The organism is Pseudomonas sp. MWU12-2037, from assembly GCF_023242345.1.
Taxonomy (GTDB): Bacteria; Pseudomonadota; Gammaproteobacteria; order Pseudomonadales; family Pseudomonadaceae; genus Aquipseudomonas; species Aquipseudomonas gingeri_D.
Genome location: NZ_JALLIZ010000010.1, coordinates 56247 through 170443 on the forward strand (window position 1 = coordinate 56247; position 114197 = coordinate 170443).

Genomic DNA, 114197 nt, shown 5'->3' on the forward strand with positions numbered 1-114197 from the left:
TCTAGTCACGCATGGTGGGCCGATACCCCGCCCATAAAAAGCCGCGAGTCGACGCGGCTTCTTCGGTTCCTGCAACGCTTGTCGCATTGAACTCAAGGATGAATCGATGCGCCGGCGCGTGACGAAATTGACGGCGGCAGGCACTTCGGATTAATAATGCGAGCCTGCGTCGCGGCGCTCCGACCTTGTGGCCGGATCAGCGTGTCGGATGTGTATGGCATCCGCGGGCACAATAAGAAAAAATGATCATTGTTGTCGGCTCAGTGTGAAATATCACGGCCAGTTTCTATTTTGAGACTCGGACAGCGCTTTGAATTCCCTGGCATGGATTTTGCTGAATTGGGCATGGATTTTGCTCGATAACCGAAGGCCAAAATAACCATGCTTCCCGTCTCAGCCCCCATGCCTGTCGCTGAAAATGCCGTGAGCGCCGACAAACAGTCAAGGCGTATCATCTGGGCGGTTGCCATTGGCAACGGTTTGATCACCTACGATTTTACGGTGTACAGCTTTTCCGCTGTCATCATCGGCAAACTCTTTTTTCCATCGGGCAGCCTCCTCGTATCGCTGCTGCTGTCGCTTGCCACATTCGGCGTCGGTTTCATCATGCGTCCGCTGGGGGCGCTGCTCATCGGTAATCTGGCGGATCGCAAGGGGCGCAAGGCGGGACTGACGCTCTCGATCACATTGATGACGCTGGGCACCGGCATCATCGCATTCACCCCGTCATACGCGTCCATTGGCTGGGCGGCAGCGCTGCTCATGGTGCTGGCAAGGCTGATGCAGGGCTTCGCGGCGGGCGGGGAGATCGGCGTCTCCACGGCGGCCTTGATGGAATTGGCCGATAAGGGCCGACGCTGTTATCTGACCAGTTGGCGGGGCACCGGCCAGGGACTGGCCGCGCTGGCCGGTGCATTGATCGGCGCCTGCACCACAGCGCTGCTGACGCCCGAAGACATGCAGCTTTGGGGCTGGCGCATCCCTTTCATACTGGGAATGCTGATCGGGCCGGTGGGATGGTATCTGCGACGGCAAATGACAGAGCGCCCGACGCAGGCAACCTATCGCCCCTCGCTCAAGAGCATGTTCACACAGCATCCGCGCGCGCTGTGGTTCGGGATACTGTCGATGGCGGGGCCCTCGGCCAGTGCTTATATCATGGTGTTTTACATGCCGACTTACCTGGTGACGGTATTGCATCTGCCACCTATCTTCAGTCTGCTGTGCGCCTGTCTCGCCAGCACGGTCATTTTCCTGGGCACGCCGTTGCTGGGCGCTATTTCCGATCGACAACCCCGCCGCAAGCCGATCCAGTACCTGCTGCTGACCGGCTGCATCCTGCTGGTCTACCCCGCGTTCCTGGCGTTGACGCATGGCGTCGGAGAGATTGCCTCCTTGCTCATTATCATGGGCTATGTCGCACTGGCTTTAACCAATACCGGGCCCAGTTCGGTGATGATGCTCGAAGCTTTTGCGCGTCACCACCGGGCCACCGGCATTTCCATCATTTACGGTTTGGGCGTGGCGACTTTCGGCGGTTTTTCACCCTTTATCGTGACCTGGTTGATCGGCGTGACCGGTAACCCAATGGCGCCCGCCTGGTACCTGCTGGCCACCTTATGTATCAGCCTGTTCGCGTTGATACGGTTTCCCGATACCGTCCACGAAGATTGACGAATGACTGATAGAGCGGTGGATGGCGTGCCGGAAAAACGTCTGCTGTTGCCGCCGGAGCGACCCCTCCTCGCGCCCGGCATTATTTGCAGCCATTTCAGCGTGCACGGCGATGCCAGCCTGAGCTTTCTGGCCTGGCAAGAACGAATGGACCCGGTCTACGATCTGCGTCCTTCATCGGCAAAGGATGAGGAAGGCTTCGCGGCTTCGCTTCGCCGTTACTCGATCGGTAATCTGAGCTTCTTCGACATTCACACCAGCCCGAATGTGGCCGAGCGCTCACTTGGGCGCGTGTCGACGGAGAGCGCCTGCGATCTCTCTTTCAGCCTGTTCCTGGATGGAACGCCCGCCCATATGAAGGGTTACGAGCATTGGCTCGATACGCACCGGCCCTCGGCGCCGAGCATTCTGGTGCAGGACCTGGGCCAGCCGTGCACTGTCCGGAGTTTTCATGGCCGAATGCTGATATTTTTCGTGCCGCGTGCATTGGTGGAAGAGGTTTTTCCCGATGCCGCCTCTCTGCATGGTCGACGGGTTGAGGCGACCACGCCGTTGACACGGATGCTGGTTGCGCATCTGGTGACACTCAATCAACAGATCGTCGGTCTGAGCAAGGACGAAGCGGATAGCGCCTTTCGCACGGGGATTCAGTTGCTGGCCACGGCTTTCAGCCAGCAGGCGGGGCTTTGCGGCAACGCCCGCGCGGCGGTGCGCGCAGCCGTATATGGACAGGTGCGGCGTTATGTCGAGGCGCACCTGCACGACCCTGATTTATCGCCCGAAAGGGTCTTGCAGCAATTGCATCTGTCGCGCGCCAGCGTCTACAGCTTGTTTGCGCATGAAGGTGGCCTGGCTGCCTATATCCGCAGCCGCAGGCTGCGCGCGGCGGCCAGTGATCTGGTCCGCTTTCCGCATCTGGCGGTGAAGGATATTGCCTTCGGACTGGGGTTTAACAATGCGTCGAGTTTTACGCGCGCATTTCGCCGGGCCTATGACATGGCTCCGCAGGATTTACATGCCTATGCCGCTTCGCTTGGGCGTTAACCCCCCCCCAGGACCGGGCACCTATTCTTCCTCGCATTGATTGTTTGCGTATGTTGCGCCGCGGTTGTCGAGGATCGCGATCTTTGACGTCAGCGATACGTCGTTCTTCCGCCGTCTTTGCGAGTCATTCCCTTTAATAAAAAATTGTAATTGCTTGTTTCCAGTAACTTGGACGCACGGTCAAGGCTGTGAAAGCGGATTGAATAAACTCCGGCGAACTTAATAATTATTCAAAAAGTGACACCGGGGAGAAAAAATGCAGTACATGACGATGCGTCCATCCAGATATCAACAGCCATCGACGGCTGGCCGGTTGACCCTGTTAAGCATGTCGATAACGGCGGCGCTGGCGGCGCTGGCGCCCACGATGGCGATGGCGAGCGCGGCTCTGGGGCCGACGGTTATTTCCTCCAATACCACTAACCAGTTTTCATGGACCAATAGCGACCTCACGGTCAACAATGGCGTCTCGATATCCAGCGGCACAGCCGTGTCGGCAACGGGATCCTCGCTTGGCACGCTGATCAACAACGGCAGCATCACCGGCACCGGCAGCGGTGACGGCAGTGGCATCAACAACAGTGGCAACATCGGCGCGCTGAACAACAACGGCCTTATCGGCGGTAGCGCTGGCAGCGGCATTTTCAGCAGCGGCAGCATCACCACGCTGACCAACAATGCTGGCGGTACCATCAGCGCCACCACCGGTATTAACAATAGCGGTACGATCGGCACGCTGAGCAACAGCGGTGTTATCAGCGGCAACAACCGCGGTATCTACAACACGGGCAGCATCAACACGCTGACCAACAATGTCGGTGGCACCCTCAGCGGCGCTGGCAACGGCGGCCTCTACAATGACTCCGGCAGCACGATCGGCGCGCTGACCAACAATGGCCTTATCAGCGACAGCTCTAGCGACAGCCTGTACAACTTCGGCAGCATCACCACGCTGACCAACAATGCCGGCGCTACCATCAGCGGCTATAGTACCGGCATCGACAACAGCGGCAGGATCGGCACGCTGAGCAACAGCGGCACCATCAGGGGTGGCTACCAAGCGGGCATCAACAACAATGGCGGCAACATCGGCACGTTGAACAACAGCGGCACCATCAGCGGCAGCAACAGCAACTCTGGCAATCGCGGCACTGGCCTCTACAACACCGGCACGATCGGCACGCTGAGCAACAGTGGCACCATCAGTGGCACGGTCAGCGGCACTGGCATCGGCTACGGCCTCCATAACAGCGGCGGCACGATCGGTACGCTAAACAACAGCGGCCTGATCACCGGCAGCAGCGCCGCGCTTTACAACGAGGAGTCCAGCGTGCTGGGCGGCACCTCAGGCGTGATTACCAACTCAGGCACGATAGCGGGCGATATCGTGAACCTCTCCAGCCAGGACCTGACCATCGACGGTGGCACGGGATCGACCTTCGGCAGCCTGACCGGCTTCGGTGGCACGATCGGTACGATCAGCAATACCACCTCGAATCTGGTGTTCGGTGTCGGTAATCAGTTGCTTAACGACAATATCAACGTCGGCAGCTTCAACGTGGCCAACCAAGGCACGCTGCAGGTCAATAACACGATCAATATCACCGGTAATTACACCCAGGCCGCTAACGCCAGCCTGATCCTCGGTGTCGCCGACAATGCCGTGACCACCGGCAATATCAATACCGACGCAGGCTATGGCCGCCTGGTGGTGTCCGGCAGCGCGAACATCAATTCGGGTTCGACGATCGGCCTGCAGAAGCTGGGCAGCTATGGATTTGCCCAGGGCCAGCGTTACGTGGTGATTCAAGCCAACTCCACGGGGACGAACTACAACGCCGACACCCTTCACTACACGGTGGCGGGTTTTAACGCGGCGGGCACCAGCGTGGCCGATGGCGCCAATACCGACTTGCTGGTGACGCTGGGAACGGCGGCGTCGACAGCGCCGGTTAATCAGGCCACCAACGCCAATGGCACCGCCCCCCTGGCCGGGCTGTTCCATTACGACGGTCTGAATGCCGGCTTGATGAACCTGTTCAACGCCGCCGCCGCCCTCGACTCTTCGGCCGCTGGCAACCACGCCGGGGCCCAGTTGAGCCCGACCGCGAACGCCAGTGCCGCCACCCAGGCGTCGACCGCTTCCACCGTACAAGTGCTTAATGTCGCCGCGGCGCACCTCGATGGGTTGCGCACCGCACAGAACGACAGCGTCGGCAGCGGTGTCGCCACTGGTGAAAGCGCCAGCAACACCGGGCTCTGGGGCCAGGCCTTTGGTGGCAGTTCGCGCCTGGGTGAACGCGACGATATCGCCGGTTACCACGCCCGCTACAGCGGTTTCCTGCTGGGCGCCGATGCCGCGCTCAACGACAGCTGGCGCGCCGGTGGCCTGTTCAGCTACACCAAGACCACGGTCAACAACGACGGCGACAACAGCGGCAGTTCCGCCGATGTGAAGTCCTACGGCCTGTTCGGTTATGCCAGCTACCAGGGCCGGCCGTGGTACCTGGACCTGTCGCTCGGGGCCATCCAGCACCAGTACGATACCCAGCGTGAAATCAGCTTCAGCGGTTTCAACGGCGCGGCCAAAGGTCAGCATGACGGGATGCAGTACATTGCCTCGGCGCAAGCCGGCTACCCGATCGACCTCGGCCCGGCACTGGCCCACGCCATCCTCACGCCGATTGCCGGCTTGACCTACAGCACCTTGCGTCAGGACAGCTACACCGAGAGCGGCGGTAACGGTGCGGCACTGCATATCGACTCCAGCAGCAACCAATCGCTCAAAAGCGATCTGGGCGCCAAGCTGGAACGCTCCTTCGCCACGTCCTACGGCAGCGTGATACCTTCGGCGCAACTGACCTGGCGGCATGAGTATCACGACAAGGGTCTGCAATCGGTCGCCAACTATGCCGCCGATACTTCGGGCGCCACCAGCTTCACCAGCGCCGGGGCGAAACCGGTTGCCGACACTGGCGTGCTGACCCTGGGCATTACGCTGCTGCACAGCGAAAACCTCAGCCTGGGGGCGAAGTACACCCTGGAAGCGGCGAACGGTTACACCGCTAATACGGGCGATGTGCAGGTGCGCTGGCAGTTCTGATCCGTTAGATTCAACTGACCTGATAACGCCCATTTTTCAGTGATGAATCATGGGCGTTTATCTTTCGCTCAGCAGCGGATGTGAACCAAAGCCCATTGCACAAGAGTTTCCACTCCCTATTTAGAAGGCCCCGTATGAGCGGTACACCGACAGACTCCGGTCCCCCGCAACTGACATTCCCTGAAGCGATGGCCCTGGCCCATAGCCACTGGGACGCGGGTCAGGCACAACAGGCCGAGCAACTGTGTCAGCGCATCGTGGCGAAATGGCCACAATCGAGCGATACCCTGCATTTGCTCGGGCTGATTGCCCACGCCACGGGGCGGCCGGCATTGGCCATCAGCCACCTGCGCCAGGCCTGCCTGACACAGGGCGCGCCCGCGATCCACTTCAGCAACCTGGCCGAAATATGCCGACAACAAGGCCTGCTGGTCGAGGCCGAGCAGGCTGGGCGGCAGGCCGTTGCGCTGGACCCCGGGCTGGTGGATGCCTGGAGCAACCTGGGCATCATCCTGCAGGAAAGCGGCAAGCTGGACGACAGCCTTGAGTGTTTGACCCGCGTCCTGACCCTGCGCCCCGACGCCGCGCAAGCCCACAACAATCTGGCCAACACCTATCGCCGCCTGGATCGACAGGACCGCGCCGGTTGGCATTACCAGCAGGCATTGATCCTCGATCCGAACTACGCCGAGGCCTACAGCAACCTGTCTTTCCTGCTGAGTTCGCAAGGGCATTTCGATGAGGCGGTGGCGGCCGGACGACGGGCCATTGAACTCAATCCGCGGTTGATCGATGCGTACCTGAATATCGCCGAAGCCGAAACCCAACGCTTGAACCATGGCGATGCGTTGCACTGGTTGAATACCCTGCACAGCTTGGCCCCCAAACATGTCGGAGGTCTGACGGCGCGAGCCCTGGTCTTAAAAAAGGGCGGGCTTCTCGACGAAGCACTGCACTGCGCACAGCAAGCGCTGGCATTGGCGCCCAATGATGCCAGTGTCCATAACGCCATGGGCCATACTCTGCAGGCCTTGGGGTGGCACGAGGAGGCCCTGGCGCATTTCAGCCAGGCGGCGTCATTGCCTGGCTCGGTGGCTGAAGAGGCGCTGATCGCGCGAGCTGTACTGTTGCTGGAGAGTGGTCGCAAGGAAGAGGCCGCGGTGGCCTTCGAACAGGTGTTGAGTGCATTTCCCGGGTCGATCCGCGCACTGGCAGGTCGCTCGGACAGCAAGACCTTTAAAACCGGTGATGCCGATATCGCCGCCATGGAGGCCGGGCTGGTGCGTGGGGAAGGCCTGTTGCTGGCCGACAAGCTGACAACCCACTTTGCCCTGGGCAAGGCATATCTCGACACGGGCGATTCCGCGCGAGCCTTCCATCACCTGGATGCCGGAAACCGACTCAAGCGCTCCACCTTTGCCTATGATTCCCAGACCGCGCGGCAATGGATGCAGAGCATTGTCGGGTTGTTCACCGATGAATTTCAATCCGCGCGGCAAGGGCTGGGCGCGGCATCGTCGCTGCCGGTCTTTATCGTCGGCATGCCACGCTCCGGCACCAGCCTTGTCGAGCAGATCCTGGCCTCCCATCCGCGGGTGCACGGCGCGGGCGAGCTGTCGTCGTTACGCCTGGCAGTGGAACGCAAGGGGGCTTTCCCGCAAAGCCTGGTCAACTGCTCGGCGCAGGACCTGGCCAGTATCGGTCATGACTACCTGGAGCGCATCAAGCCACTGGCCGATGGCAAGGACCGCCTGGTGGACAAGATGCCGGGCAATTTTGTCTATGCCGGCCTGACTCCGTTGATCCTGCCTGGTGCCCGTATCATTCACTGTCGCCGCGACCCGGTGGATACCTGCCTGTCCTGTTACAGCAAGCAATTCAGCGGTGATCAGCCGTTCAGCTATAACCAGATCGAGTTGGGGCAGTTCTATCGTGATTATGACGCCTTGATGAGTCACTGGCGTCAGTTGCTGCCCGCCGAATCCTTTATTGAAGTGGACTACGAGTCGGTACTGGACGATCTTGAAGGGCAGGCGAGGCGCTTGATCGATTTTATTGACCTGCCCTGGGACGGGGCCTGCCTGGACTTTCACAAGACCCAACGCGTGGTGCGCACTGCCAGCGTCAATCAGGTGCGCCAGCCTCTCTACAAGACCTCGAAAGGTCGCTGGCGCGCCCATGCCGAACAGCTTGGGCCGCTGTTGGCGGCGCTGGGAGTGGCTGACTCGTGAGGGGGGCAGGTGCGCGGTGGCCGCTGTTGGCCTTGTTCGCCAGTGTGTGCCTGATGGCGGCAATGCTCGCAGGCTGCGCCGATCCGAACCGGCATGCCGATGCCATGGCGCATGACGCTCACTTGCAGCGTGCTGAGGTCAGGGCCGAGGCATTCGTGCTGACCAGCTTCTTCCGGATAACCCGACCTGACTTGCCTCTGAGCGTGTACATCGAGGGGGATGGCCTGGCCTGGCGCTCGCGTACGATCCCGTCGGAAAATCCGACGCCGCATCAGGCCGAGGGCCTGGCGTTGGCGGCGGCGGACCCGGGGCCCAATGTTGTGTACCTGGCACGTCCCTGTCAATTCACGCCGCTGGTGCTCAACCCACGCTGCGATAAAGCCTACTGGACCAGCAAGCGCTTTGCCGAGGAAGTGGTCGTGGCCATGAACCAGGCCGTGACGCATTATGCCGCCCAGGTGCCGGGGCAGCCTGTCCAGCTGATTGGTTACTCCGGCGGCGGCGCCCTGGCGGTGTTGATCGCCGCCCGGCGTGACGATGTCGCCTCGCTGCGTACCGTGGCCGGCAATCTCGATCATGCCGAGGTCAATCACTTGCACCGGGTCTCGGCCATGCCGGAATCGCTGAACGCCATCGACGTTGCTTCCCAGGTAGCGACCATTGCGCAGATTCATTTCAGCGGCGACGATGACTCGGTGGTGCCGCCGGTGATCGCGAAACGTTTTGTCATTGCCGCGGGTGGTCACTGCGCACAGACTCATATCGTGCGGGGCATGAGTCATGACAGCGACTGGGCGGGACGCTGGCCGGAACTGCTCAGGATTCTGCCCTCATGCTCCAATGGACACTGAGGCTGAATAACCATCTGAGCACCGTACCCCAAGCGCTACCGTTAATCCTCGTGGATATTGGCGCATAGTAAAAACCCCCGTATCACTGCGTGAGTACGGGGGTTTAGTGTCCGCTGGCATCACCGGAATCCGGCTATGCGCTTACACGTTAAAACGGAAGTGCATCACATCACCGTCTTTAACGATGTATTCCTTGCCTTCCAGACGCCATTTACCGGCTTCCTTGGTCCCGGCTTCGCCCTTGTACTGGATGAAGTCGTTGTAGGCGATCACTTCGGCGCGGATAAAGCCTTTCTCGAAGTCGGTGTGGATCACACCAGCGGCCTGTGGCGCGGTCGCACCGACACGCACGGTCCAGGCGCGGACCTCTTCGACACCGGCAGTGAAGTAGGTCTGCAGGTGAAGCATTTCGTAACCGGCACGGATCACGCGGTTCAGGCCAGGCTCTTCAAGGCCCAGGGCCTCGAGGAACATGTCCTTCTCCTCGCCGTCTTCCAGCTCGGCGATTTCCGCTTCGATCTTGTTGCACACCGGCACCACGACCGCGCCTTCTTCCTCGGCAATGGCCCGGACCACATCCAGCAACGGGTTGTTCTCGAAGCCGTCTTCAGCGACGTTGGCGATGTACATCACCGGCTTGGTGGTCAGCAGGTGGAAACCACGGATCACCGCTTTCTCGTCGTCGCTCATGCTCTTCATCAGGCTGCGCGCCGGCTTGCCTTCGGTGAAGTGGGCGATCAACTGCTCCAGCAGGCCCTTTTGCACCACGGCGTCCTTATCACCGCCCTTGGCGTTGCGCGTGACTTTCTGCAGTTGCTTCTCGCAGCTGTCGAGGTCGGCGAAGATCAGTTCCAGGTCGATGATCTCGATGTCGCGCTTGGGGTCGACGCTGTTGGAGACGTGAATCACGTTCTCGTCTTCGAAGCAGCGGACCACGTGGGCGATGGCATCGGTCTCGCGGATGTTGGCGAGGAACTTGTTGCCCAGGCCTTCACCCTTCGAGGCGCCGGCAACCAGGCCGGCGATGTCGACGAATTCCATGGTGGTCGGCAGGATGCGCTTGGGCTTGACGATCTCGGCCAGGGCCTGCAGGCGCGGGTCGGGCATCGGCACGATGCCGCTGTTCGGCTCGATGGTGCAGAAGGGGAAGTTCTCCGCCGCGATACCGGATTTGGTCAGGGCGTTGAACAGGGTGGATTTGCCGACGTTGGGCAGGCCGACGATGCCGCAGTTGAATCCCATGGTGTTTCCCCTCGGGTAAGAGTCAGGCCTTCTGGCTGTGCAGGTTTTTCATCGCGCGGTTCCATTCCCCGGCGAGGATATCCGGCAGCACGCCGAGGGCAAAATCGATGCTGGCATCGAGTTTTTCCTGTTCGGCGCGTGGCGCACGACCCAGGACAAAATTTGAAACCATACTGGCAACGCCCGGGTGGCCAATGCCAAGCCGCAGGCGGTGAAAGGTATTCTGGTTGCCGAGCTGCGCGATGATGTCGCGCAGGCCGTTGTGCCCGCCGTGTCCGCCGCCCTGTTTGAGCTTGGCGACGCCGGGAGGCAAGTCCAGTTCGTCGTGGGCCACCAGGATTTCTTCAGGCGTGATACGGAAGAATCCAGCCAATGCCGAGACGGCCTGGCCGCTACGGTTCATGTAGGTGGTGGGGATCAACAGACGAACATCCTGACCCTGGTGACTGAAGCGCCCGGTCAGGCCGAAATATTTGCGATCGGCCACCAGGTTGACACCTTGGGCGTGGGCGATGCGCTCAACAAAAAGGGCCCCCGCGTTATGCCGGGTCTGTTCGTATTCGGTGCCTGGATTTCCCAGGCCAACGATCAGTTTGATGGCAGTCACGACAGGGGCCCTTCCTAGGAGTTGTGGATAACATCGCGGCTATTGAGCCTAGCGGCGAACGTGGACGAAACATGCTCATTTACATGATGCAAACTTCGCGATCCCGCCCGCTTTACTCGCTACTTGCCAGCTCGCGATGTTTCCATGACTCCGACGTTGCGGAGTAAAAAATTACTCGGCAGCGGCTTCTGGTGCAACACGTGGCGCGTGAACGTTGGCAACAGCCAGGTCGTTACCGTGGGCCAGTGCAACGAACTCAACGCCTTTCGGAGCTTTGAGGTCCGACAGGTGAATGATCGAACCGACTTCGGCATCAGCCAGGTCGACTTCGATGAACTCAGGCAGATCTTTCGGCAGGCAGGTTACTTCGACTTCGGCCACAACGTGGGAAATCTCGCCGCCTTTCTTGACTGCTGCTGCTTCGTTGATGAAGTGCACAGGAACGTGAGCGGACAGTTTCTGACCGGCGACAACGCGGACGAAGTCAGCGTGCAGCACGTGGCCTTTGGCCGGGTGACGTTGCAGTGCCTTGATGATGACGTTCTGCTTGGCGCCGCCGATGTTCAGCTCGATGATGTGGCTGTAAGCCGCTTCGTTTTCGAGCAGTTTGGCAACTTCTTTGGCCAGCATGCTGATGGACTCAGGGGCTTTTTCGCCACCGTAGACTACAGCTGGAACCAGGCTTGCGAGACGACGCAGGCGGCGGCTCGCACCTTTCCCCAGGTCGGAACGCACTTCAGCATTCAGGGTAAATTCGTTCATGTTGACTCTCCAAATTAACCACATCCACCCTAGCGTTTGCGACCAGCGCTAAAGGCGGTATGGGCAAAAAAGCCCCGCCCCAACAGGTGTTGGGGCGGGGCGCTTTTCGTCAACGAGATATCCGAAAGGGCTGGGCCCTTAGCGGAACATCGCGCTGATCGATTCTTCGTTGCTGATGCGGCGAACCGCTTCGGCGACTACCGGTGCGATATCCAGTTGACGGATACGCGCACAGGCTTGTGCTGCAGCGGACAGCGGGATGGTGTTGGTCACCACCAGCTCGTCCAGCACGGAATTTTCAATGTTCTCGATCGCGCGACCCGACAGCACAGGGTGTGTGCAGTAGGCAAAGACCTTGGCAGCGCCATGTTCCTTGAGGGCTTTCGCCGCGTGGCACAGGGTGCCGGCGGTGTCGACCATGTCATCGACGAGAATACAGGTGCGGCCTTCGACGTCACCGATGATGTGCATCACTTCGGAGTGGTTGGCCTTCTCACGACGTTTGTCGATGATGCCCAGATCCACGCCCAGCGACTTGGCAACGGCCCGTGCACGCACGACGCCACCAATGTCCGGAGACACGATCATCAGATTTTCGAAGCGTTGGTCTTCGATGTCATCCACCAGAACGGGGGAGCCGTAGATGTTATCTACCGGAATATCGAAGAAGCCCTGGATCTGGTCTGCGTGCAGGTCAACCGTGAGAACACGGTCGATGCCGACGACGGTGAGCATGTCAGCAACGACTTTCGCGCTGATAGCCACACGCGCGGAACGCGGACGGCGATCCTGACGGGCATAACCAAAGTAAGGGATCACCGCAGTGATTCGAGTGGCTGAGGAACGGCGGAAGGCATCAGCCATCACGACGAGTTCCATCAGGTTATCGTTGGTCGGAGCGCAAGTCGGCTGAATGATGAAGACGTCTTTACCGCGGACGTTTTCATTGATCTCAGCGGTAATTTCGCCGTCGGAAAACTTGCCGACAGAGATGTCACCGAGTGGGATATGCAGCTGACGTACAACACGCCGAGCCAGATCGGGGTTAGCGTTCCCCGTAAAGACCATCATCTTGGACACGCGCAGTACCTGAAGGCTGAGGGTAACCTGGATGAGTATAGGAAAATGGCAGGGGCGGCTGGATTCGAACCAACGCATGGCAGGATCAAAACCTGCTGCCTTACCGCTTGGCGACGCCCCTGTATCTGTTGCAACGAGTACCCAGTACTCGATTCCTAGAGCAGACTCTGCAGCTTGCGATGCAACATCGAAACATTGCTTCCCTTTGCCACAAACCCTGTTTGGGTCTCTGTAAGAAGGGCCGAGACTTTATCAGCTTCAGCTTTGTTTGGGAAGGCCCCAAACACACAACTTCCAGTTCCGGTTAACTTTGCTTCGGTAAATTTACCTAACAAATTCAAAGCGTTACGTACCTCTGGATAACGCCTTGCCACAACCGGCAAGCAGTCATTACGACTGTTTCCCTTGGGAACGGGGCGCACTTTAATGGGCGCGGAGTCACGTGTCAACAGCGGATCGGAAAAAATTTCTGCTGTACTTACAGAGACTTGCGGAACGAGCACGACATACCAGGGTTCTTCGGGGTCTACCGGGGTGAGTTTTTCCCCCACGCCCTCGGCGAAAGCCGCGTGGCCACGGACGAAAACCGGCACGTCGGCGCCCAGTGTCAGGCCCAGCGCGGCCAGGCGATCTTCGTCCCAGCCCAGTTGCCAGAGGTGATTGAGGCCGAGCAAAGTCGTCGCGGCATTCGAGCTGCCGCCACCGATACCGCCGCCCATGGGCAGGATTTTTTCGATCCAGATATCCACGCCCAGGGGGCTGCCCGATTGTTCCTGGAGTTTTTTCGCGGCGCGCACGATCAGGTTGCTGTCGTGGGGCACGCCTTCGAATTCGGTGTGCAACTGGATCACGCCGTCGTCACGCGCGGCGAAGCTCAGTTCGTCGCCGTAGTCGAGAAACTGAAACAGCGTCTGCAACTCGTGATAACCGTCCGTGCGGCGACCAAGGATATGCAGCATCAGGTTGAGCTTGGCCGGCGACGGCAGCGTCAGGCGGGCGGCGCTCATGTCACTGGCCCAGCTGGCGCGGCTGCCAGTCCTTGATCACCAGGGTCACGTCGAGGTCGCGGCCGTGCAGCTTGATGCGTTCGGGCAACCAGTAGCCGTTCTGCTCGCTGTAGCTCAGGTACTCGACCTGCCAGCCATCCTGTTCGAGGGAGGCCAGGCGGCTGTCGTTGTCCAGGCTCAGGCGGCTCTTGCTGTCCGGCGCGGGGAGGCCACGGACCCACCAGACCAGATGGGACACCGGCAGCTCCCAGCCCAATTGCTCCTGGAGCAGGGCCTCGGGGCTGGTGGCGGCATAGCGGCCCTGGTTGGCGACCTCCAGGCTCACCTGGCCGGGACGCCCGGTCAGGCGGGCAGCACCGCGCCCCAACGGGCCGGACAGGCGAATGTCGTAGTAATCCTGGCGTTGCAGCCAGAACACGGTACCGCTACCGGAATCCTTCGGTGCGCGGATACCGACCTTGCCATTGATCTGCCAGCCGTCGAGGCTGCTCAATTGCTGTTTGTGCTTGGCCCAGAGGGCCGGGTCGCCGTGCCCTTCAACGGACTCACGGGCACCGAAGCCCGCGCAACCGGCGAGCAGGGCGATCAGGCTGAAAACAACGAGGTGGCGCAAAAACATAAGCTTAAAGAGTCTCGGAACCGGTCAGGCGCTTGATGGTGCTGCGCAGAAGTGGGCTGTCGGGCTGATCCTTGAGGAACTTGCCCCAGATTTGCTTGGCTTCGCGTTGCTTGCCGTTGGCCCAGAGGACTTCGCCCAGGTGTGCGGCGACTTCCTGGTCGGGGAACCGCTCCAGGGCTTGGCGCAGCAGGCGTTCGGCCTCGTCGAGGTTGCCCAGGCGGAAGTTCACCCAGCCAAGGCTGTCGAGCACGGCCGGATCTTCCGGATTCAGCTGGTGGGCCTTCTCGATCAGTTCCTTGGCCTCGGCATAGCGGGTGGTGCGGTCCGACAGGGTATAGCCGAGGGCGTTCAACGCCATGGCATTGTCCGGTTCGCGCTTGAGGATAGCGCGCAGGTCTTTCTCCATCTGCGCCAGGTCGTCACGCTTTTCCGCCTGCATCGCACGGGTGTAAAGCAGGTTCAGGTCGTCGGGGTACTGCAACAGGGCTTGCTGCAGAACGCTCCAGGCACGATCGCCCTGATGGTTGGCGGAGAGGATCTCGGCCTCGATCAGGTAAAGCTGGATCGCGTAGTCCGGCTGCTCGTCGCGGGCCGTCTTGAGTTTGCTCGAGGCCTCGGCGCCGCGCCCGGTGGTGACCAGGATATCGGTCTGGCGCAGTTGTGCCGGCAGGTAGTCGTTGCCCGGCCCGACCTGGGCGTATTCATCCAGGGCGGTCTGCAGGTCGTTGTGCTCTTCGGCGATGCGGCCCAGGTTCAGGTGCGCCGAGTCGACATGGCTGTCGCGGGCGATCAGTTCGTCCAGGTAACCCTTGGCTTCATCCCAGGCCTTGGCCTCGAGGCAGACGAGGGCCAGGGAGAAACGCAGTTCGTCATCTTCCGGGTATTGCTGCACCAGGCTGGAGAACTGGGTCTTGGCGTCGGCCATGCGGTCCTGTTCCACCAGCATGCGCGCGTAAGTCAGGCGCAGGCGCTTGTCGTCCGGGTACTGCTTGATGCTTTTTTCCAGGATCGGCAAGGCTTCCTTGCCGCGGTTGAGCGCTTGCAGCAAGCGTGCGCGCAGCAGGATCGGGGCGATTTCGCCGTCTTCCGGCGGGTTTTTCTCCAGCAGCGCCAAGGCGGCCTGGGTGTCGCCGTCCTGTTGCAGCAACAGGGCCTTGCCGAAAATCAGCTGGCTGTTCTTCGGGTGCTTGACCAGCAGGCGGTCGAAACTTTTCTTCAGGCCGTTGCGGGTGTCCTGGTCGGTGTCGGCGGCCGACAGGGCAAGAAAGTCGAAATGGGTGTCGCCCTTGCCTTGCAGGACCTTCTCCATATAGACCATGGAGTCGTCATAACGCCCGCTGCGGGCCAGCTGGATGGCGGCCGCGCGTTGTGCCTCGAGATCATTCGGGGCGTTTTTCGCCCAGATCAGCGAGGTGTCGAGGGCCGCCTGGTCGGCGCCCAGGTACTCGGCAATCCGGAAAGCGCGCTCGGAAACCCCCGGATCCTGGGTGTTGATCGCCTGGGTCACGTAGTTATCCAGCGCGATATCGAAACGATTTCGCTGTCCGGCCAGCTCCGCGCTCAACAGGCTGAACACCGTATCTTCGGTGAACGAGCTGTAGACCTTGGGCTTTTCCGGGGCCGGAGTGGTGTCTTCAGCCGGCGGCGTACGCCCCGGCGACACGGGTGCCAAGGCCTGGCAGCCGCTGAGGAAGACAAAAGCGAGGAGCAACGCGGAGGATCTATTCATATAGGAGAAGGACGACTTACCTGCGGGTCGGGGCATCATGACACAAGCGGCGGGCAGAACCATACCCGAGACGCTCACCAGACACTTATAGCAACGTTACATTAGGACAATAGTCGGCAATGGTTGTTCTGAATCATTCGAAGGTGGACAATTGTCGGCTTCTCGACATCATCAGCGACCCTGAATGGCCTTCCTCGCACTCGGCATCAACCACAAGACGGCGTCCGTAGACGTACGCGAGCGCGTGGCTTTTACCCCCGAGCAATTGGTGGAGGCCCTGCAGCAGCTGTGTCGCCTCACCGACAGCCGTGAAGCCGCGATCCTCTCGACCTGCAACCGCAGTGAACTGTATATCGAGCAGGAGCACATTACGTCGGACACGGTCCTGCGCTGGCTGGCCGATTATCACCACCTGAGCCTCGAAGACCTGCGGGCCTGCGCCTATGTGCACGAAGACGATGCCGCCGTTCGTCATATGATGCGCGTGGCCTCGGGCCTGGATTCGCTGGTATTGGGCGAACCGCAGATTCTCGGCCAGATGAAGTCGGCCTATGCCGTGGCACGGGAGGCGGGCACCATCGGGCCGTTGCTCGGGCGCCTGTTCCAGGCCACCTTCAGCGCCGCCAAGCAGGTACGCACCGACACCGCCATCGGCGAGAACCCGGTGTCGGTGGCGTTTGCCGCCGTCAGCCTGGCGAAACAGATTTTCAGCGATCTGCAGCGCAGCAGCGCGTTGCTGATCGGCGCCGGCGAAACCATCACCCTGGTCGCCCGCCACCTGCACGAGCAGGGCGTCAAGCGTATCGTGGTGGCCAACCGGACCCTGGAGCGGGCCAAGATCCTCGCCGAAGAGTTCGGTGCCCACGCGGTGTTGTTGTCCGATATCCCCCAGGAACTGGTGCACAGCGACATCGTCATCAGCTCCACCGCCAGCCAGTTGCCGATCCTCGGCAAGGGCGCGGTGGAAAGTGCCTTGAAGCTGCGCAAGCACAAGCCGATCTTCATGGTGGATATCGCCGTACCCCGGGATATCGAACCGGAAGTCGGCGAGTTGGACGACGTTTACCTCTATAGCGTCGACGATCTCCACGAAGTGGTCGCCGAAAACCTCAAGAGCCGCCAGGGCGCCGCCCAAGCCGCCGAAGAACTGGTGAGCAGCGGCGTCGACGACTTCATGGCGCGTCTGCGCGAGCTGGCCGCAGTGGATGTGTTGCGCGCCTACCGCCAGCAGAGCGAGCGCCTGCGCGACGAGGAATTGCAAAAGGCCCAGCGTCTGCTGGCCAACGGCGGCAGCGCCGAAGAGGTGCTGATGCAACTGGCCCGTGGCCTGACCAACAAGTTGATGCATGCGCCCAGCGTGCAACTGAAAAAGTTGTCCGCCGAAGGCCGCCTCGATGCGCTGGCCATGGCCCAGGAACTCTTTGCCCTCGGTGAGGGCTCATCGGATAGCTTTTCGGATAAGAAACCGCAATGAAAGCGTCACTGCTCAATAAGCTGGACATCCTCCAGGACCGTTTCGAGGAACTGACCGCCTTGCTCGGCGATGGCGAAGTCATTTCCGATCAGAACAAGTTCCGCGCCTATTCCAAGGAGTACGCCGAAGTCGAGCCGATTGTCACGGCCTACAAGCAGGTGTTGAAGGTCCAGTCCGACCTCGAAGGCGCCCAGGCGCTGCTCAAGGACAACGACCCGGACATGCGCGAAATGGCCGTCGAGGAAGTCCGCGAGGCCAAGGAACAGCTGGTTGAACTGGAAGGCAGCCTGCAACGCATGTTGCTGCCCAAGGATCCCAACGACGGTCGCAACGTGTTTCTCGAAATCCGCGCCGGCACCGGCGGCGACGAGGCGGCGATCTTCTCCGGCGATCTGTTCCGCATGTACTCGCGGTATGCCGAGCGGCGTGGTTGGCGGGTGGAAATCCTCTCGGAAAACGAGGGTGAGCACGGCGGCTATAAAGAAGTCATTGCCCGGGTCGAAGGCGACAATGTCTACGGCAAGCTGAAATTCGAATCCGGTGCCCACCGCGTCCAGCGCGTACCGGCCACCGAATCCCAGGGCCGCATCCACACCTCGGCCTGCACGGTCGCGGTATTGCCCGAGCCCGACGAACAGGAAGCCATCGAGATCAACCCGGCGGACCTGCGCGTCGACACCTACCGCTCCTCCGGCGCCGGTGGCCAGCATGTCAACAAGACCGACTCGGCGATCCGCATCACCCACTTGCCTTCGGGGATCGTGGTCGAATGCCAGGAAGAGCGTTCCCAGCACAAGAACCGCGCGCGCGCCATGTCCTGGCTGTCGGCCAAGCTCAACGACCAGCAGACCAGCGCCGCGGCCAATGCCATCGCCAGTGAGCGCAAGCTGCTGGTAGGCTCAGGCGACCGCTCCGAACGTATCCGTACCTACAACTTTCCACAGGGCCGGGTCACCGACCATCGTGTCAACCTGACCCTGTATTCCCTGGATGAAGTCCTGGCCGGGGGAGTGGAAGCCGTGATCGAACCGCTGTTGGCCGAATACCAGGCCGATCAACTGGCCGCCTTGGGTGATTGAATGACCATTATTGCCAGTCTGCTACGCGCCGCCGACCTGCCTGACTCGCCGACCGCGCGCCTGGACGCCGAACTGCTGTTGGCGGCGGCCCTGGGCAAATCCCGCAGTTACCTGCATACCTGGCCGGAAAAAATCGTCAGCAGCGAAGCCGCGCTGGCCTTTTCCGACTTCCTGGAGCGCCGTCGCGGTGGCGAGCCGGTGGCCTATATCCTCGGCCAGCAGGGCTTCTGGAAGCTGGACCTGGAAGTGGCGCCGCATACCCTGATTCCGCGCCCGGACACCGAACTGCTGGTGGAAGCCGCCCTTGAGCTGTTGCCGGCGACTCCGGCCCGGGTGCTCGATCTCGGCACCGGCAGCGGCGCGATTGCATTGGCCCTGTCCAATGAGCGTCCGGCCTGGCAGGTGACGGCGGTGGACCGCGTACCGGAAGCTGTGGCCCTGGCCGAACGCAATCGCCAGCGCCTGGGGCTGAACAACGCCACGGTGTTGAGCAGCCATTGGTTCAGCGCCCTGGATGGCCAGCGTTTTCAACTGATCATCAGCAACCCGCCGTACATCGCTTCGAGCGACCCGCACCTGGCCCAGGGCGATGTGCGTTTCGAGCCGACCAGCGCCCTGGTGGCCGGTGCCGATGGCTTCGACGACCTGCGCCTGATCATCTCCCAGGCGCCCGCGCACCTGGAGGCCGATGGCTGGTTGATGCTCGAACATGGTTACGATCAAGCTGAAGCCGTGCGTGAGTTGCTCTCGGCGCAAGGTTTCAGCGACGTCCACAGCCGCACTGACCTGGGCGGCCATCAACGCATCAGTCTGGGGCGCCTATCGTGCTGAGTGACCAGGAGCTGTTGCGCTATAGCCGGCAGATCCTGTTGCAACAGGTCGATATCGACGGCCAGTTGCGTCTGAAAAACAGCCGGGTGCTGATCGTCGGCCTTGGCGGTCTCGGCGCTCCGGTGGCGCTTTACCTGGCGGCCGCCGGGGTCGGCGAACTGCATCTGGCGGATTTCGACACGGTCGAGCTGACCAACCTGCAACGCCAGATCATCCATGACACCGCCAGCATCGGTTCGACCAAGGTCGATTCGGCGCTACGCCGGTTGGCGGCGATCAATCCTGAAGTGACCCTGGTCGCCCATCGCCAGGCCCTTGACGCGGATTCCCTCGGTGTCGCGGTGGCGGCGGTGGACCTGGTGCTCGACTGCTGCGACAACTTCGCCACCCGCGAGGCGGTCAACGCTGCCTGTGTCGCCGCCGGCAAGCCGCTGGTGAGCGGCGCGGCGATTCGCCTTGAGGGGCAGCTCTCGGTATTCGATCCGCGGCGTCCGGAAAGCCCCTGCTACCACTGCTTGTACGGGCACGGCAGCGAAGCCGAACTGACCTGCAGTGAAGCCGGCGTCATCGGCCCGCTGGTCGGCCTGGTCGGCAGCCTGCAAGCCCTGGAAGCCTTGAAATTGCTCGCCGGTTTCGGCGAGCCGCTGGTCGGCCGCCTGCTGCTGATCGATGCCCTGGGCACGAAATTCCGTGAACTGCGGGTCAAGCGCGATCCGCAATGCAGCGTCTGTGGTGGCGGCGATGCGTGACGCACCGATCGCGGTAATCGACTCTGGCGTCGGCGGCCTGTCGGTGCTCAAGGAAATCCAGGCCCTGCTGCCCAATGAGTCGCTGTTCTATGTCGCCGACTGCGGGCATATCCCCTACGGCGAAAAAAGCCCGGAGTACATTCGCCAGCGCTGCGCGGTGATCTCTGGTTTCTGTCGCGAGCAAGGCGCCAAGGCGCTGGTAATTGCCTGCAATACCGCCACCGTGGCGGCTGCCGCCGATTTGCGCCAGCGTTACCCGGACTGGCCGCTGGTGGCCATGGAACCGGCGGTCAAACCCGCGGCGGCCGCCACTCGCAGTGGTGTGGTCGGCGTGCTGGCAACCACCGGGACCTTGCAAAGCGCCAAGTTCGCCGCCTTGCTCGACCGCTTTGCCAACGATGTACGGGTGATCACCCAGCCTTGTCCCGGCCTGGTGGAAATGATCGAAGACGGCGATTTGCACAGCGAGGCCTTGCGCCAGTTGCTGCGCAGCTATGTCGACCCTTTGCTGGCGGCAGGCTGCGACACCATTATCCTCGGCTGCACCCACTATCCCTTCCTCAAGCCGCTGCTGCTGGAGATGATTCCGGCGTCCATCAGCCTGATCGACACTGGCGCCGCCGTGGCCCGGCAACTTCAGCGTCTGTTGGAAGCGCGTCATCTACTGTCCCAAGGGCCGGCGCGCGAAGCGCAATTCTGGACCAGCGCCGATCCGGATCACTTCAGGAAAATTCTGCCGCTGCTCTGGCAGAAGTCCGGGGTTGTGCAAAGCTTCACAGGGTAAACGTCGGCGTAGAGCGGCGAATCCCTCGTGAACCCAGGCTTAACGCCAAGCTTTCATTGCGAGGAGCTTGTTGGTCGCACCTGAAATGCGTTGGAAATAGGATATTCTCATGAAGCAATTGTTCTGCTTGGCTGCGCTTGCGGCCGCCCTGGGGTATGGCACCATGGCACAGGCGGCCGGTGTCGAGTTCTCCGTTGGCCAGACCAGCGATTCGACCCGGTCCTATCGCCTGGGCCTGCAATCGGACTGGGACAAAGGCTGGCTGCAAAGCGATGCAGGCCGCCTGACCGGCTACTGGAGCGGTGCCTACACCTACTGGGAAGGCGACAAGAGTCCCGGCAATCACAGCCTGTCGTTCTCCCCCGTATTCGTCTACGAATTTTCCGGGGCATCGATCAAACCCTATATCGAGGCGGGGATAGGTGTCGCCCTGTTTGCCCACACCGAAGTGGAAGGCAACAAGCTGGGCTCGGCCTTCCTCTTCGAGGACCGCTTGGGTTTCGGCCTGCGCTTCGCCGGCGGGCATGAAGTGGGGATCCGCGCGACCCACTATTCCAATGCCGGCATCCGCACGCCGAACGAGGGCATCGAAAGCTACGCCTTGCACTACACGATGCCTTTGTAACGGCCGTTCGTTCGGCGTCAGCCTCCTTCGCTCTGGCGTTTGAGGCGGGCCAGCGCGGCAAACACATCATCGTCATCGATGGGGTAGCGGTCGATCTGGATCACTGTCCAGTCGCCGTTGTCCCCGAGTTTTTCCAGTGCCTCGTCCGTTCCGGTGTAGCCCCAGAGGGCACTGTGACTACTGGCGCGACAGCTGCGCGGGAAGTGTTCCTGTAGCTCCTGGCGCGTCGCGTCTGCGGCGGCCAATCTTTGCACACGGGCCTTGAGCCCGCTGACGCCACTGAACTCGCTCAATGCCGGGGTTGATGTCGGCACCCACAACAACAGCGTGCCCTGCTGGGGATCACCGAGTACCAGGATGTCATCGGAGGGATAGCCGTTGATGCTCAAGCGGTGCACCTTCACTTGGCGCGGCCCCGGAGCCGGGTGCTCGCGTTCGTGCCGGGGCAGCAGTTGCAGCATCATTGGGTAGGCGGTGTCCGAGTAGCCGCCTTGCAGGCGCGCGCGCTGTACCTCCAGCCGGTATTGCGCCCGCAGATAATCGCCATAGCACTGTTCGTTGCCGAACAGGCCGTCGGCGGGGCGGACACTCCAGAATCCCGCCGAACGCCCGCCGAACCTCTGATCCCCGGCGTTCAGATAGGCCGTCAGTTCGGCCAGTGTCGCGGCGGCCTCCAGGACTTTCTCGCGCTGCGGGCTGGGGGCGATCACCAGCATGTCGGGCGACGCCGGGATCTGGTACAGCTCGTCGCCGTGATCCTCCCCGTCCATGGGAATGGCCATGAAGCTGCCATCGGCGGGTCGATAGTAAAGGCCACGACCCGGCCAGTCGGACAGCGACAGGTCTTCGATAAGCACCGGCGCGCTCAATTGCTGCAGGCCTTGCAGCGTTTGCAGACGTTGTATCAACCCACTCACATTCTCATGGTCCCGTGCGCTCAGGGTCACCAGCGTATGTCGACCTCCGGCAAGATCCAGCCGGTATGCCTCGTCGAGCTTGTTGACCGCATACAGGATCTCCTTGTCCTCGACCCTCACCACAACGCTACCCAGCGTCAGTCGGCCGGGCTCAAGCCGCATATCATCCGGGCGACTCAGATGATCGGTGTGCAGCACCCAGGTGGAGGGCCGGGACGTGGCGCCACTGGACAGATTGACCGTCGCGCCGTCACTCAGATACAGGTCATATTGGCTACCCTGGCCTTCGATGTCGTAGCGCAGGTACCGACCCTGTTCCGCCAAATCGTCCATGACCAATGGCGGCGCGGCCTGTCCCAGGCTGACCCGGATACGCGTGGCATGGTAGCGAGGCTCCAGCTTCTCCACGACCTTCTGGAAGACCGCGACCCATTCGGCTTCTATGAATTTGCCTTGGGTTTTTTGCTCGAGCGCCTTGAACAGCTGCAGTTCCGCGTCGTTGCGCTGGGTGGCGCCCAGCAGCCAACCATATTGCGGCAGGTAGGTGTGTTCGGGCGTGCTCGGCAGATGCAGGGCGCCGATGCTCTCCGAAACGGGTAGCGGCTTCTGCCCGGGCAGCTCCAGGACCCGGCCGACATCAATCGCCTGCTGTTCGTCCAGGACCACCCGCGGATCGCCCGAACGCGAATTGTCGACCGCGTAGATCTTCGGGCTGCCCAGATAGACCTGGCCGTTGCGCTGATCCAGATGGGTCACCACCACGGGACCGGCCATCCGCAGCGCATGGCTTTCAGGATCCTCGATATAACCACTGCGATAGGCCTGGACCTCCCGGGTAAATTGCGCGCCCGTGGCCAGGACCTTATGGGCCTTGGCAAAGAACACCGACACCAGGCTGCTGGCGCCCAGGCCCAGGCCGGCCAAGGGGATCGACAGCGGCCCGAGGAACTCGGCACCCTCGGCAAACCCGGCCAGTACCGTGCCCAGAGCCAGGCTATCGAGCCCGACGTTGGTGCCGTAGGTGGCTTTTTCCTCGGCGCTCTCGGCATGGGTCAGCAGGTAACTGTCCACCCCCAGGCTGGCGAGGACCAGCAAGGCATTGCCGGCGGCCAGCAGTCCACCGAGGGTCAGCGTCTTGCCGCCCAGACGGATACCTTGGCCGGCCTTGTCCAGCAGGCTGATGCTCTCGGCGCCCAGGTGCCGGGCATCCTTCAGGCCGAGGTAAATCGCCTGGGCGAGCATTTTCCCATCGCAGGCTACGCCGACGACCACCTGGGCCAGTTGCGTGTAGAACTGCACCCGGACCGCGCTGGCCAGTTCCGTCGACAAGGCCGAGCGCCTGCCGCTATTGAGCAGCAACAGCGCGAAGCCGGTATTCAGGCTGTTCAGGCCATCGAGTTGCGCCAGGCCATGGACCACCTCGTGGTGGGTGACGCCGGGGCGCGGGAGTAACTGGCCGTTCTGGAATTCGAAGTATTGGTGGATCGTGTCTACGCAGTTGCGGATGCGTGTCGCGAGCCTGGCCAGCGCGCTGTTTTTCTCCAGTTCCAGATGCTGTCGTGGCACACCGGCCGGGCCGATCAGCTCCATGGTGTCACCCGCGGCACCGGATTCGATGGCATGGAGATCGGGGACCTGGCCGGACACTGCCGCTCCGGCTCCGAGCCTTTGCCATTCCTGTTGCGCGGCCTGTCCCAGCTCGGTGAACGCGTTGCGTTGCATCCGGGATTGCTCGGCCATGGGCGGATAGGGCCTGCGCACATCGCCACCGAGGCCGGGGGCGTCCATGATCTGCCACGAACCGTCGGCACGACGTCGCACCTCATAGGTCGCGCGCCGGAAACCGTCGATGGCATGGATGATCCGGAACCGGTCGCGGAAGGCTCGGACTTCGTAGCGCAGGCCTTCGTGGAGGATGTACGTCCTGCCGTCCGGCGTGCGATACAGGCCTCGGGCATCCGGTCCCGAGGTGTCCGGCGTCGAACTGCCGTGCATCTCATATCCCCTCAACCAGATCGGCTGCGACCGCGTCGAAGGTCCGGGTTCTTCCGTGTTCGGCAGCGCTGCGCTCAGTGCCCTGTTCAGTTGGGCCAGGCTGCGGAGCGTGTTGCGCGGATTGGCGAGCGCATGTCGAACCCTGGCATTGTCATGGATGGAGCTGCTCAGTTGGGTCCACATCTGGTCGACGACTCGGGCTGATTTCCGCTGCCTGAGCAAGGTAAACAAGTCGGGCGTCTCGAGCAGAATGCGGAGCCTGGCATTCGCGAGAAAGACCGATTGGAATTGATGCCGGCTCCATGAAAGGGCATTGACCTCGAAGGGTAGAAGTAGCGGCGCGATGTCCTGGAACCCCATTTTCCTGGCCAGCATCAGCAGGTCCTGTTGATGCTCGAGGAGCCGGGACAACACGTCGTCAGTCAAGGACCTTATCCCGTCGGCGTTTTCCAGCAGGTTGATATGGATGATGCCGGCATCCGCGCAGCGGGCGATCAATCGTAGCCTGTCCGTTGAGATTTGCTGGTCGTCCAGCAGATGGGCGATTTGATGGGTGTTGAGCCCCTCTTCCATGGGCGGGGTCAGAGTGGCTGAACTGAAAATGATATCGACCCGCTCAAGCAGCGGGGGGACGCGACCGAGCACGGCTCTGATCAAGTCACGCCGTGGGGTGGTCTGATTGCCCAGGTGCTGGAGTGCATACAGGCGTAGCTGGGTGGCCGTCGCTCCATACTCCAGCAGGATATGCCGGATATTGTCACTGAAAATGAAGTTCCGTTGAGCCAGGAAGTCGATGTCCGCCGCTTGTGAAGGCCCGATCAGCAGCGTTTCCAGCAACGCCCTGCGCCTTGGTTCGTCGACCCACAGGGACAATTCCGGACGAGGAGGGGCGTCAATATAGTGCTCAATCATCCGGCGTATTTCGGCCGGCAGCGGGCGCAGGTCATAACGCTCATAAACGGAATTGAAGCCGTCATCGACAGCGGTGCTGATCCTCGGTGAACGGGACGGCAAGGTCGTTTCCAGGTAGCGAATGGCCGGCTGAAAGAGACCGTACGGATTGGGGGCTCCCTTGAGGATGGCGGTCAACGCTCGGTATCGGTCATTGCCCAGCCAGATACTCAGTTCCAGGCAATGCTCGATGGCCCGGGTATAGAGAGGCAAATGCTCCGAGGTCACGAAGGGCGCGATATCCGGATTGCGTTCGATATGATCGGCGGCGGCATTACGCAGTCTCTCGACCGTGAATATGCCGGCCCCATGGCCCTGGTTCAGTGACAGGGCCACGGCATGAAAGAAGCTGTCTTCACCGGCGGGGGCGCTCATCGGCTGGCCATCGAGCCAGGCGCGATAATGATTCGCGGCGGATCGGTACAGCACCACATCATGGCGGGCGCTGAACACCGCCGGGCTCACCCGGTAGATATAGGTGTCTTCGTGCAGTCCCCGCCGGTAGTGTGCCGACCAGCCAACGCCGGGATCGCTGACGTCGATAATCAACAGGCCGCTGCCTTGCGGCCACTCCGCCAGGTTGGGCATAAGGGGCACTATGATGTCCATGACCTGCGAGCTCCAGGACCCCAGCCGAACCAGGCCGGCGATGGCTGAAAGTCGTCGTGACAGGGTAGATGGCGATTGCCCCCTGGATCGCCCCGTCGGCGCGCCGCCCAGCAACCGTAGCCGTGCTGTGCCAAGAGGTGGGTGGGCCAGAGGAATCGCTTGCAGCACTGGGCCGGCAGCCAGCAAGGTCTTGCCGTCGGCACCCGTCCGACTGACCAGGGTTGGAATATCAGTGTTCGCGGGTTGCGGGGTGTCGGTGCTGGCCGTGCCCTGGTTGCCCGGCAGCGCTGCAATATCAGTTTGTCCGCTTGCCCTTGTTCGTGCCAGCCAATGCTGTCCGGGCAGGAATGTGCCGATCAAGCCGGCGTTCTTCTGGCTCGCGGCAGTGCCAAGCGCCCACTGCTCGAGGAGTGATTGCCGGTCACTCGCGCTCTTGCCGGGGAGAGGATGGCGGGCCTGCTCGATCAGCGCGTCACGCTGTATTTCGTAGAGGCACTGATGCACGTTGCCCGGCATCGGGATCAGTTCGACGTGGGTGTCGTCGCCCGGGGGCGGCGGCTGCAGGGTGGGTGTACTGGATTTTCTCAGTCGCGCGGCCACATAGTCTTTCCATGGCGGTTCCTGGAAAGACCGGTCGATGTCAGCGGGTCGGTTCAGGACCTTGAGGTCGTTGTCATCGGGTGAGTCCGGGGCATGCAGCAGCACGCTCGGGTCGTCCGGGTCCGCGCTGGTGATCGCGAGCACGCCGCCGCCAATGATATGCAGCGTGCGCTGGCCATCCTCGGAGCGTACCCATAAGCCCAGAGCGTTGGCGACGATGACGTGTGTACCGATCGTGGGGCGAGTGGCCGAGGCCGGGTAATCGAGCACCACCTCGAGCCACTGTTGCTGGCGCGTACCGATCCGGCCCTGGAGCGTGGCGTCCAGGAGCGCCAGTTGCAGACACGCGGCATTGGCGTATTGCCAGGTCTCGCGTATCGCCTGCGCCCGCTGCGCGCTGCTCGGGACCGACGGCTTCTCGTTCAGCGCCTGGACAATGGCATCCAGTGCTGCCTGATCCGGGATGATCGGCCGGTCGGAGCTGTCGTTGGGCGAGCTTGGCGGCAGCGTATTGACCAAGGCCAGGGCAAGGGCCAGGCGGCCGGCCTGCACTTGGCCGGCGGCCACCCGGTAGCGCTGCCAGTCCTGCCTGCCCGCCTCCTTGAAGACTTGTCGCCAGATCCTGTATTGCAACGCTTGCGAGCGCCGATTCACCCGGCTGCCGATATCCAGGACGTCACGCAGGTCCGCGGCGGCTTCGAGGCGCTCCAGCATTGCCCGCGACGTGTCCGCCGGGGAGGCGGCAAACGTATCGTTCACCTGCCTTTGCTGGGCGTTGCGCAGTGACTGGACCTGCCAGGCGAACAGGCTTTCTTGCTTGTCATCGCTGGCGCTGAAACGGTCCGCGACTTTTCGCCCGATTCGCACCTGCAGTGTCGCGTGCAGGACCCTGAGCGAAGCAAAGGTTTCGAGACCATATTCCAGGCTGTAGAGCACCACCCGTCCGAGATCACTGTGGATCTCGACCGCTTTCTTGCCCTTGAACTGCTTCGGGTCGGGATCGCTGTCCGGCAGGGCGGCGCCGTCGTGGCGGGTGATCACGAAGGCGCCAGGCCATGGGGTCGTGTCCGCGGCGTCTGCTCCCAGGAAGACGATGTCGTAGACCCCGGGTCGATGGACCGAGGGTGCTACCGGTAGGGCACTTTCCCGTTGTTCCCGTGTGGGCAGGCTCAGCACTTGGTCAATCAATTGCCGGTCGTCGGCGTCCAGCGTTCCATCGACGCCGCGCAGTTGCGCCTCGGCCCGCAGTTGCGTCTCCAGGGTCCGTGCGAGCCATTGATCGGTGGGCATACCGCCGGTGGCGCCATTGGGGTGTGTCCAGAACTGCTCCAACTGCGCCAGATAATCCCGTTGGAGTTGGCGTAGCTGCTCAACCTTGTCAGTCGCCGGATTCACTTCGGGCATGGTCGGGCGCGGCAGCTCATCCAGCAGGGCGGCCACCTGCTTATTGGTGGTATTGAGCGACAGCAATTGCTGGGACTGGAACGACGCGGTGTCGGTCGGCGCCGGGGGGCTATCGGTTGCGCAGGGGGAGGAAATACAGGGTGGGTCGAGGGTTTTCATGGGGCAGTGATCTCAGGGTCCGGGGGCAGCCATCGGGTTGCCCGCCACTTGTGACGTGATGGTCCCAAGTGTGGATTGAGCGGGTTCACTGGATATATGGGAAGTGTCTTGGACTCGGTGGTGAAAGCAGCCTGATTCGATTCACCGATATGCCGTGGCGATCCCTCGGCGTTCTTCCAGGCAGTCCGCCGAGCCGGTTTCGAACTCCCGGCAGATCAGCGGGCGTTTCTCGTAGATCGTACAGCGCATGCTGTCGCGATCCAGCGCCGCGCACCAGCCGTCGTCCAGGCGCAGCATCACTTCGCCGCCCCAATCGTCGATATCGATAAAACGCTCGGGAACACCGGTATCGGTGATCAGCATCACTTCCAGTCGGCAGCAGCAGGCCGCGCAGGAAGAGCAGGTGATTGCCGGTGTGGTGAGGTCGGTCAGGGGAATCGTGGTCATGGGCGCCAGTGTATGTCAGTGCCGCGAGCCCGTATGCCTGAATCAATCGTCTGGCGATAGCCGGATACCGCCGTGTGTCGGCCTGTTCTTTGTCTACTCCCCCTTGTCCGCACTCGGTTCTGGCTGATTGCGGTTGAGCCCAGGCTCATTTGTCCTATTTGAAGGGAGTCAGACATGACGGATGCCATCACGCCGCTTCGCCCATCGCTGCAACAGGAGATCGATGCCGCCAAGGCGCTTTTCGCCCACCCGCCGATCTTGCGAGACGTGGCCTTGTCAGCCATTCAGGATTATTTTTTTACCCGCTGGGATCCGCAACGCAACGCGGCGAATCTTTTTGTCGGCCGTCCTCAATGGTCCGTGGCCGATGGCAAAAGGGTCTTTGGCGGTTATCACTACACGGCCTTGCTCGATCTTGTGCTCAGGCATTTTACCCAGGGTGTTGCACCGGTTTTTACCGCGGATCATGTGCTGGAAGCCCGGATCGACGACCGGCCCGATGCTCGTTATCTGGTGGAGGCTTCGGCAACCCAGGCAATGCTTCGCCAGTGGGGCGATCTTCTGCTTGAGCTCTATCAACAGGCGCTGGTCGACTACTGGAACCAGGCCGATGAGCAGGGGGCCAGCCGCTTTCGCCGTCTCAGCAGCCTGCTGGTACGGATCCTGGCCGCCGACCGGGAACACTACCGCGCCTTCCTGACGGTCGATTTGCAAAAGCCTGACCAGCAACTGACGATCTATGGTCTGCGGGCCGTGAGCAAGGATTCGTGGGGCGGACACTACCCTGAAGCATTGCCAGTGCTGATTGCCCGTCGTTGGGAGCGTAAGGTCGAGCAGGCTCCGCTGTTGCTCAGTCTTGCGCTCGGGCTCTTCAGGGCCGGGACCCCGGAGGTGGGGCCTTTGCTGCCGTTGTTCATGAGCGCCCGGGCTGAGGGGCGTGATATCGAGTATCGCGAGCATCGGCTCTGGCAGCGGGGCGATCCTGACGAGTTGCTTGAACAGGCCTTTGCCTACCTTGGCCAAGCCTTGCTGGAGAATCAGCTTCAGGAGATTTCGCTGATTGCCCGCGATCTCGAATGGACCGTCGAGGACTACCAGAAGCGACTCGAGGCCATCACCCGCCCCGATAGCTGGTTTTTCACGCCAGTACCGGTGCAGCCCCATAGCGTCCGTGAATTGTCCGACGAACTGACGGCGCTGCGCGATGAAATGCCTTACTGGTTGCTCGGTGCCGCCCCGCGGGACGTTGAACGCTACCGTGATCTGCTCGATCAGTTGGCGAGTGTGCAGCGTGCTTCGCAGGGCAAGGCGTTTCTTGACGGGATCGGCGACCTGAAGAGTTTCACCCGTCGCGCCCTGATGAAGAAAATCCATGAAGATCATCCCGGGCCCCTGGGAATTGACGACACCGATGAGATCCACCTGGAACTCGACAAGGTTATCGCTGTGGCGGTGGTCGGTGGCGCGGGCGGTGCCTTGGGCAGTATTGAAAAAGTCAGGATGAGCCTGACCGAGTTCGCCCTCGAGAACCTCGGCGGCTTTCGCCATTCGAAGATGCGCATATCGGTCAGGCGCTGCGCCGTCGAGTCGCTCGTGCCGTCCTGGCTTACCCCGGATTACATCCGGCAGTTGGTCACCGCCGTGGACATCGGCAAGACCTACCTGGATGAGCTGCGCGCCAAGCTGATCGACGACGCCGACGAGGCCGGGCGTCGGGAAAAACTCTTTACCGAGCAACTGCGGGTGCAATTGCCCATGGCGGCGCTGGAGCTCAAGATCAGGGCGCAGGCCGGTTTCAGCGAGGCGGGTTTTCGCTGTATCGAGGCCATCATGAAACCCGCCGGGCCGGGGCGACAGGTCGACGGTCAGACCATCGTGCTCAGGCCCCTGGGGTTCCGTGCCGAAGCCGATGCCGCCGTCGATGAAGTGGCGTCGATGTTTGTCATCGGGCCGAAGGATATCCGCCACGGTCCGCATGTGCTGTACCGCCCGTTGTTCGCCAAGGCCGGGACCCATGAATCAGTGCTCCTGGGATTTCAGGCAACGTCCGCGGGAGCCTTGTGTGCCCAGGATAACGATGCCCGGCCGACGCCGGCGCTCGAGCCGTTGCGCCAGTATGAGACCTTCGACGCCGTGTTCGAGGCCATCCGCCAGGAGGGCGCGCTACAGGACAGCGTGCTGGCCTGGATGAGTGCCGGTGCTCGACGGCTGTACGACCATGGTGGCTTTCAGGAACCCCACCTGCCGCGCTCGTTCGAAGACGACTTTGCCGCCTATTCATCCCCCGGGCCGGCACGTCCCAGTGAGGTGATGGTCGAGGGTGACACTCTGCACCACCTCTTCGTGTCGACGGCGCGAACGCTGATCGAGCTGGCCGACCGGCAATCGGTGTCCAACGCCGAGCAACGCTGGGCCCTGCTCAAGGAGGGCGCGTGGCAACTGTTCAATGTACTGCTGATGTTCATCCGTGGCCCGGCGGCCGTGGCGGGCTGGATCTACGCGGTCGTCGCCAGCGTGGATCGGGATATCCGCCAGCTACAGGCCAGGGACGGCCAAGGGCAGGCAAATGCCTGGGCCGATGTGCTGGTCAATCTTTCGTTCATCCTCAGCCATCATCTCGCCGAGGCCAGGGCCTCTTCATCCGGTCGCGAGAGGATACCCCTCAGCGCGCCGCAGCCTGAGGTGCGCTCGCCGGGGCCTGATCCTTATGTCGCGCAGGTGCCGGACCTGCCCTTGCCCATGCATCTGGAGACGCCAGCCCTGGTTCCCTCCGGGCAGCGCCGGATCCAGATCGGCGACCTGTTGCTGCGCCGTTACGAGCAGCCCTGGCCGAAGGCCGAGTCACTCGGCACGGTGATCGCCGACGGCGAGCTCAAGGGACTGCTCCGGCTGAAAGAGACCGGCCACCTGGCCACTTACATCGGTGGGCGCCTGTATCGCGTCCGGCAGGAGGCCGAGGGTGGCGTTCGGATGATCACGCCGGACGGCAGTCGCGAAGGTTTCTACCTGCAAAGTACCGAGGCCGGTGAGTGGAGCCTGGATGTGCGGCTGCGTCTGCGCGGTGGTTCGGGGCGCGGCGGGCGCAAGACCATCAAGCAGATGCAGGACGAAAAAAAAGCGGCCGCCCAGGCGTTGCTGGTTCGACACAAGGACATAGAAATATTGGGGAAACTCGCCTCGACCGCGGCCTCCGCGGCCCGGGCCGACTTGAAGATCAAAGAGGCGGGGACTGACGCCGAGGCCACCAGCAAGGCCCGACAACGTTATCTTCAGGAAGCAGAAAAAGCCTTTGGCCTGGTGGGGCAGAGCATCGTCCTGCGCGAAGAACAAGCCAGGGTCGAGGCAGTGCCCAAGTGGAAGGAAACCGTGTGCGCGTTTCTCGGTATCCAGTTGGGCGCCTGCCGCGAGGCGCTGGATGTCCTGCGCAGGGTCCGGGAGGAGCTGCGCCCTTCCGCCGCTGAACTCGAACAGGCCCATGCCAGCCATGTCAGGAACCCCGCACTGGATGAACGTATCCTTGCCTACCAGAAGAGCAAGGCCGAGGCCAATGAGCGCATGTTCGGCTGGCACCGCGAGGAAAAACGGGTCAATGAGCAGTTGGACAATTATTCGGGCCTGGGGAGCAAGATCCGCGACCAGGCTGTCAGCACTACCCGGGATGCTCCGCAGGAGCGGGAGACGCAATCGTCGCAACTCCATACCCTGAGCTGGTTGAGTCTTCATGAGTTGAAGCGGGGCGAGCAGATCTTCTCTTCCCTGATGGACAGGACCCAGGAGATCGCCATGGCGAACCAATCCCGGGTCAATCTGGAGCAGGATCCGGACATACCGGCCAGGCGCCGCCGGCGGGTGCTCAATACCTGCGTTGAAAACTATGTGGCGGGCATGGAGACCATCGAGTTCTGGCAGCACCAGCAGCCGGAGGGCATGGCGACGCCCTATACCGGACGTCTGCTCGAACTGATCGGGCAACTGCGTGACGAAGCCCTGGAGTCATTGAGCGAGTTGCTCGACGAACAGGCCAGCGATATCGCGGCGCAAGAGGAGCTTGAGAAAATCCCCGGGCTTATTCAGACCCGGGGATCCAGGGGCGGCGTCTACGTGGGGAAGGTCAGGCCGCCGGCCGCCGGCCAGACCCGGGAGACTGTCGAAATCACCGCCGCTGATGAGGTCCACGTGTTCCAGGAAAGCGCCACGGGCAGTTACTGGGAGGAGGTCAAGGCTCCCGAGCCGGAACCCGCACCGATACCTGCCGCCGCGCGACCGCGCAGTGGGCTGAAGCGGCTGATCAAGGAGGCCGGCACCCAGATGCAAAGGGCACGTAGCGAACTACTCGGCGCCCGGCAGGAACTGGCGCGCGCACTCGACCAGGCGGCGAGGCTGAAACAACCGGTCAGGGATCCGGTTTACCTGCAGGATGTGCTGGAGGGTGAAGCGAGGACACTCGATTCGCTCGCGGATCAGCTTGCCAGCAGCCTGGAGACTGCCGAGGCGTCACCCGAGCGGGTCAACGGACGGACTCAAGTGGCCAACTTGCGCACCTTGTCCCTCGAGTTGCGCAATGAAGGGCTGTTGATCCGGGTCGAGGCAACCAAGGCGAGCATGCCGGACATGGCGCGCGTCGACTTCCTTCATCGCCAGGGTGCCATTGAGATCAGGAAAAACGGGCCGCGCAGTCCGCTCAAGTCCCGTGACTACCTGCAGGAGTACCTGATACTCGACAAGGCCGCCCCGGGCAAGAAGAGCGCCTTGCTCTGGGTCGCGCATTTTCACTACAACGACCTGACCCCGAACGAGGATCTGTTTATCCCGGGAGCTGCCCACCTGAAAACCCGCGAAGAGCGCTTTCTCGGCCCCAAGGCGCAAGCCCGTGCCGAAGGTGCGCGTTTCGAGCGAATCCGCCGGGGCCAGCCGGGTCGTGCGCAGGCGGCTGTCGATATCTGGCGCAGCGCGATCAGCTTGCCCATGGCCCGCCAGTTCTTTTTCAATGCCGCCGACGTGGAGGCGACCCTGGTGGAGCAACTGAGGCGACTGTAGCGGCGGGCGCTCGCCGCGTGATGTGCGGAACATTTCCACGATAAGCGGATACCGCATGGGCCTGGTGTGTCAGGCGTCTACTGGCCCTGTACCGGTGTTCGGTACCGGGCGTGGCGCTTGAGCCCAAGCCTGTCGGATCTGTTTGAAGGGAATAGTTTGTATGAATGACGCAGTCACACTGGCGGACCCGTCGCTTGAGCAGGACATCGAGGCGGCCAAGGCGCTTTTCGCCCATCCGCCGACGTTGCGGGAAGTGGCCTTGTCGGCCATCCAGAAGTATTTTTTCAGCCTCTGGAATCCGCAACGCAATGCCTCGCATCTGTATGTCGGTAAACTCCAATGGCTTGAGCGCGATGGAAAAAGATTCTCGGGTGGCTATCAATACTGCGCCGTGATCGACCTTGTGCTCGAGCATTTTACGACCGGGGTCGCGCCGATCTTTACCGCCGAGCATGTGCTGGAGATCAAGCTCGACAGTTTGCCCGGCGACCGGCTTGTGGTGGATGCATCGGCCATCCAGGCCGTGCTCGGGTCGTGGGGCGATATCCTGCTGAAACTCTATCAGCAGGCCTTGGTCGACTACTGGAACGCGGAGGAGGAGGGGCAGGGCTACAGCCGCTTTTTTCGTCTTGGCAGGATACTGGGGCGGATTTTGTCCGCCGGTCGTGAACAGCATCGTGCCTTTCTGTCGGTCAATCTGGAAAAGCCCGAGGAGCAATTCTCCCTCCATGGCGTACAGGCGGTGAGCAAGGACACCTGGGGCGGCGCTTATCCCGAGGCTTTGCCCGTGCTGGTGGCCCGCCGCAAGGAACGGGGGATCGAGCAGAACCCGCTGGTGCTCAGCCTGGCCAAAGGCCTTTTCAGGGTCGGCACCACGGATCTCGGACAACTGGTGCCCTTGTTCATGAGTAGCCGGGCCAATGGCCGGAATATCGAGTACCGCGAGCATCTGCTCTGGCAGCAGGGCGACCCGGATATGCAACTGGAGCAGGCCCTCGCCAGCCTTGCCGAAAGCCTGCTGGAAAACCAGCTTCAGGCGATTTCGCTGATCGGGCTCGATAGCGAGTGGACGCTCGAGGACTACCAGCGCCGGCTCGATGCGATTACCCGTACGGATAACTGGTTTTTCACGCCGGTGCGGGCAGAGCCCCATACGGTGGTCGAGTTGCCCGAAGCGCTGGCGGCGCTCAGTGACGGCTTGCCGCATTGGTTGCTCGGGGCGCCGAGCGAAGACCTTGGCGCCTACCGCGCCCTGCTGGAAAAACTCGCCGATGTGCAGCGCGCGTCGGGCGGCCAGGCCTATCTTGATGACGTGGGTGATCTGCCGGGCTTCGCCGCCAAGTCACTGCTCAAGAAGATGGGCGAGGACCATCCGCAAACCGTCGATATCGCCAACCCCGACGATATTCGCCTGGAGCTCGACAAGGTCATCGCGGTGGCCGTTGCCGGGGGCGCGGGTGGGGCGCTGGGGACGGTGGTCAAGGTGCGGATGAGCCTGACCGAGTTTGCCCTGGAGAATCTCGGCGGTTTTCGGCATGCGAAGATGAAGATCGGCATCCGCCACTGTGGCGTGGAAATGCCGGTGCCCGAATGGCTGACCCCGGACTACGTCAAGGGGCTGGTCACTGCCGTGGACATCGGCAAGACCTACCTGGATGCACTGCGGGCCAAGCTTATCGACGACGCCGACGAGGCCCGGCGCCGGGAACAACTGTTCAGCGAGCAACTGCGGGTGCAATTGCCCATGGCGGCCCTGGAGCTGAAGATTCGCGGCGAAGCGAACTTCGACGAATCGGGATACCGCTATGTCGAAGCGCTAGTGCAGCCCGACGCAGCAAAGCGCCAGGTGAACGGCCAGGAGATTGTCCTGCGTCCCCTGGCCTTCAAGGCCGAAGCCGATGCGGCCGCGGATGTGGTGGCGTCCATGTTCATTATCGGCCCGAGGGACACTCGCCACGGCCCGTTCATTCTCTATCGGCCCCTGCTCGCCAAGGCCGACCCACAGGCGTCGGTCTTCCAGCAGTTCCAGTCGGCGCCGGGCAAGGCCTTTTGTCCCCACGACAATGACGCCCGCCCCACGCCTCCCGTCGAGCCGCTCCTGCAATACCCGACGTTGGCGGCCCTGTTCGAGGCGCTCAAGCAACCCGGGGCCGTGCAGGACAGCATCCTGGCCTGGTTGAGCGATGAGGCCCGGCGCACCTATGCCAATGGCGGCTTTGTCGAGCCCCATCTGCGGCGCTCGTTCGAGGACGACTTTGCCGCGCTATTGCCGGTGGCACCGACCACCCTCGATGACGCGGTGGTCCAGGGCGACTACCTGCATCACCTGTTCGGTTCGATGGCCAGGACCCTGATCGCCCTGGCGGACCGGCAATCGGTGTCCAATGCCGAGTTGCGCTGGAACACCTTGAAGGAGGGCGGCTGGCAACTGTTCAACGTGGCGCTGATGTTTATCCGCGGTCCGGCGGCGGTGGCCGGCTGGATTTTCGCCGTGGTCGCCAGTGTCGATACCGACTTTCGACGCTTGCAGGAAAAGGACCCTGGGGCCAAGGCCAGTGCCTGGGCCGATGTACTGGTGAATATTGCCTTTATTCTCGGGCATCGCTTGACCCGTCAGCAGGCGCACGCCGAGACACCGCAGCAGATCCCGATGGAGGAGGGTCAGCGCTCGCCGATCCGGGCAACGATCAGCGAGGGGCCGGACCGGCCGCTGCCGATGAAACTGGATAACCCGGTGGCGCCCGGCACGGTTTCCTCGCGTCCGAGTGTCAGTTCGTTCACCTTGAAGATTTACCCGTATCCCTGGCCCGAGCCCGAGACCCTGGGGGAAGTCATCGCCTCCGGCGATTTGCAGGGACTGATCCGATTGAAAGAGTCGAGCCGGCTGGCAGCCTACTTCGGTGGCTGGCTGTTTGCGGTAAAGGTGGATGCCGAGGGCAATGTCCGGGTGGTCGCGCCGGACGGTCGTAGTGAAGGGTTCTATCTGAAAAACGATGGCGCGGGAAGCTGGACGCCGGACTTGAAGCTACGCCTGCGCGGCGGCTCGGGGCGTTCGGGAAATGTCGGGAAAAGAAGAGCCGCCCTGCTGGAGGAAAAACGTCGGGAGCAGGAACAGCAAAACCTGGTCAGTTCGCGCTTCATGGACGAGTGGAATGAAGGGGTTCAGGCGCAGGGGACGCGGGCAGAAGCGCTACTACCCGAGGCGCAAGCCTTGAGGACGATGGAAGGCAATCCCGAGCGTTATACCAACCAGCAGTGGTTCGCTCGAATGGACCGCCTCGGCGACCGGGTAAAAGCCTTTCTCGACGGTTACGAGCAACAGATCAACAAGCTGCGGATGAACGAGACGGTATTCCTGCGGGGCTACAAGGGGACACTCTTTGCCTGCTTGCATCGGTTCGTCGTGGGGATGCAGTTTGCCCTGGACTCGATAAGGATCGTCGAACGTCGTTGCCTGCTGATCATTGAGCGCTTGCCCTATCAGGACACCGCGGGCCGGGTATCGCTGGAAAGGCAGCAGATAGAGCAACGAGAAAACCGTGCCGCAGACCTGTATATCGACTGGGCGGAGCGGGAGAAACAGGCGTTTTCCGAACTGGGCCGTCATCGCAACCGGGATTTGACGGAATACCAGGGCATCCGCGAGGTCAGGGGGCAAGGGAGTGATGTGGCTGGATTGAAAGCCATCAGAACCTGTCGGCTCGGGCTGTATTGCTTCCGGGAGCTGGATCCGCAGCAGCTTGATAGCGATATCTGGATGAAGTTCGAGGATCTGCGCAGTGCCTTGGCCTCCCAGTCCATTCTCGATGAGCGAGCCGCTTCGCCGCTGTCCGCCGAGGCGGACATGGCGGTGCTCAACACCTGCGTGAGTCAATATAACGAAGTGCTGGCCATGGTCGAGTACAAGACCGGCTTCTTGCCGCAAGGTAGCCGTCTGGTCTGGGGCGATCTGTTTGTCCGGCGCCTGGTCGAGTTGCAGCAGGAGGCCGAGCGCAGCCTGGTCGAGCGCATTGAGGCGCAGGCTCCGGAGCAAGACGAACCTGAGGTACCGTCGCGGCAACCCGGCAAGACCCGGAAAGTCATCCGTACCCGCCGCAAGAAAAACTACCTCGGTTATGTTCGGGACACGCGCCAGGATGGCCATGAGGTCGTCGAGTTGATGGATCCCCAGACCGGTCAACCGATCGATTCCTTTGTTGAAGAAGAGGACGGCTACTGGCAGCCGTTGCCCAAGCCGGCGGCGGCCACCTTGCCCAGGCCCCTGCCGCAGCCGGGCCTCAAGCGCCTGGTGCAGATGGCCGAGAGCCAGATCCGCCAGGCCGGTCGGGAGGTCGAGATGGCCAAGCGGCAGATCCCGGTCGCCAAGGACCCGGTCTATCTGCAGGATGTGCTCGAAGTGCAAGCGCGGGCGCTGGAGGCGCTGGCCGGGCAAATCGACCGGGCGCTGGCCGAGTCGAACGGTTCGGTGAGCCAAAGCGAAATCTCCGCCGCCAAGGTTCAGGCCTCGGAACTGCGTCTCCAGGCCGGGACGCTCAGGCATGAGGGGTTGCTGGCGCGAATCGCAGTGACCAAGTCGAGTGCGCCGGACACCGAGCGGCTGCTGTTTCTCAAGGAACACAACGAGGTCGAGATCTTTCGCAACGGGCCGCGCACAAGACTCGGGAAAGATGACTTTCTCCAGGAGTATGTGGTGCGCGACAAGGCGGCCGGCAAGAATATCTGGGTGGCGCATTTCCACTATCCCGAAAAAACCACCTCGGAGGAGTTGTTCGTGATGCGCGGCGCCCTGGGCAAGGACGGCAAGCCACAAGCCCATGGCGCTCATCTGAAGCGCTGGGACGAGCGTTTTCTCGGGGTCAAGGCCCAGGCCCGGGCCGAGCAGGAGCGCTTTGAACGGATCCGCCAAGGCCAACCCGGGCGGGCCCTGGAGGTGTTCCGGATCTGGCGCAGCGAGATCAGCCTGAACATGGCGCGCCAGCTGTTTTTCAATGCCGCGGAACGCGAAGCCGTGGTGCGTGAGCAACTGCGTCAGCTTTAGCTGATCCGGGCCACGACCAACCAGCCGCCTTAACTATCGAAGCGCCCGAGCAGCGGCTGCGTTCGGGCGGTCGGCCTGGCCAGCAGCAGTTGCGCGGTGCCGATGCTGCGTTCGAGGAAACCGCCCTCGCAGTAGCACAGGTAGAACTCCCACAAACGCAGGAAATAATCGTCGTAGCCCAGTTCGCTCAGGCGCCCGTGGGCACGGCGGAAGTTCTCGTGCCACAGGCGCAGGGTGCGCGCGTAGTGCAGGCCGAAGTCTTCCATGTGCAGCAGGTTCATGTCGGTTTCGTGGCTGACCACCTCGAGCATCTTCTGCACGCTGGGCAGGGCGCCACCGGGGAAAATATAACGCTGGATAAAGTCGACCGTGCTCCTGGCCTGCTCATAACGTTGTTCGCGGATGGTGATGGCTTGCAGCAGCATCAGCCCATCGCTCTTGAGCAGGTGCGCGCATTGCTTGAAGTAGTTGTCGAGGAACTGATGACCGACGGCTTCGATCATTTCGATGGACACCAGTTTGTCGTACTGGCCGCTGAGGTCGCGATAGTCTTCGAGCAGCAGGGTGATCTGTTCTTGCAGGCCCAGGCTGTCGATGCGTTGCCGGGTGTAGGCGAACTGTTCCCGGGACAGCGTGGTGGTGGTGACCTTGCAGCCGTAATGCTGCGCGGCATAAATCGCCATGCTGCCCCAGCCGGTGCCGATCTCCAGCAAATGGTCACTGGGTTGCAGGTCGAGCTTGCGGCAGATGCGTTCCAGCTTGTTCAACTGGGCCTGTTCGAGGCTGTCGTCGGGACTGAGGAACTGCGCGGCGGAATACATCATGGTCGGATCGAGAAACTGTTCGAACAGCTCGTTGCCGAGGTCGTAATGCGCTTCGATATTTTTCCGCGAGCCCTTGCGGGTGTTGCGATTGAGCCAGTGCAGGATCTGGATGAACGGCCGTCCGAGGCGGGCCAGGCCACTCTCCATGGCATCGAGCACGTCCAGGTTGCTGACAAATACCCGCACCACCGCGGTCAGGTCCGGGCTGCTCCAGTAGCCATGGATAAAGGCCTCTCCGGCACCGATGGAACCGTTGCCGGCGACCATGCCCCAGACCGCCGGGTCCTGGATATGGATCTCGCCCAGCAGGCTGGCGCCGGCCTGGCCGAACAGTTGTCGCTCGCCGTCTTCGACCACCAGCAACTGGCCATGGCGCAGCTGGTTCAATTGGCGTAGCACACCCCGGCGCAAGACGGCGCTGGACAGGCTGTTGGCGCTGAACCGATTGGCCCGGGTCACCAGGCTAGAACTTTTCATGGCGTTGCTCATGGTGTCGCTCCTCGGTTTGCGTGGCGGCCAGGCTGAAGGTGCCGTCGGCGGCCTGGTGGGAGAAGATCGGTGTGCGTTTGAGAAACAGGCGCAGGGCTTGCCAGTAGATCGCCAGGCAGGTCTTGGCGGTCATCCAGGGGAAGCGCCGCAGGTAGCGGTGCAGACTGACGCGATCAAGGACTTCGCGGTGCAGGCTGAGGGTCGCGTCGAAGACCTTGAGGTCGCCCTGCCAGTCGGCCATGTGCACGCCGAGTCGTTCGGCGGGCGGGCTGAAGCTCATGCGGTATTCCAGGTCCCGGGGCAGGAACGGCGAGACGTGGAAGGCCTTGGCCACACTGACGTGCTGGTGGCCGTCGCCCTCGGCGGGCAGCACGTAGTGGTAGTGCTCGCCCCAGGGTGTGTTGGTGACTTCGCAGAGAATCGCCAGCAGCTTGCCGTCCAGGTCATGGCAGTAGAAGAAACTCACCGGGTTGAACGCCAGGCCCCAGCTGCGGGCCTGGGTCAGCAGGCGGATCGGGCCTTGTGGGGTTTGCCCGAGGGCTTCACCGACTTGCTGGCGAACCGCATCGATCAGGCGCATGCCCTGGCGCGTGAAGCTGCGCAGGTAGTCGGTTTCGCGAAAGGCAAAGGGTGCCAGGCGCTGGCTGCCGGCCAATGGCGAGAGCCCGAGTACCGCGTCCTGTTCGTCGAGGTCCAGGTACAGCAGGCCGATCCGGTAGCGGAATGCATGGGCCCGTGGCGAAAAGCGTCGGTGGCTGATCCAGCCGCTGTACAGGGCGCTGTTCACAGGGACTCACCAAAGGCGGCGCAGACCCGCAGGGCGCTGGTCACGCCGTCTTCGTGGAAGCCGTTGGCCCAGTAGGCGCCGCAATAGTAGGTATGTTGATCGCCATACAATTCGTTCCACCGATTCTGCGCCGCGACAGCGTTCAGGCTGTACTGCGGATGGGCATAGGTGTAGCGGGCGAGGATTTTCAGCGGATTGATCTCTGCACTCTGGTTGAGGCTGACACAGAAGGTGGTGTCGCTCTCGATGCCCTGCAGGATGTTCATGTTGTAGGTGACGGCGGCCGGGCGCTGGCCTTCGCCGCCCAGGCGATAGTTCCAACTGGCCCAGGCCAGCGGGCGATCCGGCAGCAGACGGGTATCGGTATGCAGCACCACCTCGTTGTCCGCGTAGGGCAAGGCGCTGAGGATCTGCCGTTCGGCCTCGCTCGGTTCGGCGAGCAGGCGCAGCGCCTGGTCACTGTGACAAGCGAAGATCACCTTGTCGAAGCGCTCGCGGCCGGTGCTGCTGTGGATCGTTACGCCTTGTTCATCGCGCTCGACCCGGCTCACCGGGCAGTTGAGGCGGATATGCTGGCGAAATCCGGCGACCAACGGCTCGATGTACTGGCGCGAACCGCCTTCGATCACCTGCCATTGCGGGCGGTTGCTCAGCGACAGCAGTCCGTGGTTCTTGAAGAAACGCACGAACAGTTGCAGCGGGAAACCGAGCATGTCCGCCAGGGACATCGACCAGATCGCCGCGCCCATGGGCACGATGTAGTGCTGGATAAAGCGCTGGCCATAGCCGCCGTTGTTCAGGTAGTCGCCGAGGGTGGTGTCGCTGGCGATGCGCTGTTGTTCGAGGTCTTCGAGGGCCTGGCGGTTGAAGCGCAGGATATCGCGCAGCATGCCCCAGAACCCTGGCGACAGCAGGTTGCGCCGTTGGGCGAACAGGCTGTTGAGGTTGTTGCCGTTATATTCCAGGTTCGTGGCCGGGTCGCATACCGAGAAACTCATTTCGGTGGCTTTGTAGCTCACGCCCAGGCTGCTCAACAGGCGGATGAAGTTCGGGTAGGTCCAGTCGTTGAACACGATAAAACCGGTGTCCACGGCATGGCGCTGGCCATTGACCGTCACGTCCACTGTATGGGTGTGGCCGCCAATCCGATCGGCGGCTTCGAACAGGGTGATCTCGTGCTGGCGACTCAGCAGGTGTCCGCAGGTCAGCCCCGAGATACCGCTGCCGACAAGGGCAATTTTCATGACTGACCCTTGTTTTGCGCGGAGGTGCGGGCCATGCGTTTGCCGATAGCCAGTTGCAGCCGTCTGGGCAGGCGCGAGAGGGGCCAGAGCGCGGCCATGAACAGCGCCGGAAAGGCAATTTCCAGGGGCCGTTGCCTGAGCTTTTCACAGATATGCTCGGCGGCTTTCTCGGCTGACCAACTGAGTGGCATGGGAAAGTCGTTTTTCTGGGTCAGCGGTGTGTCGACGAAGCCGGGGCTGACCACGGTGACGGTGATGCCTTCGTGGGCCAGGTCGATGCGCAGGGATTCGAACAGGTAACGCATGCCGGCTTTTGACGCGCCATAGGCTTCGGCCCGGGGCAGCGGCAGGAAGGTGACCGAACTGGCGATGCCCACCAGATGCGGCTGGATGCCGGCGCGCAGCAGTGGCAAGGCGGCTTCTATGCAGTAACTGCTGGCCAGCAGGTTGGTACGTACCACCCGCTCGATGATCGAAGCATCGAAGGCCTGGGCATCGACATATTCACAGGTGCCGGCATTGAGGATCACCGTGTCCAGGGCTCCCCAGGCCTGGGTGATGCGCTCGCCGATTTCTCGGACCTGCTGGCTGTCGGTCAGGTCACCGGGCACCAGCAGGACCTGGTCGGGATAACGCTTATCCAGGGCTTGCAGCGGTTCGAGGCTGCGGGCGCTGACGGCCAGGTGTACGCCGGCCTTGAGCAGGACTTCGGCGATGGCCGCGCCGATACCGCTGCTGGCGCCCGTCAGCCAGATACGTCGTGGAGCTGTAATGCTCATCCCAATCTCCTTTTCAACCAGGCCGTTGCGTGGCCCAGTAGCGGCACATGGTCATATAACAAGGCCCCGGCATCGAAGTAATCGCGATGCCGATAGACCTTGTCGAACCACAACAGATGCGAACACCCATCGACGTGAATAGGCCTTCCTCTGGCCAATCTCGGATGACGATAGCTCATGTGCCAGCGCAGATAACCTTCGCCTTCACCGACGTCATCGAGGCCGTGGATGTTGTATTGCAGCTCGCTGATCGAGGCGTACATCCGCGCAAAATAGTGCTGCAGGTCCACGAGGCCCGTGATTTCGTGCAGCGGGTCGGTGAACAGCACGTCGTCGCTGTAGAGTTCGCCGAGGCGTGACAGGTTGTCCTTGTCGAGCAGGACGAATTGCTGGGCGAAATGGTGCAGGAACTCACTCATGGGCACCTCCGGCCTCCAGCCGTTGTGGCAGGTTCCTGAAGGCGGCGAGGGCACGCTCGCGACTGCGGCCCAGATCGACCATGGGCTGTGGATAACTTGCCAGGCCGAACAGGCCGCCGAGTGCCGCCGGGTTATGCACGGCCTTTTTGTCCAGGCCGGCCAGTTCCGGTAGCCAGTGCTTGATAAACAGCCCTTCGCGATCGAATTTTTCCGATTGGCTCAGCGGGTTGAAAATCCGGAAGTAGGGCGCCGCGTCGGTGCCGGTGGACGCGCTCCATTGCCAGCCGCCGTTGTTGGCCGCCAGGTCGCCGTCAATCAGGTGACGCATGAAAAAACGTTCGCCTTCGCGCCAGTCGATCAGCAGGTTCTTGGTCAGGAACATCGCCACCACCATCCGCAGGCGGTTGTGCATCCAGCCGGTTTCGAGCAGTTGGCGCATGGCCGCGTCGATGATCGGCAGGCCGGTGCGGGCTTCTTGCCAGGCCGCCAGTTCCTCCGGCACCTGACGCCAGGCCAGGGCTTCGGTTTCCACGCGGAAGGCGCGCTGCTTCGAGACCCGTGGATAGCCCACCAGAATGTGTTTGTAGAACTCGCGCCAGAGCAGTTCGTTGATCCAGGTGACGGCGCCGATACTGCCGCTTTCGAACTCGCCCTGGTTGCTTTGCAGCGCCGCGTGCAGGCACTGGCGGGGGGAGATCACACCGGCGGCGAGGTAGGCGGAGAGTTGGCTGGTGCCGGGTTTGGCCGGGAAATCCCGTTCGCTCTGGTAATAGTCGATCTGCTGCTCGGCGAAGGTGCTCAGGCGCCGCCGGGCTTCGTCCTCGCCGGCAGGCCAGAGGTCGCGCAGGGCCTGGCTGGGGCGCGCGAACCCGTCGACTTCGCCGGGCACCGGATCGGCCTCGAACGCCGACTCTGCCTGGGCTTTGGGTATTGCGACCAGGCGCGGCAAGGCGCCGTGCAGACGGCTGTAGCAGACCTTGCGGAACTGGCTGAAGACCTGGAAGTAGGTGCCGGTGCGGGTCAATACGCTGCCGGGCTTGAAGAACAGTTGATCCAGGTGGCTATGGAAGCTCACACCTTGTGCTTCAAGGGTGTGCGCCACGGCTTGATCACGGCGGCTTTCGTGAACGCCATATTCTTCGTTGACGTGCACGGCAGCGATCTTCAGTGTCTGGCACAGGGTGCCCAGCACCTCGGGCACCTGCTCCCAGGTCTGGGCATGACGAATCAGCAGCGGGATATTCAGCGCGGCCAGGGCCTTGCTCAGTACCTGCAGGTTACGCAGCCAGAAATCCACCTTGCACGGGGCATCGTCGTGCAATTGCCATTGCCCGGGCGTCACCAGGTAAACAGCGACCGTCGGCCCTTGCCCGGAGGCTGCGGCCAGGGCGGTGTTGTCATGCAGGCGCAGATCGGTGCGCAGCCAGAGCAGTTGCATAGTCATTCCTTGATTCGTGGGCGAGGGCGCTAGATCAGGCCGAGCCGGGTCAGGCTCTGGTAAGCGGACAACGGGTCTTCGGCCAGGGTCATCTCAGCGCTCTCCCGGGTACTTACGGATAACTCGGCGAAATGGATGCATACCGTTGGTCCGGCAATCAGGATCGGGCAGTTGATCCCCACCAGCAGCCTGGGTAGCGCCGCCAGGTTCATGGCCTTGCTCGAATACAGCAGCACGGCGCGACTCTTCAGGTGCTCGCTGGCCAGGGCCAATTCGTTGGCCGGCAAGGGCCAGTCGAAGACTTCCACCGGGCAGTCGGCGCTGCTCACCAGCCAGGCGGTCAGCCACAGGTGCGGCTCCATGGGCAGGTCCGAATGGTTGACCAGCAAGACCGGTGCGCCCTTGAGTTGCCTGTTGTTGTGATAGATCCGCGCGCCCAGCTTGCTGCGCAGCCAGGTGTAGAAGAACGCCCGTTCCATCTGCCCGCCGAACTGGCCTTGCCAGCGTTGCTCGAGTTCCGCCAGCAGAGGCATCAGTAACTGTTCGCACAAGGTGCGCGGCGGGTACAGCGACATGGCCTGGTTGAAGCGGTCATCGACCTGGCGCTCGGCCAACTGGCTGATGGCCCGCACCAGGTCCTGGCGCAAGGCCTGCCAATCGTTGGTGGCAGGCTCGGCCAGGGTCGGGCCGGCATCGAGTAGTTGCTTGATCTGACTGACCGCGACGCCGCGATTGAGCCAGGTGACGATGGCCTGGATACGTTGCACGTGCTCGGCGGAAAACAACCGATGGCCCTTGGGGGTGCGGTGCGGCACCACCAGGCCATAGCGGCGTTCCCAGGCCCGCAGGGTCACGGCGTTGACGCCTGTCTGCCGGGCCACTTCGCGAATGGGCAACCAGCCCTGTTCCAGTGCGCTGGCGTAATCAGCGGGCGCTTCGAGGGAGTCGGTCATATCAGATGGCATTTCGCAGGCTGAGGTTTTCCGGATGCGGTTGCAGGTACACCTGGCGGGCGATATAGGGATCGGGGTGCTGGCGGAAATGGTGTTTGAGCAGGGTCAACGGCACCACCAAGGGCACGATACCCTGGTGGTATTGGCCGATGACCTGCAGCACTTCCTGTTTGTCTTCGGCGCTGATGGATTGCTTCAGGTAGCCGGTGAGGTGTTGCAGGACATTGGTGTGGGTGCGGCGGGTCGCGCATTTTTTCAGGGCGGCCATCAACTGGCTGAAATAGCGTGGCCCGATGGTTTCGGCATCCGTGTTGCCCATGCTGCCCAGCAGTTTGCCGAGCACCTTGTACTGCAATGGGTTGTGAGCCATCAGCAGGTATTTGTAGCGGGCGTGGAACTCGGTCAGGCCGCGTCGCGTGAGGCCGGCCTGGCGCAGGTCCTGCCAGGCCGCGTAGGCGAAGACCCGGGTCAGGAAGTTTTCCCGCAGCACCGCATCGTTCAGCCGGCCGTCCTCTTCCACTGGCAAGTCGGGATGTTGCGCGCAAAACGCCTGGGCGTAGATGCCGCGTCCGTCTTCGGCGGGCCGCCCGCCCTCCTGGTAGACCTTGACCCGCTCCAGTCCGCAGGACGGCGACTTCTGCATGAAGATGTAGCCGCTGATATCCGTGAGTTCGGCGGCCATCTGATTGCCATAGTCGACCAGTGCCCGGGTCACATCCGTCTCGGCGTGCACGCTGCCCACGGCCCGTGGTTGCTGCGGGTCACCCACCAGGCGAATCGGCTCGCGGGGGATGCCCAGGCCGATGGCCGCTTCCGGGCACAGCGGGATGAAATCGAAATATTCGCTGAGGGTGCGGCTGCACAGTCGCGATTCCTTGTGCCCACCGTTGTAGCGCACCTCAATGCCCATCAAGCAGGCGCTGACAGCGATTTTGGGTTTGCGCGGCAACTCGGTGGTGGCGGGCATGGAGAACCTCGAGAGAAATACTTGTACAGGCAAGCATGCTTGTACAACTAAAGCTCATCATAGGTTCTGTGTTGTACAAGTCAAATTATTTGTACAGGTTTTTCTGGGGCGTTTACTGCCAGCCCATTCGCCAGGTCTCGGCATCTTGCAGATGGGTCCAACTGATGCGCTGGTTGCGTTGGCTCATCACCGCTTGCAGCTCGACTTCGAGCACGGTGCCTTGCTCATCGCAAAACAGTTCGGTGACCAGGAAATGTTTTTCCCGATTCAGAGGGCGGGCTGCCGTCCATTTCGACAGCAGCAGCTTGCGCGGGTTGATGCGGTTCAACCCAGGTGTTCCATCAGTCGCCGGGCGGCTTCCTGGCCGCTGAGCCAGGCGCCTTCGACACGTCCCGACAGGCACCAGTCGCCACACACGTACAGGCCCAGGTCGGCATCGGCCAGCGCCCCCCATTCCCGTGCGCCGGCCGGGCGAGCATAGAGCCAGCGGTGGGCGAGGGTGAAGACCGGGGCCGGCATGCTGGCGTGGAGCAACTCGGCAAAGGCGCCGTGCAACTGCTCGATCACGGCCTCCTTGGACAGGTCCAGATGCTGCTTGCTCCAGGTGCTGGTGGCGTGCAGGACCCAGGTGTCGAGCTGGCTGTCGCGCGCCGGCTTGCTGCGGTTGCGGGCCAGCCAGTCGAGGGGGCTGTCCTGTACGAAGCAGCCTTCCATCGGTGTGTCCAGCGGCGTGTCAAAGGCCAGGGCGATGGCCCAGGTCGGCTCCATCTGCACGCCGGCGGCGGCCCCGGCGAGTTTCGGCGCGGCCGCCAGCAGGGCGGTGGCCTGGGGTGCGGGCGTGGCGATGATGACCTGGCTGAACGGGCCGTGGGTGTAGCCTTCGGCATCCTGCAGGTGCCAATGCTGTTCACCGCGGAACACCTCGGTGATCCGGCAACTGAAATGCGCCTGGAGGCGGCCGAGCAAACCGCGGGTAATGGCGCTCATGCGCGGCGTGCCGACCCAGCGGGTCTGTTCGTCCGGCGACAGGCTCAGTTGGCCGTTCTGGAAGTTGTAGAGCTGCGGATCCCATTCGGCGACCCAGCCTTCACCCTGCCAGCGCTGGACTTCCTTGACGAAGCGGCGATCGCGGGCGGTGAAGTACTGCGCGCCCAGGTCCAGCGCACCGGCATCGCTGCGTTTGCTGGACATGCGCCCGCCGCTGCCGCGACTCTTGTCGAAGATTTCGATGGAATACCCGGCATCGTGCAACGCCCGGGCAGCCGAAAGTCCGGCGATGCCGGCACCGATTATTGCGATAGGTACAGTCATGGGTGGGCCTCGTTACCTGTAAGCACAGACTACGCCGTCAGCAAAACCTGTACAATCTTGTTTTTTGGTATAACTTGCGACCTGCCTGTCGGTTCACACTGTCCTATTGTTAAAACATATTTCGGTCGAGAGAAAAGAGCCCTGTTTTAAAAATAGACTAACGCTTTCGACAAAACGTTACGCGAGGACGCACTCATGCACATATTGCTGACCGGCGGTACTGGTTTGATCGGGCGCCAACTGTGCGCGTACTGGTCGACGCAGGGACATCGGCTGACGGTGTGGAGCCGTCGCCCCGAGCAGGTGGCGCGTTTATGCGGTGCCCAGGTGCGTGGTGTGCGGCATCTCGAGGAACTGTCCGGTGAGCCGCTGGATGCGGTGATCAACCTGGCCGGCGCGCCGATTGCCGACCGACTCTGGACCCACAAGCGCAAGGCCCTGCTCTGGAGCAGCCGGATCCAGCTGACCGAAACCCTGCTGGCCTGGCTGGAGGGGCGTGAGCAGCGTCCAGCAGTCCTGATTTCCGGTTCGGCGGTGGGCTGGTACGGCGATGGCGGCGAGCGTGAGCTGACCGAGGATTCGCCGCCGGTGAGCGAGGATTTCGCCAGTCGCCTGTCGATTGCCTGGGAAGAAACCGCGCAGCGCGCCGAGGCCCTGGGGATTCGTGTGGTGCTGGTGCGCACCGGCCTGGTGCTGGCGGCCGAGGGCGGCTTTTTGTCGCGCCTGTTGCTGCCGTTCAAACTGGGGCTGGGCGGGCCGATCGGCAACGGTCGGCAGTGGATGCCGTGGATACATGTGCGTGATCAAATCGCCGCGATTGATTTTCTTCTGCATCGCAGTGATGCCCGTGGTCCCTATAATGCCTGCGCGCCACAGCCGGTGCGCAACAAGATATTCGCCAAGGCGTTGGGCAAGGTCCTGCATCGCCCGGCTCTGGTGCCGTTGCCGGCCTTTGTCCTGCGCCTTGGCCTGGGTGAGCTGGCGTTACTGTTGCTCGGCGGCCAGCGCGTGACGCCGGCCCGGTTGCTGGCGGCCGGATTTGTTTTTCAGTTTAACGATCTGCCCGCGGCCCTCGACGATCTCTCGAGCCGCCTCTGAAATAGGACGTTGCATGACCGATCACGCCTTGCTTCTGGTCAACCTGGGTTCTCCGGCTTCCACTTCGGTGGCGGACGTGCGCAGCTACCTCAATCAATTCCTGATGGATCCCTACGTGATCGACCTGCCCTGGCCGATCCGCCGCTTGCTGGTGTCGCTGATCCTGATCAAGCGCCCGGAGCAGTCGGCCCATGCCTACGCCTCGATCTGGTGGGAGGAGGGTTCGCCGCTGGTGGTGCTCAGTCGTCGTTTGCAGCAGCAGATGACCACCCAGTGGACCCAGGGCCCGGTGGAGCTGGCGATGCGTTACGGCGAGCCGTCGGTCGAGACGGTGCTGACCCGCCTGGCCAAGCAGGGCATCCGCAAGGTGACCTTGGCGCCGCTGTATCCGCAGTTCGCCGACAGCACCGTGACGACGGTGATCGAGGAGGCCCGGCGAGTGGTGCGCGAGCGCAAGCTCGATGTGCAGTTCTCCATCCTGCAACCCTTCTACGATCAGCCGGAATATCTGGAGGCCCTGGTGGCCAGTGTCAGGCCGCATCTGGCCCGGGGTTTCGATCACTTGTTGCTGAGTTTCCACGGTTTGCCGGAGCGGCATCTGACCAAGCTCGATCCCACCGGCAGTCATTGTTTCAAGGACGCCGATTGCTGCAGGAACGCCTCGCCGGCGGTACTTGCCACTTGCTACCGCGCCCAGTGCCTGCGCACGGCGTCGGCGTTTGCCGAGCGCATGGGCTTGGCGGACGGGCAATGGTCGGTATCATTCCAGTCGCGGTTGGGTCGGGCGAAGTGGATCGAGCCCTACACCGAAGCGCGGTTGGATGAGTTGGCCAAGGCCGGGGTGAAGAAGCTGCTGGTGATGTGCCCGGCGTTTGTCGCCGATTGCATCGAGACGCTGGAGGAGATCGGTGATCGCGGGCGCGAGCAGTTTGTCGCGGCGGGGGGAGGGGAGTTGGTGCTGGTGCCGTGTCTGAACGACGAATCGCAATGGGCGGCGGCGTTGAATACCCTGTGCGAGCGGGCGCCGTTGGCTCTTTAAACGCAAATCTCGAAAACGCCGCAGAACCTTGTAGGAGCAGGGCTTGTCGGATCGCCGCACCGCCGCGAAGGGGCCCTTGAAGCCGCCAAAAGCTTCGCGGGCAAGCCCTGCTCCTACAGTTCTGTGTTGAATAGCCGATTTGCATACAACACAGAACTGTAAGAGCGAGGGGGAGCCTTACAACAACGGCTCATCCGCTTTCTTGTTTTTCCAACCGTCATTACCCGGCAACAGCAGGTTCAGCGCAATCGCCACCACGGCGCACAGCGCAATGCCCTTGAGGCCGAAGTCATCCGGCCCGGTACCCGTTCCCACCAGCACGCCACCAATACCGAACACCAGCGTCACCGAAACAATCACCAGGTTGCGCGCCTCGCCCAGATCGATCTTGTGACGGATCAGGGTATTCATCCCCACCGCGGCAATCGAACCGAACAGCAGACACAGAATCCCGCCCATCACCGGCACCGGAATGCTCTGCAACAAGGCGCCGAACTTGCCGATAAACGCCAGGCTGATAGCAAAGATTGCCGCCCAGGTCATGATTTTCGGGTTGTAGTTCTTGGTCAGCATCACCGCGCCGGTCACTTCGGCATAGGTGGTGTTGGGCGGACCGCCAAACAGGCCGGCCGCCGTGGTGGCGATACCGTCACCCAGCAAAGTGCGATGCAGGCCCGGCTTCTTCAGATAATCGCGACCGGTCACGCTGCCCACTGCGATCACCCCGCCGATATGCTCGATGGCCGGCGCCAGCGCCACCGGGACAATAAACAGGATCGCCTGCCAGTTGAATTCCGGTGCCGTGAAGTGCGGCAGGGCGAACCAGGGCGCGGCGGCGATCTTCGCCGTGTCGACCACGCCGAAATAGAACGACATGGCAAACCCCACGAAGACCCCGGAGATGATCGGCACCAGGCGGAAAATGCCTTTGCCGAACACGGCCACGATCAGGGTGGTCAGCAGCGCCGGCATCGAGATCAGCATGGCGGTCTGGTAGTGAATCAGCTCGGAACCGTCACCGGCCTTGCCCATCGCCATGTTCGCGGCAATCGGCGCCATGGCCAGGCCGATGGAGATGATCACCGGACCGATTACCACCGGCGGCAGCAGCCGGTCGATAAAGCCGGTGCCCTTGATCTTCACCGCCAGGCCCAGGAAGGTGTAGACGAAGCCGGCCGCCATCACCCCACCCATGGTCGCCGCCAGGCCGAACTGGCCCTTGGCGAGGATGATCGGGGTGATAAAGGCAAAGCTCGAAGCGAGGAACACCGGCACCTGACGCCCGGTGACCACCTGGAACAAGAGAGTCCCCAGGCCCGCCGTGAACAGCGCGACGTTCGGGTCGAGACCGGTAATCAGCGGCATCAACACCAGGGCGCCAAAGGCCACGAACAGCATTTGCGCGCCCGACAGCACCGTGCGCCAGAGCGGGTCGTTGAACTCATCCTGCATTTCAGCCGTCCTTCTGTTTGGTGCCGAAGATCTTGTCGCCGGCATCGCCCAGGCCCGGAATGATGTAGCCGTGTTCGTTGAGTTTTTCGTCGATGGAAGCGGTGTAGATGGTCACGTCCGGGTGCGCTTTCTCGACCGCGGCAATCCCTTCCGGCGCCGCCACCAGGACCATCGCGCGGATGTCCTTGCAGCCGGCTTTCTTCAGCAGGTCGATGGTCGCGACCATCGAGCCGCCGGTGGCGAGCATCGGGTCGATGATCATCGCCAGGCGTTCGTCGATTTCCGGGACCAGCTTTTCCAGGTAGGTGTGGGCTTCGAGGGTTTCCTCGTTGCGGGCCACGCCGACGGCGCTGACCTTGGCGCCCGGGATCAGGCTGAGCACGCCTTCGAGCATGCCGATACCGGCGCGCAGGATTGGCACCACGGTAATCTTCTTGCCGGCGATCTTCTCGACCTGGACGGTGCCGCACCAGCCTTCGATATCGTAGGTTTCCAGTGGCAGGTCCTTGGTCGCCTCGTAGGTCAGCAACGCTCCGACTTCCTGAGCGAGCTCACGGAAGTTCTTCGTGCTAATGTCAGCGCGGCGCATCAGGCCGAGCTTGTGGCGGATCAGCGGGTGGCGGATCTCACGGATGGGCATGGGAATAGGCTCCGACGGCGGGCAAAAAACGGCTTAGATTAATCTATCCGCAGGTGTTGTCCTATAGATCAGCCGTACGTTAGTCCAGAAACCCTTGATCTGGTCGCGCGGGGTGCGTACCTTTGCCCGCTTTTCTTACATAAGCCCCCTTTTGGAGAGCGCCATGTCCGCTGATCTCGAGCATATCCGTCAAGTCATGCGCGAAGCCGACTGCCTGTACAGCAACGCCGAAGTCGAAGCGGCCATCGCCCGTGTCGGCGCGCAGATCAACGCCGAACTGGCCGAGAGCAACCCGGTGGTGTTCTGCGTGATGAACGGCGGCCTGATCTTCTGCGGCAAGCTGATGACCCACCTGGACTTCCCGCTGGAGGCCTCGTACCTGCACGCGACCCGCTACCGCAACGAAACCAGCGGCGGCGAGCTGTTCTGGAAGGCCAAGCCGGAAGTCTCGTTCATCGACCGCGATGTGCTGATCATCGACGACATCCTCGACGAAGGGCACACCCTGGGCGCGATCATCGATTTCTGCAAACACGCCGGCGCACGTCGGGTGCACACAGCCGTACTGATCGACAAGGACCACGACCGCAAGGCCCGTCCGGACCTCAAGGCGGACTACGTCGGCCTGCCGTGCATCGACCGCTACATCTTCGGCTACGGCATGGACTACAAGGGCTACTGGCGCAACGCCGCCGGCATCTATGCCGTCAAGGGGATGTAAGGGATGGGCAAGCCCAGCTTTCTCGATGCAACCTTGTTCGCCGAACTGGCCGGGAAAGCCGCGGCGAGTCCCCGTGGCCGGGTTCATCACAATTTTCACCAGATGGACGAACCCTGCCATCGCCTGGCGGTCGGGCTACAGCCCAATACCTATATAGCCCCCCATCGGCACCTGAGTGCCGACAAGGCGGAAACCTTGCTGGTGCTCAAGGGCAGCCTGGGTTTGCTGGTATTCGATGAGGCGGGGCAACTGCTGGCCAAGCGCGTGTTGCAGGCGGGCGGTGAATGCCCGGGTGTCGACCTGCCGGCCGGGGTCTTCCATGGCCTGGTGGTGCTGGAAGCCGACAGCGTGATGTTCGAATGCAAGGCCGGCCCTTATCGGCCGGTGGGCGAAGGCGAGCTGGCCGACTGGGCGCCGCGTGAAGGGGATGCCGAGGTGGCCGTGTACCAGGCCTGGATGCGCGCGCAGTTCGATTGAACGAGGACCCATGGACGGGTGTAAGGGTAACTTTGCCCTATCATTAGCTGTCTGACGACAGGCAACGGGTTCCCAGGGCATGCTGGCCATCTTTCTCGGTATCTTGACCATCACCGCGCCGGTTTTCGCCATGTTGTTCCTGGGCGTGTTGCTCAAGCGCGTGGGCTGGATCAACGACAGCTTTATCCACACGGCTTCGGCGCTGGTGTTCAACGTCTGCATGCCGGCGCTGCTGTTTCTCGGCATCCTCCATGCCGACCTGCATGCGGCGTTGCAGCCCAAGGTGCTGGCGTACTTCTCCGTCGCGACCCTGCTGGGTTTTGCCGGTGCCTGGTGCTGGGCGATCTGGCGTTGCCCCGAGATTGATCGCGGGATCTATACCCAGGGTGCCTTTCGCGGCAATAACGGGGTGATCGGCCTGGCCCTGGCGGCGAGCATGTACGGCGCCTACGGGATTTCCCTTGGGGCGATTCTCGCGGCCCTGGTGATCCTGTTCTACAACACCCTGTCGACCATTGTCCTGGCGGTCTACAGCCCGGTGATCAAGTCCGATCCCTGGAGCATCTTCAAGAGTGTGTTGAGCAATCCGCTGATCATCAGCGTGATCGCGGCGGCGCCTTTTGCCTATTTCAAGATCGGCTTGCCCGGCTGGCTGGAAACCTCGGGTAATTACCTGGCGCAGATGACTTTGCCGCTGGCGCTGATCTGTATCGGCGGGACCCTGTCCCTGGCGGCGTTGCGCAAGAGTGGCGACCTGGCGTTGAGTGCGAGCCTGGTGAAAATGGTCGGCATGCCCCTACTGTCGACGCTGGGTGCCTGGCTCTGCGGCTTTCGTGGGGCGGAACTGGGGATTCTGTTCCTGTACTTCGGCAGCCCGACGGCCGCGGCCAGTTTTGTCATGGCCCGGGCGGCCAATGGCAATCACGAGCTGGCGGCGGCAATTATCGTGATCACCACCCTGATGGCGGCGATCACCACCAATATCGGGATTTTTGTGTTGCAGTGGGGCGGCTGGATCTGAGGTTTGGTGCCTGTAAGGGAGGCTGTAACCCTTGAGTCTTGCATCGCTTGAGCTGATGTCTTCGCGGGCAAGCCCAGCTCCTACAGTTCTGAGTCGTACACAAAACCGGTGATCGACACAAAATTGTAGGAGCTGGGCTTGCCCGCGAAGAGGCCCGTGAGCCATGCACTGCCAATACGGACGCCGCCAGTAACAGGTTGTCAGTCTGCCTTCTGGTAGGCGTCGATCACTTCCTGGGCCGCGCGGAACGCGTCGATAGCCGCCGGCACCCCGGCATACACCGCGCAATGCAGCAGCGCCTCACGAATCTCTTCCACCGTGCAACCATTGTTCAAGGCGCCGCGTACGTGGCCCTTGAGTTCCTGCGGGCACTTGAGCGCGGTCAGCGCGGCGAGGGTGATCAGGCTGCGGGTCTTCAGCGACAACCCTTCGCGATTCCAGACACTGCCCCAGGCATGTTCGTTGACGAAGTCCTGCAACGGCTGGCTGAATTCGGTGGCATTGCCCAGGGCGCGGTCGACGAACGCATCGCCCATGACCTGACGACGCATCTCGACACCGGGTTTCTTCTGATCGGTCATTGCAGCAGCTCCTATGAGTGTTGGCGACGCCAGGCCCTGAACGTACTGAAGAGCAGGAACGCACAGAGCAACGGCAGGATGAAAAACAGCATCAGGCGTTCCAGCTTGTCCGCCATCGGCATGCCGGTGGTGAACCACACCACGTGCAGGCCGTAGGCCAGGTACAAACCGAGAAACAGCAGGCCCTCGGCGCGGGTGATGCGGTAGCCGGAGTAGAACACCGGCCAGCACAGCATGGCCACCCCGAGCATCACCGGCAGGTCGAAGGCCAGGGCGTTGGGCGACACCGACAGCGGCGTGGGGGCGAGCAGCGCGGTGAGGCCGAGCACCCCCAACAGGTTGAACAGGTTGCCGCCGATCACGTTGCCCACGGCGATATCCCGTTGCCCGCGAACGGCGGCGATCAGCGAGATGGCCAGTTGCGGCAGGGAGGTGCCGACCGCCACCACGGTCAAGCCGATGATGCGTTCGGACAGACCCAGTTCGGTGGCCACGTCGACGGCGGCGTCCAGCAGCAGGTGCCCGGCCACTACCAGCAGCGCCAGGCCCAGGCCCATCCATGCCAGGCTGCTCAACCAGGGTGTGGATTTATGCGGGGTGGTCGGCGGTGCGGCGTGGTGATGGCGGGACTGGCGCAGCAGCAGGCCGAGGTACAGTGCGAAGGCGCCCAGCATCACCAGGCCGTCGAGACGCCCCAGCTCCTCGTTGAATGCGAGGCCGAACACCAGCAGGCTGGCGAGGATCATCAGTGGGATGTCCAGGCGGATCAGTTGGCGTGAGACCCGCAGTGGGATGATCAACGCAGAGAAGCCCAGGGTGACCAGGGTATTGAAGATATTGCCGCCGATCACGCTGCCCACCGCGATATCGGCATTCTCTGCCGCGGCCGCCTGTACGCTGACCGCCAGTTGCGGCGCGCTGCTGCCGAAGGCGACGACGGTCAGGCCGATCAGCAACGGGCGCACGCCCAGGCTTGCGGCCAGGCGCACGGCTGCGCGCACCAGCAGTTCAGCGCCGAGGATCAGCAACAGCAGGCCACCGCCCAGTTGAATCAGGCTTAGCCAGGGAAGGGTGGTCAATCCGAAAATGGCGGGGCTCCAGCGGTCAGTCGTCGAGGCTTTGGATGCGTACGCGGGCAGTGCCGTCTTGTAGCATACCCAATTGGGCGGCCGCTTCGCGCGAAAGATCGATCAGGCGTCCACGGGTATGGGGGCCGCGATCGTTGATGCGCACTATGACCGATTTGTCGTTGGCCAGGTTGGTGACTTTCACCCGGGTGCCGAAGGGCAGTTGGCGGTGGGCGGCGGTCAGGCCGTGCTGGTTGAAGGGTTCGCCGCTGGCGGTGCGTTTGCCCTGGTGTTGGGCGCCGTAATACGAAGCCATGCCGGTTTCGTCATAGCCGCGGGGATTGATGTCGTGGCTGGCGCAGCCGGCCAGCAGGCTGAGGAGGGCAAGGGCGGCGAGCAGACGCTTCATCGGATGTCCTCTACACAGGTGTGTTTGCCTGAGGGCCTTTTGGTGATCTTGAAGGCCTCTTCGCTGGCAAGCCAGGCTCCTACAGTTCATCGTCGAACACAAATTTTGTGTACGGCGAGATTTTGTAGGAGCAGGCTTGCCCGCGAAGCTTTTAGCGCTCTTGAGAGCCTAGCCGCTGTCAGCCTTCGAGCTTGCTTTTCAGCAGTTCGTTGACTTGCTGCGGGTTGGCCTTGCCCTTGGAGGCTTTCATCGCCTGGCCGACAAAGAAGCCGAACATCTTGCCGCGCTTGGCTTCATCCGCCGCCCGATACTGTTCGACTTGCTCGGCGTTGGCCGCCAGCACTTCGTCCAGCACCTTCTCGATGGCGCCGCTGTCCGTGACCTGCTTCAGTCCACGGGCCTCGATCACCTCGTCCGCGCTGCCTTCACCATTGGCCATGGCTTCGAAGACCATCTTGGCGATCTTGCCGGAGATGGTGTTGTCGCTGATCCGCAGCAGCATGCCGCCCAACTGCTCGGCCGTGACCGGCGCCTGGTCGATGTCCACGCCCAGCTTGTTCAGCAGGCTGCCCAGCTCGACCATGACCCAGTTGGCCGCCAGCTTGGCGTCGCCACCGATGCTCACGACTTTTTCGAAGTAGTCCGCCTGCTCGCGGCTGGAAGCCAGCACGCTGGCGTCGTAGACCGACAGGCCGAACTGGGCCTGGAAGCGCTCGCGCTTCTGCGGTGGCAGCTCCGGCAACTGTGCGCGGACTTCATCGAGGAACGTGTCCTCGATCACCACCGGCAACAGGTCCGGATCGGGGAAGTAACGGTAGTCGTTGGCTTCCTCCTTGCTGCGCATGGCGCGGGTCTCGTCCTTGTTCGGGTCGTACAGGCGGGTCTGCTGGATCACCCGGCCGCCGTCCTCGATCAGTTCGATCTGGCGCTGCACTTCGGTGTTGATCGCCTTCTCGATAAAGCGGAACGAGTTGACGTTCTTGATCTCGCAGCGGGTGCCGAACTCGACCTGGCCTTTTGGCCGGACCGAAACGTTGCAGTCACAACGCAGCGAGCCTTCGGCCATGTTGCCGTCACAAATGCCCAGGTAGCGCACCAGTGCATGGATCGCCTTGACGTAAGCCACGGCTTCCTTGGCGTTGCGCATATCCGGTTCGGAAACGATTTCCAGCAGCGGCGTGCCGGCACGGTTCAGGTCGATGCCGGTGGCACCGCTGAAATCCTCGTGCAGGCTCTTGCCGGCATCTTCTTCCAGATGCGCACGGGTAATCCCGACGCGCTTGACCGTGCCGTCTTCCAGGGTGATATCCAGGTGGCCCTTGCCGACAATCGGCAGTTCCATCTGGCTGATCTGGTAGCCCTTGGGCAGGTCCGGATAGAAGTAGTTCTTGCGCGCGAATACGTTGTGCTGGCCGATCTCGGCATCGATCGCCAGACCGAATTTCACCGCCATGCGCACCGCTTCCTGGTTCAGCACCGGCAGGACGCCGGGCATGCCCAGGTCAACCAGGCTCGCCTGGGTGTTCGGCTCGGAACCGAAGGTGGTGGCACTACCGGAGAAAATCTTCGATTGGGTGGCGAGCTGGGTATGAATCTCCAGCCCGATCACGACTTCCCATTGCATGTGTTTCTCCTCAGAAGCCTTCAGGTGTGCGGGTGTGCCAGTCAGTGTTGAGCTGATACTGGTGCGCAACGTTGAGCAGACGGCCTTCCTGGAAATACGGCGCCAGCAGTTGCACGCCCACCGGCAGGCCGTCGACGAAACCGGCCGGCATGGACAGGCCCGGCAGGCCCGCGAGGTTGGCGGTGATGGTATAGACGTCTTCCAGGTACGCGGCGACCGGGTCGCTGTTCTTCGCGCCGATCTTCCACGCCGGGTTCGGCGTGGTCGGGCCGAGGATGACGTCGACCTCGTTGAAGGCGGCCATGAAGTCGTTCTTGATCAGGCGACGGATCTTCTGCGCCTGCAGGTAGTAGGCGTCGTAGTAGCCGGCCGACAGCGCATAGGCGCCGACCAGGATGCGGCGCTGGACTTCCGCGCCGAAGCCTTCGCCACGGGAGCGCTTGTACAGGTCGGTGAGGTCTACCGGGTTTTCGCAGCGATAGCCGAAACGCACGCCATCGAAGCGCGACAGGTTCGACGAGGCTTCCGCCGGGGCGATCACGTAGTACGCGGGAATCGCGTGCTGCATGTTCGGCAGGCTGATTTCCTTGACGATTGCGCCCAGTTTCTCAAGCTCCTTGATGCTCGCCTGGATCAGTTCGGCGATGCGCGGGTCGAGGCCGGCGCTGAAGTATTCCTTTGGCACGCCGATACGCAGGCCCTGGATCGAGGTGCCCAGGCTGGCGGAGTAATCCGGGACCGGCTCATCGATGCTGGTGGAGTCCTGCGGGTCGAAGCCGGCCATGCCTTGCAGCAGCAGGGCGCAGTCTTCGGCGGTGCGCGCCAACGGGCCGCCCTGGTCGAGGCTTGAGGCGTAGGCGATCATGCCCCAGCGCGAGACACGACCGTAGGTCGGTTTCAGCCCGGTGAGGTTGGTCAGCGCCGCCGGCTGGCGGATCGAGCCGCCGGTGTCGGTGCCGGTGGCCGCCGGCAGCAGGCGCGCGGCAACCGCGGCCGCCGAACCGCCGGACGAACCGCCCGGTACATGCTCCAGGTTCCACGGGTTTTTCGCCGGGCCGTAGTAGCTCGATTCGTTGCCCGAGCCCATGGCGAATTCGTCCATGTTGGTCTTGCCCAGGGTCACGGTGCCGGCGGCGGCCAGCTTGGCGACCACGGTGGCGTCGTAGGGCGCCTTGAAGTTGTCGAGCATCTTCGAGCCGCAGCTGGTGCGGATGCCCTGGGTGCAGAACAGGTCCTTGTGGGCGATCGGCGCACCGAGCAGGGCACCGTTCTCGCCGGCGGCACGGCGCACGTCGGCGGCCTTGGCCTGGCTCAGGGCCAGGTCCTCGGTGAGGCTGATGAAGCTGTTGAGCTGCGGGTCGAGCTGGGCGATACGCGCCAGCAGGGTCCGGGTCAGCTCTTCGGAGGAGAATTTCTTGTCGGCGAGGCCACGGGCGATCTCGGCCAGGGTCATCTGATGCATTGCAGGCTCTTTCCCTTTAGTCGATGACTTTCGGAACCAGGTACAGGCCGTTTTCGACCGCTGGCGCGATGGACTGATAAGCCTCGCGGTGATTTCGCTCGGTCACGACGTCGGCGCGCAGGCGCTGATTCGCTTCCAGAGGGTGGGCAAGGGGTTCGATGCCGCTGGTATCGACGGCCTGCATCAGGTCGACCAGACCCAGAATGCTGTTCAGGGCCTCGGTGGTGCGTGGAAGATCGGCTTCGACCAGGCCCAGGCGGGCCAGGTGAGCGATTTTTTCCACGTCGGAGCGTTCAAGCGCCATGGGGATCTCCAGTGGAAAACCGGACGAAAGGGGTCCGTTCGGTTAGGCAATACACAATAAAGAGTGTCAATAAGTGCGGGCGCGACTTACGATTGTCGGAACACTACCGCATTTCTACGGTCACATGGCCGCGATTGTATGGGATGGTGCTCGGAAAAACGCCTAATTTAACATATTGGCGCCTTGCCCAAAATCCCCGTCGTTGTTAGAGTTTGCCGCACTTTTTTACCCACGCGTTGCCCAGGGTCCCTTTCCAATGTTCAAGAAACTGCGTGGCATGTTTTCCAGCGATCTCTCCATCGACCTGGGCACAGCCAACACCCTTATCTACGTGCGCGAGCGCGGTATCGTCCTGAATGAGCCATCGGTTGTTGCGATTCGCACCCATGGCAACCAGAAGAGCGTCGTCGCCGTCGGCACCGAGGCCAAGCGCATGCTCGGCCGTACGCCGGGCAATATCGCGGCCATTCGTCCGATGAAAGACGGCGTGATCGCCGACTTCAGCGTCTGCGAGAAGATGCTGCAGTACTTCATCAACAAGGTGCATGAAAACAGCTTCCTGCAGCCCAGCCCTCGGGTGCTGATCTGCGTACCGTGCAAATCGACCCAGGTCGAGCGCCGTGCCATCCGTGAATCGGCCCTTGGTGCCGGTGCCCGTGAAGTGTTCCTGATCGAAGAGCCGATGGCTGCTGCTATCGGTGCCGGTCTGCCGGTGGAAGAAGCCCGCGGTTCGATGGTCGTGGATATCGGTGGTGGTACCACTGAAATCGCGCTGATCTCCCTGAACGGCGTGGTCTATGCCGAATCCGTACGGGTTGGCGGCGACCGCTTCGACGAAGCGATCATCACCTACGTGCGCCGCAACTACGGCAGCCTGATCGGTGAATCCACCGCCGAGCGCATCAAGCAGGAAATCGGCACCGCCTACCCGGGCGGCGAAGTGCGTGAAGTCGACGTACGCGGCCGTAACCTGGCCGAAGGCGTGCCACGTGCCTTCACCCTGAACTCCAACGAAGTCCTGGAAGCCTTGCAGGAATCCCTGGCGACCATCGTCCAGGCGGTGAAAAGTGCCCTGGAGCAGTCGCCTCCGGAGCTGGCTTCGGACATCGCCGAGCGTGGCCTGGTGCTGACCGGTGGTGGCGCATTGCTGCGTGATCTCGACAAGCTGCTGGCCCAGGAAACCGGTCTGCCGGTGATCGTCGCCGAAGACCCGCTGACCTGCGTGGCCCGTGGCGGCGGTCGTGCCCTGGAAATGATGGATAAGCACACCATGGATCTGCTTTCCAGCGAGTAAGTTCGCCGGGAAGCTCTATGCTGTTCCGCTCGCAGGCAGCACTTTGCATAGGCAGTGCTGCCTGTTGCGTTTATCTTCTGTCAACTTCATCCAGGCCGGTGTGATGCCGTATGAATAAAATGACTCATTGCCTGGGAGGAGCGGCTCATTAAACCGCTTTTTGCCAAAGGCCCCTCATTGGGCGTGCGCTTGCTGGTGCTGGTCGTGCTATCGGTCGCGCTGATGGTGGTCGATGCCCGTTTCACGCTGCTCAAGCCGGTGCGTAGCCAGATGTCGCTGGTGTTGATGCAGTCGTACTGGATCACCGACCTGCCGCAACGCTTGTGGCAAGGCGTGGCCAGTCAGTTCGGCAGTCGTACCGAGCTGGTCGCCGAAAACGAAAAACTCCAGACCGAAAACCTGCTGTTGCAAGGGCGCCTGCAAAAACTCGCGGCCTTGACCGAGCAGAACGTACGCCTGCGCGAATTGCTCAACTCCTCGGCACTGGTCAACGAGAAGGTCGAAGTGGCCGAGTTGATCGGCATGGACCCGAACCCGTTTACCCATCGCATCATCATCAACAAGGGTGAGCGTGATGGCGTGGTCCTCGGCCAACCGGTGCTCGATGCCCGTGGCCTGATGGGCCAGGTGGTCGAGTTGATGCCCTACACCTCGCGCGTGCTGCTGCTCACCGATACCACCCACAGCATTCCGGTGCAGGTCAACCGCAACGGCCTGCGGGCGATTGCCAGCGGAACTGGCAACCCCGAGCGCCTGGAACTGCGCCATGTCGCCGACACCGCCGATATCAAGGAAGGCGACCTGCTGGTCAGTTCCGGCCTGGGCCAGCGCTTCCCGGCGGGTTACCCGGTGGCGACGGTCAAGGAAGTGATTCACGACTCGGGCCAGCCTTTCGCTATTGTCCGCGCCGTGCCGACCGCCGCGTTGAACCGCAGCCGTTACCTGTTGCTGGTGTTCAGCGACGGCCGTACCCCGGAAGAGCGTGCCAACGAAGCGGCGCAGGCCCAGGAAGCTGATCGCCAGGGCGGTGACGGCGCGCCCGTGGTACCGGCCACCGTGCCCAAGCCCGGGACCGCACCGGCCAAGCCGAACGCACCCGTCGCACCTGCCGCTGCACCGGCAGCCACGGCGAAGCCGGCGGCCCATGCCGTCAAGCCAACCCCTGCCAAACCTGCTGCCAGCAAACCGCCGGCGGCGACACGGGCTGCGCCCCGGACGGAGGAATAATGGCTGGTACCTTTTCCCGCAATGGCTGGATCGTCTGGCTGACCTTCGCCATCGGCCTGCTGCTCAGCGTCTCGCCGCTGCCGCAGTTCATGGAGATCCTGCGTCCGCTGTGGCTGGCGCTGTTGCTGGCGTTCTGGGCGTTGTACCTGCCGCACAAGATCGGCATGGTCACCGCGTTCCTGCTGGGCCTGGCCGAAGATGTGCTCTACGGCACCCTGCTGGGGCAGAACGCGTTGATCCTGACCCTCATCACTTTCCTCGTGCTGTCGCTGCAACAACGCCTGCGGATGTTCCCGATGTGGCAACAGAGCCTGGTGATCCTGGTGATCTTCGGCCTGGCGCAGCTGGTGCAACTCTGGCTCAGCGCCTTGACCGGCAACCGCCAACCGACCCTGGCGCTGGTGCTGCCGGCCCTGGTCAGTGCCTTGCTCTGGCCCTGGGTCAGCTTCGGCCTGCGTGGGCTGCGCCGCCGCTACAAAATCAACTGACGGGATCTCGCCTGCTATGGGTGGGCGAGTTGCTTATTCTACTGATATAGCTCCTCTAAGCTGACATAGCTCCTACAAAGAGCCCCGACACGGAGATGTCTCCATGACCTCGCTCTACCTGGCTTCCGGCTCACCGCGTCGGCGTGAACTGCTGACACAGATCGGCGTGCCGTTCAGCGTCATCAGTGCCGAGATCGACGAAACCCCACTGCCCGACGAAAGCCCGCTGGCCTATGTCGAGCGCCTGGCGCGGGGCAAGGCCGCGGCCGGCCGTGCACGGCTGGGCGCCAGTCAGGCGGCGGCCGGGACCTGTGTGCTGGGGGCCGACACCGCCGTGGTGCTGGACGGTCGGATTCTCGGCAAACCCGTGGATGAAGCCGATGCCCTGGCCATGCTGCTGGCCCTGTCCGACCGCGAACACGAAGTGCTGACCGCCATTGCCGTGCTCGACGGTGAGCGCTGCGAGTCGCGGGTGGTGCGCAGCCTGGTGAAATTTCGTGCAATACACCCGGAAGAAGCTCATCTCTACTGGTCCGGCGGGGAACCCCGGGACAAGGCGGGCGCCTATGCTATTCAAGGCCTGGCGGCGGTTTTCGTGGTGGGCTTGAATGGCAGTTATTCCGCCGTCGTCGGCCTGCCCCTGTGCGAAACCGCAGAACTGCTTGGCCATTTCGGCATACCCTGTTGGCAAAACCTTGTCGTGCGCTGATTGCCGCACGCCCGCGATACGGCAACTTTATTGTGAATACGCCTGAACGAGACCCAGCCATGAGTGAAGAGATCCTGATCAACATCACGCCGATGGAATCGCGCGTGGCGGTGGTAGAGAACGGCGTGTTGCAAGAGGTTCATGTCGAGCGTACGCAGAAACGCGGGATCGTCGGCAATATCTACAAGGGCAAGGTGGTGCGGGTGTTGCCGGGCATGCAGGCGGCATTCGTCGATATCGGCCTGGACCGCGCGGCGTTTATCCACGCCTCGGAAATCTCCATGCGCGAAGGGCCGGCGGTGGAGAGCATCAGCGCCCTGGTGCACGAAGGGCAGAGCCTGGTGGTGCAAGTCACCAAGGACCCCATCGGCACCAAGGGGGCGCGCCTGACCACGCAACTGTCGATTCCCTCGCGTTACCTGGTGTACATGCCACGTACGGCCCACGTCGGCATTTCCCTGAAGATCGAGGACGAAGCCGAGCGCGAGCGCCTCAAGCAGGTGGTCAGCGACTGCGTGGCCCGCGAAGGCATCACCGAAGCCGGCGGCTTTATCCTGCGCACGGCGGCCGAGGGCGCCGGGGCCGACGAGATCATGATGGACATCCGCTACCTGCGGCGCCTCTGGGACCAGATCGGCGCGCAGATCAAGACCATCGGCGCCCCCAGCGTGATCTACGAAGACCTCGGCCTGGCCCTGCGCACCCTGCGCGACCTGGTCAGCCCGAAGATCGAGAAAATTCGCATCGACTCGCGGGAAACCTTCCAGAAGACCACGCAGTTCGTCGCCGAACTGATGCCGGAAATCGCCGACCGCCTGGAGCATTACCCCGGCGAGCGGCCGATCTTCGACCTGTATGGTGTCGAGGATGAGATCCAGAAGGCCCTGGAACGCAAGGTCCCGCTCAAGTCCGGCGGCTACCTGGTGGTCGACCCGGCCGAAGCCATGAGCACCATCGACGTCAATACCGGGGCCTTTGTCGGCCATCGCAACCTCGAAGAAACCATCTTCAAGACCAACCTCGAAGCGGCCACCGCGATTGCCCGGCAACTGCGTCTGCGCAACCTCGGCGGGATCATCATCATCGACTTCATCGACATGGAAGACGAGGAGCACCAGCGCCAGGTCCTGCGGACCCTGGAAAAGCAGCTGGAGCGCGATCACGCCAAGACCAATATCATCGGCATCACCGAGCTGGGCCTGGTGCAGATGACCCGCAAGCGCACCCGCGAAAGCCTCGAACAGGTGCTCTGTGAGCCCTGCAGCAGCTGCCAGGGGCGCGGCAAGCTGAAGACCCCGGAAACGGTTTGCTACGAGATTTTCCGTGAAATTTTGCGTGAAGCCCGCGCCTACCAGGCTGAAGGTTATAGAGTGTTGGCCAACCAGAAGGTGGTCGATCGCTTGCTGGACGAGGAGTCCGGCAATGTCGCGGAGCTGGAAGGCTTTATCGGCCGCACCATTCGTTTCCAGGTCGAGACCATGTATTCCCAGGAACAATATGACGTGGTGCTGCTCTGATTTCCCGTACTGAGAACCTGCAAGCCCGGCCCGGCGTCGACCTGTTCATTGAACCATGCCTCAAGGGGGCACTGACATGGAGCGTCTGACACGCTTTGTTGCCGGCTTGACCCGTTGGACCATGGGCCTCTGTGCGTTGTTGCTGGTGTTGGTGGCGTTGTATGCCAGCCTGGGCCGGCAACTGGTGCCGCTGGTGGCCGAGTATCGCGCCGAGATCGAAAGCAAGGCCCAGGCCGCCGTAGGTTTGCCGCTGTCCATCGGCAGCCTGGAAGGGCGCTGGCATGGCCTGGCCCCGGTGCTGTTGGCCCATGACGTTAAAGTCGGCGAGGGCGCTTCGGCGCTGTTGCTGGACAAGGTCCAGGTGGTGCCCGATCTCTGGGCCAGCCTGCGCGCCCGCGAAGTGCGGATCGCCCATCTGGAACTGGGCGGCCTGCAACTGAGCCTGAAAGAAGACCAGGACGGCCACTGGGCCCTCCAGGGCTTGCCGGTACAGGACGATCAGCCGCTGGACCCCGCGCAGTTGCTGACCCGCATGCAGATGGTCAAGCAGTTGTCGGTGCTCGACAGCCAGGTGACCTTGCAGCCGTTCGGCGAGTCGCCGCTGACCCTGACTTATGTCGGTCTCAACCTGGAAAGCGGTATTTCCCGCCAGCGCCTCGACCTGCGTTTGAATTTGCCTGACGGCCAGCCCCTGGCCCTGAACCTGAAGACCCGCCTGCGTGCCAGCGACTGGCGCAACGGCACCGCTCAAGCCTACCTGAGCCTGCCGCAAAGCGACTGGGCGCGCTGGCTGCCGGCGCGCCTGACCGGGCAAATGAAAATCACCGAACTCAAGGCCGGTGGCGAATTCTGGTTGAACTGGGGCAATGGCACGGTGCAGAACGCCGTGGTCCGCCTCAATGCCCCGCAATTCCAGGGCGCCTATGCCCAGCGCAAGGCGATCAGCATCGACAACCTGGCCCTCAACGCCTATGTCCAGCACACCGGGCAGGGTTTTGACGTGCAGCTCAATTCCCTGGCCATGAACCTGGGGAAGACGCGCTGGGAAAGCCATCTGCAATTGCAGCAACTCGCGGCCACCGACAAGGATCCGGAACGTTGGCACCTGCAGGCCGACCGCCTCGACCTGACACCGATCACCCCCTTGCTCGACGCCCTCGCACCCTTGCCTGAAGGCCTGGCCACGGCCATCGATCACCTGAAAGTCATCGGTACCCTGCGCAACGTGCTGCTGGATTACCGGCCCCAGGAAACCGGCGACCAGAAGCTGAGTTTCGCCGCGAACCTGGAACGGGTCGGTTTCGACGCCTACCACGGCGCCCCGGCGGCGCGTAACGTCAGCGGCAGCATCAGCGGCGACCTCGGCCAGGGCGAACTGCGCATGGACAGCAAGGATTTCTCCCTGCACCTGTACCCGATCTTCAACAACCCCTGGCAGTACCTGCAAGCCAATGCCCGCCTGACCTGGCGCCTGGACCAGGAAGGTTTCACCCTGATCGCGCCCTACATCAAGGTGCTCGGGGAAGAAGGCAAGATCGCCGCCGACTTCCTGATTCGCCTGCACTTCGCCCAGGGCACCGAAGACTATATGGACCTGCGGGTCGGCCTGGTGGATGGCGAGGGTCGTTTCACGCCCAAGTACCTGCCGGCGGTGTTGAGCCCGGCGCTGGACGAATGGCTGCGCAGCTCGATCCTGCATGGCGCGGTGGAGCAGGGCTTCTTCCAGTACCAGGGTTCGCTGAACCACGATGCCTCGGCGGCGGCGCGCAATATCAGCCTGTTTTTCAAGGTCCATGATGCCGAACTGGCGTTCCAGCCGGGCTGGCCCCATGTCAGCAAGGTCAAGGGCGATGTCTTTATCGAGGACAGCGGTGTGCGGATCAAGGCCAGCGAAGGCCAGTTGCTCAACACCCAGGTCAGCGACATCATGGTCAATATTCCCCATGTGCCCAGCGGCCAGCACAGCCGCATGTTCCTCGACGGCAACTTTGCCGGCGGCCTGGGCGACGGCCTGAAGATTCTCCAGGAGGCGCCGATCGGCACCGCCGCGACCTTTGCCGGCTGGCAGGCCACGGGTGATCTGTCGGGCAAGGTGAGCCTCGATGTGCCGCTGGTCAAGGCCGAGGAACCGAAGATCCTGGTGGACTTCAAGACCGACAAGGCCACGCTCAAGCTGCCTGATCCGGTCCTCGAACTGAGCCAGCTCAAGGGCGACTTCCGCTTCGACAGCGCCAAGGGCCTCAGCGCCGGCAACATCAGTGCCCAGGCATTCGAGCGACCGATCACCGCGCAGATTTTCGCCGATGGCAAGCCGGGCAGCCTCAATACCCGGGTGGTGGCCAAGGGGCAGGTGGCGATCAAGAAACTCACCGATTGGCTGAATGTCAGCCAGCCGTTGCCGATTTCCGGCGACCTGCCTTACCAGTTGCAACTGACCCTGGACGGTCCCGACAGCCAGTTGATGATCAACTCCAACCTCAAGGGCGTTGCCGTCGACCTGCCGGCGCCGTTCGGCATGCCCGCCGGCCTGGGCCGCGACAGCGTGTTCCGCATGACCCTGCAAGGCGCCGAGCGGCGTTACTGGTTCGATTACGGCACCCTGGCCAATTTCACCTTTGCCGCGCCGAGCGGCAAGTTCGGCGATGGCCGTGGTGAGTTGTTCCTTGGCGAAGGCGATGCACAACTGCCGGCGACCCAGGGCTTGCGGATCCGTGGGGTGTTGTCGGAGCTGGACCTGGCGCCGTGGAAAGCCGTTGCTGACCGTTATGCCGGCCAGGATCCGGGCGGCAGTGCCAAGCAATTGCTCAGCAGCGCGGATTTCAAGGTCGGCACGCTCAGCGCTTTCGGTAGCCAGTTCGACCAGGTGAGTTTGCTGATGGCTCGCAGTGCCAATGCCTGGGGCCTGCAGATCGACAGTCGGCAGGCCAAGGGCAGCGTGACCTTGCCGGATGCCAAGGGTGTGCCGATTGGCGTCAAGCTGGCCTATGTGCGTTTGCCGGCACCGGACCCGAGCGTGGTCGCCGATGAGAATGCCCCGGACCCGTTGGCGTCGGTCGACCCCCGGCAGATTCCAGCGGTGGACGTGAGCATCGAGCAACTGTTCCAGGGCAACGACCTGCTCGGTGCCTGGTCGCTCAAGGCGCGCCCGACCCCCAAGGGGATCAAGCTCAATGACCTCGATCTCGGCCTCAAGGGCCTGCAACTGCGGGGCTCCGGTGGCTGGGAAGGCCTACCCGGCGCCAGCGGCAGCTGGTTCAACGGGCGCCTGGAAGGCAAGAACCTGGCGGACGTGCTCAAGGCCTGGAGCTTTGCCCCGACCGTCACCAGTGAGGATTTCCAGCTCGACGTTGACGGTCGCTGGCCCGGTTCGCCGGCCTGGGTCGGTCTCAAGCGCTTCTCGGGCAGTCTTGATGCGACCCTGAACAAGGGGCAGTTCGTCGAGGCTGACGGCGGTGCCCAGGCGCTACGGGTGTTCGGCCTGCTGAACTTCAACTCCATCGGCCGCCGCCTGCGCCTGGACTTTTCCGACTTGCTGGGCAAAGGCCTGAGCTACGATCGGGTCAAGGGCCTGCTGGTGGCCAGCGATGGCGTCTATGTGACGCGCAAGCCGATCACCCTGACCGGGCCTTCGAGCAACCTGGAACTCAACGGCACCCTCGATATGGTCGCCGACCGGGTCGATGCCAAGCTGCTGGTGACCTTGCCGGTGACCAACAACCTGCCGATTGCCGCGTTGATCGTCGGTGCGCCGGCCATCGGCGGCGCACTGTTCCTGATCGACAAGCTGATCGGCGACCGCGTGGCGCGCTTCGCCAGCGTCAAATACAGCGTCACCGGCCCCTGGAAAGAACCGAAGATCACCTTCGACAAGCCGTTTGACAAGTCGAAGTAAGGCCCGGCGCGACCCTGTTGCGCCGACATTTTTCGTACTGGGCGTGCAGCTGCATGGAGTAGCATGACGCTATGTCTTTGAAGGAGTGCGCCATGACCTTTTCCGTCATCCAGATGGTCAGCCAGAGCGATGTGCTGGCCAACCTGGCCCAGGCCCGCGCGTTGCTGGAGCGGGCGGCCGATGGAGGGGCGCGGCTGGCCGTACTGCCGGAAAACTTCGCCGCCATGGGCCGTCGCGACGTCGCCGAAATCGGCCGCGCCGAGGCCATGGGTGAAGGACCTGTCCTGCCCTGGTTGAAACAGGCCGCCCGCGACCTCAAGTTATGGATAGTGGCGGGCACCTTGCCGTTACCGCCCGTTGACCAACCGCATGCCAAGGCCAATGCCTGCTCGCTGTTGATCGATGAGCAGGGCGAGACGGTGGTACGTTACGACAAGCTGCATTTGTTCGATGTGGACGTGGCGGACACGCGCGGACGTTATCGCGAATCCGATGACTATGCTTATGGCAGCCAGGTGGTGGTGGCCGATACCCCGGTAGGTCGGCTGGGCCTGAGCGTGTGTTACGACCTGCGCTTTCCCGAGCTCTACAGTGAATTGCGCAAGGCCGGTGCCGAATTGATCACCGCGCCCTCGGCCTTTACCGCCGTGACCGGTGCCGCGCACTGGGAGGTGCTGATTCGCGCCCGGGCCATCGAGACCCAGTGCTACCTGCTGGCGGCGGCTCAGGGTGGGGTGCATCCGGGGCCGCGGGAAACCTTCGGGCATGCGGCGATTGTCGACCCATGGGGGCGCATAGTCGCCGAACAGGATCAAGGCGAAGCGGTGTTGCTGGCCGAACGCGACAGTAACGAACAAGCGTCCATCCGGGCGCGGATGCCGGTGGCGAGCCATCGGCGCTTTTTCTCGCAGGGCGCGCAGCGACCTGCATCGGAATGACGAAATAAGGCGCAAAACCATGAGCGAGTTGTTGTCCTCAGTCAGCGAACACCTGTTGGCGCCGGGTGGCGTGACCATCGAAAGTCTGCAAGCGGTTCTGGGCGACCTGGCCGGGCCGGGCATCGACGCCGCCGACCTGTATTTCCAGGGGCAGATCTCCGAGTCCTGGGCCCTGGAAGACGGCATCGTCAAGGAAGGCAGTTTCAACCTTGACCAGGGTGTCGGCGTACGCGCCCAGTCCGGTGAAAAAACCGGTTTTGCCTACAGCAACGCCATTACTCTCGAAGCCCTGGGCTCGGCGGCGCGTGCCGCCCGTTCGATTTCCCGGGCCGGGCAGCATGGCAAGGTCCAGGTGTTCAGCAGCCAGGAAGTGACGCAGTTGTATGCGCCGGATAACCCGCTGGATGTGATGAGCCGTGCCGAGAAGGTCGAGTTGCTCAAGCGTGTCGATGTCGCCACTCGCGCCCTTGATCCGCGTATCCAGCAGGTTTCGGTGAGCATGGCCGGGGTCTGGGAGCGGATTCTCGTGGCCTCCACCGACGGCGGCCTGGCGGCGGATGTGCGGCCGCTGGTGCGCTTCAATGTCAGTGTGATCGTCGAGCAGAACGGCCGGCGTGAACGCGGCGGCCATGGCGGTGGCGGGCGTACCGACTATCGTTATTTCCTCACGGAAGACCGGGCCATGGGTTATGCCCGCGAGGCCCTGCGCCAGGCGCTGGTCAACCTTGAAGCGATTCCCGCGCCGGCCGGCACTTTGCCGGTGGTGCTCGGCTCCGGCTGGTCCGGGGTGCTGCTGCACGAAGCGGTCGGCCACGGCCTGGAAGGCGACTTCAACCGCAAGGGCAGCTCGGCCTATAGCGGGCGGATGGGCGAGATGGTTGCCTCGAAACTCTGCACCATCGTCGATGACGGCACCCTGGCCGGTCGTCGCGGTTCCCTGAGCGTCGACGACGAAGGCACACCGACCGAGTGCACCACGCTGATCGAAAACGGCGTGCTCAAAGGTTATATGCAGGACAAGCTCAATGCCCGGCTGATGGGTGTGGCGCGCACCGGCAACGGTCGTCGCGAATCCTATGCGCATCTGCCGATGCCGCGCATGACCAACACCTACATGCTCGGTGGCGAAAGCGATCCGGCGGAAATCATCGCCTCGGTGAAACGCGGGATCTACTGCGCCAACCTCGGCGGCGGCCAGGTCGATATCACCAGCGGCAAGTTCGTGTTCTCCACCAGCGAGGCCTACCTGATCGAAGACGGCAAGATCACCGCCCCGGTCAAGGGCGCGACCCTGATCGGCAACGGCCCGGAAGCCATGAGTCGGGTGTCGATGGTCGGCAACGACCTGGCGCTGGACAGCGGCGTGGGCACGTGCGGCAAGGATGGGCAGTCGGTACCGGTGGGGGTCGGTCAGCCAACCTTGAAAATCGATGCGATCACCGTGGGTGGCACGGGGTCGTAGGAAGAGGTGGAGCGTCGGGTGAGCGCCAAGGCGACTCACCCGGGGCGAAGATCAACGCAGACCGCGTTGAGCGTCGTCCAGCTCACGGATGTACTTGAAGATTTTACGGCTGGAGGCCGGCGCCTTGTTCTGCGCAAGCTCGTGTTGAGCCTGGCGGATCAGGGAACGCAGTTGCTGGCGATCAGCGTCCGGGTAGTCGGCGACGAACTTTTCCAGCACATCGTCGGCGCCTGCGATCAAGCGATCACGCCAGCGTTCGAGATTGTGGAAACGTTCGTTGTATTGCCGGGTGGAGGCGTCGAGTTGATCGAGCAGAACCAGAATGGCGTCAGTATCCTGATCGCGCATCAGCCTGCCGATGAACTGGATATGCCGTTTACGCGCGATATTCGCGGTGTGCTTCGGCGCTTCGGCCAGGGCACGGCGCAAGCCGTCGGTCAGTGGCAGTTTTGCCACCAAGTCGGGCTTGAGTGTTGTCAGGCGCTCGCCGAGATCAACCAGAGCATGCAGCTCGCGTTTGACCTGGGTTTTGCTTTTCTCCCCATCGAGGGAGTCGTCGTAAGAATCAACCATGGTGGCAGTCCGCAAAGAAACGCCGCCATGATAACCAGTCGGGGGCCGCTTGTCCGGCCCGGTCGCTCGAAGACCTTGACCGAAAGCTGCATTTAATTACAGAAAGCTGAGTGGAGAAAGCCATGAGTTCAGCCAAAAGCGTCGGCCCGCAGGCGTTGCCGGTCCTGCAGGAGCAGGTCGAGCAGATTCTCGCCGAAGCCAAACGCCAGGGCGCCAGTGCCTGTGAAGTGGCGGTATCCCTGGAGCAGGGGCTGTCGACTTCGGTGCGCCAGCGGGAAGTGGAAACCGTCGAGTTCAACCGCGACCAGGGTTTCGGCATCACCTTGTACGTGGGACAGCGCAAAGGCTCGGCCAGCACCTCGGCCAGTGGTCCTGAAGCGATTCGCGAAACCGTGGCGGCGGCCCTGGCCATTGCCAAGCACACCTCGGAAGACGAGCACTCGGGCCTGGCTGATGCGGCCCTGATGGCCAAGGAGCTCAAGGACTTCGATCTGTTCCATGCCTGGGACATCACCCCTGAGCAGGCCATCGAACGCGCGCTGATCTGCGAGGCGGCGGCGTTTGATGCCGACAGCAGGATCAAGAATGCCGACGGCACTACCCTGAGTACCTCTCAGGGTTGCCGCGTATATGGCAATAGCCACGGGTTTATCGGCGGTTCGGCTTCGACCCGGCATAGCCTCAGCTGTGTGATGATCGCCGAAGGCGACGGCCAGATGCAGCGCGATTACTGGTATGACGTCAATCGCCAGGGCGAACTGCTCGCGGATGCCTCGAGCATTGGCCGCAAGGCCGCGCAACGGGCGGCCAGCCGCCTGGGCGCGCGTCCGGTGCCGACCTGCGAAGTGCCGGTGCTGTTCTCGGCGGAGTTGGCCGGTGGTCTGTTCGGCAATTTCCTCTCGGCGATCTCCGGCGGTAACCTGTACCGCAAGTCCTCTTTCCTCGAAGGGGCGATGGGCCAGCGCCTGTTCCCTGAGTGGCTGACCCTCGACGAGCGTCCGCACCTGATGCAGGCCATGGGCAGTTCGGCGTTTGACGGTGATGGTCTGGCGACCTATGCCAAGCCGTTCGTCGAAAATGGCACCCTGGTCTCCTATGTGCTGGGTACCTACTCGGGGCGCAAGCTGGGCCTGCCAAGCACGGCCAACGCCGGTGGCGTGCACAACCTGTTCGTCACCCATGGGGTCGAGGACCAGGAGGCGCTGATCCGGCGCATGGGCCGCGGCCTGCTGGTGACCGAGTTGATGGGCCATGGCCTGAACATGGTTACCGGGGATTATTCGCGCGGGGCGGCGGGTTTCTGGGTCGAGAATGGCGAGATCCAGTTCCCGGTCCAGGAAGTGACCATTGCCGGCAATATGCGCGACATGTTCAAGCAGATCGTGGCCGTTGGCAGCGATCTTGAGCTGCGCAGCCATATCCGCACCGGTTCGGTATTGATCGAGCGGATGATGGTCGCCGGTAGCTGATTCGGCGTATCGGTTGTAAAAAAGGGTGTCATCCAATGGATGACACCCTTTTTTTGGCCTCACGGGGACCTTTGGTTGTACTGGACCCGTGGCGAGCGGGCTTGCCCTGATGCCGTTCAGTTAAGGCCAAACACGGTCCCTGTGGGAGCCGGCTTGCCGGCGATGGCGTCCGAATGGACGCCGCAGGACTTACTCGCCTTCGTCGAAATAATTGTTGATCAGCTTGACCAGCGCCGCCATGGCCGCCTCTTCCTGTTCGCCTTCGGTCTTCAGGTGGATCGTGGTGCCCTTGCCAGCGGCCAGCATCATCATGGCCATGATGCTCTTGCCGTCGACCATGCTTTCCGGTGAACGCCCGGCGCGGATCTGGCAGGGGAACTGGCCGGCCACGCCGACGAACTTCGCTGAAGCGCGGGCATGCAGGCCCAGTTTGTTGATGATTTCAATTTCCAGAGCGGGCATCGCGGTGGTGGTCCTTTCAGCTAAGGTCGCGGTGGCGGACCTGGACGTTCTTCAGGGATTGTTGCAGGGCCTTGCCCAAGCGTTCGGTGAGGTAGACGGAGCGGTGATGCCCGCCCGTGCAGCCGATGGCAATAGTGACATAGGCCCGGTTGCTGGCGGCGAAACGCGGCAACCATTTAAGCAAATAACTGGAAATATCCTGGTACATCTCCTCGACGTCGGCTTGTGCGGCCAGGTATTCGACCACCGGTTGGTCGAGCCCGGACTGTTCGCGCAGCTCCGGTTTCCAGTAGGGGTTGGGCAGGCAGCGTACGTCGAACACCAGGTCGGCATCCACCGGCATCCCGCGCTTGAAACCGAATGACTCGACCAGGAAAGCGGTACCCGGTTCCGGCTGGTTCAGCAGGCGCAGCTTGATGGTGTCGCGCAGTTGATAGAGGTTCAGGTTGGTGGTGTTGACCTTGAGGTCGGCGAGGTCCGAGATCGGCCCCAGCAGGTTGCTTTCGTCGCGGATGGCCTCGGCCAGTGAGCGATTGGCATTGCTCAGCGGGTGGCGTCGACGGGTTTCGGAAAAACGCTTGAGCAGGGTTTCCTCGTCGGCGTCCAGGTACAGCACATCGCACTGGATATGCCGGCTGCGCACTTCATCGAGCAGTTCCGGGAAGCGCGACAGGTGGCTGGGCAGGTTGCGCGCGTCAATGGAAACGGCGACCAGCGGTTGCGCCAGCTCGGTATGGATCAGCGCGCGTTCGGCCAGCTCCGGCAGCAGGCCGGCGGGCAGGTTGTCGATGCAGTAGTAACCGTTGTCCTCGAGGACATCGAGGGCGGTACTTTTACCCGAGCCGGAGCGGCCGCTGACGATGATCAAGCGCATGGTCAGTGACCGCTCTGCTCGTCCAGGACTACCTGGTACAGGGCCTGGTTGGAGGTTGCCGCACGCAGTTTGTCGCGCACGTCCTTGCGGTCGAGCATGCTGGCAATCTGCCGAAGCAGTTCCAGGTGGGCATCGGTGGCGGCTTCCGGGACCAGCAGGACGAACAGCAGGTCAACCGGCGCGCCGTCGATGGCGTCGAAATCGATAGGGGCGTCCAGGTGCATCAGGGCGCTGATGGGCGCCACGCAACCCTTCAGGCGGCAGTGCGGGATGGCAATGCCATTGCCGAAACCGGTCGAGCCGAGTTTCTCCCGGGCGATCAGGCTGTCAAAGACATCCTGCATGGCCAGGTAGGGGACTTCGTGGCTGATCAGGTTGGCAATTTGCTCGAGGGCTTTCTTTTTACTGCCACCCGGCACGTTCACCAAAGAACGGCCGGGGGTCAGGATGCTTTCAAGTCGGATCATGGATGGGTATCAGCGACCTGTACCTTGGAGCAGGTGCAGGTTCTTTTCCTTATGCTTTTTCAGTTGTCGGTCCAACTTGTCGGTGAGCAGGTCGATCGCCGCATACATGTCGTCATGCTCGGCGTTGGCGACCACTTCACCGCCGTGGATATGCAAGGTGGCTTCGATTTTCTGCTTCAGTTTTTCGACGGCCATGGTCACCTGTACGTTGGTGATCTTGTCGAAATGACGCTCCAATCGGTCGAGCTTCTCGCCGATGTAAGCACGCAGGGGTTCGGTCACTTCCAGCTGGTGTCCACTGATATTGACTTGCATACAGCTTCTCCTTCGTTGCCAGTGCATAAAGCGGTAGGCGATTGCCCACCACTGGAACGCTGTAACGGGGTCCGTCCACTACATCAGTCGCTTCCGTTCGCTGGAGGGGGCTATCCCCAGGGACTCACGGTATTTGGCGACAGTACGACGGGCCACCTGAATGCCTTGTGCCTCCAGTAAACCAGCGATCTTGCTGTCACTCAACGGCTTTTTCTGATTTTCCGCTGCAACCAGTTTCTTGATGATCGCGCGGATCGCCGTGGACGAGCATTCGCCGCCTTCGGAGGTGCTGACGTGGCTGGAGAAAAAGTATTTCAGTTCATAGATACCGCGGGGGGTATGCATGAATTTTTGCGTGGTCACCCGGGAAATCGTCGACTCGTGCATGCCCACCGCTTCGGCGATGTCATGCAGGACCAGCGGCTTCATCGCCTCGTCACCGTATTCCAGGAAGCCGCGCTGGTGCTCGACGATCTGGGTGGCGACCTTCATCAGGGTTTCGTTGCGGCTCTGCAGGCTCTTGATGAACCAGCGGGCTTCCTGCAACTGGTTGCGCATGAAGGTGTTGTCGGCACTGGTGTCGGCGCGGCGGACAAAACCGGCGTACTGCGGGTTGACCCGCAGGCGCGGCACCGACTCCTGGTTCAGTTCCACCAGCCAGCGCTCGTTGTCCTTGCGCACGATCACGTCGGGGACGACGTATTCGGCTTCGCTGGACTCGATTTGCGAGCCCGGGCGCGGATTGAGGCTCTGGACCAGCTCGATGACCTGGCGCAGCTCGTCTTCCTTGAGCTTCATGCGCCGCATCAGTTGGCTGTAGTCGCGGCTGCCGAGCAGGTCGATGTAGTCGCTGACCAGGCGCTGGGCTTCGGCCAGCCAGGGCGTGCGCGCTGGCAGCTGACGCAATTGCAGCAGCAGGCATTCGCCGAGGTTGCGCGCGCCGATGCCGGCCGGTTCGAATTGCTGGATGCGATGCAGTACCGCTTCGATCTCGTCCAGCTCGATATCCAGCTCCGGGTCGAAGGCGTCGAGGATTTCCTCGAGGGTTTCGTCCAGGTAGCCCTGATTGTTGATGCAGTCGATCAGGGTCACGGCGATCAGCCGATCGGTGTCTGACATCGGCGCCAGGTTCAGTTGCCAGAGCAGATGGCTCTGCAGGCTCTCGCCGGCCGAGGTACGGGTGGTGAAGTCCCACTCGTCGTCATCGTTGCTTGGCAGGCTGCTGGCGCTGGTCTGGTAGACATCTTCCCAGGCGGTGTCGACGGGCAGTTCGTTGGGAATGCGCTCGTTCCAGTCGCCTTCCTCGAGGTTGTCCACCGTCGGCGCGGTTTCCTGCTGGAAGGAGGGTTCCTGGATTTCAGTGTTGGGTTTGTGCTCGGCGTTGTCGGCCAACGGGTCGGTATTGTCGAAGTCGTCGCCTTCTTCCTGGCGTTCGAGCATCGGATTGGACTCCAGGGCCTCCTGGATTTCCTGCTGAAGGTCCAGGGTCGACAATTGGAGCAGGCGGATGGCCTGTTGCAGCTGCGGTGTCATCGTCAGCTGCTGGCCCATTCTCAGGACTAGCGATGGTTTCATGGCAGGGGCTTAACACCTTATTCGCCGGCGCGCATGCGCCATCCACTCTACAGGGCGCCGGGGCGCCAAACATAAGCAAATTATATGCCTGAAACCCGAGCCTTTGCCTAGAGCGCTGTAACAATAAAAATCTTGTGGTTTTTATTGAACAGGGAGCGCTCTGGCGGTTGATCCGTTACCTCGATGTTTACAGGCGGAACTCATGGCCCAGGTAGACTTCCTTGACCAGTTCGTTGGCCAGGATAGTGGCCGAATCGCCTTCGGCGATCAGCTGTCCATCATTTACGATATAGGCCGTTTCGCAGATGTCCAGGGTCTCGCGGACGTTGTGGTCGGTGATCAGTACGCCGATGCCCTTGGCCTTGAGGTGATGGATGATCTGTTTGATATCGCCAACGGAAATCGGGTCGACCCCGGCGAAGGGCTCGTCGAGCAGGATGAATTTCGGCGCGGTGGCCAGGGCGCGGGCGATTTCCACCCGGCGCCGTTCACCACCGGACAGGCTCATGCCGAGGTTGTCGCGAATGTGGCTGATGTGGAATTCCTGCAACAGGCTTTCCAGCTCCTTGCGGCGGCTGTTCTTGTCGAGCTCCTTGCGGGTCTCGAGAATCGCCATGATGTTGTCCGCCACCGACAGCTTGCGGAAAATCGACGCTTCCTGGGGCAGATAGCCGATCCCGGCGCGCGCGCGGCCGTGCATCGGCTGGTGGCTGACATCCTGGTCGTCGATCAGCACGCGACCCTGGTCGGCCTGGACCAGGCCGACGATCATGTAGAAGCAGGTGGTCTTGCCGGCACCGTTGGGGCCGAGCAAGCCGACGATCTGCCCGCTGTCGATCGACAGGCTGACATCACGCACCACCTGGCGACTTTTGTAGGCCTTGGCCAGATGCTGGGCTTTCAGGGTTGCCATTACTGCGCCTTCTGCTGTTCGGTTTTCTGCTTCGGCTGGATGACCATGTCGATGCGTGGGCGCGGGGCGGTGATCGTGCTGCCGTTGGCGCGGCCGGCCTGGGCGATCTGCTTCACCGTGTCGTAGACGATTTTCTCGCCTTCGGTGGTGTTGCCGTCGTTGATCACCTTGGCCTTGTCGATCAGGATGATGCGGTTCTGCTGGGCGTGGTACTGGATGGTCACGCCATAGCCCTGCACCGGCTTCGGATCGCCGACTTTCTGCAGTTGCTCGAAGTAGGCCAGGTTACCCACGGAGGTCACCACGTCGATGGCGCCGTCCTTGGTCCGGGTCAGCGTCACGGTGTTGCCCTTGACGATCATCGAGCCTTGGGTAATGACCACGTCACCTTTGTAGGTGGCGATGCCTTGCTTGTCGTCCAGCTGAGCGTCGTCGGCCTGGATGCGAATGGGCTGCTGGCTGTCGGTCGGCAGAGCCCAGGCGCTCACGCTTCCCAGTGCCGCACCGAGGCCAAGCAAAATAGGGAGGGTTTTAACGAGACTCATACTGTCCTCTTACATTGGACAGCAGGTGTATCCGGCTGTCGTTCAAATACGCTTTCATTCCCTTGCCAGTGGTCACGCCGTCGGCGCCGTCGATTCTAACGGCTTGCTCGGTCTGCGCATATTGCTTCTGTGGGAATACTGTCATACGACTGCTGGTAATGATGACTTCCCGCTGTAGTTCGTCGGTCCGCGCCACCCGTACGGAGTCGATCAGTTCGATCTCGGTGCCGTCCGGATTGACCTCGGCGTGCTCGCTCTGGACATGCCAGGGATAGACCGTGCCACGGTAGATGTGCATGTCGGGCTTGGTCACCAGGGTCACGTCGGACGCCTTGAGGTGTTCGACCTTGTCGCCGGTCAGGTCGTACTGTACCCGACCGTCGGGCATGTACTGAATGCTGTGGGCATTAATAGCGTAGTAGTCGATCTGGGTTTCATCGACCTGCGCCACCGGGCGCTCGAGGAAGCGTTCCGGGCTGATGTTCCAGTAGCCAACGGCCGCGAAAATGGCGGCGATGACTGCGAACAGCAGAATATTGCGAATTTTCTTGCTCAGCATAAATAGCTCTACAGGTAGGCGGCGTGAGCCGCTTCAAGACTGCCCTGGGCTTGCAGGATCAGTTCGCAGAATTCGCGGGCGGCGCCGTCGCCGCCCCGGGCCCGGGTGATGCCGTGGGCGTGTTCGCGGACGAAACTGGCGGCGTTGGCCACGGCCATGCCCAGGCCGACGCGGCGGATCACCGGCAGGTCCGGCAGGTCGTCACCCAGGTAGGCGACCTGTTCATAGCTCAGATTGAGCTGGGCCAGCAGGGTGTCGAGCACCACCAGCTTGTCCTCGCGGCCCTGGTAGACGTGGGGAATGCCGAGGTTCTGCGCCCGTCGTTCGACCAGTGCGGTTTTGCGACCGCTGATAATAGCGGTTTGCACGCCGGCGGCCATCAGCATCTTGATGCCCTGGCCGTCGAGGGTGCTGAACGACTTGAATTCGCTGCCGTCCTCGAGGAAGTACAGGCGACCGTCGGTCAGTACGCCATCGACGTCGAAGACCGCCAGCTTGATGGCCTTGCCGCGTTGCAACAGATCGTCGTTCATTTACATCACTCCCGCGCGCAGCAGATCGTGCATGTTCAGGGCGCCCACCGGGCGGTCGTCGCTGTCGACCACCACCAGCGCGCTGATCTTGTGGTCTTCCATGATTTTCAGGGCTTCGGCGGCGAGCATGTCGGCCCGGGCGGTCTTGCCGTGAGGGGTCATGACGTCTTCGATCAGGGCCGTATGGATGTCGATGGTGCGGTCCAGGGTCCGGCGCAGGTCACCGTCGGTGAAGATCCCGGCGAGGCGCCCGTCGGCTTCGGCGATCACGGTCATGCCAAGGCCTTTGCGAGTCATTTCCATCAGCGCATTTTTTAACAGGGTGCCGCGCAGGACCTGCGGCAGCTCATCGCCGGCGTGCATGACATTTTCCACTTTCAGCAGCAAACGCCGGCCCAGGGCGCCGCCCGGGTGGGAAAAGGCGAAGTCCTCGGCGGTGAAGCCGCGGGCCTCGAGCAGGGCCACGGCCAGGGCGTCGCCCATCACCAGGGCCGCCGTGGTGGAGGAGGTCGGCGCCAGGTTCAGCGGGCAGGCCTCGTGCTCCACATGCACGTTGAGGTTGACTTCGGCGGCCTTGGCCAACGGCGAGTCGGGGTTGCCGGTCAGGCTGATCAACTGGATGCCCAGGCGTTTGATCAAGGGCAGCAGGGTGACGATTTCCGCGGTCGAACCGGAGTTGGACAGGGCCAGGATGATGTCATCGCGGGTGATCATGCCCATGTCGCCGTGGCTGGCTTCGGCGGGGTGGACGAAAAACGCCGTGGTGCCGGTGCTGGCCAGGGTCGCGGCGATCTTGTTGCCGATGTGCCCGGACTTGCCCATGCCGACCACGACCACACGGCCCTTGCTGGCCAGAATCATTTCGCAAGCGCGTACGAAATCTGCGTCGATATGGGCGAGCAAGCCTTCTACGGCTTCGCGTTCGAGGCGGATGGTGCGTTGTGCTGATTGAATCAGGTCGCTGGATTGGCTCATGTCAGAAATCGGTTAGCCTGATGAAAAGGCGCGATTATAGCGGTAATGCCTTCTCCACTCCCACTAGATCATTACGTTTTGCGTGGTGCCTGTAGGACTTTGCCTCGGGTTTTTATCTCGCAAGCCGTCAAGCCCGGCTTTATTTATCCTGAACAAGGGTGGCTTCGGCCTTGGGCGGGTCGTATCAGCGGTGATATAGTTCGCGGCTAGTTCGGCCCGCTCAGGAAGTATGCGCCTCTTCTCAAGAGAGGCCTGGTGCCCGAGTCCGAGGCTGCATCGCAAGGAGTTTAGATGAGCGCCGATAACGCCTACGCGGTCGAGCTGAAGGGTGTGACCTTCAAGCGCGGTGCGCGCAGCATCTTCAATAATGTCGACATTCGTATCCCGCGAGGCAAGGTCACCGGCATCATGGGACCTTCCGGGTGCGGCAAGACCACCCTGTTGCGGCTGATGGGCGCGCAACTGCGCCCCAGCGGCGGCGAAGTCTGGGTCAATGGTCAGAATCTTCCCACCCTGTCGCGCGGCGATCTGTTCGACGCGCGCAAGCATATGGGCGTGCTGTTCCAGAGCGGTGCGCTGTTCACCGACCTGGATGTTTTCGAGAACGTCGCCTTTCCGCTGCGGGTTCATACCGAACTGCCGGAAGAAATGATTCGTGACATTGTTCTGCTGAAATTGCAGGCGGTGGGACTGCGCGGGGCGGTCGACCTGATGCCCGACGAGCTGTCCGGTGGTATGAAACGGCGTGTGGCCCTGGCCCGGGCGATTGCCCTGGACCCGCAGATCCTCATGTATGACGAACCGTTCGTCGGCCAGGACCCGATCGCCATGGGCGTCCTCGTGCGCCTGATCCGACTGCTCAATGACGCCCTGGGTATCACTAGCATCGTGGTTTCCCACGATCTGGCCGAAACCGCGAGCATCGCCGACTACCTGTATGTGGTCGGTGACGGCCAGGTGCTCGGGCAAGGCACCCCGGAAGAACTGATGAACGCCGATAACCCGCGTATCCGCCAGTTCATGAAGGGCGATCCCGACGGTCCCGTGCCGTTCCACTTTCCGGCGACGGACTACCGCGCCGACCTGTTGGGGAAGCGCTGACAATGCGCAAGAAATCACTTATCGAGAGAGTGCGTCTGTTCGGCCGTTCGGGCCTGGACGTGCTCGCCGTGCTCGGCCGTTCGACGTTGTTCCTGTTCCATGTGCTGTTCGGCCGCGGCGGCATTGGCGGCGGTTTCGGGCTGTTGATCAAGCAATTGCATTCCGTGGGCGTGATGAGCCTGGTGATCATCGTCGTCTCCGGCGTGTTCATCGGCATGGTCCTGGCCTTGCAGGGCTTCAACATTCTTTCCAGCTACGGTTCCGAGCAGGCGGTGGGGCAGATGGTCGCCCTGACGCTGCTGCGTGAACTCGGGCCGGTGGTCACCGCGCTGCTGTTCGCCGGACGGGCCGGTTCGGCGTTGACCGCCGAAATCGGCAACATGAAATCCACTGAGCAACTGTCCAGCCTGGAAATGATCGGTGTCGATCCGCTCAAGTACATTGTTGCGCCGCGGCTCTGGGCCGGCTTTATCTCCCTGCCGCTGCTGGCGATGATCTTCAGTGTGGTCGGGATCTGGGGCGGTTCTTGGGTGGCGGTGGACTGGCTGGGGGTCTATGACGGCTCCTACTGGGCCAACATGCAGAACAGCGTGACGTTCAACAGTGATGTGCTGAACGGGATTATCAAAAGTATCGTATTCGCCTTCGTGGTGACCTGGATTGCCGTCTTTCAAGGCTACGACTGCGAACCCACTTCCGAGGGGATCAGCCGTGCCACAACCAAGACCGTGGTCTATGCCTCCTTGGCCGTGCTTGGCCTTGACTTTATTCTGACCGCCTTGATGTTTGGAGATTTCTGATGCAAAACCGCACCCTGGAAATCGGTGTCGGCCTTTTTCTGCTGGCTGGCATCCTGGCTTTGCTGCTGCTTGCGTTGCGGGTCAGTGGACTGTCCCCTACGACAAACACTGAAACGTATAAATTATATGCGTACTTCGACAATATCGCCGGTTTGACTGTCAGAGCCAAGGTCACCATGGCCGGTGTCACTATCGGCAAGGTGACGGCGATCGATCTGGACCATGACAGTTTCACCGGCCGGGTGACCATGCAAGTTGAAAAACGCGTGAACAACCTGCCGACTGATTCCACTGCGTCTATCCTCACGGCGGGCTTGCTCGGCGAGAAGTACATCGGTCTCAGCGTGGGCGGGGAAAGTGCCGTGCTCAAGGATGGTGGGACCATCCACGACACCCAGTCGTCGCTGGTACTGGAAGATCTGATCGGTAAATTCCTGCTCAATACCGTGAACAAAGACGCCAAATGAGGAGTTTTTCCATGATCTCGATGTTGCGACGTAGTCTGTTGGTGCTGCTGGCGACCTTGCCTCTTATGGGCAACGCCATGGCGGACACGTCGGCCCATGACCTGGTCAAGAGCACCACTGACCGGATGCTGGCCGACCTGACCGCGAACAAGGCCCAGTACAAGCAGAACCCCCAGGCCTTCTACGATGCGCTTAACAGCATCGTCGGCCCGGTGGTGGACGCCGAAGGTATTTCCAAAAGCATCATGACGGTCAAGTACTCGCGCAAGGCCACGCCCGAGCAGATGAAAACCTTCGAGGAGAACTTCAAGAAGGGTCTGTTCCAGTTCTACGGCAACGCCTTGCTGGAGTACAACAACCAGGGCATCACCGTCGACGCGCCGAAGGATGAGTCGGGCGATCGCACCAGCGTCGGCATGACCGTCAAAGGCAACAATGGCGCGGTCTATCCGGTTTCCTACACCCTTGAGAAAATCAATGGCGAGTGGAAACTGCGCAACGTGATCATCAACGGCATCAATATCGGCAAGCTGTTCCGCGATCAGTTCGCCGACGCGATGCAGCGCAACGGCAACAACCTGGACCAGACCATCAACAACTGGGCCGGCGAAGTGGAGAAGGCCAAGGCCGAGTCCGAGAAAAACCCACAGAAGGCGGCGCAGAGTGAGTGAAGCCAGCGTTCGCGCCGGTGAGGCCGGTGAAGTGCTGCTGGCCGGTGTGATCGACTACAGCACCGGCCCGGCCTTGCGCAAGGACGGGCAGGCGCTGATCAAGGTCAGCACCGCGCCGGCCCTGGTGGTCGACTGTTCCGCGGTGGAGAAATCCAGCAGTGTCGGCCTGGCCTTGCTGCTGGCATTCATGCGTGACGCCGCCGAGGGTGGCAAATCCCTGAGTATTCGCGCCATGCCGCAAGACATGCGTGAAATCGCCGAGGTTTCCGAGTTGACAGAGATCCTCGGCGTTCATTGACAGTGCCATGAATAAAGAAGCCCCCCGTCAGAGTCCTGCAATGCGGGGTTCGCAGGCGCGGGGCTTTTTTGTATGATGGCCGACCCGCGCGCGTTGGGCGCCGATTGAGGTTGAGCATGCAGGCCATAGAAGTGAAGAGCTTCCTTGAGGGAAAGCTGCCGGGAAGCCGTGTTGAAGTTGAAGGCGAAGGCTGCAACTTCCAGCTGAATGTGATTAGCGACGAACTGGTGGCCCTGAGCCCGGTGAAGCGTCAGCAGAGCATCTATGCCCATTTGAACCCGTGGATCGCCGATGGCAGCATCCATGCGGTCACTATGAAATTTTTCAGCCGCGCGGCCTGGGCCGAGCGCACCTGAGCCTGAATTGGCGTCGAGACCCTTATGGACAAACTGATTATTACTGGCGGCGTTCGTCTTGATGGCGAAATCCGCATTTCCGGGGCGAAGAACTCCGCCCTGCCGATCCTGGCCGCCACGTTGTTGTGCGATGGCCCGGTGACCGTGGCCAACCTGCCGCACCTGCACGACATCACCACCATGATCGAGCTGTTCGGGCGCATGGGCATTGAGCCGGTGATCGACGAGAAGCTCAGCGTGGAAATCGATCCGCGCACCATCAAGACCCTGATCGCGCCTTACGAGCTGGTGAAAACCATGCGCGCCTCGATCCTGGTGCTGGGCCCGATGGTCGCCCGTTTCGGTGAAGCTGAAGTCGCCCTGCCTGGCGGTTGCGCCATCGGCTCGCGTCCGGTGGACCTGCACATTCGTGGCCTGGAAGCCATGGGTGCGGTGATCGACGTCGAAGGCGGCTACATCAAGGCCAAGGCGCCGGAAGGCGGCCTGCGCGGGGCAAACTTCTTCTTCGATACCGTCTCCGTGACCGGTACCGAGAACATCATGATGGCCGCTTCCCTGGCCCGTGGCCGCAGCGTGCTGCAGAACGCCGCGCGCGAGCCGGAAGTGGTCGACCTGGCGAACTTCCTCAACGCCATGGGCGCCAAGGTCAGCGGTGCCGGTACCGACACCATCACCATTGACGGTGTGGAGCGCCTGCATTCGGCCACCTACAAGGTGATGCCGGACCGTATCGAAACCGGTACCTACCTGGTGGCCGCGGCTGCCACTGGTGGCCGGGTCAAGGTCAAGGACACCGATCCGACCATTCTCGAAGCCGTGCTCGAGAAGCTGAAGGAGTCCGGTGCTGAAATCACCACCGGTGAAGACTGGATCGAGCTGAACATGCATGGCAAGCGTCCGAAGGCCGTCAACGTGCGCACCGCGCCGTATCCGGCATTCCCGACCGACATGCAGGCCCAGTTCATTTCGCTCAACGCCATTGCCGAAGGCACCGGCGCGGTGATCGAGACGATTTTCGAAAACCGTTTCATGCACGTGTACGAGCTGCATCGCATGGGCGCCAAGATCCAGGTCGAAGGCAACACCGCCATCGTGACCGGTACCGAACGCCTGAAAGGCGCGCCGGTCATGGCCACCGACCTGCGGGCTTCGGCCAGCCTGGTGATTTCGGCCCTGACCGCTGAAGGCGACACGCTGATCGACCGCATCTACCACATCGACCGTGGTTATGAGTGCATCGAAGAGAAGTTGCAGATGCTCGGTGCCAAGATCCGCCGCGTTCCGGGCTAGTGTTGTCCCCCTTTGCCGGTGCGAGCCTGCTCGCGCCGACAAGGGAGAATGAGCCTTACTGATACAGGTTGAAGGACTTAGTTTCCCCATGCTGACCATTGCACTGTCCAAGGGCCGCATTCTCGACGACACCCTGCCGCTGCTTGCAGAAGCGGGCATTGTGCCGACCGAGAATCCGGACAAGAGCCGCAAGCTGATCATTCCCACGACCCAGGCCGATGTACGCCTGCTGATCGTCCGGGCCACCGACGTGCCGACCTATGTCGAGCATGGCGCGGCCGACCTCGGTGTGGCCGGTAAAGATGTGCTGATGGAATACGGCGGCCAGGGTCTGTATGAACCCCTGGACCTGCAGATCGCCCAATGCCGGCTGATGACCGCCGGTGCTATCGGTGCCGTCGAGCCCAAGGGCCGCCTGCGGGTGGCGACCAAGTTCGTCAACGTCGCCAAGCGCTACTATGCCGAACAGGGGCGTCAGGTCGATATCATCAAGCTCTACGGCTCGATGGAGCTGGCACCGCTGATCGGCCTGGCCGACAAGATCATCGACGTTGTCGACACCGGCAATACCCTGCGGGCCAACGGTCTGGAACCCCAGGAGCTGATCGCGACCATCAGTTCGCGCCTGGTGGTGAACAAGGCCTCGATGAAAATGCAGCACGCCCGCATCCAGTCCCTGATCGATACCCTGCGCAAGGCAGTGGAATCGCGACATCGCAGCTGATTCAATTGCGCGGCCTTGAGCCGCGCCCATCTATCCGTGTCATAGCCAGAATTCTCAGGTGCCCACGCGGATGGCTTGGTAGTCTTGCGGCGCCTGAGATCTGCTGTTCCCAAGCATTCGCCAATTATTGAGGCCCACGCTATGACCACGTCCAACGCAATTCGCCGACTCAACGCTGCCGATCCCGACTTCGCTCATCATCTGGATCATCTGCTGAGCTGGGAAAGTGTGTCCGACGACTCGGTCAACCAGCGGGTGCTCGATATCATCAAGGCCGTGCGCGAGCGCGGCGATGCGGCGCTGGTGGAGTTCACCCAGCGTTTCGACGGCCTGGAAGTCGCTTCCATGGCCGACCTGATCCTGCCCCGTGAGCGCCTCGAACTGGCCCTGACGCGGATCACCGCGCCACAGCGCGAAGCCCTGGAAAAGGCCGCCGAGCGCGTGCGCAGCTACCACGAAAAACAGAAGCAGGATTCCTGGAGCTACACCGAGGCCGACGGCACGGTGCTGGGCCAGAAGGTCACGCCGCTGGATCGTGCCGGCTTGTACGTGCCGGGTGGCAAGGCGTCCTATCCGTCTTCGGTGCTGATGAACGCGATTCCGGCCAAGGTGGCGGGGGTTGCCGAAGTGGTGATGGTGGTGCCGACGCCCCGTGGCGAAATCAACGAGCTGGTGCTGGCGGCGGCGTGCATCGCCGGGGTCGACCGGGTGTTCACCATCGGCGGCGCCCAGGCGGTGGCGGCTTTGGCCTATGGCACCGAGAGCGTGCCCAAGGTCGACAAGGTGGTCGGCCCCGGCAATATCTATGTGGCCACGGCCAAGCGCCACGTGTTCGGCCAGGTCGGTATCGACATGATCGCCGGCCCGTCGGAGATCCTTGTGGTCTGCGACGGCCAGACCGACCCGGACTGGATCGCCATGGACCTGTTTTCCCAGGCCGAGCATGACGAAGATGCCCAGGCCATCCTGGTCAGCCCGGACGCCGCGTTCCTCGACCAGGTCGCCGCGAGCATCGCCAAGCTGCTGCCGACCATGGAGCGTGCGGCGATTATCGAGACCTCGATCAACGGCCGTGGCGCCTTGATCCAGGTGCGAGATATGCAGCAGGCGATTGATGTGGCCAACCGCATCGCCCCGGAGCACCTTGAGCTGTCGGTCGCCGACCCGCAGGCCTGGCTGCCGCAGATCCGTCACGCCGGGGCGATCTTCATGGGGCGTCACACCTGCGAGGCCCTGGGCGACTACTGCGCCGGTCCCAACCACGTGTTGCCGACTTCCGGCACCGCACGCTTCTCGTCACCGCTGGGGGTGTATGACTTCCAGAAACGTTCGTCGATCATTTTCTGCTCGGAGCAGGGCGCGTCCGAGCTGGGCAAGACCGCTTCGGTGCTGGCCCGTGGTGAGTCGCTGAGCGCCCACGCCCGTAGTGCGGAATATCGGATTGTCGCTGATAAGGAACAGGGGAAACCAGCATGAGCAAGTTCTGGAGCAAATTCGTCAAGGACCTGGTGCCCTATGTGCCGGGTGAGCAACCGAAGCTGACCAAGCTGGTCAAGCTCAACACCAATGAGAACCCCTACGGTCCTTCGCCCAAGGCCCTGGCCGCGATGCAGGCGGAAGTGAACGACAATCTGCGTCTGTACCCGGACCCCAACGGCGACCTGCTCAAGCACGCCGTGGCCGAGTACTACGGCGTGAACACCAACCAGGTGTTTCTCGGCAACGGCTCCGACGAGGTCCTGGCCCACATCTTCTACGGTCTGTTCCAGCAGGATCGACCCTTGCTGTTCCCGGATATCAGCTACAGCTTCTACCCGGTGTACTGCGGCCTGTACGGAATCACCTTCGACGCCTTGCCGCTGGACGAACAGTTCCAGATTCGCGTGGCGGACTACGCGCGGCCCAACGGCGGGATCATTTTCCCCAACCCGAACGCGCCGACCGGTTGCCTGCTGGCACTGGACGCGGTGGAGCAGATACTCAAGGCCAGCCCGGATTCGGTGGTGGTGGTCGACGAGGCCTATATCGACTTCGGCGGCGAAACGGCCATCGGCCTGGTGGACCGTTACCCGAACCTGCTGGTGACCCAGACCCTGTCCAAGTCGCGTTCCCTGGCGGGATTGCGGGTCGGCCTGGCGGTCGGGCACCCGGACCTGATCGAGGCCCTGGAGCGGATCAAGAACAGCTTCAACTCCTACCCGCTGGATCGCATGGCGATTGCCGGTGCGGCGGCGGCGTTCGAGGACAAGGCGTACTTCGAAGAGACCTGCCGCAAGGTGATCGACAGTCGCGAGTGGCTGGTGGCGCAGTTGCAGGCCAAGGGTTTCGAGGTGCTGCCGTCGGCGGCGAACTTCATCTTCGCCCGTCACCCGCAACACGATGCGGCGGCGCTGGCGGCCAAGGTCCGGGAGCAGGGCGTGATCGTGCGGCACTTCAAGCAGGAGCGCATTGCCCAGTTCCTGCGGATCACCATCGGTCTGCCGGCTCAGAACCAGGCGCTGATCGACGCCCTGGGCGAACTCTGAGTGTGCCGCCCCACCCCGTAACGCATCGGTTGCGGGGTGGGTCTCTGTGATGCGGCGCAATAAACCCCCTTATTGATTTGAACGACGTGCTTGGGCCGGGGCGGATGCTGTCGCTTTGCTGAACGGTCCTCATATTCATGACGTCGACGAAATCATCAGCTCACGTGAGCTCATTTTCAAATGGCACAATGATATGAGCCTTCGAATGATTGCCTGTTGTGTTTCGAATGGCCGCTTATGGGCTTGGTTACGCCGTTTGAGGTGAGTTTACATATCCAGGCAGTTGGGGTTGTAGTTGTTCAGGATGCTCGTGCCGCCATCGGCAAGGGTCACTCGCGTCACACGTTTGGTGAGCCTCAGTGGACTTGCCAAGTCAGACATTCAGGGAAAATGTGATGCTTAAAACACTATCTGCCGCTGTGCTTGGTTTGATGTGCGGTTCGGCGTATGCCCAATCGGTCGATGCGCCGTCCTTGAAGGCCGGGGATAGCTGGGTCTATGCCGAAACAGTGGAAACCGGCCCACAGGGTTTCTCGAGCAAGAACACATTGATGACGGTCGAACGCGTCAGCAGCCAGAGCATGCTGATCAGCAGCAAGCAGGACGGGTCCAACCAGCCACCGGTTGAAAGCCTGACGGGCCTGGACTGGAGTCGCTCCCGTGATATCAACGGCAAGCAGCAAGTGGTCAATCGCCCATTGGCGTTTCCCTTGAGCGAAGGCAAGACATGGACGGTCGAATACACCGAGCTGAACCCTAATCGCCAGCACTCCAGCGAAACCATTCATAACGACTACGTCGTCACCGGTTGGGAGGATGTCGAGGTGCCTGCAGGCAAGTTCAGGGCACTGAAGATCGAGTCCGAAGGCCAGTGGTCGGCGATGCTGGCACCCGTGGCGGTAGGCGGTGCGCAAGCTGTCGTGACACCCGGTCAGGTGACAACGATCTCCAATGCTCAACGTGTTGCGGCGCGTCCGGCCAGTGGTCGCTTGTACAAGGCGTTCTGGTATGTGCCCGCGCAAAAGCGCTTTGTAAAGTCGGTCGAAGAGTATTATGACAACAAGGGCGTGCGTTCGCAGCGTTTCAGCGAGGAATTGAAGTCGTCCAAGATGGCTGGCTGATACTGCGTCATTGCGCTGGGACAGCGACTTGGAGGAGCCGGCTTGCTGGCGATAGCGGCTTGATAGGCGACGCTGGACTTGGAGTCAAGTCCAGCGTCGGCACGATTGCCTTATTCCTCTTCCTGCGGCGGCGTCTGCTGCGGTGGTCGCAGGCCGATTTCCGCCATCAGCTTGAGCTCCTTGCCGTTGCGCAGCACCTGGATGGCCACCTTGTCAGTCGGCTTGATCCGCGCCACCTGGTTCATCGAACGACGACCGTCCGTGGCCGGCTCGCCGTCGATGCTGAGAATCACATCCCCCAGTTGCAAACCGGCTTTCTGCGCCGGACCGTCACGGAACACGCCCGCCACCACGATGCCCGGACGCCCGCTGAGGCCGAACGACTCCGCCAGGTCCTGGGTCAGGGGCTGCACCTCGATCCCCAGCCAGCCGCGAATCACCTGGCCGTGCTCGATGATCGCCTTCATCACTTCCACCGCCAGATTGATCGGAATCGCAAAGCCGATGCCCTGGGAGCCGCCGGACTTGGAGAAGATCGCCGTATTGATACCGGTCAGGTTGCCGTTGGCATCCACCAGCGCGCCGCCGGAGTTGCCGGGGTTGATCGCCGCGTCGGTCTGGATGAAGTCTTCATAGTTGTTCAGGCCCAGCTGGTTGCGGCCGGTGGCGCTGATAATGCCCATGGTGGTGGTCTGGCCGACCCCGAACGGGTTGCCGATGGCCAGGGCGATATCGCCGATGCGGATCTGGTCGGAACGGCCGATGGTGATCGACGGCAGGTTCGGCAGATCGATCTTGAGCACCGCCAGGTCGGTTTCCGGGTCGCTGCCGACCACCTTGGCCAGGGTTTCGCGGCCGTCCTTGAGGGCCACCACTATCTGGTCGGCCCCGGCGGTCACGTGGTTGTTGGTCAGCAGGTAGCCGGTGGAACTCATGATCACCGCCGAACCCAGGCTCGACTCCATGCGCTTCTGCTTGGGCAGGTTGTCGCCGAAGAAGCGCCGGAACTGTGGGTCCTCGAACAGCGGATGAGTGTTCTTGTTGACCATCTTGGTGGTGTACAGGTTGGCCACCGCCGGCGCGGCCAGGTCCACCGCGTCGGCATAGGAGTACGGACCCTGCTGGTGAAAGGTGGTCTGCGGCGCCTGTTGCAGGTTCACATCGAGGTTGGGCAGGCCGACCCATTGCGGGTAGCGCTGGATGATCAGCAAAGCCACCAGCACACCGGCCAGCAGCGGCCAGCCAAAGAAACGCAGAGCCTTGAGCATTGAGCAAAGTCCTGGAAGGTTGCAGGCCATGTCGGACGGCCCATAATGTGGCGCATTATACGAGGCCGCGGGCGCCTCTGAATGGGATATTCAGGAGTTTTTATGGCGGTTTCATTGAATACGCTGGTCGAGGAAGCGGATCGCTTTCTGAACAGCGCGCGGATTGCCGACTATTGCCCCAATGGCTTGCAGGTCGAGGGCCGGCCACAGGTGATGCGCATCGTCAGCGGCGTCACCGCCAGCCAGGCGCTGCTGGATGCGGCCGTCGAAGCCCAGGCCGACCTGATTCTGGTGCACCACGATTATTTCTGGAAGGGCGAGGACCCTTGTGTCACCGGCATGAAGCAGCGCCGCTTGAAGACCCTGCTCAAGCACGACATCAGCCTGCTGGCCTATCACCTGCCGTTGGACCTGCATCCGGAGGTCGGTAACAACGTGCAGTTGGCGCGGCAGCTGGATATTACCGTGGAAGGCCCTCTGGACCCGGACAACCCGAAGATTGTCGGGCTGGTGGGGTCCCTGACCGAGCCGATGACCGCCCGTGACTTCGCGCGCAAGGTCCAGGAAGTGCTGGGGCGCGAGCCGTTGCTGATCGAGGGCGACGACATGATCCGCCGGGTCGGCTGGTGCACCGGCGGCGGCCAGGGCTATATCGACCAGGCGGTGTTGGCCGGTGTCGACCTGTACCTGAGTGGCGAGGCCTCCGAGCAGACTTTCCATAGCGCGCGGGAGAATGGCATCAGCTTTATCGCCGCCGGTCATCACGCTACCGAGCGTTATGGCGTGCAGGCGCTGGGCGAGTACCTGGCGCGGCGTTTCGCGGTGGAGCATCTGTTTATCGATTGTCCGAACCCGATCTGAGCGGTCAAACGCCCCGGTATATTCTTATACCGTTTCGATCTAGTCGGCCCCCTCAATAGAATAGGGTGCTGTGCTAGCATGCCTCGCTCGAACACGGCCCGCTGGCCGTCCATAAGAACGCTTTTCGTGAGTAGCCATGGTCGACAAACTGACGCATCTGAAACAGCTGGAGGCGGAAAGCATCCATATCATCCGCGAGGTGGCCGCCGAGTTCGATAATCCGGTGATGCTGTACTCCATCGGTAAAGACTCCGCCGTGATGCTGCACCTGGCGCGCAAGGCGTTTTTCCCGGGCAAGCTGCCGTTTCCGGTGATGCATGTCGACACCCGCTGGAAATTCCAGGAGATGTACAGCTTCCGCGACAAGATGGTTGCCGAGCTGGGCCTGGACCTGATCACCCATGTGAACCCGGACGGCGTGGCGCAGGGCATCAACCCCTTCACCCACGGCAGCGCCAAGCACACCGACATCATGAAGACCGAGGGCCTCAAGCAGGCTCTGGACAAGTACGGTTTCGATGCGGCCTTCGGCGGCGCCCGGCGTGACGAAGAGAAGTCGCGGGCCAAGGAACGCGTCTACTCCTTCCGTGACAGCAAGCACCGCTGGGACCCGAAAAACCAGCGTCCGGAGTTGTGGAACGTCTACAACGGCAAGGTCAACAAGGGCGAGTCGATCCGCGTTTTCCCATTGTCGAACTGGACCGAACTGGACATCTGGCAATACATCTACCTCGAAGGCATCCCGATCGTGCCGCTGTATTTCGCTGCCGAGCGCGATGTTATCGAGAAGAACGGCACCCTGATCATGATCGACGACGAGCGGATCCTCGAGCACCTGTCCGACGAGGACAAGGCGCGCATCGTCAAGAAGAAGGTGCGTTTCCGTACCCTTGGCTGCTACCCGTTGACGGGCGCGGTGGAGTCCGAGGCTGAAACCCTCACGGACATCATTCAGGAAATGCTCCTGACGCGTACTTCCGAGCGCCAGGGCCGGGTCATCGATCACGATGGCGCAGGCTCAATGGAAGATAAAAAACGTCAGGGCTATTTCTAAACAGGGTCTAAGCATGTCGCATCAATCTGATTTGATCAGCGAGGACATCCTCGCCTACCTGGGCCAGCACGAGCGTAAAGAACTGCTGCGTTTCCTGACCTGCGGTAACGTCGACGACGGCAAGAGCACCCTGATCGGGCGCCTGCTGCACGACTCCAAGATGATCTACGAAGACCATCTGGAAGCCATCACCCGCGATTCGAAGAAAGTCGGCACCACCGGTGACGACATCGACCTGGCCTTGCTGGTCGACGGCCTGCAGGCCGAGCGCGAGCAGGGCATCACCATCGATGTCGCCTACCGCTATTTCTCCACCGCCAAGCGCAAATTCATCATCGCCGACACCCCCGGCCATGAGCAGTACACCCGCAACATGGCCACCGGTGCCTCCACCTGTGACCTCGCGATCATCCTGGTGGACGCCCGCTACGGCGTGCAGACCCAGACCCGTCGCCACAGCTTTATCGCCTCGTTGCTGGGGATCAAGCATATCGTCGTCGCCATCAACAAGATGGACCTCAAGGACTTCGACCAGGGCGTGTTCGAGTCGATCAAGGCCGACTACCTGAAGTTCGCCGAAGGCTTGAAGCTGAAGCCGACCAGCATGCACTTCGTGCCGATGTCGGCCTTGAAGGGCGACAACGTGGTGAACAAGAGCGAGCGTTCGCCCTGGTACACCGGCCAGTCGCTGATGGAGATTCTCGAAACCGTGGAAGTGGCGGGCGACCGTAACTTCACCGACCTGCGTTTCCCGGTGCAGTACGTCAACCGGCCGAACCTGAACTTCCGTGGCTTTGCCGGCACCCTGGCGAGCGGCATCGTGAAGAAGGGCGACGACGTGGTGGTGCTGCCTTCGGGCAAGAGCAGCCGGGTGAAGTCCATTGTCACCTTCGAAGGCGAGCTGGAAAGCGCCGGTCCCGGCCAGGCCGTGACCCTGACCATGGAAGACGAGATCGACATCTCCCGTGGCGACCTGCTGGTGCATGCCGACAATGTGCCGCCGGTGACCGACAGCTTCGAGGCCATGCTGGTCTGGATGGCTGAAGAACCGATGCTGCCGGGCAAGAAATACGACATCAAGCGCGCCACCAGCTACGTTCCGGGTTCGATTGCCAGCATCGTCAACAAGGTCGATGTGAACACCCTGGAAGAAGGCCCGGCCAGCGCCTTGCAGTTGAACGAGATCGGCAAGGTCAAGATCGCCCTGGACGCGCCGATTGCCCTGGACGGTTACGACAGCAACCGCACCACCGGCTCGTTCATCATCATTGATCGTCTGACCAATGGCACCGTCGGCGCCGGCATGATCGTCGCCCAGCCGCTGGCCCATGGCAGCGCCACCCATCACGGCAAGCTGGCCCATGTGGCCACCGAGGAACGCGCCCAGCGTTTCGGCCAGCAACCGGCGACGGTGCTGTTCACCGGTCTGTCGGGCGCGGGCAAGAGCACCCTGGCTTACGCCGTGGAGCGCAAGCTGTTCGACCTGGGTCGTGCGGTGTTTGTGCTGGACGGCCAGAACCTGCGTCATGACCTGAACAAGGGCTTGCCGCAGGATCGTGCCGGGCGTACCGAGAACTGGCGGCGTGCGGCGCACGTGGCGCGTCAGTTCAACGAGGCGGGTTTGCTGACATTGGCCGCGTTCGTCGCACCGGATGCCGAGGGCCGCGAACAGGCCAAGGCGCTGATCGGCAGCGAACGTGTGTTGACGGTCTATGTCCAAGCTTCGCCGCAGGCGTGCCAGGAACGTGATCCCCAGGGCCTGTACGCGGCCGGTGGCGATAACATTCCGGGCGAGTCGTTCCCCTACGACGTGCCGCTGGATGCCGATCTGGTAGTGGATACGCAAGCACTGTCGTTGGAAGACAGTGTGAAGCAAGTCCTGGAGCTGTTGCGCCAGCGCGGCGCGATCTAAGGATCAGCAGCTGTTAAAAAGCCCGCAGTCGAGTGATCGGCTGCGGGCTTTTTTGTGTCTTGGAGATCGTCTTCGCGGGCAAGCCCTGCTCCTACAGGTTTGTGTCGTACACAAAATCCGTGATCGACTCAGGACTGTAGGAGCAGGGCTTGCCCGCGAAGAGGTCCACGAACTCACCACAAAACTAAAGCCAGACAGCATCCCAAAGCGGGTAATCCCCAACCCGCGTTACCAGCCCTGCCCGCAATGGATTTGCAACGATGTAACGCGCCATGGCCGGCAAGTCTTCTTCCCGGCGTAAAGCCCGATCATGGAAGCCTTTTTGCCAGAGTGGCCCCACACGGTCCATCCGTTGGTTGACTGCAAGCGTCGTTCGGGATTTGGTCTTGCCCATCAGTTCCTCAAGACTGGCTTTCTGCAACTCGACCAACCAATGGAAATGGTCTGGCATCACGACCCAGGCCAAGGCTCTGGCGGAGTACTCTTCCTGTGCGGTTCTGAGGCTGTTTACCAACAGGCGGCCCAGGTAAAAGTCCTGGAAAACCGGTTCGCGGTTTTGGACCACGGCAGTCAGCAGGTAAATCCGGCCGGGCTCTGAGTAGCGTCCGATACGCAAGTGGTTGGCTTTATAGCGAGTCGTCATCCTTGATGCTCCTTGAAAGCTTGGAGCCTTGAAGCTACAGGAGGTGTGCCAGGAATGTGGAGGGTATCAAGGGTGCAGGATGTGTCTGGTGGGGTACTTTAGACGATGGGCAACTTGGGATTCTGCAGTGCTTGGGCTGACGCCTTCGCGGCGGTTCGGCGCCCCGACAAGCCCTGCTACTACAGGTTTGTGTCGTACGCAAAATCTGTGATCGACGCTGCACTGTAGGAGCAGGGCTTGCCCGCGAAGAGGCCCTTATAGGCGCCTCAAGGTTTGGCGGGATATTCGCGATGCATCTGCGCCAACAACGCGTCCTTCTCTTCCCACAACTGGTTGATCCAGCCCTGGAACGCCAGGCGGTATTCGCCGTCCTGGTCGTAGTTCCTGCCGACAAACTGCGGCGGAACCTTCAGTTCTTCGAAGTGCACCACCACATCCCGCACGTTGCCACACAGCAGATCCCAATACCCCGGCTTGCCGCCCGGATAGTGGATGGTCACGTTGACGATGGACTCCAGTTGCTCGCCCATGGCATCCAGCACAAAGGCGATACCGCCGGCCTTGGGTTTCAGCAGATAACGGAACGGTGACTGCTGCTGCGCATGCTTGCCCTTGGTAAAGCGCGTGCCTTCAGCAAAATTGAAGATACCCACAGGGTTGTCGCGAAACTTCGCGCAGGTCTTGCGGGTGGTTTCCAGGTCCTTGCCTTTCTTTTCCGGGTGCTTCTCCAGGTACGCCTTGGAGTAGCGCTTCATAAACGGAAAACCCAGGGCCCACCAGGCCAGGCCGATCACCGGGACCCAGATCAGCTCCTGCTTGAGAAAGAACTTCAGTGGCTGGATCTTCCGGTTCAGCACGTACTGCAAGACCATGATGTCGACCCAGCTCTGGTGGTTGCTGGTGACCAGGTAGGAATGCTGGTAGTCCAGGCCCTCCAGGCCGCTGAGGTGCCAGCGGGTGCGGCGGACCAGTTGCATCCAGGCCTTGTTGTTGCTGACCCAGGCCTCATGGGTATGGTTCATCAGCCAGTGGGTGACACGCTGGGTCAGGGCAAAGGGCAGCACCTTGAGCAGCGCCACGCAGAACAGGAAGGAACACAGCAGCAAGGTATTCAACGTCAACAGCAGCGAGGCGATCACGCCCCGCAGCGGGGCCGGGAGAAAGTCTAGCATTCAGATATCCACAGGTCGGTTGGCGGCTTGGATCGCGGTCAGGGCGATGGTGTAGACGATGTCGTCCACCTGGGCGCCGCGCGGCAGGTCGTTGACCGGCTTGCGCAGGCCTTGCAGCATCGGCCCCAGGCTGACGCAGTCGGCGCTGCGCTGCACCGCCTTGTGGGTGGTGTTGCCGGTGTTCAGGTCGGGGAACACGAACACCGTGGCGCGTCCCGCCACCTGGCTGTTGGGCGCCAGTTGCCGGGCCACGGCTTCGTTGGCGGCGGCGTCGTACTGCAACGGGCCGTCGATCAGCAACGTGCTCTGGGACTCATGGGCCAGCAGGGTGGCTTCGCGGACTTTCTCCACTTCCTCGCCACTGGCCGATTCGCCGCTGGAGTAGCTGATCATCGCCACCCGTGGCGTGATCCCGAAGGCCTGGGCCGAGTCGGCGCTTTGCAGGGCGATTTCCGCCAGCTCCGCCGCCGACGGATGGGGGTTCATCACGCAGTCGCCATAGACCAGCACCTGGTCCGGGAACAGCATGAAGAACACCGATGACACCAGGGTGCAACCCGGCGCGGTCTTGATCAGTTGCAGGGCCGGGCGAATGGTGTTGGCGGTGGAGTGGATCACCCCGGAAACCAGACCGTCGACCTCGTCCAGCGCCAGCATCATGGTGCCGATCACCACGGTGTCTTCCAGTTGTTGCTCGGCCATCGGCGTGTTCAGGCTCTTGCTCTTGCGCAAGGCCACCATGGGCTCGGCGTAGCGCCCGCGAATCAGGTCCGGGTCGAGAATCTCCAGCCCCGGCGGCAGTTCGATACCCTGGGCCTTGGCCACCGCTTCGACTTCCGCCGGCTTGGCCAGCAGTACGCAGCGGGCGATGCCACGGGCCTGGCAGATGGCGGCGGCCTGCACGGTGAGCGGCTCGCTGCCTTCGGGCAGGACGATACGTTTGTTGGCTTCCTGGGCACGCTGGATCAACTGGTAGCGAAACACCGCCGGGGTCAGGCGCATTTCCCGTGGGGTGCCGCAGCGCTGGTGCAGCCAGTGGGCGTCGAGGTGTCCGGCGACGAAATCGGTGATGATCTCCGCGCGCTCGCGGTCATCGATGGGGATTTCCTTGTTCAGGCCATTGAGCTGGTTGGCGGTGTCGTAGGAGCCGGTGCTCACCGACAATACCGGCAGGCCCGCGGCCATCGCGCCACGACAGAGTTCCATGATGCGCGGATCGGGCAGGGTGTCGCTGGTCAGCAACAGGCCGGCCAGGGGCACGCCGTTCATCGAGGCAATGCTCACGGCGAGGATGATGTCGTCGCGGTCGCCCGGGGTCACCACCAGCACGCCGGGCTTGAGCAGGTCGATGGTATTGCGCACCGTGCGGGCGCAGATGATGATCTTGTTCATGCGCCGCTGCTCGTAGTCACCGGCGTTGAGCACCTGGGCGCCGAGCAGTTCGGCGACATCGCGGGTGCGCGGCGCATTCAGGTCGGGCTGGAACGGAATGCAGCCCAGCAGGCGGAAATCGCCACTGCGTAGCAACGGCGAATGCTCCTTCAGACGGGCGGAGAAGTCGGTCATGCTCTCGTCGGTGCGGACCTTGTTGAGGATCACCCCGAGCACTTTCGGGTCCTTGGGACCTCCGAACAGTTGCGCCTGCAATTCGACCCGGCCGGAGAGTTCGCTGAGCACTTCGTTCTCCGCCGCCGAGACCAGGATCACCTCGGCATCCAGGCTCTTGGCCAGGTGCTGGTTGACCCGGGCCGCATAGCTGGCGCTACGGGTCGGAACCATGCCTTCGACCACCAGCACGTCCTTGCCGACGGCGGCCTGTTGGTAGAGGGTGATGATTTCTTCCAGCAGCTCATCGAGCTGGCCGTCGCCGAGCATCCGCTCGACATGGGCCAGACCCAGGGGCTGGGGCGGTTTCAGGCCATGGGTGCGGGCCACCAGTTCGGTGGAGCGCTCCGGGCCCAGGTCGCCGGGATGGGGCTGGGCAATGGGTTTGAAAAAGCCGACTTTCAACCCGGCGCGTTCCAGCGTACGGACCAGCCCGAGGCTGATCGAGGTCAGACCCACACCAAAATCGGTGGGCGCGATAAAAAAAGTTTGCATGCGTATTCTCTTGAGGAAGCGCAAGTGCGACGGCCTATGTCTGGTCGTCTGCGAAGTTCAGTCGCCAAGGTTATCGTTAACCGAGCCTCGAGCGCACCAACCACATTCAAAGCCCTGAGCGATTTTTTCCGCGCGCTGCACAGGATCGAGCACCCAGGCCCGCGACTGCCAGGGTGGTTGATGGCGCAGGTGCTGGGTATGGCCGCAGGACAGCTCGGCCACCCAGTGCCCGTCCTCGTCCTGATGAAAGCCGATAATGGTTACAGGCATGGTCTTGGCCCGTCTGTCCGGGTTCAGTTCGCTTTCGGACGAATCCTTGTTTAGACTTGTCCGCTCTTTATTCCTATGCAAAAGGTCTCGCTCATATGACGATCGCTGCCAACAAGGCTGTCTCCATCGACTATACCCTTACCAACGATGCTGGTGAGGTCATCGACAGCTCTGCCGGCGGCGCCCCGCTGGTGTACCTGCACGGTGCCGGCAATATTATCCCAGGTCTGGAAAAGGCCCTGGAAGGCAAGAACGTCGGCGACGAGCTGAAGGTGTCCGTCGAGCCGGAAGATGCCTACGGTGAATACTCCGCTGAACTGGTCAGCACCCTGAGCCGCAGCATGTTCGAAGGTGTCGACGAGCTGGAAGTCGGCATGCAGTTCCACGCTTCCGCTCCGGACGGCCAGATGCAGATCGTCACCATTCGCGACCTGGACGGCGACGATGTCACCGTTGATGGCAACCACCCGTTGGCTGGCCAGCGCCTGACTTTCCAGGTCAAGATCATCGAAATCCGTGATGCCAGCCAGGAAGAAGTCGCCCATGGTCACGTCCATGGCGAAGGCGGCCATCACCACTGATTTCTGCTGCTAAGCTCTGGTAGTTGGAAGGCGCCCACGGGCGCCTTTTTTAGTCAGCCGCGGTTTTTAACTGGAAACCGGTCAGGCTGTCAGGCAACAATGTTCGCGTATAAGTCCGGGAAAAACGGGAGTTCGTCATGAGTGCTTTTCACGATCTGACACTAAAAGCGCTGGATGGTCAGGAACTGCCGCTGGCGCCTTTCAAAGGGCATGTAGTGCTGGTGGTCAACGTGGCTTCCAAGTGCGGCTTGACACCCCAATATGCCGCCCTTGAGCACCTCTATCAGCAATACAAGGCCCAGGGTTTCAGTGTTTTGGGCCTGCCGTGCAACCAGTTTGCCGGGCAGGAGCCGGGCTCCGAGGAGGAGATCCAGGCGTTCTGCGACCTGAACTATGGCGTGAGCTTTCCGTTGAGCAGCAAGCTGGAGGTCAACGGTCATGACCGTCACCAGCTGTACCGTCTGCTGGCGGGCGAGGGTGCGGAGTTTCCTGGGGATATCACCTGGAATTTCGAGAAGTTCCTGATGGGCAAGGATGGCCGAGTATTGGCGCGTTTCTCGCCGCGCACCGCTCCGGATGATCCGGCGGTGATCCATGCGATCGAAAAGGCCCTGGCCTGATTCATTGCCCGTGTTCCGTTCGGGCCGTATCCGCAGGAGCAGGTCGACCGGCTGCTCCTGCAACCACTTCTAAAGCTTAATCACTCAGATCAATAGTGCTGGGCGGCGCGTTCGCGGCGGAATATTATCCTGATCATAAATTCCCCTTGCGCCGTGGAGTGCTCCCATGCCCGTTAAAGCCCTGTTCCGACCTTTCCATCTTGGCGCGCTGGAGTTGCCGACCCGTGTGGTCATGGCGCCGATGACCCGTTCGTTTTCCCCGGGTGGCGTGCCCAACTCGAAAGTCATCGAGTACTACCGCAAGCGCGCGGCGGCCGGTGTCGGCCTGATCGTCACCGAAGGCACCACGGTCGGTCACCAGGCGTCCAACGGTTACCCGAACGTGCCGCATTTCTACGGCGAAGCGGCCCTGGCCGGCTGGAAAAAAGTCGTCGATGCGGTGCACGCCGAAGGAGGCAAGATCGTTCCGCAGCTCTGGCATGTGGGTAATGTACGGCGCCTGGGCACTGAACCGGATGCGACCGTGCCGGGCTATGGCCCGAGCGAGAAGCTCAAGGACGGTCAGGTCGTGGTGCACGGCATGACGAAACAGGACATCGACGAGGTGATCGCGGCCTTCGCCCAGGCGGCTCGTGATGCCCAAAGCATCGGCATGGACGGTGTCGAGATCCATGGTGCCCACGGTTACCTGATCGACCAGTTCTTCTGGGAAGGCACCAATCTGCGCACCGACGAATACGGTGGCAGCCTGGCCAACCGTTCGCGTTTTGCCATCGAGCTGATCCAGGCCGTGCGCGCGGCGGTGGGGCCTGGCTTCCCGATCATCTTCCGCTTTTCCCAATGGAAGCAGCAGGACTACAGCGCCCGCCTGGTGCAGACGCCAGAGGCCCTGGGCGAGTTCCTCAAGCCGTTGTCTGACGCCGGGGTGGATATTTTCCACTGTTCCACGCGACGTTTCTGGGAGCCGGAGTTCGACGGTTCCGAGCTGAACCTGGCGGGCTGGACTCGCAAGCTGACCGGCAAGCCGACCATCACCGTGGGCAGCGTCGGCCTGGACGGCGAGTTCCTGCAATTCATGGTCAACACCGACAAGGTCGCCCAGCCGGCGAGCCTGGAGAAGCTGCTGGAGCGCCTGGGCAACGATGAGTTCGACCTGGTTGCCGTGGGCCGCGCGCTGCTGGTGGACCCGGATTGGGCGGTGAAAGTGCGCGACGGCCGCGAGCAGGACATCCTGCCGTTCAGCCGTGAGGCGTTGATGAGCCTGGCGTAAGCCCGGTTACAGGTTGCGCGGTGTTTTCAGGATGCCATTGGTCACAACGGCATCCACCGGCAGGGCCGGAGCGCGTCGCTCCACGAGCGGCGCGTCACAGGCCCCACGCAACTGCTTCTCGAACTGCTCGACTATCGCTCCCCAACCTTGCCGGCTGGCATGCTGGCGGGCATTGAGGCGGACATTGCGCAAGGTCTCCCGACCTTCCAGCAACCAGCAGGCGGCATCGCAAAATGCGTCCTCGTCGCCGGGCATGGCCAGCACGCCGTTGTAACCATGGCGGATATGCTGGGCCGCCGCGGCCTCATCGTAAGCCACCACCCCCAACCCGGATGCCAGCGCCTCGAGCACCACATTGCCGAAGGTTTCGGTCAGGCTCGGGAACAGGAACATATCCGCCGACGCATAGTGACAGGCCAGGGCCTCGCCCCGCTGTGTGCCGCAGAACAACGCCTCGGGCATTTCCTTTTCCAGCACGCCACGTTGCGGACCATCGCCGACCACCATCAGCTTCATCCGCCGCTGTGGATAAGTTTCCCGCAGACGCTCGTAGGTGCGTTTGAGCAAGCCGAGGTTCTTCTCGGTCGCCAGTCGCCCGACATACAGCAAGGCGATATCGTCGTCCGCCAGCCCCCAGCTGTCGCGCAGGGCGCTCAAGCGCTTGGCCGGATGGAACAACTGGCTGTCGACGCCGCGGGAGAGCAGTTCCAGGCGCTCGAAATGCCGCCGCTCCAGCTCCATGCGTTGGCTGACGCTGGGCACCAGGGTCAGCTTGGAGCGATTGTGGAACCAGCGCAGATAGTGGGTCAGTACCCGCGTCAGCAAGCCCATGCCGTATTGATGGGAATACTGCTGGAAGTTGGTGTGGAAACCGCTGACCACCGAAATCCCCAAACGCCTGGCCGCACGCAGGGCCGACAAGCCGAGCGGACCTTCGGTGGCGATATACAGCACATCCGGGCGCTGGTTCTTCCAGCGTCGCAGCAACTTGTGCATCGACGACTGCCCCCATTGCAGGCCGGGGTAACCGGGCAGCGGCCAGCCACGGCAGAGCAGCAGTTCGGTATCGCTGGGGCGGGACTGGTCGCAGCTCTGGCGCGGGCGCACCAGCTCGATCTGGTGTCCGCGGGCGCGCAGTCCGTCGCACAAGCGGCCAAGGGTATTGGCCACCCCATTGATTTCCGGTGGGAAGGTTTCGGTGATCAGGGTGATATGCAGAGCTGTCGTCATGTTTACAGTGTCGCCCCGGGCGGTTGCGACACTGTGGCTGTTTGATGATGGATTTGTGACGAGGCCGCGTTGCGGGCGCCTCAGCGCTTCTCGCCGGCCACCGCCTCTTCACCGCGCTCACGAACCCAGAACAAGGTCGCCCCGGCCACCGCCGCCGGCATCATCAGCAGGTTGACCACCGGCACCAGCAGCACCAGGTAGACGATCCCGCCAAAGCTCATGCACTGCCAGCGTTTCTGCCGCAGCCAGGCGAGCATGCCCTGCCAGCTCAGCTTGTGGTTGTCCGCCGGGTAGTCGATGTACTGGATCGCCATCATCCACACCCCGAACAGCAACCACAGCGGTGCGGCGATGATATTCACCACCGGGATGAACGACAGCACCAACAGCGCGATGGCCCGCGGCAGGAAGTAACCCAGCTTGCGCATTTCCCGCGCCAGGGTGCGGGGAATCATCGCCAGCAGTTCGGCCCAGCTGAAGGCCGGGAAATTGTCGGTGCCGCGCACCACCACTTCGACTTTCTCGGCGAGAAAGCCATTGAAGGGCGCGGCGATGACGTTGGCAATCATGGTGAAGGTAAAAAACACCATCAGCACCACCAGCGCCACGAACAGCGGCCAGAGGATGTAGTTGAGGAAACTCAGCCAGCCGGGCAGGGTCGGCATCAGCGTATCGACCCAGAGACTGAAATAATGGCCGGCCAGGTAGATCAAGCCGACGAACAGCACCAGGTTGATCGCCAGCGGCAGCAGGACGAACAGGCGCAGGCCCGGGCTCAGGACCAGCTTCAGGCCCTCGCGCAGATATTGCGGGCCGGACAGGACGGGTGCGGGCATAACGTGCTCCGAGATGGGGGAAACGCGCCGACCTTACCGGCTTTGCAGGGCCGGTGAAAGGTTCGACATTTGCAGTAACAAAGACGTCTTGAAGAACACCGCTCAGGATAGAGACCTGCTATGAGCTGGATTGTTATTGCGTATTTCCTTAATCTTCGCCTCCTCGATACGCTGCACCTCATTATTTTTCAGGACTGTGTGCTACAAGCCTTCCCCAAGTGCTTTCGCAGTCCTTTTTTATTCCAGCCGGTCCGCCGGCGTTCCGCACCGGTAGCTGACGGGCGGTCGATAGGAGTGAGTCATGTCTGAAGTACGCCATTCGCGAGTGATTATTCTCGGTTCCGGCCCTGCCGGTTACAGCGCCGCGGTCTATGCCGCGCGCGCCAACCTCAAGCCGCTGCTGATCACCGGCATGCAGGCCGGCGGCCAATTGACCACCACCACCGAAGTCGACAACTGGCCCGGCGACGTGCACGGCCTGACCGGCCCGGCGCTGATGGACCGCATGAAAGAGCACGCCGAGCGTTTCGAAACCGAAATCGTCTTCGACCACATCAATGCAGTGGACCTGGCGAAAAAGCCCTACACCCTGGTGGGCGACAGCGGCACCTTCACCTGTGACGCCCTGATCATCGCCACCGGCGCCAGCGCTCGTTACCTGGGCCTGCCGTCGGAAGAGACGTTCATGGGCAAGGGCGTTTCCGCTTGCGCCACCTGCGACGGTTTCTTCTATCGCAACAAGGAAGTCGCCGTGGTCGGTGGTGGTAACACCGCCGTGGAAGAGGCGCTGTACCTGGCCAATATCGCCAGCAAGGTGACCCTGGTGCACCGTCGCGAGACCTTCCGTGCCGAGAAGATCCTGATCGACAAACTGCATGCCCGCGTCGCCGAGGGCAAGATTGTCCTCAAGCTCAATGCCACCCTGGACGAAGTCCTGGGCGACAACATGGGCGTCACCGGTGCCCGTCTGAAGAACAACGACGGCAGCTTCGACGAGCTGAAAGTCGACGGCGTGTTCATCGCCATCGGCCACACCCCGAACACCTCGCTGTTCGAAGGCCAGTTGGCGTTGAAAGACGGCTACCTGGTGGTGCAGGGCGGCCGTGAAGGCAATGCCACCGCCACCAGCGTGGAAGGTGTGTTTGCCGCCGGTGACGTGGCCGACCACGTTTACCGTCAAGCCATCACCTCGGCCGGCGCCGGCTGCATGGCGGCCCTGGACGCCGAGCGCTACCTCGATGACCTGCAGAACGCTTCGTTCTGATTGCATCGTTATGAAAAAAACCGGCCTCGGCCGGTTTTTTTCTGCCCGCGGGTTTCAGACAAGCCTGGCCAGGCACGCCTCGAGGATATCCAGCCCTTCTTCCAGCACTGCCGCCTCGGTGGTCAAGGGGGCCAGGAGGCGAATGATGTGCCGCGACTTGCCGCTGGGCATCAGCAGCAAACCGGCCTCGCGGGCCAGGGCCAGCAATTGCGTCAACTGTGCCGACGCAGGGCTGCCGTCGGGGTTGATCAGCTCGATGCCGCGCATGGCGCCAACCCCGGTCAGGCGCCCCAGGTAGGGTGAAAGCTGCTTGGCGCGCCAGGCTTGGTGACGCCCGATAATCGCCTCTTCCTGTTGCGCGCCCCAGGCCTGCAAGTTCGCATCAGTCATTTCATCCAGGGTTGCCAGGGCCGCGGCGCAGGCAATCGGGTTGCCCGAATAGGTGCCGCCCAGCCCGCCTTTGGGCAAGGTGTCGAGCAGCGCTTTGCGGCCGACCACCGCCCCCAGCGGCACACCGCCGGCAATACTCTTGCCCAGCAGGATCAGGTCCGGCTCAATGCCCAGTCGCGAGAATGCAAAACGCTGGCCGGTGCGGCCGAAACCGGACTGGATTTCATCGATGATCAGCAGGATCTTTTTCTCATCGCAGAAACGCCGCAGGGCCTGGGCGAACTCCACGTCCAACGCCAGGAAGCCTGCTTCGCCCTGCACCGGTTCGAGGATAAAACAGGCGACGTCCTCGACATCGATTTCGACGCTGAACAGCCGCTCCATGGCCTTCAGCGCCTCGGCGCAGGTCACGCCATTGTCCTGGCTGGGGAAGGGCAGGTGATACACCGGCCCGGGCAGTACCCCGACTTTCTGTTTGTAGGGGGCCACCTTGCCGTTGAGATTGAGGGTGGCGAGGGTGCGGCCGTGGAAGGCGCCGTCAAAGGCGATCACGGCGGTGCGACCGGTGGCGCCACGGACGATCTTCAAGGCGTTTTCCGCCGCCTCCGCGCCGCTGTTGGTGAGCATGCCGCTGACCGGGTAGGTCACGGGAATAAACGCCGTCAGGCGATCCATCAGTTCGAGGTAGGGCGCATGGGGCACGGCGTTGAAGGCGTAGTGGGTCAGCCGGGTGGCTTGTTCGCGAATGGCCTCGACGATACGCGGGTGGCAATGGCCGAGGTTGAGTACGCCGATGCCACCGACAAAATCGATATAGCGTTTGCCGTGGGTGTCCCAGACCTCGGCGTTCTTGCCGTGGCTGAGGCTGATCGGGTGAACGATGGAAATCGACTGGCTGATGGTTTCGCTGCTCATGGAGACCTGACTCGAAAGAAGGAAGACTTCTTTTTATCTAAGCCGTGAGCAGCGGTCCCCGGCAAACGAAATAAAGTCGCCGGGTCAATCTTAAAAGTTGCGATGTGCCGGCCGGGCGCTTGAATCAGCGCCGGGTCAACGGCGCCTGGGTGAACTTCACGCCGGCCAGGCCGTGGGCAATCAACGCGCGAATATTGCCGTGGTCGCTGCCTTCAGGGGTGGCCAGGACCGAACGGTAATGCTCGCCGAAGGCCAGCAAGGTTTCCTGGTCGCTCAAGCCTTCCAGCAGCGCCAGGCCCAGGGTCTTGCACGAGCCTTCGTTCTGCCCGGCGGCGTTTTCCACGCCGCCGTTGTTGAAGGCTTGTGGCTGATAGTCGTAACCGGCGGCCACGAAAGCCAGGGTGTCGGCAAAAACATGTTCGCCGCTGTTGAGGCTGGCGCGCAGGGTGTTCAAATCACTCATGGGGTTTTCCTTTGGCGAACGCCGCCTGTTGTTCGGCGCTGGCTTCTTGCTGGTATTGGGCCTTCCACTCGGCATAGGGCATGCCGTAGATGACTTCACGGGCGTCGTCGAGGCTGACCTCGACCCCGCGTTCGTCGGCTTCGGCCTTGTACCACTTGGACAGGCAGTTGCGGCAGAACCCGGCGAGGTTCATCAGGTCGATGTTCTGCACATCCTTGCGGCTGTCCAGGTGGGCGACCAGCCGGCGAAAGGCGGCGGCTTCGAGTTCGAGGCGTTCTTGCTCGGTCATGATGGGCTCTGTACGGGTGAAGTAGGTCGCGATGATAAGAGCCTGGCGCGGCGAACGCCAGACGGCTCAGTGGCTCAACGGCTCGCCGCGAGCGTAATCGACACCGACTCGGCAAAGCGCAACGCATGGGGCTTGTCGACTTCGACCTCGGCATAGAGCACGGCTTCGTTGCTCATCACCAGGTCCAGCAGTTCCTGGGTCAGGCGTTCGAGCAGGGCAAAGCGATTGCCCTCCACATGCTGGATGATCGCCTTGGTGATGGTGCGGTAGTTCAGGGCGTGATCGATGTCGTTGTCGCGCACCGCTTCCTGGGCCGCATAGAGGATGGTCAGGTTGATCCGCACATCCTGCTTGTTGAGGATCTCGTCCTCGTTGATGCCGATAAAGGTACGCAGGCACAGGTCCTTGACCCGAATGCGTGCCATGCCGGGTTGAAGTTGTGGCATTGCTACTTGCTCCGTCCAATCAGTTGCAGGAACTCCATGCGGGTGGTGCTCGAGTCGCGCAGGGCGCCGAGCATCACCGAGGTGTTCATGGTCGAATTCTGTTTTTCCACGCCGCGCATCATCATGCACATGTGCTGGGCTTCGATCACTACCGCCACGCCGGCGGCCTGGGTCACCTGCTCGATGGCGTCGGCGATTTGCCGGGTGAGGTTTTCCTGGATCTGCAGGCGGCGGGCGAACATGTCGACGATCCGGGCGATCTTCGACAGCCCCAGAACCTTGCCGGTGGGCATGTAGGCGACATGGGCCTTGCCGATAAAGGGTAGCAGGTGGTGTTCGCACAGCGAGTACAACTCGATGTCCTTGACGATGATCATCTCGTCATTGTCGGAAGCGAACAGCGCGCCGTTGACCACCTCGTCGAGGCTCTGCTCATAGCCATGACACAGGTACTGCATGGCCTTGGCGGCCCGTTTCGGGGTGTCCAGCAGGCCCTCGCGGTCGGGGTTTTCGCCCAGCCCCAGAAGGATCTCGCGGTAATGCTCGGGCAGTGTGGCACTCATGGAAAGGATTCCTCGCGGGGCGGCTTATTTAAGGTGCCGGCCGCCGTTGACGGTCAAGGTTGTGCCGGTGACATAGGGGTTGTCCAGCAGGTAGCGCAGGCTCTGGTAGACCACCCCGGCTCCGGGCTCGATACCCAGGGCCGATTTGGCCAGGGTCCTGGCGCGGTACGCCGCGTCGTCGTCGGGGTTGAACATCAGCAGCGCCGGGGCGATGCCGTTGACCTTGATCCGTGGCGCGTAGCGGGCCGCGAAGGACAGGGTCAGGCTGTCCAGGCCGGCCTTGCTGGCGCAGTAGGCCATGTGCTGGCTGCTGCCCTTGCGGGTGACATCGTCGCTGATGTGCACGATATCGGCCATTGGCGAGCGTTCCAGCAGTTCGGCGCAGTGCAGGTTGATCAGATAGGGCGCGAGCATGTGCAAGCTGAACATCCGGGTAAAGGCCGCGGTTTCGTTACCGGGGGTTTCCGCCAGCCAGGCCGAGGCATTGTGGACGATCGCCCGCAGGCAGTCGGTGTGCTGCTTCAGCGTTTCGATAAAGGCCAGGATCCCGGCTTCGCTGGAGAAATCGGCGAACAGCGCGGTGGCGCCGAGGTCGCGCAGGGCCTGGACGCCTGGGCGCTCGCTGCGATAGCTGAAGATCACCGGGTAGCCGTCGGCCAGCAGTCGCTCTGCGCAATGCAGGCCGACACGCTGGCCGGCGCCAGTAATCAGGATGGGGGCACAAGACGATGGCATCGAAGGCTCGTGGCAGCGGTGGAGAGGCGTCGGTTGACGTTGAAGTCAAAGCTATACCAGCCACACCGCTTGTACAACTGCCAAGCCGGATACTGCGTACCGTCAATGCCGGGCAGTGGCCGTGTCGCCGGGCAGCGCCTTGGCCTGGGTACTGTGCAACCAGCCCGCGAGGAGGTGGGTCGATAGCGGAATGAAGAAGTAGACCATCAGCGGGGTCAGCACCAGGGTGCTGACCAGTACCCGTGGCAGCAGATTCAGCTCGGCGAGCAACGGCCCGAGGCCAAAGTTGAACAGTAGCGACACGGGAAAGAACGCCAGCCAGATCGCCACCGCCTGCTTCCAGCGCGGTGGACGTTGGCCCACGACGCCGAACCAGCCGTCGATGCCACTGACCCGGCGCTCCTGTGGCCCGGCGAACAGGTCGCTGCCGCGCGCCAGCCAGGCCTTGCGTGAAGCGGAGTGCTCCCAGGCGCCCAGGGTCGTGGCATCGCTGAAGCGGAAAATCATCTGGAATTCGTTGTCCCCGGGCGGCGGGGCGAGCACGCCGGAGCCCAGGTAACCGGGGAAGTCGGTGGCGAGCAGTTCGCCTTCGTGCAACCAGGCGAGCAGGTCCTGGTAGCGGCCATCGGCAACGCGCCGGGCCACCATCATGGTGACGGGTGAGGTAGACATCATGTATCTCCGTAAGACAAGCATGCCGCCCGGATAGGGCTGATGCGCAACGCAGCGCCGGGGTGGTGGGCTGCGTGTTTGGACAGGCAAGAATTATTCCCTATTCCCGGGAAATGCACCAAGCCAGTAAGTCGCATTGCGTATGATTTGCAGGGTGTTGGATCCAGTGGGCTAGAATATCGGTTAAATCCTACCCATAAATGTGTGACAGATGCCCGTCATGACCGAACTTGAACCTGCCGCGCCGCTGTTGCGGGCGCTGAAACAGGAAGAGTTGTTTCCCATTCGCGAAGTTTCGCGCCTGACCGGCGTCAATCCGGTCACCCTGCGGGCTTGGGAACGGCGCTACGGTTTGATTCAGCCGACCCGCACCGAAAGTGGGCATCGGCTCTATGCCATGAGCGATATCGAGACGGTCCGCACCATCATGGGCTGGATCGAGCGCGGCGTGGCGGTGAGCAAGGTCGGCAAGATCCTGGCGAAGACCGCTGCCCAGGCAGCGCCCATTCACACCCCTTCCGGCATTGCGGTGCAATCGATTGCCCAGACGGAATGGGACGATTGGCAGACGCAATTGCGCGCGGCGGTCAGCGCTTTCGACGAACCGGCCCTCGAACGTCTCTACGGACAGGTGTTTTCCAGCTACCCGCTGACCGTGGTGTTCCAGAATATCCTCCTGCCCCTGTGGCAGCGCCTGCAGTTGCAGAGCGGTGAATTCGGCCAGACCAGCGAGTGGCTGTTTCTCGATACCTTCCTGCGCGCGCGGGTCCTGCAGCGCCTGCACGTGGTTCGCGGGCTGCCCTCCCAACGCATCGTGCTCGCCGCTTTACCGGATCAATGTCGTGAGCTCGAATTGTTGGTGGCCGGCCTGTTGCTGGGTGACGGCGACCGCTGCGTCAGTGTCCTGGCGGTTGGCCAGCCCTTCGATGAACTGACCCTGGTCTGTGAAAAGGTCCGGCCCGAGGCGCTGGTGCTGTATTCCAACCGTTCGCCGACGACGGATCTGCCACGCCGCCTCAACCGCCTGGCGCTGTCGGTGGACTGTGCGGTGATGTTGGCCGGGGATGCCTCGGAACTGTTACAGGAGCGCCTGGAAGGCTCAAGCATCGGTTGCCTGGGCAATGACGGCCGGCTGATGCGCCGGCGCCTGCAACAGCTGTTGGCGGGCCGCCTCGACACCTGATCGCCGCTCAGGCGTCTCCTGCACCGGCCGGCCGCGCTGATCGGTCATGGCTGGTTTGCGCCTGCCGCCTTGAGCGCCGCCAGTTGCGCCTGGACCTCGGCCAGTTGCGCTTCCAGCTGGGCCACCCGCTGCTGCGCCTTGACCTGCACCGTCACGTCTTTTTGCACGCCGACGAAGTAGGTCAGTTGGTCGCTTTCGTTGAACACCGGGGACAGCGACAGCTCGTTCCAGAAATGGCTGCCGTCCTTGCGGTAGTTACGCAGGATCTGCCGGCACGGCTTGCGGGTGTGCAGGGCTTCGCGGATCAGTTCCAGCGCCGGCTGGTCGCGGTCGCCCGACTGCAGGAAGCGACAGTCCTGATAGAGAATTTCTTCGTTGGTGTAACCGGTCAGGCGTTCGAACGCCGGATTGGCATAGATCAGGATATGGTCTTCGCCTTCCTGTTCGGACACCACGATGCCGTCGTTCGACGCGTCAATCACCATTTGCAGCAGTTTGGGATTTATCATTGTTCAACGCCCGCGCAATCCATTGACATGTCCGGCAAAGTTTAAGACATCGTCCTGAATAATCCATCCCATTTGCGAGCGGCGAGGGGCGGGTTTTGTGAGAAAGTCTCTCATCTGCTGGTATCCTGGGTTTTTTATCAAGCATCAGGATCAGATTGATGAAAGTCGCCATCCTTTCCGGCTCGGTCTACGGCACTGCCGAAGAAGTTGCCCGCCACGCTGAAAAAATCCTTCGCGAGGCCGGTTTCGAGGCCTGGCACAACCCGCGGGCGACCCTCGCCGATGTCCAGGCCTTTGCCCCGCAGGCCTTCCTGGCCGTGACCGCCACCACCGGCATGGGGGAGTTGCCGGACAATCTCCAACCTTTGTACAACGCCATCCGCGACCAGCTACCGGCGGCGTGGCGCGGCTTGCCGGGCGGGGTGATCGGCCTCGGTGATTCCAGCTACGGCGACACCTTCTGCGGCGGCGGCGAGCAAATGCGCGAGCTGTTTGCCGAGCTGGGCGTGCGCGAGGTGAAGGACATGCTGCGCCTGGATGCCAGCGAAAGCGTCACCCCGGAAACCGACGCCGAGCCCTGGCTGGCCGAATTTATCAGCGCGTTGCGCTGAGGCTGGGTCGCTCGCGCGCCAGCGCCAGCCAGGCCTGGGCGGCCTTGGACAGGTAGGCGCCGCGCCGCCAGACAAAGGCGATGTCCCAGCGCAGGTCGGTCGGTGAGCTCAAGGTCAGGCGCACCACCCCGGGCCGTATCAGCGAACGCGCGACCACGCTGGGCAACAACGCCACGCCTTGCCCGGCGGCCACCAGTGCGGCGAGAAAGTCCGCCTGGCCGCTGCGCCCGCTCTCCTTGGGGGTGAACCCGGCTCGCCGGCAGGCCTCCATCAACCGGTGGTTGAGTACGAAGCTGCGCTGGTACAGCAGAAACGGCGTATCGGCCAATTGTTCCAGGCGGATGGAGCCTTCCTCGGCCAGCGGATGATCGGTCGCCAGCAACACATCCAGGGGCTCATCGCAAAACGGCTGGTAGTCGAGTGCCGGATCGCTCGGCTTGAGGCCCGCCCCCAGTTCCAGCTCGCCGCTCAGCACCGCCGGCTCGATCGTCAGGCTACCGCCTTCAAGCAGGTGAATGCTGATATTGGGGTAGCGCCGTCGGTACTCGGCGAAGAGGCTGGCGAACAGGGCCTCGCCGCCCAGTTGCGGCAAACCCAGGCGCAGTTCACCGCGGGCCAGGTGGCTCAGGTCATCCAGTTCGCTGAGCAACTCGTTGCGCAGGCGCAGCATGGCTTCGGCCCGTTGCATGACCACGCCGCCCGCCGCCGTCAGCAGGACCCGCGAGCCGTGGCGGTCGAGCAACGGCGTACCGAGGTCGTGTTCGAGCTGGGCGACCTGCTTGCTCACCGCCGACTGGCTGATGTGCAGGGTTTTCGCCGCCTGGGTGAAACCGCCTTGGCGGACCACCTCGATAAAGCTGCGCAGTTGCTTGAATTCCATGGCCTGATTCCAAAGTGGAATGGCTGCCAGTCTAACAATTCGCTTTTGGGATGGTAGTGACAACTTTAAAATCGGCTCCTTGAGAGGGCCGAATCCGATGAACCGTCCGTTGTTGAAAAAAACCTGCCGCCTGCTCGCCGAACTGGCCGTGTTGCTGGGGCTCTATCAGTTGGGCACGCTGTTCGCCGCCTGGAGCCACTGGCCGATTCCCGGCGGGGTGATCGGCCTGGCGCTGCTGTTGCTGGCCTTCGCCACCGGCCGGGTCAAGCCCGCCACCCTGCAACTGGGGGCCGGGCTGCTGATGGCGGAGATGTTGCTGTTCTTTATCCCGGCGGTGATGAGCCTGCTGGACTACGGCGCCATGGTCCGTCAGGACGGCTGGCGGATCCTGCTGGTGATCGGCGTCAGTACCCTGGCGGTGATGCTGGCGACGGCCTTTACCGTCGAGTTTGTCTGCCGCTGGAGCACTCGCCGTGAAGCTTGAATGGATGTCGCTGTTCTGGCTGGGCCTGACCCTGGCGGCCTATGTGTTCAGCCGCTGGGTGTATGGGCGCACGGGTCGCTATCTGCTGTCGCCGCTGATCTTGGTGCCGTTCGTGCTGCTGGCGGTGGCGCTACCGCTGCACACGGCGTACGCCGAATATTCGCGCGATACCCACTGGCTGATGCTGATCCTCGGGCCGGTCACCGTGGCCTTCGCGGTGCCGATCTGGCAGCAGCGGCAGATGCTGATGCGCCATGGCCCGGCATTGCTGTTGGGGATGCTCGCCGGGAGCGCGGCGTCCATCGGCACTTCCTTCGGACTGGCCAGGGCGCTGTCGCTGGATAACAGCCTGGCCCTGTCGCTGGTGCCGCGCTCGATCACCACGCCCTTTGCCATGCCGCTGGCGCAGGACCTCGGCGGCGTGCCGGAACTGACTGCGGTGTTCGTGATGGTCACCGGGGTGTTCGGGGCATTTCTCGGCGGGCTGCTGCTCAAGTGGTTGCCGTTGCGCAGCAGTCTGGCCCGCGGTGCGTTGTTCGGTGTGGGGGCTCACGGTGCAGGGGTCAGTCGCGCCCGTGAAGTCGGTGGCGAAGAGGGCTCGGTGGCGGGCCTGGTGATGGTGTTGACCGGTTTGCTGAACCTGTTTGCCGCACCGCTGTTGGCGGCAGTGATCTGAAGGCTCGCTGACCCGCTGAGTCATCAAGCTGGCTGGCAATGCGACTCCGTCGGGGTAACCGGCTGTTCTAGACTGGTCGGTACTAGAATAAAAACCGCAAACCCCGAGGTCAGTGCCGTGAACGCAGCCCCTGTTACCGCCGCACCTGATGTGAAGAGCCAAGTCAGCGCCGCCGAATGGCAGACCCGCGTGGACCTGGCGGCCTGTTATCGCCTGGTGGCGATGCACGGCTGGGACGACCTGATCTTCACCCATATCTCGGCCAAGGTGCCGGGTACCGAGGATTTCCTGATCAACCCTTATGGGCTGATGTTCCACGAGATCACCGCGTCGAGCCTGGTCAAGGTCGACCAGGCCGGCAACAAGCTGTTGGACAGCCCCTACGAGATCAACCCGGCCGGCTACA

At 62.3% G+C, this 114197-nt stretch carries 104 protein-coding genes, 1 tRNA gene and 2 pseudogenes (2 of these 107 cut by a window edge); 52 read left to right on the forward strand and 55 right to left on the reverse strand.

Going from position 1 to position 114197, the window contains the following annotated elements:
* From M5B42_RS19280 to M5B42_RS19310, 7 genes and pseudogenes are all read left to right on the forward strand, one after another.
* Positions 1-5: the end of a hypothetical protein gene (locus tag M5B42_RS19280; RefSeq protein WP_248746744.1), read on the forward strand. 583 nt of this gene lie to the left of the window's left edge; the window shows 5 of its 588 coding nt (coding positions 584-588); its start codon lies beyond the left edge, outside the window; it ends in the stop codon at positions 3-5.
* Positions 6-73: 68 nt separating this feature from the next.
* Positions 74-154 (forward strand): annotated as a pseudogene (locus M5B42_RS19285) (AAA family ATPase); the annotation flags it as partial.
* A gap of 269 nt (positions 155-423) precedes the next feature.
* Positions 424-1674 (forward strand): MFS transporter, encoded by a 1251-nt coding sequence (locus tag M5B42_RS19290; RefSeq protein ID WP_248746745.1) that lies wholly within the window; start codon positions 424-426, stop codon positions 1672-1674.
* Positions 1675-1677: 3 nt separating this feature from the next.
* Positions 1678-2718 (forward strand): helix-turn-helix domain-containing protein, encoded by a 1041-nt coding sequence (locus tag M5B42_RS19295; RefSeq protein WP_248746746.1) that lies wholly within the window; start codon positions 1678-1680, stop codon positions 2716-2718.
* A 313-nt stretch (positions 2719-3031) separates the two neighbouring features.
* Positions 3032-5821 (forward strand): autotransporter domain-containing protein, encoded by a 2790-nt coding sequence (locus M5B42_RS19300; protein WP_248746747.1) that lies wholly within the window; start codon positions 3032-3034, stop codon positions 5819-5821.
* A gap of 134 nt (positions 5822-5955) precedes the next feature.
* On the forward strand, positions 5956-8052 hold the full coding sequence (locus M5B42_RS19305; RefSeq protein ID WP_248746748.1) for a tetratricopeptide repeat-containing sulfotransferase family protein: 2097 nt from the start codon (positions 5956-5958) through the stop codon (positions 8050-8052).
* A 26-nt stretch (positions 8053-8078) separates the two neighbouring features.
* On the forward strand, positions 8079-8903 hold the full coding sequence (locus M5B42_RS19310) for an alpha/beta hydrolase (protein ID WP_248746749.1): 825 nt from the start codon (positions 8079-8081) through the stop codon (positions 8901-8903).
* Positions 8904-9044: 141 nt separating this feature from the next.
* Here the strand turns inward: M5B42_RS19310 and ychF are convergent, their stop codons facing one another.
* The 8 genes from ychF to M5B42_RS19350 form a co-directional block, all read right to left on the reverse strand.
* Complete coding sequence (gene ychF, locus M5B42_RS19315) at positions 9045-10145, reverse strand: redox-regulated ATPase YchF (protein ID WP_103496901.1); 1101 nt, start codon at positions 10143-10145, stop codon at positions 9045-9047.
* Between the two features lie 22 nt (positions 10146-10167).
* Positions 10168-10752 carry an aminoacyl-tRNA hydrolase gene (gene pth, locus M5B42_RS19320; protein WP_100942297.1) on the reverse strand — a complete coding sequence of 195 codons (585 nt, stop codon included), beginning with the start codon at positions 10750-10752 and terminating at the stop codon, positions 10168-10170.
* A 171-nt stretch (positions 10753-10923) separates the two neighbouring features.
* Positions 10924-11514 (reverse strand): 50S ribosomal protein L25/general stress protein Ctc, encoded by a 591-nt coding sequence (locus M5B42_RS19325; RefSeq protein ID WP_152740082.1) that lies wholly within the window; start codon positions 11512-11514, stop codon positions 10924-10926.
* A gap of 138 nt (positions 11515-11652) precedes the next feature.
* On the reverse strand, positions 11653-12594 hold the full coding sequence (locus M5B42_RS19330) for a ribose-phosphate pyrophosphokinase (protein WP_003171603.1): 942 nt from the start codon (positions 12592-12594) through the stop codon (positions 11653-11655).
* A 46-nt stretch (positions 12595-12640) separates the two neighbouring features.
* Positions 12641-12715, reverse strand: a tRNA-Gln gene (locus tag M5B42_RS19335).
* A 34-nt stretch (positions 12716-12749) separates the two neighbouring features.
* Entirely contained in the window at positions 12750-13601 is an 852-nt protein-coding gene (gene ispE, locus M5B42_RS19340; protein ID WP_248746750.1) for a 4-(cytidine 5'-diphospho)-2-C-methyl-D-erythritol kinase, read from the reverse strand.
* Position 13602: 1 nt separating this feature from the next.
* Positions 13603-14220, reverse strand: coding sequence for a lipoprotein insertase outer membrane protein LolB (gene lolB, locus M5B42_RS19345; RefSeq protein WP_103497635.1), 618 nt, complete (start codon positions 14218-14220; stop codon positions 13603-13605).
* A 4-nt stretch (positions 14221-14224) separates the two neighbouring features.
* Positions 14225-15949: a tetratricopeptide repeat protein gene (locus M5B42_RS19350; protein WP_103497634.1), complete on the reverse strand. Its 1725-nt coding sequence runs from the start codon at positions 15947-15949 to the stop codon at positions 14225-14227.
* A gap of 184 nt (positions 15950-16133) precedes the next feature.
* On the opposite strand from M5B42_RS19350, the gene hemA reads away from it, so the two are divergent.
* From hemA to M5B42_RS19380, 6 genes are all read left to right on the forward strand, one after another.
* Entirely contained in the window at positions 16134-17423 is a 1290-nt protein-coding gene (gene hemA, locus M5B42_RS19355) for a glutamyl-tRNA reductase (protein WP_152740081.1), read from the forward strand.
* A complete protein-coding gene (gene prfA / locus M5B42_RS19360) occupies positions 17420-18502 on the forward strand; it encodes a peptide chain release factor 1 (protein ID WP_103497632.1) in 1083 nt (360 codons plus the stop codon). Before hemA ends, prfA begins: the two co-directional genes overlap by 4 nt.
* Positions 18503-19333, forward strand: coding sequence for a peptide chain release factor N(5)-glutamine methyltransferase (prmC, locus tag M5B42_RS19365; RefSeq protein WP_248746751.1), 831 nt, complete (start codon positions 18503-18505; stop codon positions 19331-19333).
* Positions 19327-20082, forward strand: coding sequence for a molybdopterin-synthase adenylyltransferase MoeB (locus M5B42_RS19370; protein ID WP_248746752.1), 756 nt, complete (start codon positions 19327-19329; stop codon positions 20080-20082). Before prmC ends, M5B42_RS19370 begins: the two co-directional genes overlap by 7 nt.
* Positions 20075-20866, forward strand: coding sequence for a glutamate racemase (gene murI, locus M5B42_RS19375; RefSeq protein ID WP_103497637.1), 792 nt, complete (start codon positions 20075-20077; stop codon positions 20864-20866). The genes M5B42_RS19370 and murI overlap by 8 nt, the downstream gene beginning before the upstream one ends.
* Positions 20867-20975: 109 nt before the next feature.
* Positions 20976-21491 carry an acyloxyacyl hydrolase gene (locus M5B42_RS19380; protein WP_103497629.1) on the forward strand — a complete coding sequence of 172 codons (516 nt, stop codon included), beginning with the start codon at positions 20976-20978 and terminating at the stop codon, positions 21489-21491.
* A 17-nt stretch (positions 21492-21508) separates the two neighbouring features.
* On the opposite strand, the gene M5B42_RS19385 is transcribed toward M5B42_RS19380, so the two are convergent.
* The gene (locus M5B42_RS19385; protein ID WP_248746753.1) at positions 21509-28126 is read right to left on the reverse strand and encodes a TcdA/TcdB pore-forming domain-containing protein; all 6618 of its coding nucleotides are present in this window, start codon (positions 28124-28126) and stop codon (positions 21509-21511) included.
* Between the two features lie 141 nt (positions 28127-28267).
* The gene (locus tag M5B42_RS19390) at positions 28268-28573 is read right to left on the reverse strand and encodes a YkgJ family cysteine cluster protein (protein ID WP_218223537.1); all 306 of its coding nucleotides are present in this window, start codon (positions 28571-28573) and stop codon (positions 28268-28270) included.
* A gap of 174 nt (positions 28574-28747) precedes the next feature.
* Between M5B42_RS19390 and M5B42_RS19395 the strand changes: the two genes are divergently transcribed.
* Positions 28748-33610: a hypothetical protein gene (locus M5B42_RS19395; protein WP_248746754.1), complete on the forward strand. Its 4863-nt coding sequence runs from the start codon at positions 28748-28750 to the stop codon at positions 33608-33610.
* 160 nt (positions 33611-33770) lie between these two features.
* Positions 33771-38648, forward strand: coding sequence for a DUF6543 domain-containing protein (locus tag M5B42_RS19400; protein ID WP_248746755.1), 4878 nt, complete (start codon positions 33771-33773; stop codon positions 38646-38648).
* A 29-nt stretch (positions 38649-38677) separates the two neighbouring features.
* Here the strand turns inward: M5B42_RS19400 and M5B42_RS19405 are convergent, their stop codons facing one another.
* The 10 genes from M5B42_RS19405 to M5B42_RS19450 form a co-directional block, all read right to left on the reverse strand.
* Positions 38678-39949 (reverse strand): cyclopropane-fatty-acyl-phospholipid synthase family protein, encoded by a 1272-nt coding sequence (locus M5B42_RS19405; RefSeq protein WP_248746756.1) that lies wholly within the window; start codon positions 39947-39949, stop codon positions 38678-38680.
* A complete protein-coding gene (locus M5B42_RS19410; RefSeq protein ID WP_248746757.1) occupies positions 39936-40748 on the reverse strand; it encodes a DUF1365 domain-containing protein in 813 nt (270 codons plus the stop codon). The genes M5B42_RS19405 and M5B42_RS19410 overlap by 14 nt, the downstream gene beginning before the upstream one ends.
* On the reverse strand, positions 40745-41992 hold the full coding sequence (locus tag M5B42_RS19415; protein WP_248746758.1) for an FAD-dependent oxidoreductase: 1248 nt from the start codon (positions 41990-41992) through the stop codon (positions 40745-40747). The genes M5B42_RS19410 and M5B42_RS19415 overlap by 4 nt, the downstream gene beginning before the upstream one ends.
* Complete coding sequence (locus tag M5B42_RS19420) at positions 41989-42771, reverse strand: SDR family NAD(P)-dependent oxidoreductase (RefSeq protein WP_248746759.1); 783 nt, start codon at positions 42769-42771, stop codon at positions 41989-41991. The genes M5B42_RS19415 and M5B42_RS19420 overlap by 4 nt, the downstream gene beginning before the upstream one ends.
* Positions 42768-43190 carry a nuclear transport factor 2 family protein gene (locus M5B42_RS19425; RefSeq protein WP_248746760.1) on the reverse strand — a complete coding sequence of 141 codons (423 nt, stop codon included), beginning with the start codon at positions 43188-43190 and terminating at the stop codon, positions 42768-42770. The genes M5B42_RS19420 and M5B42_RS19425 overlap by 4 nt, the downstream gene beginning before the upstream one ends.
* On the reverse strand, positions 43183-44628 hold the full coding sequence (gene phrB / locus M5B42_RS19430) for a deoxyribodipyrimidine photo-lyase (RefSeq protein WP_248746814.1): 1446 nt from the start codon (positions 44626-44628) through the stop codon (positions 43183-43185). Before phrB ends, M5B42_RS19425 begins: the two co-directional genes overlap by 8 nt.
* Positions 44629-44657: 29 nt before the next feature.
* Positions 44658-45581 carry a MerR family transcriptional regulator gene (locus M5B42_RS19435; protein WP_248746761.1) on the reverse strand — a complete coding sequence of 308 codons (924 nt, stop codon included), beginning with the start codon at positions 45579-45581 and terminating at the stop codon, positions 44658-44660.
* 1 nt (position 45582) lies between these two features.
* Positions 45583-46548 carry a DUF523 and DUF1722 domain-containing protein gene (locus M5B42_RS19440; RefSeq protein WP_248746762.1) on the reverse strand — a complete coding sequence of 322 codons (966 nt, stop codon included), beginning with the start codon at positions 46546-46548 and terminating at the stop codon, positions 45583-45585.
* 112 nt (positions 46549-46660) lie between these two features.
* Entirely contained in the window at positions 46661-46876 is a 216-nt protein-coding gene (locus M5B42_RS19445) for a TIGR02450 family Trp-rich protein (RefSeq protein WP_152740069.1), read from the reverse strand.
* Positions 46873-47859, reverse strand: coding sequence for an FAD-dependent oxidoreductase (locus M5B42_RS19450; RefSeq protein ID WP_103499268.1), 987 nt, complete (start codon positions 47857-47859; stop codon positions 46873-46875). Before M5B42_RS19450 ends, M5B42_RS19445 begins: the two co-directional genes overlap by 4 nt.
* A 195-nt stretch (positions 47860-48054) precedes the next feature.
* Between M5B42_RS19450 and M5B42_RS19455 the strand changes: the two genes are divergently transcribed.
* Positions 48055-48957, forward strand: a complete 903-nt coding sequence (locus M5B42_RS19455; protein WP_152740068.1) for a TIGR01777 family oxidoreductase — start codon at positions 48055-48057, stop codon at positions 48955-48957.
* Positions 48958-48970: 13 nt separating this feature from the next.
* The gene (gene hemH / locus M5B42_RS19460) at positions 48971-49996 is read left to right on the forward strand and encodes a ferrochelatase (RefSeq protein WP_248746763.1); all 1026 of its coding nucleotides are present in this window, start codon (positions 48971-48973) and stop codon (positions 49994-49996) included.
* A 177-nt stretch (positions 49997-50173) separates the two neighbouring features.
* Here hemH and M5B42_RS19465 read toward each other — a convergent pair whose 3' ends face one another.
* Both M5B42_RS19465 and upp read right to left on the reverse strand, forming a co-directional pair.
* Positions 50174-51448 carry a uracil-xanthine permease family protein gene (locus M5B42_RS19465; protein ID WP_103496445.1) on the reverse strand — a complete coding sequence of 425 codons (1275 nt, stop codon included), beginning with the start codon at positions 51446-51448 and terminating at the stop codon, positions 50174-50176.
* A gap of 1 nt (position 51449) precedes the next feature.
* The gene (upp, locus tag M5B42_RS19470; RefSeq protein ID WP_103496444.1) at positions 51450-52088 is read right to left on the reverse strand and encodes a uracil phosphoribosyltransferase; all 639 of its coding nucleotides are present in this window, start codon (positions 52086-52088) and stop codon (positions 51450-51452) included.
* Positions 52089-52251: 163 nt separating this feature from the next.
* On the opposite strand from upp, the gene M5B42_RS19475 reads away from it, so the two are divergent.
* The 3 genes from M5B42_RS19475 (at position 52252) to M5B42_RS19485 (ending at position 54307) form a co-directional block, all read left to right on the forward strand.
* Complete coding sequence (locus tag M5B42_RS19475) at positions 52252-52809, forward strand: hypoxanthine-guanine phosphoribosyltransferase (protein ID WP_103496443.1); 558 nt, start codon at positions 52252-52254, stop codon at positions 52807-52809.
* Between the two features lie 3 nt (positions 52810-52812).
* A complete protein-coding gene (locus M5B42_RS19480; RefSeq protein ID WP_248746764.1) occupies positions 52813-53286 on the forward strand; it encodes a WbuC family cupin fold metalloprotein in 474 nt (157 codons plus the stop codon).
* A gap of 79 nt (positions 53287-53365) precedes the next feature.
* A complete protein-coding gene (locus tag M5B42_RS19485) occupies positions 53366-54307 on the forward strand; it encodes an AEC family transporter (RefSeq protein ID WP_103496441.1) in 942 nt (313 codons plus the stop codon).
* A 200-nt stretch (positions 54308-54507) separates the two neighbouring features.
* On the opposite strand, the gene M5B42_RS19490 is transcribed toward M5B42_RS19485, so the two are convergent.
* The 6 genes from M5B42_RS19490 to gatC form a co-directional block, all read right to left on the reverse strand.
* The gene (locus M5B42_RS19490) at positions 54508-54888 is read right to left on the reverse strand and encodes a carboxymuconolactone decarboxylase family protein (RefSeq protein ID WP_100942267.1); all 381 of its coding nucleotides are present in this window, start codon (positions 54886-54888) and stop codon (positions 54508-54510) included.
* An 11-nt stretch (positions 54889-54899) separates the two neighbouring features.
* Positions 54900-55943, reverse strand: coding sequence for a calcium/sodium antiporter (locus M5B42_RS19495; RefSeq protein WP_248746815.1), 1044 nt, complete (start codon positions 55941-55943; stop codon positions 54900-54902).
* A 49-nt stretch (positions 55944-55992) separates the two neighbouring features.
* Positions 55993-56364: a septal ring lytic transglycosylase RlpA family protein gene (locus M5B42_RS19500; RefSeq protein ID WP_248746765.1), complete on the reverse strand. Its 372-nt coding sequence runs from the start codon at positions 56362-56364 to the stop codon at positions 55993-55995.
* A 178-nt stretch (positions 56365-56542) separates the two neighbouring features.
* Positions 56543-57988 carry an Asp-tRNA(Asn)/Glu-tRNA(Gln) amidotransferase subunit GatB gene (gatB, locus tag M5B42_RS19505; protein ID WP_103496439.1) on the reverse strand — a complete coding sequence of 482 codons (1446 nt, stop codon included), beginning with the start codon at positions 57986-57988 and terminating at the stop codon, positions 56543-56545.
* A gap of 10 nt (positions 57989-57998) precedes the next feature.
* Positions 57999-59450: an Asp-tRNA(Asn)/Glu-tRNA(Gln) amidotransferase subunit GatA gene (gene gatA / locus M5B42_RS19510; RefSeq protein ID WP_248746766.1), complete on the reverse strand. Its 1452-nt coding sequence runs from the start codon at positions 59448-59450 to the stop codon at positions 57999-58001.
* Positions 59451-59466: 16 nt separating this feature from the next.
* Positions 59467-59754, reverse strand: coding sequence for an Asp-tRNA(Asn)/Glu-tRNA(Gln) amidotransferase subunit GatC (gene gatC, locus M5B42_RS19515; RefSeq protein WP_152740064.1), 288 nt, complete (start codon positions 59752-59754; stop codon positions 59467-59469).
* 256 nt (positions 59755-60010) lie between these two features.
* Between gatC and mreB the strand changes: the two genes are divergently transcribed.
* The 8 genes from mreB to tldD all read left to right on the forward strand — a co-directional run bounded on the left by mreB (position 60011) and on the right by tldD (position 71281).
* On the forward strand, positions 60011-61048 hold the full coding sequence (gene mreB / locus M5B42_RS19520) for a rod shape-determining protein MreB (RefSeq protein WP_002555108.1): 1038 nt from the start codon (positions 60011-60013) through the stop codon (positions 61046-61048).
* Positions 61049-61195: 147 nt separating this feature from the next.
* Positions 61196-62275, forward strand: coding sequence for a rod shape-determining protein MreC (mreC, locus tag M5B42_RS19525; protein WP_177101226.1), 1080 nt, complete (start codon positions 61196-61198; stop codon positions 62273-62275).
* Positions 62275-62763, forward strand: a complete 489-nt coding sequence (gene mreD, locus M5B42_RS19530) for a rod shape-determining protein MreD (RefSeq protein ID WP_100942261.1) — start codon at positions 62275-62277, stop codon at positions 62761-62763. Before mreC ends, mreD begins: the two co-directional genes overlap by 1 nt.
* A 103-nt stretch (positions 62764-62866) precedes the next feature.
* Positions 62867-63472: a nucleoside triphosphate pyrophosphatase gene (locus M5B42_RS19535; protein WP_152740062.1), complete on the forward strand. Its 606-nt coding sequence runs from the start codon at positions 62867-62869 to the stop codon at positions 63470-63472.
* A 59-nt stretch (positions 63473-63531) separates the two neighbouring features.
* Complete coding sequence (gene rng / locus M5B42_RS19540) at positions 63532-64989, forward strand: ribonuclease G (RefSeq protein WP_103496434.1); 1458 nt, start codon at positions 63532-63534, stop codon at positions 64987-64989.
* A gap of 76 nt (positions 64990-65065) precedes the next feature.
* On the forward strand, positions 65066-68881 hold the full coding sequence (locus tag M5B42_RS19545) for a YhdP family protein (RefSeq protein WP_248746767.1): 3816 nt from the start codon (positions 65066-65068) through the stop codon (positions 68879-68881).
* A 92-nt stretch (positions 68882-68973) separates the two neighbouring features.
* Positions 68974-69819 carry a carbon-nitrogen hydrolase family protein gene (locus M5B42_RS19550; RefSeq protein ID WP_248746768.1) on the forward strand — a complete coding sequence of 282 codons (846 nt, stop codon included), beginning with the start codon at positions 68974-68976 and terminating at the stop codon, positions 69817-69819.
* A gap of 19 nt (positions 69820-69838) precedes the next feature.
* Entirely contained in the window at positions 69839-71281 is a 1443-nt protein-coding gene (tldD, locus tag M5B42_RS19555) for a metalloprotease TldD (protein WP_100942256.1), read from the forward strand.
* A 51-nt stretch (positions 71282-71332) separates the two neighbouring features.
* On the opposite strand, the gene yjgA is transcribed toward tldD, so the two are convergent.
* Positions 71333-71854, reverse strand: a complete 522-nt coding sequence (yjgA, locus tag M5B42_RS19560) for a ribosome biogenesis factor YjgA (protein WP_103496431.1) — start codon at positions 71852-71854, stop codon at positions 71333-71335.
* 122 nt (positions 71855-71976) lie between these two features.
* On the opposite strand from yjgA, the gene pmbA reads away from it, so the two are divergent.
* Positions 71977-73323 (forward strand): metalloprotease PmbA, encoded by a 1347-nt coding sequence (pmbA, locus tag M5B42_RS19565; protein WP_248746769.1) that lies wholly within the window; start codon positions 71977-71979, stop codon positions 73321-73323.
* A gap of 189 nt (positions 73324-73512) precedes the next feature.
* Here pmbA and M5B42_RS19570 read toward each other — a convergent pair whose 3' ends face one another.
* The 10 genes from M5B42_RS19570 to M5B42_RS19615 all read right to left on the reverse strand — a co-directional run bounded on the left by M5B42_RS19570 (position 73513) and on the right by M5B42_RS19615 (position 80541).
* Positions 73513-73785, reverse strand: a complete 273-nt coding sequence (locus tag M5B42_RS19570) for an HPr family phosphocarrier protein (protein WP_248746770.1) — start codon at positions 73783-73785, stop codon at positions 73513-73515.
* 16 nt (positions 73786-73801) lie between these two features.
* Positions 73802-74659, reverse strand: a complete 858-nt coding sequence (gene rapZ / locus M5B42_RS19575) for an RNase adapter RapZ (protein WP_152740058.1) — start codon at positions 74657-74659, stop codon at positions 73802-73804.
* Between the two features lie 2 nt (positions 74660-74661).
* Positions 74662-75126 (reverse strand): PTS IIA-like nitrogen regulatory protein PtsN, encoded by a 465-nt coding sequence (ptsN, locus tag M5B42_RS19580; protein ID WP_103498076.1) that lies wholly within the window; start codon positions 75124-75126, stop codon positions 74662-74664.
* A gap of 9 nt (positions 75127-75135) precedes the next feature.
* The gene (raiA, locus tag M5B42_RS19585; RefSeq protein WP_017126531.1) at positions 75136-75441 is read right to left on the reverse strand and encodes a ribosome-associated translation inhibitor RaiA; all 306 of its coding nucleotides are present in this window, start codon (positions 75439-75441) and stop codon (positions 75136-75138) included.
* A gap of 78 nt (positions 75442-75519) precedes the next feature.
* A complete protein-coding gene (locus M5B42_RS19590) occupies positions 75520-77016 on the reverse strand; it encodes an RNA polymerase factor sigma-54 (protein WP_103498075.1) in 1497 nt (498 codons plus the stop codon).
* 187 nt (positions 77017-77203) lie between these two features.
* A complete protein-coding gene (gene lptB, locus M5B42_RS19595) occupies positions 77204-77929 on the reverse strand; it encodes an LPS export ABC transporter ATP-binding protein (protein ID WP_152740057.1) in 726 nt (241 codons plus the stop codon).
* On the reverse strand, positions 77929-78474 hold the full coding sequence (gene lptA, locus M5B42_RS19600) for a lipopolysaccharide transport periplasmic protein LptA (protein WP_103498073.1): 546 nt from the start codon (positions 78472-78474) through the stop codon (positions 77929-77931). The genes lptB and lptA overlap by 1 nt, the downstream gene beginning before the upstream one ends.
* Complete coding sequence (lptC, locus tag M5B42_RS19605) at positions 78461-79033, reverse strand: LPS export ABC transporter periplasmic protein LptC (protein WP_103498072.1); 573 nt, start codon at positions 79031-79033, stop codon at positions 78461-78463. The genes lptA and lptC overlap by 14 nt, the downstream gene beginning before the upstream one ends.
* A gap of 8 nt (positions 79034-79041) precedes the next feature.
* Positions 79042-79566, reverse strand: a complete 525-nt coding sequence (locus M5B42_RS19610; protein WP_103498071.1) for an HAD family hydrolase — start codon at positions 79564-79566, stop codon at positions 79042-79044.
* Complete coding sequence (locus M5B42_RS19615) at positions 79567-80541, reverse strand: KpsF/GutQ family sugar-phosphate isomerase (protein ID WP_103498070.1); 975 nt, start codon at positions 80539-80541, stop codon at positions 79567-79569.
* A gap of 291 nt (positions 80542-80832) precedes the next feature.
* Between M5B42_RS19615 and M5B42_RS19620 the strand changes: the two genes are divergently transcribed.
* From M5B42_RS19620 to M5B42_RS19670, 11 genes are all read left to right on the forward strand, one after another.
* Positions 80833-81642, forward strand: coding sequence for an ATP-binding cassette domain-containing protein (locus tag M5B42_RS19620; RefSeq protein ID WP_103498069.1), 810 nt, complete (start codon positions 80833-80835; stop codon positions 81640-81642).
* Positions 81643-81644: 2 nt separating this feature from the next.
* Complete coding sequence (mlaE, locus tag M5B42_RS19625) at positions 81645-82442, forward strand: lipid asymmetry maintenance ABC transporter permease subunit MlaE (RefSeq protein WP_152740053.1); 798 nt, start codon at positions 81645-81647, stop codon at positions 82440-82442.
* Positions 82442-82909 (forward strand): outer membrane lipid asymmetry maintenance protein MlaD, encoded by a 468-nt coding sequence (gene mlaD, locus M5B42_RS19630; protein ID WP_103498067.1) that lies wholly within the window; start codon positions 82442-82444, stop codon positions 82907-82909. Before mlaE ends, mlaD begins: the two co-directional genes overlap by 1 nt.
* A gap of 11 nt (positions 82910-82920) precedes the next feature.
* A complete protein-coding gene (locus M5B42_RS19635) occupies positions 82921-83580 on the forward strand; it encodes an ABC transporter substrate-binding protein (RefSeq protein WP_152740052.1) in 660 nt (219 codons plus the stop codon).
* Positions 83573-83878 (forward strand): STAS domain-containing protein, encoded by a 306-nt coding sequence (locus M5B42_RS19640; protein ID WP_248746771.1) that lies wholly within the window; start codon positions 83573-83575, stop codon positions 83876-83878. The genes M5B42_RS19635 and M5B42_RS19640 overlap by 8 nt, the downstream gene beginning before the upstream one ends.
* 116 nt (positions 83879-83994) lie before the next feature.
* Entirely contained in the window at positions 83995-84234 is a 240-nt protein-coding gene (locus M5B42_RS19645; RefSeq protein WP_103498065.1) for a BolA family protein, read from the forward strand.
* 24 nt (positions 84235-84258) lie between these two features.
* The gene (gene murA / locus M5B42_RS19650; RefSeq protein ID WP_100942234.1) at positions 84259-85524 is read left to right on the forward strand and encodes a UDP-N-acetylglucosamine 1-carboxyvinyltransferase; all 1266 of its coding nucleotides are present in this window, start codon (positions 84259-84261) and stop codon (positions 85522-85524) included.
* An 88-nt stretch (positions 85525-85612) separates the two neighbouring features.
* Positions 85613-86248: an ATP phosphoribosyltransferase gene (gene hisG / locus M5B42_RS19655; RefSeq protein WP_103498064.1), complete on the forward strand. Its 636-nt coding sequence runs from the start codon at positions 85613-85615 to the stop codon at positions 86246-86248.
* Positions 86249-86389: 141 nt separating this feature from the next.
* On the forward strand, positions 86390-87724 hold the full coding sequence (gene hisD, locus M5B42_RS19660; RefSeq protein ID WP_248746772.1) for a histidinol dehydrogenase: 1335 nt from the start codon (positions 86390-86392) through the stop codon (positions 87722-87724).
* On the forward strand, positions 87721-88773 hold the full coding sequence (gene hisC, locus M5B42_RS19665; RefSeq protein WP_248746773.1) for a histidinol-phosphate transaminase: 1053 nt from the start codon (positions 87721-87723) through the stop codon (positions 88771-88773). Before hisD ends, hisC begins: the two co-directional genes overlap by 4 nt.
* A 395-nt stretch (positions 88774-89168) precedes the next feature.
* Positions 89169-89894, forward strand: coding sequence for a hypothetical protein (locus M5B42_RS19670; protein ID WP_248746774.1), 726 nt, complete (start codon positions 89169-89171; stop codon positions 89892-89894).
* 110 nt (positions 89895-90004) lie between these two features.
* Here the strand turns inward: M5B42_RS19670 and algW are convergent, their stop codons facing one another.
* Positions 90005-91162, reverse strand: a complete 1158-nt coding sequence (gene algW, locus M5B42_RS19675; protein WP_152740050.1) for a Do family serine endopeptidase AlgW — start codon at positions 91160-91162, stop codon at positions 90005-90007.
* Positions 91163-91264: 102 nt separating this feature from the next.
* Here algW and M5B42_RS19680 point away from each other — a divergent pair, with 102 nt between their 5' ends.
* The 3 genes from M5B42_RS19680 (at position 91265) to cysN (ending at position 94989) form a co-directional block, all read left to right on the forward strand.
* Positions 91265-92023, forward strand: a complete 759-nt coding sequence (locus tag M5B42_RS19680) for a Nif3-like dinuclear metal center hexameric protein (RefSeq protein ID WP_248746775.1) — start codon at positions 91265-91267, stop codon at positions 92021-92023.
* Between the two features lie 136 nt (positions 92024-92159).
* A complete protein-coding gene (gene cysD, locus M5B42_RS19685) occupies positions 92160-93077 on the forward strand; it encodes a sulfate adenylyltransferase subunit CysD (RefSeq protein ID WP_100942227.1) in 918 nt (305 codons plus the stop codon).
* A gap of 13 nt (positions 93078-93090) precedes the next feature.
* Positions 93091-94989, forward strand: a complete 1899-nt coding sequence (gene cysN, locus M5B42_RS19690) for a sulfate adenylyltransferase subunit CysN (RefSeq protein ID WP_103498058.1) — start codon at positions 93091-93093, stop codon at positions 94987-94989.
* Between the two features lie 184 nt (positions 94990-95173).
* Here cysN and M5B42_RS19695 read toward each other — a convergent pair whose 3' ends face one another.
* The 4 genes and pseudogenes from M5B42_RS19695 to M5B42_RS19710 form a co-directional block, all read right to left on the reverse strand.
* A complete protein-coding gene (locus M5B42_RS19695) occupies positions 95174-95632 on the reverse strand; it encodes a transposase (protein ID WP_248746776.1) in 459 nt (152 codons plus the stop codon).
* Between the two features lie 266 nt (positions 95633-95898).
* Positions 95899-96804, reverse strand: a complete 906-nt coding sequence (locus M5B42_RS19700) for an acyltransferase (RefSeq protein WP_248746777.1) — start codon at positions 96802-96804, stop codon at positions 95899-95901.
* Positions 96805-98904, reverse strand: coding sequence for a phosphate acetyltransferase (gene pta, locus M5B42_RS19705; protein ID WP_248746778.1), 2100 nt, complete (start codon positions 98902-98904; stop codon positions 96805-96807). It abuts the gene before it with no gap.
* Between the two features lie 57 nt (positions 98905-98961).
* Positions 98962-99264, reverse strand: a pseudogene (locus tag M5B42_RS19710) (DUF3565 domain-containing protein); the annotation flags it as partial.
* 5 nt (positions 99265-99269) lie between these two features.
* Between M5B42_RS19710 and M5B42_RS19715 the strand changes: the two are divergent.
* The 3 genes from M5B42_RS19715 to M5B42_RS19725 all read left to right on the forward strand — a co-directional run bounded on the left by M5B42_RS19715 (position 99270) and on the right by M5B42_RS19725 (position 101645).
* The gene (locus M5B42_RS19715; RefSeq protein WP_103498239.1) at positions 99270-99755 is read left to right on the forward strand and encodes a peptidylprolyl isomerase; all 486 of its coding nucleotides are present in this window, start codon (positions 99270-99272) and stop codon (positions 99753-99755) included.
* Between the two features lie 137 nt (positions 99756-99892).
* Positions 99893-100375: a glutathione peroxidase gene (locus M5B42_RS19720; RefSeq protein ID WP_177101115.1), complete on the forward strand. Its 483-nt coding sequence runs from the start codon at positions 99893-99895 to the stop codon at positions 100373-100375.
* A 166-nt stretch (positions 100376-100541) separates the two neighbouring features.
* Positions 100542-101645 carry an NADH:flavin oxidoreductase gene (locus tag M5B42_RS19725; RefSeq protein WP_248746779.1) on the forward strand — a complete coding sequence of 368 codons (1104 nt, stop codon included), beginning with the start codon at positions 100542-100544 and terminating at the stop codon, positions 101643-101645.
* 6 nt (positions 101646-101651) lie between these two features.
* Here M5B42_RS19725 and M5B42_RS19730 read toward each other — a convergent pair whose 3' ends face one another.
* Both M5B42_RS19730 and cysZ read right to left on the reverse strand, forming a co-directional pair.
* Complete coding sequence (locus M5B42_RS19730; protein ID WP_103498236.1) at positions 101652-102875, reverse strand: glycosyltransferase family 1 protein; 1224 nt, start codon at positions 102873-102875, stop codon at positions 101652-101654.
* Positions 102876-102955: 80 nt separating this feature from the next.
* Complete coding sequence (cysZ, locus tag M5B42_RS19735; protein ID WP_152740042.1) at positions 102956-103711, reverse strand: sulfate transporter CysZ; 756 nt, start codon at positions 103709-103711, stop codon at positions 102956-102958.
* Between the two features lie 301 nt (positions 103712-104012).
* On the opposite strand from cysZ, the gene trxB reads away from it, so the two are divergent.
* Positions 104013-104975: a thioredoxin-disulfide reductase gene (trxB, locus tag M5B42_RS19740; RefSeq protein ID WP_177101083.1), complete on the forward strand. Its 963-nt coding sequence runs from the start codon at positions 104013-104015 to the stop codon at positions 104973-104975.
* Positions 104976-105029: 54 nt separating this feature from the next.
* Here the strand turns inward: trxB and M5B42_RS19745 are convergent, their stop codons facing one another.
* The 7 genes from M5B42_RS19745 to M5B42_RS19775 all read right to left on the reverse strand — a co-directional run bounded on the left by M5B42_RS19745 (position 105030) and on the right by M5B42_RS19775 (position 109448).
* Positions 105030-106280 (reverse strand): aspartate aminotransferase family protein, encoded by a 1251-nt coding sequence (locus M5B42_RS19745; protein WP_248746780.1) that lies wholly within the window; start codon positions 106278-106280, stop codon positions 105030-105032.
* A gap of 124 nt (positions 106281-106404) precedes the next feature.
* Positions 106405-106743 carry a HopJ type III effector protein gene (locus M5B42_RS19750; protein WP_103496555.1) on the reverse strand — a complete coding sequence of 113 codons (339 nt, stop codon included), beginning with the start codon at positions 106741-106743 and terminating at the stop codon, positions 106405-106407.
* Positions 106736-107032, reverse strand: a complete 297-nt coding sequence (locus M5B42_RS19755) for a DUF1244 domain-containing protein (protein ID WP_103496556.1) — start codon at positions 107030-107032, stop codon at positions 106736-106738. The genes M5B42_RS19750 and M5B42_RS19755 overlap by 8 nt, the downstream gene beginning before the upstream one ends.
* 74 nt (positions 107033-107106) lie before the next feature.
* The gene (gene folX / locus M5B42_RS19760; RefSeq protein WP_103496557.1) at positions 107107-107478 is read right to left on the reverse strand and encodes a dihydroneopterin triphosphate 2'-epimerase; all 372 of its coding nucleotides are present in this window, start codon (positions 107476-107478) and stop codon (positions 107107-107109) included.
* Between the two features lie 2 nt (positions 107479-107480).
* Entirely contained in the window at positions 107481-108041 is a 561-nt protein-coding gene (gene folE, locus M5B42_RS19765) for a GTP cyclohydrolase I FolE (RefSeq protein WP_103496558.1), read from the reverse strand.
* A 24-nt stretch (positions 108042-108065) separates the two neighbouring features.
* Complete coding sequence (folM, locus tag M5B42_RS19770) at positions 108066-108776, reverse strand: dihydromonapterin reductase (protein ID WP_103496559.1); 711 nt, start codon at positions 108774-108776, stop codon at positions 108066-108068.
* Positions 108777-108878: 102 nt separating this feature from the next.
* Entirely contained in the window at positions 108879-109448 is a 570-nt protein-coding gene (locus tag M5B42_RS19775; protein ID WP_103496560.1) for an antibiotic biosynthesis monooxygenase, read from the reverse strand.
* Positions 109449-109659: 211 nt separating this feature from the next.
* On the opposite strand from M5B42_RS19775, the gene M5B42_RS19780 reads away from it, so the two are divergent.
* Positions 109660-110631, forward strand: a complete 972-nt coding sequence (locus M5B42_RS19780) for a MerR family transcriptional regulator (RefSeq protein WP_248746781.1) — start codon at positions 109660-109662, stop codon at positions 110629-110631.
* 44 nt (positions 110632-110675) lie between these two features.
* On the opposite strand, the gene M5B42_RS19785 is transcribed toward M5B42_RS19780, so the two are convergent.
* Positions 110676-111140, reverse strand: coding sequence for a PAS domain-containing protein (locus M5B42_RS19785; protein WP_248746782.1), 465 nt, complete (start codon positions 111138-111140; stop codon positions 110676-110678).
* A gap of 158 nt (positions 111141-111298) precedes the next feature.
* Here M5B42_RS19785 and M5B42_RS19790 point away from each other — a divergent pair, with 158 nt between their 5' ends.
* Positions 111299-111751 carry a flavodoxin gene (locus M5B42_RS19790; protein WP_152740037.1) on the forward strand — a complete coding sequence of 151 codons (453 nt, stop codon included), beginning with the start codon at positions 111299-111301 and terminating at the stop codon, positions 111749-111751.
* On the opposite strand, the gene M5B42_RS19795 is transcribed toward M5B42_RS19790, so the two are convergent.
* On the reverse strand, positions 111735-112631 hold the full coding sequence (locus tag M5B42_RS19795) for a LysR family transcriptional regulator (protein WP_152740036.1): 897 nt from the start codon (positions 112629-112631) through the stop codon (positions 111735-111737). The two genes, M5B42_RS19790 and M5B42_RS19795, sit on opposite strands and share 17 nt — an antisense overlap.
* A gap of 97 nt (positions 112632-112728) precedes the next feature.
* Between M5B42_RS19795 and M5B42_RS19800 the strand changes: the two genes are divergently transcribed.
* From M5B42_RS19800 to M5B42_RS19810, 3 genes are all read left to right on the forward strand, one after another.
* Positions 112729-113115, forward strand: a complete 387-nt coding sequence (locus tag M5B42_RS19800; protein WP_248746783.1) for a CidA/LrgA family protein — start codon at positions 112729-112731, stop codon at positions 113113-113115.
* A complete protein-coding gene (locus M5B42_RS19805; RefSeq protein WP_248746784.1) occupies positions 113105-113791 on the forward strand; it encodes an LrgB family protein in 687 nt (228 codons plus the stop codon). Before M5B42_RS19800 ends, M5B42_RS19805 begins: the two co-directional genes overlap by 11 nt.
* Before the next feature lie 117 nt (positions 113792-113908).
* Positions 113909-114197: the start of a class II aldolase/adducin family protein gene (locus M5B42_RS19810; RefSeq protein ID WP_248746785.1), read on the forward strand. Its footprint extends 494 nt past the window's final position; only the first 289 of its 783 coding nucleotides appear in the window; the start codon lies at positions 113909-113911; its stop codon lies beyond the right edge, outside the window.

Coding starts and splice junctions, on each gene's coding strand:
- M5B42_RS19295 (WP_248746746.1), top strand. CDS start 1,678: ATGACTGATAGAGCGGTGGATGGCGTGCCGGAAAAACGTCTGCTGTTG.
- M5B42_RS19305 (WP_248746748.1), top strand. CDS start 5,956: ATGAGCGGTACACCGACAGACTCCGGTCCCCCGCAACTGACATTCCCT.
- ychF (WP_103496901.1), bottom strand. CDS start 10,145: ATGGGATTCAACTGCGGCATCGTCGGCCTGCCCAACGTCGGCAAATCC.
- M5B42_RS19325 (WP_152740082.1), bottom strand. CDS start 11,514: ATGAACGAATTTACCCTGAATGCTGAAGTGCGTTCCGACCTGGGGAAA.
- ispE (WP_248746750.1), bottom strand. CDS start 13,601: ATGAGCGCCGCCCGCCTGACGCTGCCGTCGCCGGCCAAGCTCAACCTG.
- lolB (WP_103497635.1), bottom strand. CDS start 14,220: ATGTTTTTGCGCCACCTCGTTGTTTTCAGCCTGATCGCCCTGCTCGCC.
- M5B42_RS19350 (WP_103497634.1), bottom strand. CDS start 15,949: ATGAATAGATCCTCCGCGTTGCTCCTCGCTTTTGTCTTCCTCAGCGGC.
- hemA (WP_152740081.1), top strand. CDS start 16,134: ATGGCCTTCCTCGCACTCGGCATCAACCACAAGACGGCGTCCGTAGAC.
- prfA (WP_103497632.1), top strand. CDS start 17,420: ATGAAAGCGTCACTGCTCAATAAGCTGGACATCCTCCAGGACCGTTTC.
- prmC (WP_248746751.1), top strand. CDS start 18,503: ATGACCATTATTGCCAGTCTGCTACGCGCCGCCGACCTGCCTGACTCG.
- murI (WP_103497637.1), top strand. CDS start 20,075: ATGCGTGACGCACCGATCGCGGTAATCGACTCTGGCGTCGGCGGCCTG.
- M5B42_RS19380 (WP_103497629.1), top strand. CDS start 20,976: ATGAAGCAATTGTTCTGCTTGGCTGCGCTTGCGGCCGCCCTGGGGTAT.
- M5B42_RS19385 (WP_248746753.1), bottom strand. CDS start 28,126: ATGAAAACCCTCGACCCACCCTGTATTTCCTCCCCCTGCGCAACCGAT.
- M5B42_RS19390 (WP_218223537.1), bottom strand. CDS start 28,573: ATGACCACGATTCCCCTGACCGACCTCACCACACCGGCAATCACCTGC.
- M5B42_RS19395 (WP_248746754.1), top strand. CDS start 28,748: ATGACGGATGCCATCACGCCGCTTCGCCCATCGCTGCAACAGGAGATC.
- M5B42_RS19400 (WP_248746755.1), top strand. CDS start 33,771: ATGAATGACGCAGTCACACTGGCGGACCCGTCGCTTGAGCAGGACATC.
- M5B42_RS19405 (WP_248746756.1), bottom strand. CDS start 39,949: ATGAAAAGTTCTAGCCTGGTGACCCGGGCCAATCGGTTCAGCGCCAAC.
- M5B42_RS19415 (WP_248746758.1), bottom strand. CDS start 41,992: ATGAAAATTGCCCTTGTCGGCAGCGGTATCTCGGGGCTGACCTGCGGA.
- M5B42_RS19420 (WP_248746759.1), bottom strand. CDS start 42,771: ATGAGCATTACAGCTCCACGACGTATCTGGCTGACGGGCGCCAGCAGC.
- M5B42_RS19425 (WP_248746760.1), bottom strand. CDS start 43,190: ATGAGTGAGTTCCTGCACCATTTCGCCCAGCAATTCGTCCTGCTCGAC.
- phrB (WP_248746814.1), bottom strand. CDS start 44,628: ATGCAACTGCTCTGGCTGCGCACCGATCTGCGCCTGCATGACAACACC.
- M5B42_RS19435 (WP_248746761.1), bottom strand. CDS start 45,581: ATGACCGACTCCCTCGAAGCGCCCGCTGATTACGCCAGCGCACTGGAA.
- M5B42_RS19440 (WP_248746762.1), bottom strand. CDS start 46,548: ATGCCCGCCACCACCGAGTTGCCGCGCAAACCCAAAATCGCTGTCAGC.
- M5B42_RS19450 (WP_103499268.1), bottom strand. CDS start 47,859: ATGACTGTACCTATCGCAATAATCGGTGCCGGCATCGCCGGACTTTCG.
- M5B42_RS19455 (WP_152740068.1), top strand. CDS start 48,055: ATGCACATATTGCTGACCGGCGGTACTGGTTTGATCGGGCGCCAACTG.
- hemH (WP_248746763.1), top strand. CDS start 48,971: ATGACCGATCACGCCTTGCTTCTGGTCAACCTGGGTTCTCCGGCTTCC.
- M5B42_RS19465 (WP_103496445.1), bottom strand. CDS start 51,448: ATGCAGGATGAGTTCAACGACCCGCTCTGGCGCACGGTGCTGTCGGGC.
- upp (WP_103496444.1), bottom strand. CDS start 52,088: ATGCCCATCCGTGAGATCCGCCACCCGCTGATCCGCCACAAGCTCGGC.
- M5B42_RS19475 (WP_103496443.1), top strand. CDS start 52,252: ATGTCCGCTGATCTCGAGCATATCCGTCAAGTCATGCGCGAAGCCGAC.
- M5B42_RS19480 (WP_248746764.1), top strand. CDS start 52,813: ATGGGCAAGCCCAGCTTTCTCGATGCAACCTTGTTCGCCGAACTGGCC.
- M5B42_RS19485 (WP_103496441.1), top strand. CDS start 53,366: ATGCTGGCCATCTTTCTCGGTATCTTGACCATCACCGCGCCGGTTTTC.
- M5B42_RS19490 (WP_100942267.1), bottom strand. CDS start 54,888: ATGACCGATCAGAAGAAACCCGGTGTCGAGATGCGTCGTCAGGTCATG.
- M5B42_RS19500 (WP_248746765.1), bottom strand. CDS start 56,364: ATGAAGCGTCTGCTCGCCGCCCTTGCCCTCCTCAGCCTGCTGGCCGGC.
- gatB (WP_103496439.1), bottom strand. CDS start 57,988: ATGCAATGGGAAGTCGTGATCGGGCTGGAGATTCATACCCAGCTCGCC.
- gatA (WP_248746766.1), bottom strand. CDS start 59,450: ATGCATCAGATGACCCTGGCCGAGATCGCCCGTGGCCTCGCCGACAAG.
- gatC (WP_152740064.1), bottom strand. CDS start 59,754: ATGGCGCTTGAACGCTCCGACGTGGAAAAAATCGCTCACCTGGCCCGC.
- mreB (WP_002555108.1), top strand. CDS start 60,011: ATGTTCAAGAAACTGCGTGGCATGTTTTCCAGCGATCTCTCCATCGAC.
- mreD (WP_100942261.1), top strand. CDS start 62,275: ATGGCTGGTACCTTTTCCCGCAATGGCTGGATCGTCTGGCTGACCTTC.
- M5B42_RS19535 (WP_152740062.1), top strand. CDS start 62,867: ATGACCTCGCTCTACCTGGCTTCCGGCTCACCGCGTCGGCGTGAACTG.
- rng (WP_103496434.1), top strand. CDS start 63,532: ATGAGTGAAGAGATCCTGATCAACATCACGCCGATGGAATCGCGCGTG.
- M5B42_RS19545 (WP_248746767.1), top strand. CDS start 65,066: ATGGAGCGTCTGACACGCTTTGTTGCCGGCTTGACCCGTTGGACCATG.
- M5B42_RS19550 (WP_248746768.1), top strand. CDS start 68,974: ATGACCTTTTCCGTCATCCAGATGGTCAGCCAGAGCGATGTGCTGGCC.
- tldD (WP_100942256.1), top strand. CDS start 69,839: ATGAGCGAGTTGTTGTCCTCAGTCAGCGAACACCTGTTGGCGCCGGGT.
- yjgA (WP_103496431.1), bottom strand. CDS start 71,854: ATGGTTGATTCTTACGACGACTCCCTCGATGGGGAGAAAAGCAAAACC.
- pmbA (WP_248746769.1), top strand. CDS start 71,977: ATGAGTTCAGCCAAAAGCGTCGGCCCGCAGGCGTTGCCGGTCCTGCAG.
- M5B42_RS19570 (WP_248746770.1), bottom strand. CDS start 73,785: ATGCCCGCTCTGGAAATTGAAATCATCAACAAACTGGGCCTGCATGCC.
- rapZ (WP_152740058.1), bottom strand. CDS start 74,659: ATGCGCTTGATCATCGTCAGCGGCCGCTCCGGCTCGGGTAAAAGTACC.
- ptsN (WP_103498076.1), bottom strand. CDS start 75,126: ATGATCCGACTTGAAAGCATCCTGACCCCCGGCCGTTCTTTGGTGAAC.
- raiA (WP_017126531.1), bottom strand. CDS start 75,441: ATGCAAGTCAATATCAGTGGACACCAGCTGGAAGTGACCGAACCCCTG.
- M5B42_RS19590 (WP_103498075.1), bottom strand. CDS start 77,016: ATGAAACCATCGCTAGTCCTGAGAATGGGCCAGCAGCTGACGATGACA.
- lptB (WP_152740057.1), bottom strand. CDS start 77,929: ATGGCAACCCTGAAAGCCCAGCATCTGGCCAAGGCCTACAAAAGTCGC.
- lptA (WP_103498073.1), bottom strand. CDS start 78,474: ATGAGTCTCGTTAAAACCCTCCCTATTTTGCTTGGCCTCGGTGCGGCA.
- lptC (WP_103498072.1), bottom strand. CDS start 79,033: ATGCTGAGCAAGAAAATTCGCAATATTCTGCTGTTCGCAGTCATCGCC.
- M5B42_RS19610 (WP_103498071.1), bottom strand. CDS start 79,566: ATGAACGACGATCTGTTGCAACGCGGCAAGGCCATCAAGCTGGCGGTC.
- M5B42_RS19615 (WP_103498070.1), bottom strand. CDS start 80,541: ATGAGCCAATCCAGCGACCTGATTCAATCAGCACAACGCACCATCCGC.
- M5B42_RS19620 (WP_103498069.1), top strand. CDS start 80,833: ATGAGCGCCGATAACGCCTACGCGGTCGAGCTGAAGGGTGTGACCTTC.
- mlaE (WP_152740053.1), top strand. CDS start 81,645: ATGCGCAAGAAATCACTTATCGAGAGAGTGCGTCTGTTCGGCCGTTCG.
- mlaD (WP_103498067.1), top strand. CDS start 82,442: ATGCAAAACCGCACCCTGGAAATCGGTGTCGGCCTTTTTCTGCTGGCT.
- M5B42_RS19635 (WP_152740052.1), top strand. CDS start 82,921: ATGATCTCGATGTTGCGACGTAGTCTGTTGGTGCTGCTGGCGACCTTG.
- M5B42_RS19645 (WP_103498065.1), top strand. CDS start 83,995: ATGCAGGCCATAGAAGTGAAGAGCTTCCTTGAGGGAAAGCTGCCGGGA.
- murA (WP_100942234.1), top strand. CDS start 84,259: ATGGACAAACTGATTATTACTGGCGGCGTTCGTCTTGATGGCGAAATC.
- hisG (WP_103498064.1), top strand. CDS start 85,613: ATGCTGACCATTGCACTGTCCAAGGGCCGCATTCTCGACGACACCCTG.
- hisD (WP_248746772.1), top strand. CDS start 86,390: ATGACCACGTCCAACGCAATTCGCCGACTCAACGCTGCCGATCCCGAC.
- hisC (WP_248746773.1), top strand. CDS start 87,721: ATGAGCAAGTTCTGGAGCAAATTCGTCAAGGACCTGGTGCCCTATGTG.
- M5B42_RS19670 (WP_248746774.1), top strand. CDS start 89,169: ATGCTTAAAACACTATCTGCCGCTGTGCTTGGTTTGATGTGCGGTTCG.
- algW (WP_152740050.1), bottom strand. CDS start 91,162: ATGCTCAAGGCTCTGCGTTTCTTTGGCTGGCCGCTGCTGGCCGGTGTG.
- M5B42_RS19680 (WP_248746775.1), top strand. CDS start 91,265: ATGGCGGTTTCATTGAATACGCTGGTCGAGGAAGCGGATCGCTTTCTG.
- cysD (WP_100942227.1), top strand. CDS start 92,160: ATGGTCGACAAACTGACGCATCTGAAACAGCTGGAGGCGGAAAGCATC.
- cysN (WP_103498058.1), top strand. CDS start 93,091: ATGTCGCATCAATCTGATTTGATCAGCGAGGACATCCTCGCCTACCTG.
- M5B42_RS19695 (WP_248746776.1), bottom strand. CDS start 95,632: ATGACGACTCGCTATAAAGCCAACCACTTGCGTATCGGACGCTACTCA.
- M5B42_RS19700 (WP_248746777.1), bottom strand. CDS start 96,804: ATGCTAGACTTTCTCCCGGCCCCGCTGCGGGGCGTGATCGCCTCGCTG.
- pta (WP_248746778.1), bottom strand. CDS start 98,904: ATGCAAACTTTTTTTATCGCGCCCACCGATTTTGGTGTGGGTCTGACC.
- M5B42_RS19715 (WP_103498239.1), top strand. CDS start 99,270: ATGACGATCGCTGCCAACAAGGCTGTCTCCATCGACTATACCCTTACC.
- M5B42_RS19720 (WP_177101115.1), top strand. CDS start 99,893: ATGAGTGCTTTTCACGATCTGACACTAAAAGCGCTGGATGGTCAGGAA.
- M5B42_RS19725 (WP_248746779.1), top strand. CDS start 100,542: ATGCCCGTTAAAGCCCTGTTCCGACCTTTCCATCTTGGCGCGCTGGAG.
- M5B42_RS19730 (WP_103498236.1), bottom strand. CDS start 102,875: ATGACGACAGCTCTGCATATCACCCTGATCACCGAAACCTTCCCACCG.
- cysZ (WP_152740042.1), bottom strand. CDS start 103,711: ATGCCCGCACCCGTCCTGTCCGGCCCGCAATATCTGCGCGAGGGCCTG.
- trxB (WP_177101083.1), top strand. CDS start 104,013: ATGTCTGAAGTACGCCATTCGCGAGTGATTATTCTCGGTTCCGGCCCT.
- M5B42_RS19745 (WP_248746780.1), bottom strand. CDS start 106,280: ATGAGCAGCGAAACCATCAGCCAGTCGATTTCCATCGTTCACCCGATC.
- M5B42_RS19750 (WP_103496555.1), bottom strand. CDS start 106,743: ATGAGTGATTTGAACACCCTGCGCGCCAGCCTCAACAGCGGCGAACAT.
- M5B42_RS19755 (WP_103496556.1), bottom strand. CDS start 107,032: ATGACCGAGCAAGAACGCCTCGAACTCGAAGCCGCCGCCTTTCGCCGG.
- folX (WP_103496557.1), bottom strand. CDS start 107,478: ATGCCACAACTTCAACCCGGCATGGCACGCATTCGGGTCAAGGACCTG.
- folE (WP_103496558.1), bottom strand. CDS start 108,041: ATGAGTGCCACACTGCCCGAGCATTACCGCGAGATCCTTCTGGGGCTG.
- folM (WP_103496559.1), bottom strand. CDS start 108,776: ATGCCATCGTCTTGTGCCCCCATCCTGATTACTGGCGCCGGCCAGCGT.
- M5B42_RS19775 (WP_103496560.1), bottom strand. CDS start 109,448: ATGTCTACCTCACCCGTCACCATGATGGTGGCCCGGCGCGTTGCCGAT.
- M5B42_RS19780 (WP_248746781.1), top strand. CDS start 109,660: ATGCCCGTCATGACCGAACTTGAACCTGCCGCGCCGCTGTTGCGGGCG.
- M5B42_RS19785 (WP_248746782.1), bottom strand. CDS start 111,140: ATGATAAATCCCAAACTGCTGCAAATGGTGATTGACGCGTCGAACGAC.
- M5B42_RS19790 (WP_152740037.1), top strand. CDS start 111,299: ATGAAAGTCGCCATCCTTTCCGGCTCGGTCTACGGCACTGCCGAAGAA.
- M5B42_RS19795 (WP_152740036.1), bottom strand. CDS start 112,631: ATGGAATTCAAGCAACTGCGCAGCTTTATCGAGGTGGTCCGCCAAGGC.
- M5B42_RS19800 (WP_248746783.1), top strand. CDS start 112,729: ATGAACCGTCCGTTGTTGAAAAAAACCTGCCGCCTGCTCGCCGAACTG.